Raw genomic sequence first — 115,343 nt, forward strand, 5'->3', positions numbered from 1 at the left:
GCCCCCTGGCTCCAATCTTGCCGACCATGTTTACGCAACCATACCAGAATGGTCGAATTGCCCTGAATGCCATAACGGGCCTGAGCCTGTTTGTAGGTGAGCTCGCCTTTTTCAATCTGCTCGACCACGGCTAATTTAAAGGTCAGCGAGTAATCGCGCTGTGTCCGTTTCACACCTTGTCCCATCGGGCTCTCCATTTATGTGGGGGAAAGGTGTAAACCATATTCAGGACGGGACACTTCCATGAAAAAAGGCCCCGAGGGGCCTTTTTTTATTGCACAACTCATCGGCTTATAGCGCTATATAACACTACTAAAGCCAACAAAATTAGCGCGAATCACTGCTGTAACGGGCGTCCGTTGACGGTGTAACTGAGCGTCTCGCCCGGCTCTGAAATAGCCTGCTGACCCAACGTCCTCCCGGCGCAGATCACGCTGGCGCGGTACGGATCGCTCGCCGTCGGCACATTGACGTGGAACTTGTTCATCAGGTTGACACTTTGGCGGTGATTGGCCAGCCGGAACTGCAAGGTACCGTCGCGAGTCTCCACCTGCAGCTGGCAGTCCCCCGTCGTCATGCGAGCGGCATCATCCCCATAGCTGAAGCCATAGGCGCCGTGCAACGCCGAGTAGATGTAGCTCGGCAACTGGCCCTGGGGATCGTAATAGCCCACCAGCGTCGTCACCGGCACCCCGAACGCCTGCGGCTTGCGCGGAACCCGCAGATCCACCACAGGCCCCTCATTCCAGCGGCTACCGTCCGAGGTGTAGCTCTTCTTGAAGCCACGGGAGACGGTGATCTGCTGCCCATTGATGAAGAGCACGCTGTTGTAGCTGGCCCCGTGATCCAGGGTCAGGATGCGGCCCGCATTGGCGGCCGAGGCGGGGGGCGGCTGGATATTGCGGGTCCAGTTGCCATCCCACATGGCCACCCTGACCAGGTCATACTCCGCCAGCAAAGCCGCCAGTTTCGTCTCATCGAGGCTGTTCATCGGGGCGTTGACCTGCTCGAGCACTTCTACCCTGTGTTCATAGGGCTTCATGGCGGCGGTGGCGGCATCCCATTTGCTGAACCCCGTTGGCGAATTGGCATCGAACACCGCCTTGCTCTCGAGGAAACGCTGGATGATGGCGGCCGAGTTGGGGGTGTAGAGGGTGAAGCGGTTGAAGCCGGAAAGAGGGGCCCCCCCCGCCATGGCGTCGAAACCGAACGGCCGACCGTCGAAGGGCGCCTGGCACTGGCCATCGAGACAAGCACTCTGGCCGTTGCGGCTGGCGCCAAAATTGGGGATGAAGCGGTTCTTGTCCCCATCCCAACCCCAGCTCGAATTGGCCGCCTCGGCGCTGCGATGCACCGAGCCGGCGAAGCCCCCCACATAGTGGCCGAGGCCATAGTTGTGACCCACCTCGTGACTGAACTCGTTGCCAAGGGAACTGTCGAGGGTGACGATGCCACCCCCGCCCGAGCCACCGTGCACCTGAACCCCGTTGGCGTACTTGCCGCGGCTGTTGTGGGCCGCCAGCTGGGCCACCACATAGGGGTGGCTGCTCTCCCCCTCGCCGGCGGTGCTGTTGATGCCGTAGTTTGCGTTGTCGATGCCCAGAGAGATGAGCTCCTTGCCGATGCGCTGGCGCATGGTGCCCTCGTGCCAGCCCCCCTGGCCGGGATCGAAATCGGTGAGCAGGGTGCCATCCGGCAGCATCACCTCGGCCAAGGACAGAGGCTCGTACTGGCTGACGATCAACCGGCTGGTGGGCACCGTCTGGAAATACTCGCGGTGCGCCTCGGGATCCCCGGCAAAAGCGAACTGGTTGCGGGGGGAGGTCAGCATGCCGATGTCGATGGTGTGGATCAGCAGCTCGCTCGGAGCACCGATCTGCAAGTCCGTCAGCTCACCGCTGAGCCCGCCCTGGCTGAGTTGCAGGCTGATACCTGGCTGGATCCAGTCGGCGGGCAGCACTGCGCTCCAGGCATCGACTGCATAGCGGATGCCGTTGTTCTCAAGCTCCCCGTCCCGGATCCACTGGCCGCCCACAAACTTGAACTGCAGGGTCTGGCCACGGGAGAGCGTCACCTGACGGCCGCTGTAATAAAGGGTCGAGTTGTAACCGGCGTTGGAGACCAAGCGCACCATCTTGCCCTCCAACGCGGCGCCGCCCGGCAGATGGATATCCCTGACCCAGCGTCCATCGGCGGTCTGGATGGTCACCAGGGCATGGGGCTGCAAGCGGCTCAGCAGGAAGGCACCGGCGGGGTCACTCAGCTTTGCCAGCTCGCTGCTGCTGTTGATGAGGCCACTGCTGCCCGGCCCCGGCGTGAAGTCGACCCCCTCCTCCGGCGAGCCGTCGAGGTAATAGGCCGTCTTCGGCAACTGCTCAGGCGGTGCCAGGGCCAGGGTGCCGAGCGTTTGCCCCGCACCATCTCGCGCCGTCACCATCATCGGCACAGCGCTCTCGGCTTGCAAGGGCCTGACCAGAAGCAGGCTCTTGCGCTGGGCCGTGAGCCTTGGCTGGCTGTCTCCCTCGGCGACATGGGCCGGCAGGATCTGGCTCTGGGCAAACTGCACCTGCGCCGCCAGCGTGCCTTGCAGATCGTTGGTCGGTGGCTGGGTATTGAAGGGCAAGGAAGTGGGGGCCTGAACGACGGCCAGCAAGGGGCCACTCGCCAAGGCGGCCATGATCAGACTAGCTAACTGTGTTTTTTTCATTGTTATGGTTCTCATTTTTAGGGGCATGTCCACATGCCCTGTTGCAGGAATCATTACAAAATGGACGTCGGAGGCTCGGTCCTACACCAAGCACCCGGCCTGAGAATCGGTTCTGGTTGTCGCGCTGCGGCATGGCCGCAGGCTGAAACAGGAGTGGAAAAAGGAATGGGGCGCCAGGGCCCCATTCCATGGGGGACGGGTAATCAGTTACAGCTGGCAGTACCCTGATCCAGCCAGACATCGTGCTTGCCCGGCTCGTTGCCTTTGGTCCAGTACTTGGCTTTCCATTTGCGGCCATTGTGGGTACTGATGTCTCCCCCGTTGTAGGCCACACCGGCATTCCAGCCGAGCTGCACCTGGCTCACCAGCCGCCACTGATCGGCGCTCTGGCTTGGCTCGTTGCCCTGGGTCCAGTACTTCGCTTGCCATACCAGCTGGTTGTGGCTCACGTTGGTATCGGCGTTGTAGACGGTGCTGGCGTTCCAGGCCGGGGTATTGGCCGCTTCCGGATCGGTGACACTGCATTCACCGCCGCCACTTGCCGGGGTGACGGTGAGCCGGGTCTGACCCTCGGCATCCAAGGCGCCATCGGTCACGGTGACCGTCAGGTCATAATCCGTGTTGACCGTCACGCTCGGGGCCGTGACCACCAGGGTCGCACTGTTCTGGCCGCTGGCACTGAGGCCGGCCGGCACTGTCCACTGGTAGCTGAGTGCATCACCATTGGGGTCGGTGGCACTGGCGGTAATGCTTGTCTGCTTGCCCGCCTGCACAGAGGCTGGCGCAGACACTGTCACCACGGGGGGCAGGTTAGGAGGAGGCGCCTGGTGGGTCACCGCCACCCGATCCGAACCATCGAGTCCCTGTTCGTCGGTGACGGTCAGCTCGAACGCCAACTGAGTATCCTGAGAGACGGTCCCGAGGTTCACTCTGGCCTGCACCTTGTCGGCATCGCTCAGCGTCACCTGTGGGCCGACGACCTGGCGCCATTGGTAGCGCAAGGCACCGTTCTCCGGATCCCGGGAGGCGGCGCCATCGAGCACCAGCTCGGCCGGGCCCGTGGTGCTCATGTCGCCACCGGCGTTGGCCAGGGGCGGCAGATTGACCGCAGGTGGCGGCAGCTCTGGTTCGTCATTGCGCTCGCTCACCCCCGCATCACCAGCCGCGATCCTGGCCTCTATGGTCTGGTGCATGGTGCGCCACTGGTAACCGAAGAAGACCCCCTCAAACCGCCCTCCCGTCATGATGTTGCTCATCCGATAAGGCTCGTCTCCCGTGTGTGCCAACCCCAGGTTGTGGCCCAGCTCGTGGCTCAGGGTCAACGACTGCCCATGGACGGTGAGGTTGCCAGGGCAAGCGTATCGATAGCCCGCGCGCGGCGCACCATCTGTGGCCCCCAAACCGACAGAGAGACCATTCCCCTGGTAGCTGCATGTCTTGCTGTCATCCTTGTAGCCGCGCAGCACATAGATGTTGGAGAAGACCCGATCCGCGTTCGGGATCCAGCCCTCCTGTAGCGGCGCCGTTAGCTCCACAGCACTGGGTTCGTAGGCCTGACCATCGCCATTCTTGTCCCATTCGTGCACCAGCACGCCGTTGTCCACCCAGCTGAGGCGGATGTTGTAGGGGGCAAAACGTCGGCTCATGTCCGCCATGATGATGGCACCATCGTCCCACAGGTGACTCTGGCGCTCGCCGGGGAAGGCGATGTAGCTGTAGGAGACGCTGACCTCCTTGGGGCTGGTAACAAACAATCGCACTTGATCCACCAGACGATCATCGGCCAGGATCTCGAGGGTAGTCTCACCCTCTGCCAGCCCCTGTAGCACCAGCCGATCCTGGGTCGCTCCCGGTACCAGTTGCAGACTGACCAGTTCGGGGTTGGCGATGCGATAACTCAGGGCCACCGGCTGCGGACCCGGCACCTTGCCGATCAACAGGGCCTCTTGCTCCCCCCGGCTGCTGAGCAGCTTCTGCTTCAGGGCAGAGTTGAAACCGGGATCGAAGGCCAGCCGGTTGGCAGGATCGGGCAGCACCAAAGCATAGGGGTTTGCCTCGCGCGATTGCTGCCCCTCGGCCATCAACCAGAGTTCCCCCTCCTCGTTGGCACGAAAACCCTGTTCGAACTGGCCGGTCAGATAGGTCAGGATGAACTCGTAGTCCCGATCGGCCCGCAGCTTGATGGGGGCGGTCGGGGTCAACTGCTTGCCTGATACGAGCAAGACGCTACCTTCGTAGGCTGGCTCGCCGCTCTCGATGTCGGTGAGGCGCAGGCTGAACTGACGGTTGTTGCCGCCCCAGATCCCCTCCTGCACCTTGAAGGTCGTGATCTCCAGCTCGTCCCCACTCAGGGGGTGCTCGGTTGAGGCGATACGGATCGTTCGGCTCAGGCTCTGGCCGGGGATAAAACGCAGAAGACCGGTGGTTGTGGGGCTCTCCTGCCAGAGGCTACCCAGCTTGTTGAGCTCACTCGGCACGGCCACGGCGGGATCATAGACGGTGACGGGCAATGAGAAGGTTGTGGTGCTTGCGCCAACCTTCTGATAGCCCCCCATCTCGGGCAGGCCGTTATCCCGCACCTCGTATTTTGCCAGATAGCTGCCGACCTGCTGGGTGTTCACGCCGCTAAGCTGCTTGATGCGGCCGCTGAGATCCCCATCGTTCTCGTCCCAGGCCGTCATCTGGGGGGCGAAGGTCGCCCCAAGCGGCAGTTGCAAGACGAAGCCGTCGACCCAGGCCGCCTGGCTGTAAAGGCGTGGCTTGGTCTGATCCTTGCGCCACTCCCCGGTGATGGCGTTCTGCTGGGCCAGAGCCTGCGGCACCCACCCTGCCGCCAGCAGGGCGAGCATGCCCCCCTGCATCGCCAGATTTACCTTGTTTTTTTTCATCTGCATCGCGTTATTTCCCTATTTTTTGCGCCTGCCCGGGTGGCAGGCTCGTTGTTGTTATTGCGTTGACATGAGCACAGAGTTCAACCCCCTCCTCCTGCTGCTACTGGCGGCGATCTCCTTGACCGGCGGGGCGTGAGCGGACGGGTTGAGCTCGGTGATGGCGAGCCGGGTTTCACCCCAGCCGAGGCGGGGTCTGCCAGGAGTGGCGGCATAAAGGGGAGACAAACAGAGCGCCAACCAAAGAGGTCGGCAGCGCGGGGGATGGACTTTGCATGGCGAGTAATCCTTTTTCGTTATTAGTCAATACGATAAGGACAAGGCAACCAGTAGATGAGGCAGGATCTTCCCTTGGCAGAAGATCGATACGACCTGTGGCGGCCCCGCTGTCCTAGATCATGGATCCTTAGACCGGAAGCTTTGCGTCCCGGCTTTTCAACCGGTTTGCCCTTATACACAAATTAATCAGTAGTGCGCCGCGATTATTCTCTATCGGCGCAGTCACTGCAAATTACTGAACGGGAGCTTAACTATGTGTTATATCAACAAATGCCATACAGGCAGGGTTAAGCTCGGTGTTAGACCGGATATCAACCGTCAAAATCACTATTTGGACGGTATTTTTAAGATGAAAATATTTTTTCATCTTAATGAAAAAATGATTAATTGAGTCAACAAGATTCACGCTGATGGCCATGGCTGGCGGTTTATCCGCCCCGAGCTGAGGTCAGCCCGCAAAGCGCCACAGGAGAAAGGAATGGGGCCCAGGCCCCATTCCTGATGGCAATCAGTTGCAGCTGGCAGCCCCCTGATCGGCCCAGACCGATGCCTTGCCGGGCTCATCGCCCTTGGTCCAGTACTGGGCCTTCCACTTGCGTCCGTTGTGGTTGGTGAGATCCCCGGCGTTGTAGGCCACAGTGGCATTCCAGCCGAGCTGCACCTGGCTCACCAGCTTCCACTGATCGGCGCTCTGGCTTGGCTCGTTGCCCTGGGTCCAGTACTTGGCCTGCCACACCAACTGCTTGTGGCTCACCTTGTCATTGGTGTTGTAGACGGTGCCGGCACTCCAGGCCGGCCAGTTGGCTGCATCGGGATCGGTTGCCTCGCAGCCGCCACCTGTACTCGCTGGCTTGACGGTCAGGCGGGTGCCAGCGCTGGCGTCCAGTGCCCCGTCGGTGACCACCAGGGTCAAGTCATAGGTGGTATCGCTAGTCACGCTCGGGCCTGTGACCACCAGGGTCGCACTGTTCTGACCGGTGGCGGTGAGACCCGCTGGCAGGCTCCACTGGTAGCTCAGCACATCACCGTTCGGATCGGAGGCGGTGGCCTTGATGGTCACCTGCTTGCCGGATTCGACGCTGACGGAGGCCGGCACTGTCACCACGGGTGGCAGGTTCGGCTGCGGCGCCTTGTTGGTCACCACCACCTGATCCTTGGCCACGAGGTTGTGGTCGTCGGTGACGGTCAGCTCGAACACCAGGTTGATGTCGGCACTGACGGCATCCAGCACCACACGGGCCTTCGCCTGAGTAGCATCGAGCAGGGAAGCCTGCGGGCCCGAAACCTGCTTCCAGCTATAGCTCAGCACACCGTTCTCGGGGTCATGGGAGGCACTGCCATTGAGGGTCACCTCGGCCGGGCCGGTGACGCTCAGATCGCTACCGGCATTGGCCACCGGCGGCTTGTTGACCGGTGGCGTGGTGCCGCCGTCCCCATTGCCGAGCCCCTCGTGCATGGCGTTGAGGATGTCGCCGTTGTCCGCATCGATCTCCCAGGCGAACAGGCCGCCGAGCTGGTTGGCCAGCACGTACTGCCCCTTGGCCTTGACCGAGCGATCGTTGTCGAAGCTGATGAGCTCGCCGGTGCTGGCCTTGAAGACGTAGGGAGCCTCGGCCACCTCGTCATACCCCTGCTCCCAGCCGGCGCCCATGCGGTTGTTGACGATGTCGCGGTAATCCACCACGCCATTCTCCCAGGTGCCCTTGACGGGGCCGGTGGCGGTGCCGGTGAAGGGATTACCGGCCTGGTAGCCGTTGACCCCGGTCCAGCCACGGCCATACATGGCCGCACCGACCACTATCTTGCCCGGCGTCACCCCCTGACCGAGCAGCGCCTTGACACCCTTGTCGGTGGTGTACTTGGTGGCGGGATCCCAGCTCGATGCAAACAGGTTGGTCTGGTGAGCCAGGTTCTTCAGATCGAAGGCGCCACTGAAGTCGTAACTCATCAGGAAGATGTGATCCATGTACTGCTGGGCCGCTTGATAGTCCACCTTGGCAATCTTGTCACCACCGGCGCTGATGGCCGAGGTGAGCTCGTACTGGCGACCGGTCTCGGCTTCCAGCTCATCGAGCATGACGCGCAGCTCTTTCATCAACGCCACATAGGTGGCGCCATCGTTCGGGCCGCCCAGGTTGGGGTTGGCACCCTGTCCGCCCGGGAACTCCCAGTCGATGTCCACCCCATCGAAGAACTTCCAGGTCTGCAGGTACTCCTTCATGGAGGCGACGAAGGTGTCGCGCTTGGCCTTGTCACTGAAGAAATAGAAGGGGTCGGACAGTGTCCAGCCCCCCACGGAGGGGAGGATCTTGAGGTCGGGGTTGGCCTTCTTGAGGGCCATCAGGTTGCCGAAGTTGCCCTTGTAGGGCTCATCGAAGGCGGTGAGATTACCCTGCCCCATCTGGACGGCGGCCCAGGGATCGTGGATGGAGACCTTGAAGTCCTCGCGACCGGCACAGGAGCGCTGCAGCGCCTCGAAGCTGCCGGAGATCTCCTTGAGGCTATCGTTGATGCCGTTACCGCCACAGATGGGGGTGAAGCCATAGAGGATGTGAGTCAGGTTCTTGGCCGGGATCTTGTCCACGGTGAACTTGCGGCCATAGACGCCCCACTCCACGTAGTAGGCCCCCACCACCTTGCCGGACTTGTTGGTATAAGGCTTGTTGTTCTCTTGCAGCGGCGCATTGAGCGGCGCCAGGTGGCTGCCGTCCGTGTCGGCCACCACTATCTCCTTCTTGTCGGAGAGGGTGCAGCCATCGGCGTTGCACAGGGCCACTTGCATCTGGTAGCGGCCGCCCTTGGTGACCTTGAAGTTGGCGGTACCCGCGGCGGAGGCGGGACCGGACCACACCTCCTTGCCATCGAGCAGTACCTTGGCGGTCTGGCCCACATCGCCGGACCAGAGGTTCCAGGTTACGCTGACGGGAGCACCATCCTTATGGACGGTGACCAGCTTGTTGTAGGAGGTAGCGGCCTGATCGACCTGGATGATGGCAAACTTGGTCTCACCCCAACCGATGGTGGGTTTGCCGGGGGCGGCAGCGAGAGCAGAGGTAGAACAGAGCCCCCCGACCAGCAATGCCAGCAGGGAATGTTTTGGACTGAACATAGTTGAACTTCCTTATTTCGTTATTGGTATGAGCAACGAAAAAGGCAACGCAACCTGACAGGTAACGCAGACGACATCGACACCATGGCTTGGCCCATGGACGATACAACCTGTGGTGGCCCCGCTATCCTAGGTACTTTGACCCTTAGACCGGAGGCTTTGCGTCCCGGACTTTCGTCCGGTTTGCCTTTTTACACAACTTGATTTGCGATGAAAATAATCGCCGAATGACTATAGATGAGAGAAATGGCCCCGCCACCTAGTAGAAATGACAGTGAAAGGGACTCACGATTCATAGATGGCAGCGAACACGCCTGCAAAATCACGACATACGCGTCGATATCTCGAAATTAGAACTGTTGCCCCTCTGCCGAGCAATGATGGGTTCTGTGATTCCAGTCACGCAACGGGCAGCAACAAGCTGTTCATCAGCGCCCGCAGCTTGAGGGGCTTGACCGGTTTGCTGACGTAACCGAAGCCGTGCTCGCGGATCTGCGCCTGCAGCTCGCTCTTGCGATCCGCGCTGATGATGATGCCGCCGATGCCATTGCCGTGGGCCAACCGGATCATGTGCAGCGCCTGCAACCCGGTCTTGCCGTCATCCAGGTGATAATCCGACAACACCAGTTGTGGCAGGAAGCCGTCACCGATGAGTGCCTGCGCCTGCTCCAGACTCTGGGCGCACATCACCTCGCAGCCCCAGCGCCCCAGCAGGGAGTGCATGGCGGTGAGGATGTCCTCCTCGTTGTCGATGCAGAGGATCCTGATCCCCTCCAGCTGGCTGTCCCGCACCGCCGGAGCCGTCGCCTGGCTGGGCATCACGGGCCGGGTCGCGAGATTTAACGTAATGGCGAACACGGATCCCGCCTGTGGCCAGCTGCGCAGGGAGAGCGGGTGACCCAAGACCAGCGAGATGCCGCGGGCGATGGCGAGCCCCAGCCCCAGTCCCTGCTCCCTGGCGGTGCGCGAATGATCGAGGCGGGAGAACTCGTCAAAGATCGCCTCCTGCTTGTCGAGGGGGATGCCGGGGCCATTGTCCCACACCTCGATGCGCACCTTGTCCCCCAGCCGACGGCAGCCGAGCAGCACTCGGCCCCCCGGGTTGTAGCGAAACGCATTGGTGAGGAAGTTCTGCAGCACCCGGCGCAGCAGGCGCACGTCGCTGTAGACCGCGAGCTTGCTCTCCACCACCGAGAACTGGATCTCCCCCGCCTGGGCCAGCACCCCGAACTCCGCCTTGAGGTTGTCGAGCACGTCTCGCAGGGCGAAATCGAGCTTCCTGGCCTTGAACTTGCCGGCCTCGAGCCGGGAGATGTCGAGCAAGTCGGTGATGAGGTCCTCGGTCGCCCCCAGGGCATCGTCGATGTGGCGGGCGATGCGGACCTGCTCTGCCCTCTGATCCACTCCCTGCTCCCCCTCCTGGGGCAGCATCTCCAGCAGGGAGGAGGTGAACAGCTTGGCCGCGTTCAGCGGTTGGGTCAGATCGTGGCTCACCGCCGCCAGGAAGCGGCTCTTGGAGTGGTTGGCCCGCTCCACCTGCTGATTCACCAGCAGAAGCTGACGGTTGAGCTCGGATAGCTCGTGGGTGCGCTCGGCCACCCGCGCCTCCAGGTGTTCGTTGGCCTCTCGCAGCACCCGCTCCGCCGCCCGGAAGGGAGTGATGTCGGTGAAGGTCATGACGAAACCGCCGGCCGGCATGGGGTTGCCCTGCATCTCGATCACCCGCCCATCCGGTCGCTCCCGCGCCGAGACGTGGGGGCTGCCGCGCTGCATGAAGGCGACCCGGCGCGCCACATGAGCCTCCAGCTCGCCCGGACCGCACAGCCCCTGCTCGGCGTTGTAGCGGATGATCTCCTCGATGGAGCGCCCCACCTGGATGAGACCGGGGGGATAGTGGAACAGCTCTATGTAGCGCCGGTTCCAGGCCACCAGCTTGAGTTCCCTGTCCACCACCGAGATCCCCTGCCCCATGTGTTCGATGGCACCCTGCAGCAGGCCCCGGTTGAAGCGAAACACATCCGAGGCCTCGTCCACTATGGTGGCGATCTCCTCGAGTTGCATGTTGCGCCCCTGCAGGGCCGAGGCCAGCACCAGCCGGGCGGACGAGGCGCCAAAGACCCCGGCCAGCAGCCGCTCGGTGTGGGCGATAAGCTCCGCCGACGCCTGCATCTGGGGGGCCAGGGTTCCGCCGCGTTCACCGGCGAAGCGGCCGAAAGCGCGCTTGACCCGGCTCGAGCCGACGAAGCGGGCCGCCAGCATCTCCAGCTCCTTGACCGAGACCCGCGCCTGATAGAGCGCCGCCAGATCCCGGCTCGGCTTGCCGACGAAATTCGCCGCCTGCAGCCGCTCGCTCACCGCCGCCCGCGACAACAAGGAGCCCGCCACATAGCCGAGCAGGTTGAGCAGCAGGCTCAGGAAGATGCACCAGGCTCCTAGGCTCAGATCGCGAAAAGCGGGCCAGTCCGGCGGCGCCAGCAGCGCCTCCAGCGGCGAGCCCGCCAGCAACCCGCTCTCCGCCAGCAGGGTGAGGAACCAGAGGCTGACCCCGAGCGCGAGGCCAAGGTAGACCCCCTTGCGGTTGCCGTGTCGCCAGTAGAGACCGAGCAGCAGCGCCGGGGCGAACTGGGCCACGGCGCCGAACGACAGGTAGCCGATGCGCGACAGGCTGGTGAGATCGCCGAGCCAGAGATAGAGCGCCCAGGCCGCCAACAGGATCAGCAGGATGGCGCCACGGCGCACCTGCAGCAGCAACCGCATCAACCGCTCGTCCCGCCCCTGTTGCCAGAAGCGGCGCAGCAATACCGGCAGCACCAGATCGTTGCTGACCATGATCGCCAGGGCGATGGTGCAGACGATCACCATGCCGGTGGCCGCCGAGGTACCGCCGAGAAACGCCAGCATCGCCATGCCGTCGTAGCCCAGCGACATGGGGAGGCTGATCACATAGGTATCCGAGCCCATGCCGGCCCCCACCCACTGCTTGCCCGCCAGCGCCAGCGGCCAGATGAAGAGCCCCATCAGGAACAGGTAGAGCGGGAACAGCCAGCGCGCCCAGTGCAGATCCTGACCCTGGTTGTTCTCCACCACAGTCACGTGGAACTGGCGCGGCAGGCAGATGACGGCGCACATGGCGACCAGGGTATAGATGGCGAGCTCCAGCAGGCTGCCCGGGGTAACCGCCACCACGGCATCGAGAAAGTCGCGGGTCACCTGGGCGTGGGCCGGGCTCGGCTTGGCGATGATGAGCCAGAGCGCGAAGCCCCCCACCCCCATGAAGGCGAGCAGCTTGACCACGGATTCGAAGGCGATGGCCACCACCATACCGCGGTGGTGCTCGGTGGCATCCAGGTTGCGGGTACCGAACAAGATGCTGAACAGCGCCAGCAACAGGGCGACGCCGAGGGCCAGCCCGGCGCTGTTGCCAGCTGTCGAACCCAGGGTACCGACGGGCACAGCGTTGGCCATCAGCAGGTCCAGCCCGGTGACGATCGCCTTGAGCTGCAGCACCAGGTAGGGAAGTATGCCCATGATGGCGATCAGGCTGATCACCATGGCGAGGCGCTGGGACTTGCCATAGCGGGCGGCGATGAAGTCGGCGATGGAGGTGATGTGCTCGCGCTTGGCCACCAGGATGAGCCGGGCCAGCAGGCGCCAGCCGAACAGGAACACCAGCATGGGGCCGAGGTAGATGGGCACGGGGGACCAGGGAGATTCGCTGGCCTGGCCGACGGTACCGAAGAAGGTCCAGGAGGTGCAGTAGACCGCCAGCGACAGGCTATAAAGCAGGGGTTGCCCCTTGGGCCGGCGGCGCTTGTTCTTGTCCGCCACGAAGGCGATGAGGAACAACAAGCCCAGATAGGCGAGCGACAACCCGATCAGCAGCCATCCTTGGTGCATCTACCTTATTCCCCTGTCCAGATATGTTGAGAGCCGCGCCAGTCTAGAACCCTGACGAGGCCGTGTCATCCTGCTCGCTCAGGCCGTTGCCCCTTCGGCCGCCGTGCGCAAACGCAGGAAGAAGACCGGCAGCACCACCAGGATCATGATGAAGAAAATTCCCCCACCGAGTGGCTCGAACAACAGGCCGCACAGCGCCATCAGTGCCGCCACCGTGATGCCAAGACCCAGTGCTGCGTAGAGTGCCTGGGTGGGAATGAGCTGCTCGGGGGGCAGTTGGCGGGTCATGAAGCGGATAGCCCCCAGGTGGCTGACGCAGAAGGTGACAGCATGCAGCAACTGGCCGAGCACCAGCACCCACAGCTCGCTGGAGGCGCCGAGCAGGCTCCAGCGCACCACGCAGCCGATGGCGCCGACCAGGAACAGGGTCTGGGCCCCGAAACGCTGGAGGAAGCGCTTGTCGGCGGCAAACATGCAGATCTCCGCCACCACCCCCAGCGCCCACAGATAGCCGATAATGGTGCCGCTGTAGCCTTCGGCCTTCCAGTAGATGGCGCTGAAACCGTAGTAGGCAGCATGACTGCCTTGTAACAGGGCGGTGATCAGCAGAAAACGCCGTACCGGCGCGGATTTAAGGGTCTCCTTCAGCGAGGCCTTGGCCCGCTCCCCTTGCAACTCCTGTGGCGCGGGCCGCAGCGGCAGCGCGCTCAGCATCAACATCAGCAGTAGCCCGGCCACCATGGTGTGCAGCACCCAGTCGCTGCCAAAATTGCCGACCAGGGCGCCGACCAGGGTGGAGGCGACGATAAAGGCGAAGGAGCCACACAGCCGCACCTTGCCGTAATCGAGGTGGGCCTGCACCACCATGCGGGTGGCCAGCGCCTCCCCCATGGGCATCAGGGTCGGGTAGATGAAGTTCGCCACCAGGGTCAGCACCACCAGCCACCAGAGCTGATGGCTGACATAGAATCCGAGGAAGGCCAGCAGGCTCAGCACACAGAGCAGCCGGGTGACGGGCAACAGGTGCCCAGCGCCTTTGAGCTGTCCCATTACCACCAGGTTGCCGGCGAAACGGATCGCCATGCCCGCCCCGAGCAGCAGGCCGATCTGCTCGGCGCTCACCCCTATTCCCTCCAGCCAGAGCGACCAGAACGGCAGATAGGCGCCATAAACGAAGTAGAAGGCACCAAAGAACAGGGCTAACCAGGAGAAGGCAGGCATAGGGACTCGACCAAGGTGCATGGGGGACAAATGATAACCGATTTTGGCGCGCCGATCCCCTCGCGCGGGAGAGAATAAACATCATAAATATCAACAGCGTTAAACCCTTGTCCCGGCCCTGCTTCATTGAGTCACGCCACCTCTGCTGGCGGCGCAATCCTCCGGCTCAGATTACCTTTTGGGTCGGCGCACAATAGGCAAAACGAGAAAGGGGCCCAAGGGCCCCTTCGTCATCACAGTCAGGTTGAGTATCAGAACACGTACTTGACGCGGGCGCTCAGGTTGCGGCCCGGCTCGGTCTGGTTGGTGGTATCGCTGGTCGCACTCAGGCCGGTGATGCTCTCGTAGTTGACGTATTCCTTGTCAAACAGGTTGAAGACACCGACGTTGAGCTGCAGATCCTGCATCGGCTTGAACTGGGCGTAGATGTCCACCACACCCCAGCCGGCGCTCTTGATGTTGTCGTTGCCGCGGGAATCCTTGCCCACCTTGTCCATGTCATCGGCGAAGCGCAGGGCGGTGTTGAGGTTCCAGTTCGGCTGTTCCAGGCGCAGGCCAAGGCTGCCGTTGAGCGGGCTCAGGCTGTTGATGTAGTTGCCATCCCCATCCTTGCCTTCGATGTAGGCCAGGTTGCCCCAGATATTGACCAGATCATTGAGCCAGTAATCGGCCTTGGCCTCGACCCCCTTGGTGGTCGCCTTGTCCAGGTTCTGATACTGATAGATGGCGGTGCGGCCTTCCATGCCGATCTGGGCCAGCTCAATGAAGTCCTCGAACTTGTTGTAGAAGGTCGCCACTTCGTAGCTGAAGCCACCGGCGCTGCCACGTACCCCCAGATCGATACCGTCGCTGCTCTCGGGCTTGAGGTCCGGGTTCGGCTCGATGCGATAACCGTACGCCTGATGGTTCAGGGTGGAGAAGGCGTTGTCATACATGGGTGCCTTGAAACCGTGGCTGTACTGGGCAAACAGGTTGGCCGCCTCGTGCGCCTTGAACACCAGCCCCAGCTTGGGTGAGAACTCCCCTTCGGAGAACTTCTTGAGCTTCTCGCCGGTGTAAGCCGGATCTTCGTCCGGGGTCATCTTGTAGTATTCGTAACGGGCACCTGGGGTCAGCACCCAGCGCTCGCCAAACTTGATCTCGTCAAAGGCCCAGAGTGCGGCGCGCTCGCTGGTGGTGGACGGGAAGCTCAGCTCGTTGTAGCCGACGAAGTCACCGGGCTTGGTCGGCGCCTTGAAACGGGTCCGCTCGTTGTCGGTGTGCTCATACTCGACGCCCCAGGCCAAACGCTGGCTGGCGAGGGCCTTGCTGAATTTCACCTGAGCCCCCAGGCTCTCCTGGTCGAAGCCGTTGCTGTCCAGGGAGTTCTTGGTCACATAAGGGTTGTTCGGGCTGACCGGATACTTGGAAGAGGCATACTGATCCAGGGTCTGCTTGGTACGAGCGTAATAGAGCTTGCTGTCGACCCGATCGGCCCAGACCTGGTTCAGGGCCAGGCCATGATCCAGCATCAGGGAGAGGTTGTCGGTGTCCTTGTCGGTGATCGGCTGCTTGAAGACGGAGCCCGCCTTGGTCAGATCGACGGCGTCCGGATCCTGTCCCTCGGTGAAGTAGTCGACGGTCAGTTTCAGGAACTGATCGTCGCTGACATTCCACTGGCTCTTGAACAGCACGGCCTGGCTGACGATGTCGAATTCGTTCTTGTCACTGTCGTAGTTCTGGGTCACACCGCCATCGCGCCAGGTGTAGCGCAGCAGACTCTCCACATCACCGGTACGCAGGGCGCCTGTGATGCCAGCCATGTTCTGGTGGCTGCTGGAGGCATAGCCCGTGGTCGCGTCCAGATAGCTGTCCCGGCCCTTGAGGAAATCGCTGGCGTCCTTGGTGGTGATGGCGATGACGCCACCCAGGGCATCGGAGCCGTAGGCGGCGGAGGCCGGCCCCTTGGCCACCTCAACCTGCTTGATCATGTCGGTATCGAAATAGGTCTGGCCTACCCCGCCGTTCTTGTAGGCGTCGTTCTGGCGCACCCCGTCCTGCACTATCTTGACCCGGTTCTCGCCCATGCCACGAATGACGAAGGTCTGGGCATCGCCCGCCCCGCCCAACACGGAAACACCCGGCTCGTAGCGGAACAGGTCGGCGACGTTGCTGACGACCTGCTCTTCGATCTGTTCGGAGGTGATGACGGAGATGGGGCCTGAGACATCTTCCAGTTTCTGCTCCATCCGGGAGCCGCTGACGACAATGACTTCATCGGCTTTCTTGTCTGCTGCGAAGACAGGGGAAGCAAGGCCCGCTGCCACGGCGAGAGCAATCAGTGAGGGGGTGTTGTTGTGCGCCACTGCAAAATCCTTATTGAGAATTATTATCAAGCGGAAGGCATATTACCCAGCTCGCAACAAAGATCAATAATAAAGTGAATCATTCTCATTTTCTTTTGTCGTGATTCAGTTTTACACTAGCCCCTCTTTTTTCCTGCTCGCCATGCTGCCATGGTATGGCGCGACTCCGTTTCCATTCTCTGCCATTGCTAGTGAGATACCATGACTCGACGACTGCCCCTGCTCGCCCTGCCCCTGCTGCTGGCCGCCTGTGCCACCCCGCCGCAGACAGAGGCACCCCGGACGCTCTATCACTACCAGCTCGGCGAAGGACAGGGCGATAAGCCACTCACCCTGACGCAGGCGCTGGACAAGGTGGCGGACGCCGACATCGTACTGGTCGGTGAGCTGCACACCCATCCGGCCGTGCACCTGTTGCAGGCTCGCCTGCTGGCGGGGCTGACCGAGCGCGCCCAGGCCGATGGCCGGGCGCAGGTACTCTCCATGGAGCAATTCAGCCGCGCCGATCAACCGACCCTGGACGCCTATCTCGCCGGCCGCATCGGCGAAGCGGCGCTCATTCGGGACGGCAACGCCTGGCCCAACTACCCGAGCGACTATCGCCCCCTGGTGGAGTTTGCCAAGGCGCAGCACCTGCCCGTTATCGCCGCCAACGCCCCCAAGCCGCTGGTCAGCTGTGTCGGCCAGGAGGGACCACAGTGGCTGGACAAGCTGCCCGCCAACCGCCGCAGCCAGCTCGCCCGAACGCTCACCCTGAGTGACGATGGCTACCGTCAGAAATTCATGGCCTCCCTGCATCACGGCGATGCCGACGGCAATGCCCGCCGCTTCGCCGCCCAGACCAGCTGGGATGACACCATGGCCGAGAGCATGGTCGACTACTTAGGCAAACACCCCGGCCAGCGCATCATGCACATCGCCGGCAACTTCCACGTGGAGGGGGGGCTTGGGATCGCGAGCCGCATAGCCAACCGCAACCCGGCCCTCAAGGTGGCGCTGATCGTGCCAGAAACGCCCTCACAGGCGGATGACAAGGCGCCAGCCGGCCGCGCCCCCGAGGTGAGGGTCCGGATCGCGCCCCTGCCGGAGCGCTGGCTAAATGCCGATGAAATGAAGCAAGATATGGGTGCGCTGCATCAATCCCGCAGCCGTGACTGCAGCCAGTGGTTGCAGCCCTGACAATCGCCTGAGGATCTCATATGGATGTGTTACTGGTCATTGACATGCAACAGGGGTTGTTCGATTCACCCCGCCATCAGGATGCGCAGGTCATCGCCAATATCAATCGACTGGCAGACGGCGTGCGCGCCAGCCAGGGGCGCGTCATCTATGTGCAGCACGACGAGCCGGGCTCGGAGCTCGAACCCCACAGCCCAGGTTGGCAACTGCATCGCGACCTGACCCCGGCCCCGGGGGAGAGCCGGGTACGCAAGACCGCCTGTGACAGCTTCCTCGACACCGAACTCGGCTTCCTGCTGGCAGAGCAGGCGGTGGACAGGCTGCTCATCAGTGGCTGTGCCACCGATTTTTGTGTCGACACCACGCTGCGCAGCGCCGCCAGCAAGGGATTCGACGTGACAGTGCTGACCGACGCCCATACCACGGCGGATCGCCCCCACCTCAGTGCGGAGCAGATCATCGAGCACCATCACTGGATGTGGCAGCACCTCAGCCTGTCAAAGGGCAGAAGCGTGACCCTGCTCACCACCGATCAGTTGCTCGGCGTCACGCAACCGGTATCGGCGTGTTAAGCTGCCCGCCCCTGTCGACCTGATCTGATGGAGTCTTCCTTGCGTCTATTGCCTGCCGTCGTCTGCATGCTGTTGTTATCGCCGCTCACCGCTTGCTCCAATCTGGCGGGATCGACACCGGATGGCCCGACGCCCCTGTTTCGCACCCACATCAACGAAGAGGGGAGCAAGCGCTTCACCTTCGAGGCCGCCCCGCTCGAGGTGCTGCCGAGTCGGTTGCAGGATGCCAATGACAACAGCAAGGCTCTGCTGGAGCGCCGGGAGGCGCTGCAGGACGAACAGCTGACCCAGACGCTCGCCACGCGCAAGTATTGCCGCGCCGGCTACATAGTCCTCAGCCAGACCTCCTGGAAGGTCCGGGGAGAATGCAACGAGACCGCCACCCAGGCCGATCGCAGCGCCTTCCCCAACCTGGCCTCCTGGCAAGACTGAACCTCCGCAGGATAATCCCATAAAAAAACGGGCAGCCCAGGCTGCCCGTTTTGTATCTCATGGCTGCACCATCAGACCGGCGCATCTGTCTCGCTGGTCAGCTCGGCGCCGTTGTCGACACGCTTGTGCCCTTCCACCAGATGGACAAAGTCCACCAGCTCGTCACCGGAGACACGGAACGCCTGGCCGAAGCCCTTGACGAACAGACCCTGCTCCGGCTTGAGGCGGAACAGCACGAAGTCCTTGAGGTTGGACAGCCCCTTGACGATATCGCCAAAGCGCCCTTCCAGGGCCCCGATGGCCTTGCCCCAACGCTCGTCATCCCGTGCCACCACTTCGGCGACCGCATCGAAGGTGAGACGCTTGCGGGCAAACAGCTCGCGGGCGCCATTCTCGTCTTCGATCAGCATCAGCGACACCTTGGGCACCTGTTGCAGGTTGCGGGCATGGCGGGCTATCTCGGAGATCAGCACATAGTAGCCATCTTCCTGCAGCACGAAGGGGGCATAGCTGGCATTGGGATTGCCTTCGCCATCCACGGTCGCGAGCTGCAGGGTACGGCAACCGTCACGAAACTCACGGATCTCCGGTTGCAGACGGTTCTGCAGACGTTCCTGACGTTCACTCATGCTTTCACTTCCTCATTATGCTGGCGGCGCAGGGCCATGAAGCGCTCCACCTGGTCCGGCAGCAGCTGACGCTGCTCGTCACGCCCCAGATAGACCTTGAAAATGCAACGCCCGCTGTGGCCAAAGAACTGGAAGGAGTGCCCCTCCTTGCCCATGAACAGCTTGCTGACCAGGGCGATGCCGACCACGTTGTCGAGCTTGAGGTGACCGTGCATCTCGCCGTCACGGCCCATCAGGTTGTAGTAACCGCGCGCGGTCTTGCCCTTGGGGAAGGGGGCCTTCACCTCGAAGATGGAGCCATCGGATTCGACTATGGTGGTCACCGGGCCCCAGCTGGCCAAGTCGGCCAGCAAGGCTTCCGCCTGCTCGGCCGGCACCAGGGTCACCAGCTCGGCGGGCAGGTGGCGCACCACCTCCCACTCGCTGACCGCCAGTTGGCTGGCGATGCTGGAGGGATGGGCGCCGGGATCTTGCTCCAGCAGCTCATGAATGCGTTGTGCAATGCTCATCGGTTCTCCCTTGGGATAATCTGGCTATTGTGCTCTGTATCGCGGCGGATACTGTAATAAAGCGGCGGCCCTAACGCAATTGATAATCGCTTTCATTATCAGTGCATTTTTTTCACGGGCTTGATATTCTCGGCGGCAATCCCACTCTCATTCATCCTTCGGAGGTTCGCATGGGCCGTCGTTTTGCCCTCGCACTCAGCCTGCTCGGCTGCGTATCCCTTTCATTGTCTGCCACGGCGCAAGAGCGCATCGTCAGCGTCGGTCCTGCCACCACAGAGCTGATCCTGGCGCTCGGCGGAGAAGCGAGCCTGGTCGCCACCGATGTCAGCAGCCCCGAGCCCAAGGCGCTGCCCAGGGTTGGTTATCACCGCGCCCTGGCCTCCGAAGGGATCCTGAGTCTGGCACCGACCCGGGTAGTCGGCAGCGACGAGATGGGCCCTCCCTCTACCCTGGAGCAGCTGCGCCGCGCCGGCGTCAAGGTCGATGTGCTGGCCACGGCGCCGACCCTCGCGAACCTTAATCAGCGCATCGATACCCTGGCCGCATTGCTGGGGGATCCCGCCTCAGGCGTCAAGCTGAAAGCCGAGATCGCCAGCCAGAGCGATCAGCTGGCGGCCCAGGCCAGCCAGAACAAACCGCTCAAGGTCGCCTTCCTGCTGCTGCACAAGGGTCAGCCCACCAGCATCGCAGGCGGCAATACCACCGCCAGCGCCCTGGTGACCCTGGCCGGCGGCATCAACCCGGTGGCCCAGTTGCACGACTACAAACCCGTCTCCACCGAATCCCTGATCGAGATGCAGCCGGACCTGGTGCTGGTGAGCGGTCGTGACTGGCAGCAATATCAGAACATCGACAGCGTGCTGGCCCAGGTGCCCGCCCTGGCCGCCACGCCGGCTGGCAAGAACAAGGCCATCCACGCCATCGACGGCCATGCCCTGCAAGGGGGGCTGAGCCTGAGATCGCTGCAACAGGCGAGCCAGATCGCCCAGTGGATCCAGCAGGGTTCATGATGCGCCTGCCGCTGCCCTGGCTGATCGCGCTTACCGGCACCACCCTGGCGTTGCTGCTGGTCGGGTCGCTCGCGACCGGCCCCATGGCGCTCTCCTTTGGCGAGAGTCTGCAGGCGCTGTTCGCCGGCAAGGAGAGCGGGATCGAAGCGCACAAACTGCTGATCGTGCAGGAGATCAGACTGCCTCGCACCCTGCTGTGCATCGCCGTGGGGGGCATACTCGGCCTCTGCGGCGCCGTGATGCAGGGGCTGTTTCGCAATCCCCTCGCCGATCCCGGCATCATAGGGGTGTCCGGTGGCGCAGCCCTCGGCGCGGCCCTCGCCATAGTGCTGCTGGCCCCCCTGGGTCAGCAGTGGCAGAGCCTGCTCGGCATCGGCCTCCTGCCCCTGCTCGCCTTCCTCGGCGGGGCGCTGACCACCACGCTTGTATATTTGCTGGGCACCCGTGAGGGTGGCACGTCCGTCACCGTCATGCTGCTGGCCGGGGTCGCCATCACGGCCCTGTCCGGCGCCGTGATCGGGCTGCTCACCTATCTGGCCGACGATCAGATGCTGCGTAACCTCAGCCTGTGGCAGATGGGATCCCTGGCCGCCGGCAAACCGGCCGACGTGGCGCTGGCGCTGGCGACCCTGGTCACTCTGTTGCTCTTGTTCGTACGCGACGCCAATCCCCTCAATGCCCTCTTGCTGGGCGAGGGAGAGGCCCGGCATCTGGGGGTGAACGTGCAATCCCTCAAGCGACGCCTGATCCTGCTCACCGCCGCCGGTGTCGGCGTCGCAGTGGCGGTGGCGGGCATGATCGGCTTCGTCGGACTGGTGGTGCCCCACCTGGTGCGGCTGCTGGCTGGCCCCAACCATGTCAGGCTGCTACCCCTCTCGGCCCTGCTCGGTTCCGCCCTGTTGCTCGGCGCCGACATGCTGGCCCGCACCCTGCTGGCACCGGCCGAGCTGCCGGTTGGCATCATCACCGCCCTGCTCGGTGCCCCCTTCTTCATCTGGCTGCTGGTCAAGAGCCGCCGGACGCTTTAACAGGAGAACTGCTCTTGCCTGGATCATCCTCACCCGCCCTGCTTGACTGCCGGCACCTCAGCCTGACAAGGGGCGATCGTCTCATCCTGGACAGGCTCAACCTCTCCCTGCACTCGGGCACCCTGACCGCCCTGCTAGGCCCGAACGGGGCGGGCAAGAGCTCGCTGCTCAAGTGCCTGACCGGCGAGCTGGAATATGACGGCGAGATCGCGTTGTTTGGTCGCGAGCGGCAAGCCTGGGCTGGCAACGCGCTGGCCCATAGCGTCGGCGTGCTGCCCCAGAGCTCGTCCCTGAACTTCCCCTTCCTGTGCGAAGAGGTGGTGGCCATGGGCCGGCTGCCCCACACCGAACCCGGCAGCCGCCGTGACGAGATAGTCAAAGCCGCCATGATCCATGCCGGCGTCGAGCATCTGACCGGACGCCTCTACCCCGGCCTGTCGGGAGGAGAGCGCCAGCGGGTACAATTTGCCCGGGTGCTGGCCCAGATCTGGCAAGCACCGGAAGAGCCGCAGGCCCCCCGTCTGCTGCTGCTCGACGAACCTACCTCGGCGCTCGATCTCAAGTATCAGCATCAGCTGCTCACCATGGCCCGCGCCCTCGCCGGTCGCAACACCGCCGTGCTGGTGGTGCTGCACGATCTGAATCTGGCGGCGCGCTATGCCGACCGGCTGGTGATGCTGGAGCAGGGCAAGCTGATGGCGGACGGCACCCCGGCCGAGGTGCTGACCCCGGAGCTCATCGCGCGGCTCTACGACTACCCGGCCCAGGTGCTGCATCACCCCGATACCGGCCTGCCCATGGTGGTGTGACGCCAGGCTCATCGCACTCCCGATATACACGACTACCCGGCCCAGGTACTGCATCACCCCGATACCGGCCTGCCCATGGTGGTGTGACGCCAGGCTCATCGCACTCCCGATATACACGACTACCCGGCCCAAGTGCTGCATCACCCCGACACCGGCCTACCCATGGTGGTGTGACAGCGAATTTGTCAGCGAAACGCAGATAACAACAGAGCGCCCGAGGGCGCTCTGTTGGTTTCGACTGGCGGGGCCGCATCAGGCTATCTGATAACGGCCCGGCTTGTGATTGAGTGTCAACACCAGGTTACAGATGATGGCCGCCACCACCGAGAGGCCCAGTAGCCAGGGCGATACCACGAAGAAGGAGGCGATGACGATGGCGCAATCAAGCCCCATTTGCAGCTTTCCTGCCCGGATGCCGAACTTGTCCTGGATGAAGAGCGCCAGAATATTGAAGCCACCCAGGCTCGATTTGTGGCGAAACATGATGAGCAACCCCATGCCGATCAGGGTGCCGCCGATGAGGGCCGCGTAGACGGGCTCTATCTTGCCAATCTGCAGCACCCCATTAAGGTGGTCCGTCATGAAGGAGACGACCGCGACCGAGGCGAAGGTATTGAGGGTGAAACGCGGCCCCATCCTGAGCCAGGCCAGGGCGTAGAACGGCAGGTTCATGCAGAAGAACAGCAGGCCGAAGCTCAGGCCCGTCATCTGTTGCAACAGCAGCGCCAGCCCGGCGGTGCCGCCGGTGAGCAGCCCGACCTGATGAAACAGGAAGATGCCGAGTGATACGAAACCTGCCGCGGTCAGCAGAGCGAGCACATCCTCATAGATCGGATGTGCCAGGCGGGGGGTGTTGTCCATAACCGATGTCCATAGCGAAGTGAAAAGAGTGTCTGCCCTGCGGGCATGCGAGCCCCGTGTATCGGGGCTTCGTTATGAGCACAGTGTCCGGTTTGAGTGAGCCAGATCACAAGAGTGCGGCCCAACGCCCCGAAACAGGGCGTGTCAGCCCGGCGTTACACTCCTTGCACCAAAATATGCCATTCGCACCAGCCTGCTCTTAGCCTGAACGAGTCGCAGGATCCCGCTGCTCGCACGCGCAAATCGTTCTAGAATGGAGGCCTTGCCACTGCCAGCACCAAGGAGCAACAGCAGATGAGAGTCACCGTATTCGGAATAGGTTACGTGGGGCTGGTCCAGGCCGCCGTGTTGGCCGAGATGGGCCACCAGGTGACCTGTGTGGATGTGGATGCCGCCAAGGTCGAGCGCCTGAAGGAGGGCATCATTCCCATCTTCGAACCCGGTCTCGCCCCCATGGTGGTGGCCAACCATCAGGGCGGGCGCCTGCACTTCACCACGGACGTGAGCGAGGGGGTGAGCTTCGCCGAACTGATCTTCATCGCGGTCGGCACCCCGCCGGATGAAGATGGCTCCGCCGATCTCAAGCACGTGCTGGCGGTGGCGGGCACCATAGGCAGCCTGATGCAGGGCAGCAAGGTGGTGGTCAACAAGAGCACAGTCCCGGTCGGTACCGCCAGCCGGGTACGCCAGCATATCGCCACCATCCTCGGCGAGCGCGGCGTCAACTTCCCGCTCGAGGTGGTCTCCAATCCGGAGTTTCTCAAGGAAGGGGCCGCCGTGGCCGACTGCCTGCGGCCGGATCGCATCATCATCGGCACCGACTCTGCCCACGCCATCGCCTTGCTGGAGGAGCTGTACGCCCCCTTCAACCGCAATCACGATCGCATCATCCAGATGGATGTGCACAGCGCCGAGCTGACCAAGTACGCCGCCAACGCCATGCTGGCCACCAAAATCTCCTTCATGAACGAGATGGCCAATCTGGCGGAGAAGCTGGGAGCCGACATCGAGGCGGTGCGCAAGGGCATAGGCGCCGATCCGCGCATCGGCTACCACTTCATCTACCCAGGCTGCGGTTATGGCGGCTCCTGCTTCCCGAAAGACGTCAAGGCACTGATCCACACCGCCAGCGAGATTGGCTGCGAGGCACCGCTGCTGCGCTCGGTGGAGCGGGTCAACGATCGCCAGAAGCACAAACTCATCGAGCGGCTGCACCTGCACTTCGGCGCCGATCTGCGCGGGCGCACCTTCGCGCTCTGGGGGCTCGCCTTCAAACCCAACACCGACGACATGCGCGAGGCGCCAAGTCGGGTACTGATGGAGGCCATCTGGGCCGCTGGCGGCAAGGTGCAGGCGTTCGATCCCCAGGCCATGAGCGAGGCCCAACACCTCTACGGCCTGCGGGACGACCTGAGCCTGTGCGGCACCCAGGAGGCGGCCCTCAAGGGTGCCGACGCCCTGCTCATCTGCACCGAGTGGCAGCAGTTCCGTGCCCCCGACTTCGAGCTGATCCAGCGCACCCTGACCCAGCCCGTCATCATCGACGGCCGCAACCTCTATGATCCGGCCCGCCTGCGCCAGCGCGGCTTCACCTATTACGCCATCGGCCGCGGCGACAGCCTGGAGCGCCCCCAATGAAATACCTGGTCACCGGCGCCGCCGGCTTCATCGGCTTTCATGTGGCGCGGCGGCTCTGCGCCGAGGGCCATCAGGTGGTCGGCATCGATAACCTGAATGACTACTACGAGGTGAGCCTGAAGGAGGCACGCCTCGCCCTGCTCACTCCCCTGCCCGGCTTTCGCTTCGAACGGCTCGATCTCGCCGATCGCACCGCCATGGCGGCGCTGTTTGCCGGAGAGCGGTTCGAGCGGGTGATCCACCTCGGCGCCCAGGCCGGGGTGCGCTATTCCCTCGACAACCCCTTCGCCTACGCCGACAGCAACCTCACCGGCACCCTCACGGTGCTGGAGGGATGCCGCCATCATGGGGTACAGCACCTGGTCTACGCCTCCTCGAGCTCGGTGTACGGCCTCAACGAGCAGATGCCGTTCAAGACTTCGGACGGGGTGGATCACCCTGTCTCCCTCTACGCCGCGAGCAAGAAGGCCAACGAGCTGATGGCCCACTCCTACTCCCACCTCTACGGCTTGCCCACCACGGGCCTGCGCTTCTTCACCGTCTACGGCCCCTGGGGTCGCCCCGACATGGCGCTGTTCAAGTTCGTGCGCGCCATCCTCAAGGGGGAGCCCATCGACATCTACAATCAGGGCCAGCTCAGTCGGGACTTCACCCATATCGACGACATAGTGGAGGGCATAGTGCGTATCGCGGATCGGCCACCGGTCGGCGATGCCAACTGGCAGGGGCAGACCGACGCCAGCCCGGCGCCTTATCGCCTCTACAACATCGGCAACGGCAGCCCGGTGCGATTGCTGGACTTCGTGGAAGCCATAGAGACTGCGCTCGGCAAACCGGCGGTTCGCAACCTGCTGCCGATGCAGCCAGGCGACGTGCTCGCCACCTGGGCCGACACAGAATCCTTGTTCGAAGCCACCGGTTATCGCCCCCGGGTCGCCTTGAAGGAAGGGGTAGAGAGCTTCGTCGACTGGTACAAGGCGTACTACCAAATCTGACCTCACCGACCGCGCTGACAATGAAAAGGGGCTGCCACTGGCAGCCCCTTTTCTCGTTGTCGTCAGGACCTCATTGTCCGGCGTGAGGACCAGGTGCGTAGTGGAAGGGCTCGACCCTGGCGGCCAGGCCCTGGCACTCGGGCTTCAGCGCCGCGCTGTCGGCCAGCAGCCAGTCGGTGCGATGGCGATTGCCGAGGTTCTCCATCCGCGCCGGATCGAAGCACACCGTCATGATGTCGGCAGAGCCCAGCACCCAGCGCTTGGGTGCGCCGGCGACCCAGGCCGCCGCCTCGCGAGCCTGCTCCCCATCGGGCATCTGATAGGAGTAGTGCCAGAGCGGTTGCTGGCTGAACAGCAGGTGCTGCTCCTTGAAGCCGGCAAGCAGCAGCTCATCCCCCGCAGGCACCTGCTCTGCCGCCAACGTCATCACGCCCTGCGGGGTGCGCATATCGTTGAGCTTCACGCAGATCCAGCTGGAGTAGATGAGCCAACCTACAGCCAGAGAGCAGAGGATGGCACTGAGCGGTGCACGGCGCAGCAGAGCATTGATGAGCAGCAGTGCCGCTCCCATGGCCAACACGGGTAACCAGGGCGCCGGACCTAGGTCACCGACCTTGCTCGCCAGCTTGGTACTGAATGCCAGCGCCCCGGCGCCCCCCACACAGAGGATCCCCAGCAGCCAACCTAGCCCTCCCAGCAGACGAGCGGGCCAGACCCGCGTCAGCAGCGCGCCGATGAAGGGAGCTGCCAGCAGCGCCAGCGCCGGTGTGCCCGGTGTGACATAGACACCGCGCTTGCCCGGCGAGGCCGAGAAGAAGACGATCACCAGCACCAGATAACCGAGCAGCAGTATGATCCGCTTGTCCCGCGCCAGGATCCCCTTGTGCCATTCCACCACCAGCCAGGGCAGCAGCAGGGAGAGCGGCAGCCAGAACGGCGGTATCACCGAGCTGAGGTAGTACCAGAAGGGTTTGACGTGGTGCCAGGCGCTGGCATAACGGGTCACCGTCTGGCGCAGCAGGATATTGTCCCGATACGCTTGCAAGATGGGGTCCCCGCTTTGAGCCACGGCGCCCAGCATGGGCACCAGCCACAGACCGATGGCCAGCAGCATGAACAGGGGCCCGGCCAATCCCTTGAGCCAATCGGCCCGGGAGGCTGTACGGATCTTCTCCCAGTGGGTCCAGATTGCCGGGATCAGGATCAGCAGGGCCAGCAGCCCCACCCCCTTGGTGATGATGCCAAGCCCGGCGGCGAACCAGCCGAGCCAGTACCAGCGCCAGCCGCCGTCACAGAGCAGGAAGCGGATGAAGCCATAGACCCCGAGGGTGATGAAGCAGGTGACCAGCGCATCGATCTGCGCCGTCTTGGCCTGCAGGGTGAACTGGACGGTGAACAGCAGCAACAACCCGGCCAAGAAGCCGACCGACGGGCTCCACAGACGGCGACCCAGGTCCCACACCAGGGTGATGGTCAGCAGACCCGACAGCAGGGAGGGCAGCAAGAATGCCACCTTGATGGAGCCCGTCAGCACATAACCGATGGCAATCCCCCACATGAACATCGGCGGCTTGTCCGGATAGATCTCGCCACCGCGCATGGGGAACAGCCATTGGCCGCTCTCCACCATCTCCTTGGCGATCAGAGCGAAGCGCGGCTCGTCGGCGGGCCAGGGATCTCGCAGGCCGAGGCCAGCCCCCAACACCACCAGCGCGATCAGCAGCAGCCAGCCGAGGGAAGTCTGATTGAGCAGGTAACGATCATTCACCATGGCAAGCCTCGTTATGGGTCAGCTTGTCCCGCTTCCCACCCCGAAACGGGATATCCAGGACGAGCCGGTTGAACCGGGAGTGATCATCTATCATGACGGGTCTCGTTATTGGCAAGCTTGTCCCGCTTCCAGCCACGATGCTGGATATCCAGATAGAGGCTGTAGAGTGCGGTAAAGGTGGGGAACAGGTTTTGCAGCACGCCGACGGAGTCCTGCTTGGGGGAGAAGACGAAGTAACTCAGGGTCATCAGGCTGCCGAGCACGCTCATGTACCAGAACATGCGAGGGATCACCGGCTTGCCAGCGCGCTTGGAGGCGACGAACTGCACCAGCCAGCGGCCGCCGAACATCAGTGCCCCCGTGTAACCGATGATCTTCCAGCCGGTCACATGCAAGCCCGTCCAGTCCAGCCAGTCAAGCGGCATCGAAAGCAAGGCATCGATCATATCGGCCACTCCTGATTCCAACCTGTCACATGCAAAGCACTCTCACGCCAGTCCAGCCAGATCAATGGCATCGAAAACAGGGCATAGATCACTCCAATGTCTCCCTGACCTCGACCACCTTGGAGCGGCGCTGCAACCACCAGACGCCGACCACGTCCACCAGCCCGACCCAGAGCCGGTTCCAGACGCCATATTTGGAGACGCCCGCCTGTCTGGGTCTGTGGTTGACCGGCCAGGGCGACATCCGCCCCCCCTGAGCCTGGATCAGCGCCGGAATGTAGCGGTGCATGTGGTTGAATGAGGGCAGACGCAGATACCAGTCACGACGAACCACCTTGAGACCACAGCCGGTATCCGGGATGCCGTCACGCAGCAACATATTGCGAAAACCGTTGGCCAGTTTGGAGGAGAGTCGCTTGACCCAATCATCTCGGCGATTGACACGGTGACCGATAAGTCCCACTTGCGTGGGATCCTGCGCGAAGCGGCGCTTGGCCTCTTCCAGCATGGCGGGAATGTCGGCCGGATCGTTCTGACCATCGCCGTCCAACACCACCAGCCAATCACCACGGCCATGGCGTACCCCGCTCAGCACCGCCATGCTCTGGCCGACGGCACGTACGTGACGCACCACCCTCAGGCTGGCGAAGCGAGACTTCAGCTCGCCGAGGACGGCAAAACTGTCATCCTCGCTGCCATCATCCACGTAAATCAACTCGTAGTCGTACTTCCCCGCCAACGCGGCATCGATCTCGCCGATAAGGGGAGCCAGATTGTCCCGTTCATCCTTGGCGGGCACCACGACTGATACATCGATTGAATAACCCATATGAGCTTCCCGACTATAAAAAAGGAGATAACACACTGTCAGTTGCACCATGAGTGGCGGCAGACGGCCATTCGAACCTCATGCAAATACAAGGTGTTAAAAAAATTGATACCCGCAGTTTATCACCTCGGTAGTAACAATCGCATCATTAACAGGGTGATTGAAAGCGTCGTGTCGCTGGTCTCACCCTCATGTCTCGTGGCGCCAATTGGATTGGTTGATTTCCGATCACCAAAAGTTCCATACCGTTTTCATCTCTGATGGTCGAACACATAACCACATGTTCCATCGCCCGGCTGGCAACCGCCCCATAGAGGACCTATATCTTGCGGATACAAATATGAGGTATCCATCATGCAGCGACTCTGCACTTGGGGCTGGGGACTCCTGATACTGCTCGCCACCACACCGTCCCATGCCGAGTCATTTCGCCAGGCGCCCAAGGCCATGAGCGCCTTGCGTCAGGGCGCCGCCATCGAGCGCAGCAACCCGCGACAAGCCATCGCCCATTACTGCAACGCGGCCAGCCTCGGCAACCCGGAAGCCTATTTTCGCATCGGTCGCCTGCTGGCTCGCGGGCCACAAGGGATCCGCAGTGCCAGCCATGCCAACGCCTATCTCGCCATGGCTATGCGCCTTGGCAACCAGCAGGCCGCCCGCTACTACAACGCACGGGTAGGCAATGCGCCCCTCGGCACCTGCGGCGTCGGTGGCGGTTCCGGCGGAGCGCCCTGGATACGCCCCGGCGTCCCCTTCGATCAGGATAGCTATCTGGCCCGCCAGTCCCTCACCAAACAGAAGCTGGCCGGCCTGATCCGCCAGGCGGCTCACCGCCACAAGGTCAACCCGCAGCTGGCGCTGGCCATTGCCATCGCCGAGTCGAACCTCAACAGCTTCGCCGTCTCGCCCAAACAGGCGCAGGGCGTGATGCAGCTCATCCCCGAGACCCAGGCCCGCTTCGGGGTGACCCGCCCGTTCGATCCCGAGCAGAACATCCGCGGCGCCATGATCTACCTGAAGTGGCTGGAGAAGCAGTTCGGTCCAGACTGGGTCAGGATCAGTGCTGCCTACAACGCCGGTGAACAGGCGGTGGTCCGCTATGGGGGCGTGCCGCCCTATCAGGAGACCCAGGAGTACGTGCAACGGGTGCTTTACTACTCGGGGCACGACCAACCCAAGGCGGTGCGACGGCCACGGTGACCATGCCCACCGGTACCAGATTGCCGAACCCGCCATCCAGGGGGCAGACCGAATCCTATCGGATCAGGCTTAAGGAAAAATTAAGCTTTCTCCCCCGATGACGTTGCCCCCTGGCTTTCACTATCCCGCGCCCTGCTCAGAGGTGCGTCGGCCCGCAATAACCAATCTGTTGTCCACTTTGCCGCCCCCTGCCCATTGGTTTACAATCGACGGGTTTTTTGGAACCGGGTTGGCCTCTGCCGACCAGGCCCACCACGACCTCAGTCTGTTAATGCCAAGACATTAAGCTGCTGAAAAGGAAGAGAATTAGCCAATGGCTCAATTTATTTACACCATGAACCGGGTCGGCAAGGTAGTGCCGCCCAAGCGTCATATTCTCAAGAACATCTCCCTCTCCTTCTTCCCGGGCGCCAAGATAGGCGTATTGGGCCTGAACGGAGCCGGCAAATCCACCCTGCTGCGCATCATGGCCGGGATCGACACCGACATCGAAGGGGAAGCCCGCCCGCAACCCGGCATCAAGATCGGCTACCTGCCCCAGGAGCCGAAGCTGGATCCGGAGCAGACAGTGCGTGAAGCGGTCGAAGAGGCGGTCGGCGACGTCAAGCGCGCCATGGCACGGCTGGATGAGGTCTATGCCCTCTACGCCGAACCGGATGCGGATTTTGACAAGCTGGCCCGCGAACAGGGTGAGCTGGAAGCCATCATCGCCGCCCAGGGCGGCCATAACATGGAAAACCAGCTGGAGCGCGCGGCCGATGCCCTGCGTCTGCCGGCCTGGGATGCCCAGATCAAGCATCTCTCCGGTGGTGAGCGCCGCCGCGTGGCCCTGTGCCGCCTGCTGCTGGAAAAGCCGGACATGCTGCTGCTGGACGAGCCGACCAACCACTTGGATGCAGAATCCGTGGCCTGGCTCGAGCGCTTCCTGCACGATTACGAGGGCACTGTGGTGGCCATCACTCACGATCGCTACTTCCTCGACAACGTGGCGGGTTGGATCCTGGAGCTGGACCGCGGCGAGGGTATCCCCTGGGAAGGCAACTACTCCTCCTGGCTGGAGCAGAAAGATGCGCGTCTGGCTCAAGAAGCCAGCTCCGAAGCCGCCCGTCGCAAGTCCATCGAGAAAGAGCTGGAGTGGGTTCGTCAGAATCCGAAGGGCCGTCAGGCCAAATCCAAAGCTCGTATGGCGCGCTTCGAGGAGCTCAACACCAACGACTACCAGAAGCGCAACGAGACCAACGAGCTGTTCATTCCGCCCGGACCCCGCCTCGGCGACAAGGTGCTGGAGGTGGCAAACCTCTGCAAGTCCTACGGTGACAGGCAGCTGATCGACGATCTCTCCTTCTCCATTCCGAAGGGGGCCATCGTCGGCATCATAGGACCTAACGGGGCCGGTAAATCCACCCTGTTCCGCATGATGTCCGGTCAAGAGCAGCCGGATTCCGGTGCCATCACCCTCGGTGATACCGTGGTGCTGGCCTCGGTGGATCAGTTCCGCGACAGCATGAACGACAAGAAGACGGTGTTCGAAGAAGTCGCCGACGGCCAGGATATCCTGCGCATCGGCACCTACGAGTTCCCGAGTCGCGCTTACATCGGCCGCTTCAACTTCAAGGGCGCCGATCAGCAGAAGCGAGTCGGTGAGCTGTCCGGTGGTGAGCGAGGCCGCCTGCATCTGGCCAAACTGCTGCAAACCGGCGGCAACGTGCTGCTGCTCGATGAACCGACCAACGATCTGGACATCGAAACCCTGCGCGCCCTCGAGAACGCCCTGCTGGAGTTCCCGGGTTGCGCCATGGTCATCTCCCACGATCGCTGGTTCCTCGACCGCATCGCCACCCACATCCTGGACTACCAGGACGAGGGCAAGATCGCCTTCTTCGAAGGCAACTTCACCGAATACGAAGAGTGGAAGAAGAAGACCTATGGTGCCGATGCCGTCCAGCCGCACCGTGCCAAGTACAAGCGCATCGCCAAGTAAGGCGAGTCACTGCATGTACGGACAAGGGGAGCAGAGGCTCCCCTTTTTATTGCCTTTTGGCATACAATCTCCCGGTCCTTCCCAACCGATATCCATCATGGTCCACACCACAGGCAGTGCGAAGAAACTCACCATCCAGATCCGGATCGAACCCGGCTGCCTCGGGCCGGATGGCAAGCGCCATATCGAGACCTTCTGCGCCGCCGCCAGCCGGATCTTTGCCACCATGGAGCCGGAGCGGGTGAACTGGGTGCTGATCCCGCGCCATGACAAGCTGTTGCCGGAGCAGGAGTTTCTCATCGAGGGGCGCAAGCTGAGCGAGGAGCAGGCCAACCTGCTATTGCAACGCATGGGGCTGACGCTCGCCCCATTGCAGGAGCGCAGCGATGCCGTGCTGGCCCAGCTGGTCGAGCGTTACTTCAAGACTCTCTGAGGTCATCTCCCTGATAAAAAGCCCCTATCGAGGCTCGTTTTTCCCGCCTCGATAGCAAACGTTTGAATTTTTGCTCTATTCATTGATCCGCTTCGCAGATCCGGGGTTTGTAAACGCCGCCGCCTGTGTAAAAATGTGCGCGCTGTCACGGTATCAGGACGAGTCTGGTCATTTGGTCGCCAGACACAGGGCCATTTACCCCGCATGGATGGGATTGGCCGTTCGCCTGCTGCTTATTTCACGTCACCCATTGGAATCCAACATGAATCAACCACATCAAGCTGCCAGCCAGGCCGCCGGGCAAGGATTGCTCGAGCGTCTGTTTGCCCTGAAAGGCCACGGCACCACGGCCCGCACCGAGGTCATCGCCGGCATCACCACCTTCCTGACCATGGTCTACATCGTGTTCGTCAATCCGCAGATCCTCTCTGCTGCGGGCATGGACACCCAGGCCGTGTTCGTCACCACCTGCCTCATCGCCGGCATCGGCAGCATTTTGATGGGGTTGCTGGCCAACCTGCCCATCGCCCTGGCCCCCGCCATGGGCCTGAACGCCTTCTTCGCCTTCGTGGTCGTAGCCGGCATGGGCTACTCCTGGCAGGTCGGCATGGGCACCATCTTCTGGGGTGCCCTGGGGCTGCTGATCCTCACCCTGTTGCGGGTACGCTATTGGCTGATCGCCAACATCCCGCTCACCCTGCGGGTTGGCATCACCGCCGGCATCGGCCTGCTCATCGCCCTGCTCGGCCTGCACAATGCCGGCATAGTCGTCGCGAGCCCGGCCACCATGGTGACGGTGGGCAACCTCACCTCCCTGCCCTGCCTGCTGGGCTTCCTCGGTTTCTTCCTGATCTGCATCTTCTCCGCCCGCGGCGTGCACTCCGCCGTGCTGATCGCCATAGTCGTCACCACCACACTGGGCTGGCTGTTTGGGGACGTGACCTTCAAGGGCTTCATCTCCATGCCGCCGAGCATCACGCCTGTATTCGGTCAGCTGGACTTGATGGGGTCGCTGGATATCAGTCTCGCGGGGATCATCTTCTCCTTCATGCTGGTCAACCTGTTCGACTCCTCAGGCACCCTGATCGGGGTCACCACCCGCGCCAAGCTGGCGGATGACCAAGGCCGCTTCCCGCGCATGAAGCAGGCGCTGGTGGTCGACAGCATCAGCTCGGTGGGTGGCGCCTTCATGGGCACCTCCTCAGTCACCGCCTATATCGAGAGCAGCTCGGGCGTCGCGGTCGGTGGTCGCACCGGCCTGACCGCCATCGTCGTCGGCGTCTTGTTCCTGCTGGCGATCTTCTTCTCCCCCGTCGCCGCCATGGTGCCGGCCTATGCCGCCGCCGGCGCCCTCATCTACGTGGGCGTGCTGATGTGCTCCGAGCTGACCAAGGTGAAGTGGGAAGACTTGACCGAGGCGGTGCCGGCCTTCATGACCGCTGTCATGATGCCGTTCAGCTTCTCCATCACCGAGGGGATCGCCGTGGGTTTCATCTCCTACTGCGTGATGAAGGCGGGCACCGGCCGCTGGCGCGAGATCAACCCCTGCGTACTGGTGGTCGCCCTGCTGTTCGTGCTCAAGTTCGTCTGGGTCGACAGCCACTAAGCCTGACTTTCGCACACAAAAATGCCCGTCATCGACGGGCATTTTTTATGGATGTTCCACGGCAATCTGAGGCTCAGCGGATGCCGCGCGCCTCGCGGATCCACTCCCAGGCCTGCAGGATCTCCTGGGTCTTCTCCTTGGCCATCTCCATCATCTCCGGCGGCAGGCCCTTGGCGGCCAGCTTGTCGGGGTGGTGCTTGCTCATCTCCTTGCGATAGGCACGCTTGATGTCCTGATCGCTGTCACTCTCGCTCACCCCGAGCAGTTGATAGGCATCCTTGAGGCGATCCGCCGAGGGGGCCTCCTGCCGGTATTGCTGCTGACCACCGCCCTGCTGCTGGCGATGGAAGAAGTTCATCTGGGCCTCGGCCATGGCCAGGATCCGAGCCAGCTCGATGCGGCTGATCCCCAGCTCATCGGCGATGGTCTGCAGGATGGCGCGCTCATCGGCCTCGACCCTGCCATCGGCGAAGGCGGCCTGCAGCTGGACTTCCAGGAAGAAACGCAAGATATCGCGCTGGCCCAGGCTCGCGCGGCGAAACTCGGCCAGGGTCTCACGCAGCGGGAAGCCGCTCTCCTTGCCCTGGCGGAACGACTCCTGGGCCCGTACCCGCTGCGCGCCGGAGAGGTGCATCCTGTCCATCAGGTTGGAGGCGACCCGGATCTCCTGCTCGGTGACCTGGCCGCTCGCCTTGGCGATGTGGCCCATGACGGCGAAGGTGGCGTGGAAGAAGACAGCCTGTTGTTGCTGGGTGGGCGCACGCCGGAAGGACATGCCCATGCCCCGATCGAAACGATGGCCTATCCAGAGGCCGAGCAGGGCACCGAAGATGTTGCCGAGCAGAAAACCGAAGAAGGCGCCAAGCACCTTACCCCAAATACGCATGGTTCAAGACCTCGTGAAATTAATGAGTACGTCCTTGCAACTGATCGTCCAGCTCGCGCAACCGATCGACGGTGCCGATGTCCCGCCATTCACCGGCCAGCAAGGTACCACCGACCCGGCCTTGCGCCATCCAGTCGCGCAGCAGGGGCGCCAGTTTGCGCGCCCCGGGCGACAAGTAGGCAAAGGCGGCGGGATGATAGATGCCGACACCGCTAAAGGTAAAGACGGCGAGGCCAGGGTGTTCGGTCTCGCCGTCGAGGGCCTGGGCTGGCACATCCAGCACCCGTCCGGCCTGCAGGGCAAAATCCCCCTGCGGGTGCTGGGGCGGGTTGGGCACCAGCCAGAGGCGGGCCAGATCGTCCCCCAGTGGTTGCTGCATCAAGACGCCATAGTCCATGTCAATCCAGGTATCGCCGTTGATCACCAGGAAAGGCGCGTCCCCCAGCAGCGGCAGCGCCTGCACTATGCCACCGCCGGTCTCGAGGGCGCTCTCCTCCGCCGACCACTGGATGCTGACGCCGAACCGGCTGCCGTCACCGAGCGCCTCCACCAGCTTGTGGCCAAGCCAGGCGTGGTTGATGACCAGTTCGGTCACCCCGGCCGCCGCGAGCTTCTCGATATGGTGCACGATGAGCGGCTTGCCGCCCACCGCCAGCAGCGGCTTGGGCAGCAGATCGGTCAGCGGGCGCATCCGCTCGCCGCGCCCGGCCGCCAGGATCATCGCCTTCATGCCGACTCTCCCACCCGCGCCAGAGCTGGCAGAATATTCTGCTCCAACCAGACACCGAAACGAGACAACACAGGGTATTCCTCCCCGTGCAGGCGACACACATCCACCACATAGCCCAGGGTACGGGGGATATCCTTGAGGTAACCTGACTTGCCATCCCGATGGTAGAGTCGGGTGAAGAGCCCCGCCGCCTTCAGATGACGCTGCATGCCGGTGAGATCGGCGTGACGGCGGAAACTGGCATAATCGAGCCCGCCGAGCAGCCTGGCCTGGCTCAGGATGTCATAACCCTGGCGCATGCCCTGCTCGATCACCTCATCCGGCCAGCGCACGTAGCAATCCTTGAGCAGCGAGACCAGGTCATAGCTCAAAGGTCCTATGACCATGTCCTGGAAATCGATGATGGCAAGCTCGCTGCTGTCGGGCGTATCACCACCGCACACCATCAGGTTGCGGCTGTGGAAGTCACGGTGCATCACGCCCTGGGGCTGAGCCAGGTTGTTGGCGGTGAGGCAAGCGAAGGTGTCGTCCAGCAACTGTTGCTCGGCCTCGTTCAGGGCAAGTTGCAGGTGATGGCCCAGCAACCACTCGGGGCAGATGGCATCTTCACGGGCCATGAAAGTGGCATCGAACGGCTCGAGCGTCAGCGCAACTGCCCCCAGCCTCGGCAACAGTGCGATGGCCTTGCCATACCAGGCCAGCACGTTGTGCGAGTCCAGGCAGCTTATCAGCTGGGTATCGCCGAGATCCGTCACCGCCAGCAGGCCCTGTTCATAGTCCACGGCCCTGACCTCGGGTGCCAGCAGCCCCATGGCATTCAGCGCCGCGGCATTACGAACAAATTCATGATTTTTTTCGGTTTTCGGATTAGCATCCACCCACACCAGACCACCGCCACGGAAGTAGCGGCGAAAACTGGCGTCACCGGAGATCAGGGTCAATTGAAGGTTGGCATCACCGGAGATCCGGCGCGCCCATTGCTGTAACAGGGAATCGCGATCGTGCATGAGTCAGGGACCAAATTGGAAAGCAGCACTTGGCTGTTAGCCCTGGCCGCAATAATGCTTTATCATTGCCGGCTAACATAAAGCAATGACATGCAATGTCAACTCGATGGATCCTGACATAAAATGCATGCCCTGAATCAACCGTTTTTACCACGGATTGCGCGAGCCTTTCACATGACAAAATGGACACTGGGAGCCTCTGCTCCCATCGCCCTGACCATCAGCCTTGTCCCAGCCTTGAGTCCGATCACGGTCCAGGCCGCGCCATTCAACGCGCCACCGGCTACCGGGATCCTGGACAGTCTCTGCTATGACTATGTCCCCAAGGTAGAAAAACCCAAAGCGGATCAGGACGCCAACGCGCTGCCCGTCGAGGTCGATGCGGATCGCCTCGAGGCCAAGCAGGGTGAGACCGCCGTCTATGAGGGTGACGTCAAGGTTCGTCAGGGGGTGCGCAAATTCGACTCCGACTACGCTCAGGTCGATCAGCAGAGCCGGGATGTCATCGCCATCGGCAACATCTATTACAACGATGGCCAGATCACTGTCACCAGCGACAAGACCCTCAAATCCAACCTGGATACCAAGGATTCCGAGCTGGAAGAGGGCAAGTACCAGGTTCACGGCTCACCGGTGCGCGGCTTCGCCGAGAAGGTGACCATGACCAACAACAACCAGAACATCACCCTGGAAGGGGCTCAGTACACCACCTGCCCACCGGGCCAGGAGGCCTGGACCCTGAAGGCAGGCAGCATCGACATCGATCAGGCCGAGGTGTTCGGGGAAGCTTATAACGCCACCCTCTGGCTCTACGATTACCCGGTGTTCTACACCCCTTATATCAACTTCCCGATCAAGGATGAGCGCAAGACGGGCCTGCTCTATCCCTACTACAAGCAAAGCTCCGACAATGGCATGGAGATCACCCAGCCATTTTACTGGAACATAGCCCCGAACTACGACGCCACCATCACTCCCCGCTTCATGGACAGACGCGGCCTGATGAACCAGGTCGAGTTCCGCTACATGCCGGATCCGGCCCACGTCGGCAGCCTTTACTTCGAGAACCTGGCGGATGACAAGCAGTACGACGAGACGGCCAGTCTCAAAGACTATCTGGCCGATGGCCACCGCTACCTGATCAATGCCCGCCATACCTCTCTGTTCATGGACAACGCGCTGCAGGTATCGTTGGACTACACCAAGGTGCGGGACAATGACTTCAACTACTTCAACGACTTCGACCCCAAGGTGGGCACCCAGGTCGACAACCAGTTGCAGCAATCCCTGACGGCCGGCTACTTCCAGCAGAACTGGAACCTCAAGACCGAGGTGCGTACCTACCAGATCCTGCTGGCTGGCGCCCAACAGCCTCACTCCATGCTGCCGCGCATCGACCACAACTACTATCATCAGGGCAGTTGGTACGATCTCGCCTGGAACAGCGAACTGACCAAGTTCGGCTACGACAACGACGAATCCACCATAGGCGAGGTCTACACCGGCACCCGTCTGCACAGCGCGCCCACCCTGACGGTGCCGATCGTGACCTCTGCGGCTTACTACCTCGATAGCCAGTACAAGCTGATGTACACCCAGTACAATCAGGACGTGCCGGATGCCAGCAAGCTCACCGCCTACTACCGTGACCGGGGCTTGACCGAGCTCGATGAGAACGTCACCCGGGTACTGCCGTCGTTCCGCCTCAAGGGTGGTCTCACCTTCGATCGCCAGCAACAGTGGTTCGGCGAGGGGGCCAACCAGACCCTGGAGCCGGAGTTCCAGTACCTCTATGTGCCCTACAAGGATCAGGACAACATCGGGATCTATGACTCCACCACCATGCGTCAGGACTACTACAGCCTGTTCAGCGATCAGCGTTATGCCGGTCTCGACCGCATCAGCGACTCCAACCGCCTGACCCTCGGCCTCACCAGTCGCGTCTATGATCCGGCCGGGGATGAACGAATTCGGCTGGCCGTTGCCCAAGCATTCGACTTCGTCGCCCCCAGAGTCACCCTCTACCCCAACGACGAGCTGACCAACAACACCCGCTCCCCGCTCTCGTTCGAGGGGGATGCCAAGATCAACGAACAGTGGTTCGCCCATGCGGGCGCGCAATATGACATGGAGCAGAACCGTATCAGCTCGGCCAACAGCGCCCTGGAATACCGCCACGAGAAGCTGATCAGCCAGTTGAACTACCGCTTCATCCGGGACGCCAACTACGACCTGAACAACAAAGGCCAGGTCACCGATCTCAACCAGATCGGCATGTTGCTGACCACCCCGCTCAACGATCAGTGGCACCTCTATGGCGGTTACTATTACGAGCTGGATCAAGGGGTCAAGGTTGACCGCAAGGTGGGCCTGAAATATGACTCCTGCTGCTGGAGCATCAACTTCAACATGGAGTGGGTCAACGACCCGGATAACGTCAATTACCAGCCCAGCGCAGAGCGCAGCCTGGGCATTCAATTTGAAATGAAAGGATTGGGTAGCGTGGGGACGGGTCCAAAGGGGACGTCTCTGGATACCGAAGCCCTGCCTTACATTCGTCCGTTTAACCTGCGAGACCAATAACGGGTCTGGCGAACGCCTTGAGAGATGGATATGAAGAAGACGTTGATTTCCCTGCTGACCGCAGGCCTGTTTGGAGTCATGAGCCAGAGTGCCTTCGCCGCCCCCGAGCTGATGGACAAGGTGCTTGCCGTGGTCAACAAGGACGTGGTGCTGGTCAGCCAGCAGGAAGCGCTGGTACAGAAGGTGAAGGCCTCCGCTCGGGAGAGCGGACAATCCTTGCCCGATGACGTCACCCTGCGCAAGCAGGCGCTGGATCGCCTGATCCAGGAGAGCCTGCAATTGCAGCTGGCGGATCGCCAGGGCCTGAAGATCAGCGACACCCAGCTGGAACAGGCTATCCAGAGTATCGCCGCCGACAACAAGATGACCCTGGAGCAGCTGCGTGCCCAGCTGGAGCGTGAAGGCCTGACCTATGCCCAGTACCGGGAAGAGGTCCGCCGCGAGATCCTGATGAACGAGGTGCGTCGCAGCCAGGTTCGCCGCCGCATCAACATCTCCGAGCAGGAGGTGAAGCAGGTGGTCGAGGCGCTGGGCAAGCAGGGTCAGCAGCAGACCGAATACCACGTCGGCCACATTCAGGTTGCCCTGCCGGACAATCCGAACGCCGAGCAGCTCAATGCCGCCAAGGCCAAGATCGAACGCATCCTGGCCGCCCTGAAGGATGGCGCCGATTTCCGCAAGCTGGCCATCGCCGAGAGTAATGGTCCCAAGGCTCTGGAAGGGGGAGACTGGGGCTGGATGAGCCCGCAGGAGATGCCAACCCTGATGGCGGAGGCGGTGCAAGGCGCCAGCAAGGGTGACATCGTCGGCCCGCTGCGTTCCGGCGCCGGTCTGCACATCATCAAGGTCTTCGACACCAAGGGTCAGCAGCAAGTCATGCAGACCGAGGTCAAGGCCCGCCACATCCTGATCAAGCCCTCCATCATCCTGAGTGAGGAGAAGGCCAAGGGGACCCTGGACGGTATCTTGCACGACATCAAGAGCGGCAAGGCCAGCTTCGCCAGCATGGCGGAGAAATATTCCGAGGATCCGGGCTCTGCGGTGCAGGGTGGTGAACTGGGCTGGTCCGATCCCGGCGTCTATGTGCCGGAGTTCCGTGACATGGTCAATCGTCTACAACCGGGCCAGATCAGCGAGCCGTTCCGCACCAGCCACGGCTGGCACATAGTGCAGTTGGAAGACCGCCGCAGTCAGGACGCCACCGGCAAGGCACAGGAGCAGCGCGCCTATCAGCTGATCTTCAACCGCCGCTTCACCGAAGAGTCCCAAGCCTGGCTGGACGAGCTGCGCGATGAGGCCTACATCCAGATCGAACCGAACTGATGGAAGATAAGCTGATGAGCTGCCAACGTCTCGCCATCACGCCGGGTGAACCGGCGGGCATAGGCCCGGACCTGGTGCTGCAGATAGCCCAGCAGGGCTGGCCCCATCAGCTGGTGGTGATCGCCGATCCCGCCCTGCTGCAAGACAGGGCGGCCCTGCTGGGGCTGTCCATCGCACTGGAACCCTATGACGCCAGCGTCCCTGCCCGCCCCCAGCGGGCGGGGACGCTCACGATCTGCCCCATCCCGCTCGGCGCACCAGTGACACCGGGTGAGCTCGATGAGGCTAACGGCGCCTACGTGCTGGCGACCCTGCAGCGTGCCTGTGACGGCAACATGAACGGCGAGTTTGCCGCCGTGGTGACCGGGCCGGTACACAAGGGGATCATCAATCAGGCCGGCGTCTCGTTCAGCGGCCACACCGAGTTCTTCGCCCAGCAGTCCGGCACCGCCGATGTGGTGATGCTGCTGGCGACCGAAGGCTTGCGGGTGGCGCTGGCGACCACCCATATTCCCCTCGCCTACGTGGCCATGGCCATCACCGAAGATCGCCTCGGCAAGGTGATCCGCATCCTGGATGCGGATCTCAGGGCCAAGTTCGGCATCGCCAGGCCCCGGATTTACGTCTGTGGCCTCAATCCCCATGCCGGGGAAGGGGGGCACCTCGGCCGGGAAGAGATCGAGGTGATCGAACCCGCCCTGGCTGGCTTGCGCCAGGAAGGCATCGATCTGGTCGGCCCGCTGCCGGCCGACACCCTGTTCCAGGACAAATACCTCAAGGATGCGGATGCGGTACTCGCCATGTACCACGACCAGGGGCTGCCCGTGCTCAAGTACAAGGGCTTTGGCAACTCGGTCAATATCACCCTCGGACTCCCATTCATCCGCACTTCGGTGGATCACGGCACCGCGCTGGATCTGGCAGGCAAGGGCCTGGCCGATCCGGGCAGCCTCACCACCGCGATTAACCACGCCATCCAGATGGTAGAGAAAAAAAGATATGAGCAGTAAGGTGCAGAACAATAAAGTGCACATGGGTCACACGGCCCGTAAGCGTTTCGGTCAGAACTTCTTGCACGACCGTTATGTGATCGACCAGATAGTCGCCGCCATCAACCCGCAACCGGGTCAGAATCTGGTGGAGATAGGTCCGGGTCTGGCCGCGCTGACCGAGCCGGTCGCCTCCCAGATGGACAAGATGACCGTCGTCGAGCTGGATCGGGATCTGGCCGCGCGCCTGCGCGAGCACCCCATCCTCAAGGACAAGCTCACCGTGATCGAGGCCGATGCCATGCGCTTCGACTTCGGCACCCTGATGGGCGAAGGCAAGGGGCCGCTGCGCATCTTCGGTAACCTGCCCTACAACATCTCCACCCCGCTCATCTTCCACCTGTGCGAGTTCGCGGATCGGGTGGAGGACATGCACTTCATGCTGCAAAAGGAAGTGGTATTGCGGATGTGCGCCGGCCCTGGCAGCAAGGCCTATGGTCGCCTGAGCGTCATGGTCCAGTACTACTGCCAGGTGATCCCGGTGCTGGAAGTGGGCCCAGGCGCCTTCAAACCGGCTCCCAAGGTCGATTCTGCCGTGGTGCGCCTGATGCCGCACAAGAACCCGACCATAGTCGCGAAAGACATGCGCTGCCTGAGCCGCGTCTGTACCGAAGGTTTTGGCCAGCGCCGCAAGACCATTCGCAACAGCTTCGCCAACTTCATCACCGAGGCTCAGCTGACCGAGCTTGGCATCGATGGCAGCCTGCGTCCGGAGAACCTCTCCCTCGAGCAGTTCGTCCTGATCGCCAACTGGCTGGCCGATCAGCAACAGGCCTGATCCCATGGCACATCCCCGGATACTGATCCGCCCCCATCCCAGTTATGTGGCAGGCACCGAGGATCCTTACCATTTTCTCTATCTCATCGAGATAGAGAATCTGGGACCGGGGACGGTACAGCTGCTGCATCGGCGCTGGCTCATCACCGATGCCAATGGCAAGATGCTGGAAGTGGAAGGTCCAGGGGTCGTGGGCGAGCAGCCATTCATCGCCCCCGGTGAGACCTTCAGCTACCAGAGTGGCGTTCCCCTCGCCACTCCGTTCGGCGTGATGGAAGGCAGCTACATCCTGCAAGATGAGTCGGGGCGGCAATTTGAAGCCCCCATAGCGCCCTTCACGCTGGCCATTCCCAACATTATCAACTGAGGTTTCATGGCGAACTGTTTCGTCGGTGATATCCAGGGCTGCTACGACGACTTGCGCCGCCTGCTGGATCTCGCCGAGTTCGACTTCGATAACGACACGCTCTGGCTGTGTGGCGATCTCGTCGCCCGCGGTCCGGACTCTCTCAATACCCTGCGTTTCGTCAAATCCCTGGGACAGCGGGCCGTCAGCGTGCTCGGCAACCACGATCTGCACCTGCTGGCGGTGGCTCACGGCGTGGCACCGCTCAAGAAGAAAGACAAGCTGCAGGCCCTGATGGAGGCCCCGGATCGGGACGAACTGCTGGAGTGGCTGCGTCACCGCCCCCTGCTGGCGGAGCACCCTGAGCTGCCCATCATGATGATCCACGCCGGTCTCTCTCCGGCCTGGGATGCCCACACGGCACGCAGCTGCGCCCGCGAGGTGGAGACGCTGCTGCGCGGCGATCAGTACAACTGGCTGCTGCACAACATGTATGGCGACCAGCCCGATAGCTGGGACGAAAATCTGCTGGGGATAGAGCGCTACCGCTACATCATCAACAGTTTCACCCGGATGCGCTTCTGCTACTTCGATGGCCGACTCGACTTCAAGTGCAAGAAAGGCCCCACGGAGTCCACCCCTGGCCTGCGCCCCTGGTTCGAGCAGCGGGAGCACCATGTGGATGACCCCATTCTGGTGTTCGGCCACTGGGCGGCGCTGATGGGCGCCACCGGCAAGGACGACATCAAGGGACTGGATACCGGTTGCGTCTGGGGCAATAGCCTCACTCTGTGGCGGTATGAAGACGACGCCATGATAGCGACCCCCTGCCCCGCTTACGCCAAATAAGCCGTCGCGGCAGCCGGTGCAGGACAAGCAACCTCACCCTTTGGTGACGGATGATGACCTGGTCCTACCCGTGCAGGTGAAGGGAGAGGCGGACAATAAAACGGGCCCGGCAATGCCGGGCCCGTTTCTTATGGATGCACTCCTGGCCTACAGCTTGCGCCCCAGCCGTTTCTCGACCTGACGTCGCTCCCATTCCGGCCCGAACAACTTGAACGGCTGGAACAGATTGATGGCGTGGGACATCAGACCCAATCCCCAACCCAGCATGGGCCACCAGGCCCAGATGTAATCCGGGTTGCTCAGGTAGTTGATGACAAACAGGCCCGTCATCACCAGCACATAGCTGGTGAGGTGACCATAGAAGCCCTTGAGCCCCTCGACAAACTTCATCGCCTCCCGCTCATCCCTGGCCACATGCACTGTCCCCTGACTATCTGTCTCGTTCCCTTTCATCTCGCTCTCCTGCAGTTGAGTCACATCGAGTTCAAAGACGGAGGCCAGGGCCTTGAGGGATTCCAGTCCGGGTGGTTGCCCCTGCTCGATCCGCTGTATGGTGCGCACACTCAGACCGGACAGGGTCGCCAACTGCTCCTGTGACCAACCCCGCTGCAATCTCAATTTCCTGACTATCATCATCGGCTCCTTGTGATTTTGGACAGGACCAGCATAGGGCCGGACGGATGCTCGGCGACACGACAAAGGCCTGACATCAACCTGACTGTCGTGTTAAATCAACACGTTAAATCTCATTCGCCCCATGATTCAGAGGCTCTGCATCAGCTCGGCGGCGATCTCGAACGAGCGCAGCCTGGCCTCATGAGAAACGATGGGGCCGTTGAACATCAGCTCATCGGCGCCGGTTTCCGCCAGCAATGCCTGCAAACCGTGACGGACCCTGTCCCTGTCTCCCACCAGGGAGCGGGCCAGGGTCTGCTCCATCGCCATCAGCTCCCGCGCCGACCACTCCTCCCCCAGCTCCTGCACCGGCAGCGGCAACTTGCCCGCATCCCCCCGATAGAGTCGCAGGAACTGCTGCTGCACCGTGCTAAACAGGAAGCGGGCCTCCCGCTCGGTGTCGGCCGCCACCATGTTGATGCACACCACCGCATAGGGCTTGGGCCAGCGGGGGGAAGGCTGATACTGGCTGCGGTAGAGCGCCAGCGCCTGCAGTAACAAACCGGGCGCGAAGTGGGAGGCAAAGCCGAACGGCAACCCCATGGCAGCCGCCAGCTGAGCGCTGTAGAGGCTGGATCCCAACAGCCAGATCGGCACGTGCAGCCCCTGACCGGGCACCGCCTGCACGGCGCCGACTTCGTCACCGAAGTAGCCCATCAGCTCGCGCACGTCCGCAGGAAAGTCATCCACCTCGCCGCTGCGCTGGCGGCGCAGCGCCTGCATGGTGCGTTGATCCGTGCCGGGCGCACGACCGAGACCGAGATCGATGCGATCCGGGTATAAAGAGGCGAGAGTGCCGAACTGCTCGGCGATCACCAGGGGGGAGTGGTTCGGCAGCATGATGCCGCCGGCCCCCAGCCGCAGTGTGCTGGTGGCACCGGCCAGATGGCCGATGAGCACCGAGGTGGCGGCGCTGGCGATCCCCGGCATGTTGTGGTGCTCCGCCAACCAGTAGCGGTGATAGCCCCACTGCTCGGCATGCCGGGCCAGATCCAGCGAGTGGCGAAATGATTCGGCGGGGACCGAGCCTTCGGGAACAGGTACAAGATCGAGGACGGAATAGGGGATGGCGGACATGGGACACTCCATTGATTCACGGGCAACTCATCAGCGGGCACTGTAGCACGAGATATCTGAATGAATCACGCTGAGATACTGGCGTCACCGGCTCCCGGAGAAACGAATCCGGCCACCGCCAGCTTAAATCTTGAAGATCCTCGAAAGGGTCTGCTTTTTCTCTGATATTCCCGCCAGATGGCTGTGTTTTTTGTCATCTTGCGAGCACACTGTTAGCTGATCATCGCGGGGAGCGCCCGTAGGACAAGGATAGGTCCATGACAAAAACAAGCCTCGGCAGCAAGCCCTTTTACGTACACATTGCCACCCTCTTCATACTGCTGTTCTCCGTGCTGGGGGGCGCCCTCATCATGCTGCAGTTTCAACAGGGCATGCAGCAGGGGCTGGAGCACGAACGGCAAAACTTCCAGCAGTACAGGGAACAGCTGGCGCTCGCCATCAAGCTGAACCAGCGCCCGGCCCGCATGTCCCTGAGCCTGCTGCGCAGTGGTCAGCTGGCCGCCATGACCAGCCTGGAGTCCCGCCTCGGCTATCTACCCCAGCTGGCTGAGGTGCTGGCCAACAGCGCCAGCTATGGCGCCATCTATGCCGGTTACGAGAACGGCGACTTCTTCCTGGTACGCAAGTTGACCGAGCGGGCCAAGGAGCGGCTGGAGCAGGCTCCTCCCACCAGTTATCTGCTGGTGCAGAGCCTGAGTCAGGGCCGGGGAGAGTTCCTCTATTTCAACCAGCGCCTGCGACTGCTGGAGCGGCGGCCCATGCCGGACTACCAGTTCGATCCCCGCGACCGCGGCTGGTACAAGGAGGCTCGCTGGGGTACGGGCATCATAGTGACCCACCCCTATCTCTTCTTCACCACCAAGGAGCCGGGCATGACGCTGGCGGTGGAGAGCGACGATCGCCGGGCGGTGATAGGGCTGGATGCCGGCGTGGAGGGGCTCTCCTCCCTCATCGGCGAGCTGCCCCTGCCCAGCCACTGCCAGCTGGTGCTGTTCGACGAGTTCGGTACCCTGCTGGCGACGGATCCCAAGCGGCTGCCCAGCTTCGAACAGCTGAGTCGCCTGCCCATGCTGTCGGCGCTCAAGCACCCCATACTGGCCAAGCTGCAGCAGGAGATGGCATCCAGACCCACCCTGCTGCACGCGCCGACCGAGCTGACCCTGGCCGCCAAGGATGGCAGCGACTGGCTGGTCAACCTCTCCTCCCTTGACGAGGGTTCCCCCTTCTACCTGGCCCTGCTGGTGCCGGCGGACGTGCTCACCGCACCGGCCCGCCACGACGCCCTGCGCAACCTGGCCTGGGCCCTGGCCGGCCTGCTGCTGCTGCTGCCCGTCATCTGGCTGGTGGCGAGGCGCACCGCCGCCCCCTTGCTGGCACTGACGCAAGAGGCCGAGCGGATCCAGCACTTCGACTTCGGCGAGAGCGAGCGGCCGGACTCGGCGATCCGCGAGATAGACGATCTCGCCCGCGCCATGTCCAGCATGCGGCTGACCCTGGGCAACTTCATGAGCATGGGTCTGGCGCTGGCGGCGGAGCACCGCTTCGATTCCCTGCTCAGCCGCATACTGCACGAGACGGTGGCGGCGGCCCAGGCGGAGGGCGGCTGCCTCTATCTGGCTCAGGACAAGCAGATGAAGGCGGTTCAGGCCATCTGGCAACGGCAGCCCCTGGATTGTGAGCGGGTGCACTGGCAGGAGTCCCTGCTCGGCGGCCTCTATCATTCCGAGCGGCTCAGCCTGCCCCTCAATACCGAGCAGTGGTCGCACTACCTCGCCGACTGGGGCCCCTTCCCCGGTCCCCGCCAGTTGCTGGCCGAGCCCCTCTACAACCACCGCCAGGAGTTGATCGGCTGCCTGTTGCTAATCCTGCCGGACTGCGCACCACGAGAGCTGGCATCGCGTATCAGCCTCATAGAGGCGCTGGCGGGCATGTCCGCCTCCGCCATCGAGAATCAGCGCCTGCTGGAGGAGCAAAAGCAGTTGCTGGAGGCCTTCATCGAGCTCATCGCCGGCGCCATCGACGCCAAGAGCCCCTACACCGGAGGTCACTGCCAGCGCGTGCCCGAACTGACCCGTATGCTGACGGAGGCGGCCTGCGCCCAGCAGCAGGGCCCCTTTGGCGACTTCACCCTCAGCGACGAGGAGTGGGAGGCTATCCATATCGCGAGCTGGCTGCACGACTGCGGCAAGGTCACCACACCTGAGTTCGTGGTGGACAAGGCCACCAAGCTGGAGACCATCTACGACAGGATCCACGAGATCCGCACCCGCTTCGAGGTGCTCAAGCGCGATGCCCATATAGAGGCGCTGGCGGCCCGGCAGCCCGCCTCCGAGCAGCAGGCAGCCCTCGAGGCCGTGGCCCCGACCTGGCAGATGCTGGATCAGGAGTTCGCCTTCGTCGCCGAGTGCAACCTGGGGGGCGAGTGGATGGCACCGGAAAAACTGGCGCGGCTCGATGTCATCGCCAGCCGCACCTGGCTGCGCACCCTGGATGATCGCCTCGGCGTCAGCCCGGAGGAGCTCAGGCGCCATCCCGGCGAGGCGGCTCCGCTGCCCTGCCGCGAGCCGCTGCTGGCCGACAAGCCGCAGCACCTGGTCCCCCGGCCAGACCACGACAACCTGACCGACCACAATCCCTGGGGCTTCAAGGTCAAGGTCCCCACCCATCTCTACAACCGGGGGGAGCATTACAACCTCGCCATCGGCCGTGGCACCCTCACCGAGGAGGAGCGCTACAAGATCAACGATCACATCATCCAGACCATCCGCATGCTGGAGCGGCTCCCCTTCCCCCGCCACCTGCGCAAGGTGCCCGAGATCGCAGGGGGCCATCACGAGCGGATGGATGGCAAGGGCTATCCACGCCAGCTGCTGGGTGAGCAGATGAGCATTCCCGCCCGCATCATGGCCATCGCCGACATCTTCGAGGCGCTGACCGCGAGCGATCGCCCCTACAAGTCGGGCAAGACGGTCTCCCAATCCCTGACCATCATGCGGCACATGGTGCAGGAACAGCACCTGGATCCGGCGCTGTTTGACCTGTTCGTCACCAGCGGAGTCTGGCGGGATTATGCCCTGCGTTTCCTGGCGCCGGAGCAGCTGGACAAGGTCGATGAAGAGGAACTGCGCGGCAGCAAGGCGGCTCACAAGGCAGGCTAGCAGTGTTGTGGCTTGATTGGCTGTTTGGGATGGGCTGACTCTGGCAGCCACTTCCCACTGGGGGTATGGATGCCTGCATATTGCTTGCTGAGCAGGATGCCGACGCTGCCATCCCCTAGCCAGGCGGTGAAACCATCCACAGCTGGCGCTTCCGGCAGATTTAACCACTAAGTCGCCATAAAAAAACCGGAGCCTGTTGCCAGGCTCCGGTTTCTCTCAGGGATGGGCTCGAAAGCCGCACCGCTCAGGCAGGACTATCAGTCGCGAACGTAGATGACTTCGACACCATCATCATCGTCGTCATCGAAGTCGTCGTCATCATCCAGTGCGTCATCGAAGGCTCTGGACGCCGCCAGCGCCTCGGCTTCCGCCTGGGCCAGCTGGTTCTTGTGGTAATCATCCCACTTGAACTCCACCTTCTCGATGGCGGCCTTGGCATCGGCTTCCAGCTGACGGGGCATGGTGTCCAGCAGATCCAGGATGTCGTAGCAGACCTTCTTGGTGCCTTCCTTGCTGATGGCGGTGATCTGATAGACGGGACCTTCGTAGGCCAGCGCGGCCTTGACGCGATCCATCACCTCACCCGCTTCCTCTTCCAGGATGAGATCCATCTTGTTGAACACCAACCAGCGCGGTTTGCCTGCCAGCTCGGGGCTGTACTTCTCCAGCTCCCGGACTATGGTCACGGCATTCTCAGCCGGATCGGAACCGTCAACCGGGCAGATGTCCACCAGGTGGAGCAGCACGCGGCAACGCTCGAGGTGCTTCAGGAAGCGGATGCCGAGACCAGCCCCTTCGGCGGCGCCTTCGATCAGACCCGGAATATCGGCGATGACGAAGGAGCGGGAGTTCTCACCACGCACCACACCAAGGTTCGGCACCAGAGTGGTGAAGGGATAATCGGCCACTTTCGGACGGGCTGCGGATACGGCGCGAATGAAGGTGGACTTGCCCGCATTGGGCAGACCCAGCATGCCGACGTCCGCCAGCAACAGCAGCTCCAGCTTCAGGGTGCGCACTTCACCCGGCGTGCCGTTACTCTTCTGATAGGGGGTACGGTTGACCGAACTCTTGAAACGGGTGTTTCCGAGGCCATGGAAGCCACCTTTGGCGACCAGCAGCTTCTGACCGTGGCTGGTCAGATCCCCCAGCAATTCGCCGGTATCTTCATCGCTGGCACGAGTACCGACGGGCACACGCAGGACGCGATCCTTGCCGCGACGACCGGTACAGTTGGCACTTCTGCCATTCTCACCACGCTCGGCGGCGTGAAAACGTTCGAAACGGTAATCGATCAGGGTGTTCAGGTTCTCGTCGGCAAGCAGGTACACATCGCCGCCGTCGCCACCGTCACCACCGTCCGGGCCACCGTTGGGAATATACAATTCCCGACGGAAGCTCACACAACCGTTACCACCGTCACCGGCATCGACTCGAATCTGGACTTCATCAACAAACTTCATAGGTAACCGTCACCTTAATTCGAAAAACCGATACGCAATTATAGTGGTACAGACCCCTGCGGGCGAGACGCATCTGGCCGATGGGCCCGTCTACGCCGGCTCATCCGCGTGCCGTTTTTTCGTCAAACTCATCAGAAAAACAAAAGCCCCGCCAGGTTGGCGGGGCTTCGGATCCTTGCGGTCCGTAATTACTCAGCAACGATGCTGACGTACTTACGATTCTGCGGACCTTTAACTTCGAACAACACTTTACCGGTCGCGGTAGCGAACAGAGTGTGGTCGGTACCCAGGCCAACGTTGGTGCCAGGGTGGAACTTGGTGCCACGCTGACGAACGATGATGCTGCCTGCCAGTACAGTTTCGCCGCCGAAGCGCTTGACGCCGAGGCGTTTGGCTTCTGAGTCGCGACCGTTGCGGGATGAACCGCCAGCTTTCTTATGTGCCATTTTTCAGATTCCTCTCGAATTAAGCGCTGATGCCAGTGATTTTGACTTCAGTGAACCACTGACGGTGGCCAGCTTGCTTGCGATGGTGCTTACGACGACGGAACTTGACGATAGTCACTTTCTCGCCACGGCCGTGAGCCACAACTTCAGCAATAACCTTGCCACCTTCAACGAAAGGAGCACCTACTTTAAAAGTGTCGCCTGCAGCAACCATCAGAACTTCGTTGAAGTCGATAGTAGCGCCAGTCTCAACGTTCAGCTTTTCCAGACGAACGATTTGACCTTCGGCCACACGGTGTTGTTTTCCGCCGCTTTGGAATACCGCGTACATTTGATTAACTCCGTAAAGGCGTGTCTTTTGCTCAAGGCTAGACACGCGCAAAAACCTATAACAATGGGCCGGCATTCTACGCAAATCGATCTGCTCAGGCAAGGCCAAATTAGCAAAAAGTTTACTTTGTGCGCATATCCGCCGCCGTGAATAAACGCTTAACTGTAACCCATTGTGAAATCGTGTAGAATCCCCGCCATTGCTAAAAACGCAGTAATTGCTGCCGTCACGTTACGAGACTTATGGACCAACAGACTATCCGTGCGCTCTGTGCCGCCGACATGACGGCGGTCAATGAACTGATCCTGGCGAGACTCCAGTCCGATGTCAGCCTGATCAACCAGCTGGGTTTCTACATTGTCAGTGCAGGCGGAAAACGGATGCGCCCCATGCTGACAGTCATGGCCGCCCGCGCACTGGGTTATGAAGGTGAAGATCACCTGAAACTGGCCGCCATCATCGAATTTATCCACACCTCCACCCTGCTGCACGACGACGTTGTCGACGAATCCGACCTGCGCCGCGGCCGGGAGACCGCCAATGCGCTGTTTGGCAATGCCGCCAGCGTGCTGGTCGGTGACTACCTCTACAGCCGCTCCTTCCAGATGATGAGCGAGCTCTCCAACCTGAAGGTGATGGAAATCCTGTCGGATGCCACCAACACCATCGCCGAGGGGGAAGTGTTGCAGCTGATGAACTGCAACGATCCGGACACCACGGAAGAGAGCTACATGACGGTCATCTACTGCAAGACCGCCAAGCTGTTCGAAGCCGCCACCCGCCTCGCCGCCGTGCTGACCCATCAGCCCGCGTCCGTCGAGCAGGCCATGACGAATTACGGCAAGTATCTGGGCACCGCCTTCCAGATCATCGACGACGTCATGGACTACTGCTCCCAGAGCGATGAGATGGGCAAGAACGTCGGCGACGATCTGGCCGAGGGCAAGCCGACCCTGCCGCTGCTGCGGGCCATGGCGGTGGGCTCAGCCGAAGAGCGTCAACTCATCCGCGATGCCATCGAGCATCGCAACGGCATGGACCACCTCGACCGGATCCTGAGCATCCTGGATCGCACCGGTGCCCTCGAGTACTCCCGCCAGCGCGCCCGGGAAGAGGCCGACAAGGCGATTGCCGCCCTCGCCATCCTGCCCGACTCCGAACACAAGCAGGCGCTGGCCACCCTGGCCGAGATGGCGGTACAACGCAGCGCCTGATCGGGCCATCTGCATCCATGAAAAAGAGGCCCTAGGGCCTCTTTTTTGATCTGCGCCTTTGATCTGCACCAAGCGGCACTATCGCCAGACAGTACCCACACCGCTCAGTGAGCCAACGCCCAGAGGATAACGGCGCCCGCCACCACCAGGCAGCCACCGATACGGCGCAACGACTCGGGTGGCTGATCGCTCATCAGCCGCAGCATCTGCTGCCAGGCTCTCGGCATCAGCAGCGGCCCTAAGCCTTCAAACAGCAACAGCAGCCCCAATCCCATCAGGATGGATGTCAGCATCCTGTCTCCTCCCATGAAAAAAGCCACCCGCCTCGGCAGGTGGCTCTCTGTCCTCATGCAAGAAGGGCCTGAATATTCAGGCCCTTCGCTCTTACCGCTTGGCTTGTTACTGCTTGTCGCCGTGAGGAGACTTGAGGTAACGGAAGAACTCGCTGTCCGGCTTCAGGACCATGAGGTCGTTGCCACCGGCGAAGCTCTTGCGATAGGCCTCCATGCTACGCACGAAGCTGAAAAACTCGGGGTCTTTCTTGTAGCTGTCGGCATAGATCCTGGCGGCTTCGGCATCCCCTTCACCACGCAGCTGACGCGCATTACTCTCGGCGTCGGCGATCATGACGGTGACCTTGCGGTCGATGTCGGCACGCAGGATTTCGGCCTGCTCGCGACCCTGGGAGCGGTGCTCACGGGCCACGGCGGTCCGCTCGGCACGCATCCGCTGATAGATGGAGCTGGAGACTTCTACCGGCAGGTTGATCTGCTTGATCCGCACATCCACCACCTTGATGCCGAGCTCGGAGGAGCGCGCCATCTTCATCAGGGCATCTTCCATCACGGTACTGCGCTCACCGGAGACGATGTCCTTGATGGTGCGGTTACCGATCTCGGAACGCAGACCGTTGTTGATCTTGCGCTTGAGCAGGTCTTCGGCCTGGATCTTGTTGCCACCACCGGTTGCCAGGTAGTACTTGGAGAAGTCCTCGATCTTCCACTTCACGTAGGAGTCGATGATGAGGTCTTTCTTCTCTGAGGTGACGAAGCGATCCGCCTGACCTTCCAGAGTCTGGATGCGGGCATCCATCTTGCGAACCTGGTCAATCACCGGCACCTTGAAGTGCAGGCCCGGCTCGTAGAGACGGGGTTCGCCGGAGTCAACCCGCTTCACCTTGCCGAATTGCACGACTATGCCCTTCTGACCTTCATCGACGATGAAGACGGAGGAGAAGCAGACCATGGCGGCCACAGCGATGACACCAATAGCTATTTTCTTCATCTATTAGTTTCTCCCTGTGCTGAAACGGTCACCGCCACGCAGCGGCGTCGGTGTGGAATTGGCCCCTTCGTTGGACGGCTGGGCCGGCTCCACCGCAGGTGTGCCCGCCGGACGTGCCGGTTGCACCGCATTCGCCTTGCCAGACAGCTTGTCCAATGGCAGGTAGATCATGCTGTTGTTGCCAGCAGGCATGTCGACCAGCACCTTGTTGGCTTGCTGATAGAGCTCTTCCATGGTTTCCAGGTAGATACGCTCGCGAGTCAGCTCGGGGGCGGCCTGATACTGGGGCAGCAGCTCGTTGAAGCGAGCGACTTCACCCTTGGCCTTCAGCACGATCTGGGACTTGTAGCCTTCGGCTTCCTGTTCCAGACGCTTGACCGAGCCGCGGGCCTTCGGCTCCACTTCACGGGCATAGGCTTCCGCTTCACGAATGAAACGCTGTTCATCTTCCTGAGCGGAGATGGCGTCATCGAAGGCGTCTTTCACTTCTTCCGGCGGACGCGCCGGCAGGAAGTTGACGTCGACGATCTGCAGGCCCATCTGGTAGGGCTCGATGATGCCATCGATCACCTGCCAGGTCTCCTGACGGACTTTTTCCCGACCCGTGGTCAGGACATCATCCATCTTGGTGTGACCCACCACGTAGCGCAGGGCGCTGTCGGTGGCCTGGCTCAGACTCTCGTCGGCATTGGTGACGCTGAACAGGTACTGCTCCGGGTCGACCACGCGATACTGCACGTCCATCTCGACCCGGACCACGTTCTCGTCCTGGGTCAACATGAAGCCGGAGGCCGGCAGGGAGCGCACAGACTCGACGTCCACCGGGATCACCCGATCGATGAAGGTCGGCTTCCAGCGCAGGCCGGGATCCACGTTATGGGAATACTCCCCAAAGCGCAGTACCACGCCGCGTTCGGCTTCACGGATGGTGTAGAAGCCGCTGACGACCCACACCACCACGGCCACCACCAGCGCGATGGAGAGGCCAAACTTGCCTACATCACCACCACCGGATTTGCCACCGCCGAACAGGCCACCGAAACGGCGGCTCACCTTACGCAGCATTTCATCCAGATCAGGGGGTCCCTGATTCTTGCCGTTATTCCCCCAAGGGTCACGGTCTTTGCCGTTGTTTCCAGGCTCATTCCAAGCCATCAGCGTCTCCATTAATACATGCGGATGGATATCATCTCTACCGGGCCATCGATCGTTGACGAAGCCGCTAAGCCTTCATCTTCATCGACCATCAATGCCTGATAAAGCGTTGTAAACTCTCACCTTCTTGTTTCATGAGGCGGTTCCAGTCGGCCACTTGCAAGCGCACCTCCAGGACAAAATCCCCCTCCTCACTGAAACCTTCCTGCTCGATGCCTTTCAGCCGATAGAGCGCACTGCGCAATCTCGCGGCCGAGGGCGGCAACTGCAGGGTGTGATGGACCATGGATCCGGCCAGCAATTCGGTCAGGGCCGCGAACAGGTATTCGCTCCCCTCACCGGTCTGGGCCGACAGCCAGACCCGCAGTGGACGACCCTCGTCATCCCGCTCCAGGCCGGCCGGACGATCGGTCAGCTTGTCTATCTTGTTACAGATCATCAGCTGGGGACGGTCGTCCGCCTCGATCTCGGCCAGGACTGTCTGCACCGAATCGACATTCTCCTGCATCTGCTCATCGGCACAGTCCACGACGTGCAGCAGCAGGTCCGCTTCGCGGGTCTCCTGCAGCGTCGCCTTGAAGGCCGCGACCAGATCATGGGGCAAGTGCCGAATAAATCCAACTGTATCCGCCAGGATCACATCACCCACATCCTGGATCACCAATTTACGCAGGGTGGGATCCAGAGTTGCGAACAGTTGGTCGGCAGCATACACGCTGGCATCTGTAAGTTGGTTGAACAAAGTGGACTTTCCGGCGTTGGTATAGCCCACCAGAGAAACGGTTGGCACTTCGTTGCGATTGCGGGCGCGACGGCCCTGCTCCCGCTGCTTCGCCACCTTGTCGAGCCGACGCAGGATCGCCTTGATGCGTTCCCGCAACAGGCGTCGGTCGGTTTCAAGCTGAGTTTCACCCGGGCCGCGCAGACCGATCCCGCCCTTCTGACGCTCGAGGTGGGTCCAGCCTCGCACCAGGCGAGTAGAAAGATGACGCAATTGGGCCAGTTCGACCTGCAACTTGCCTTCGTGGGTACGGGCGCGCTGGGCGAAGATATCCAGGATCAGGCCGGTTCTGTCCACCACCCGGCACTGGAACAGACGCTCCAGGTTGCGCTCCTGGGCAGGGGTCAGGGCATGGTTGAAGATGACCACGTCAGCATTCAGCATCTGAACCTGGGACGCGATCTCCTCCGCCTTGCCGCTACCGACAAAAAACTTGGCGCTGGGAGCACTGCGACTGGTGGTGACCACCCCCAGCGCATTGACCCCGGCCGAGCTCACCAGCATCTTGAGCTCTTCCAGATCCTCCCGCTCACCCTCATCGCTGAAGTTGACATGTACCAGAACGGCCTGTTCACCAGCTTCGTAACGGTCAAACAAGCGCTTGCTCCTTAACAGATCTCATGATGAATCCGGGTTGGCGAGCCGGCTCGCCGCGGCATATCACGCCTCGGCTTCACCCTGCTCTTCACCGGCCGCGCCCGGGGCGGGCTGGTGATGATTGACGGCACGGGCCGGCACCACGGTAGAAATGGCGTGCTTGTAAACCATCTGGCTCACGGTGTTCTTCAGCAAGATGACAAACTGGTCAAACGATTCGATCTGACCCTGCAGTTTGATGCCGTTGACCAAATAGATAGAAACTGGAATACGCTCACGGCGCAGCGCATTCAAAAACGGGTCTTGGAGAGATTGCCCCTTAGCCATCTTTCTTTTCCTTATAGTTTGTTGTTTTTAAACACCGGATATTGCTATAACAACCTGATTATACAGGGAGTGTCAAGCCGCACCAGCACGGGCAACAACCCTTGCCAGATTGCCAGACTCACCAGATTCCAACCAGGTCAGATCGGACCAGCCACGTAACCAGGTCATCTGGCGCTTGGCCAGCTGACGGGTGGCAACGATGCCACGATAACGCATCTCATCATATCCCACTTCCCCTGCCAGATAGTCCCACATTTGGCGGTAGCCAACGCAACGAATTGCAGGCAGGTCGGGGTGGAGATCCCCCCGTTCAAACAAGGCTCGCACCTCTTGCTCGAAGCCGTTTTGCAGCATCAGATCGAAGCGTTGCTCGATGCGTTGGTGCAGCACGGCCCGATCGCTCGGCGCGATGGCAAACTGGTGTACCCGATATGGCAATCCTTCCCCCTGCACCTGGGTCAGCTCAGTGAGCGTCTTGCCGCTGATGCGATACACCTCCAGCGCCCGGCTCAGCCGCTGCGGGTCGTTGGGGTGAATGCGCGCGCCGGCCACAGGGTCGATGCGTACCAGCTCATCGTGCAGCGCCTGCCAACCGAGGCGAGCTGCCTCTTCCTCCAGCCCGGCCCGAATGACCGGATCCGCCGGTGGCAGGGGAGAGAGCCCCTCCAGCAACGCCTTGAAATAGAGCATGGTGCCCCCCACCAGCAGCGGGATGCGGCCACGGGCGGCGATCTCGTCCATCTCGCGCAAGGCATCGCGGCAAAAATCCGCCGCCGAATAACTCATGGCCGGATCCAGGATGTCGATCAGTCGGTGCGGCGCCTGCGCCAGCTCGGCGGCGCCCGGCTTGGCGGTGCCGATATCCATGCCGCGATAGATGAGCGCGGAGTCCACGCTGATGATGTCGCAGGGCAGGGCCTGACACAGATTGATGGCGAGATCCGTCTTGCCGGAGGCCGTCGGCCCCATCAGAAAAATTGCATTCGGCAACTCAGCCACGTTCACTTTCCTCTCACACGGCGAATCAGAGGCAAGGAACCCACCCGGAGGGGGGTCATTGCGCTTGGCCGCCATGCGTAAATTCTTCCAGCACAGCCGCCAACGACAAGGGGCGCACCATGCGAATATCTGCCAGTTGGTCACTGAAATTGCTCACAAGTTCCGTCAGCAAACGACTGGCCGTTGAAAAATCATATACTTTTTCGGTGCTTATACCCTGTTCCACCAGCCATTGGCATACTACTTCAGCCAGCTGGTTCCCATCACTGTCAGATCCGCTCTCGATTAACTGCAGCAATTCGGGTAAGAGCCGCACCAGATCGGTCTGGCGCAGCAAGGCGGGCACCCGAGTCAGGATCATGGTGTCGCGCCCACCGCTTTTCAACTCCAGCCCCATGCGTTTGAGCAAACGTTCCTGTTCTTCTACCAACGCAACCAAGGTCTTGGGCAGCTTGAAGGAGACCGGCAGCAGCAAGGGCTGCGCCGCCAGCCCTTGGCCCCAGGCTTCCAGCAGCCAGTGACGCAGCAGCACCCGCTCGGCCCGCACCAGAGAGAGCAGCGCCAGCTGACCATCCCGCTCCAGCAGCAGATAGGATTGCTCCACCAGAGTCAGGGCACGATAGGCCTGCTGCGGCTGGGCTGCCGTGGCGGCACCAACCGGCGCGGCGATGGCCGCGGATCCGGCCTCGGCGATGGGCAGGGTGGTCAGCAAGGCGCCCATGCCGCGCATCGCCTCCCGGCTGGGGGGCTCAGGGGGCTGATAGTGGCCACTGCGAGTCGCGCCGCCCTCCCGCGCCTCCACGGTCTCCCTGACCTGGGCCGGGGAGCGATAGCTGTGCTCGGCGCCATACCACTCCGGGCGCGGCGCCTGACCGGGATATTCTATTTTTGACGCGGATGGCAGTTCAATCTGACTACCAGCCAAGGGTTCTTCCATAGCATTCTCTACCCTGACCTCGCGATGCAGTGCACTGAACAGGGCCTGGAAGATGAAGTCGTGGATGAGACGGGCCTGATGAAAGCGCACCTCGTGCTTGGCCGGATGCACGTTCACGTCCACCTGGCGCGGATCCAGCTCGATGTAGAGCACATAGGCGGCGAAGCGGTCAGCCGGCAGCAACTCGTCATAGGCCTGGCGAATGGCGTGATTGATGAGCTTGTCGCGCATCATGCGGCCGTTGACGTAGGTGTATTGCAGATCGTTCTGCGGCCGGGCACCGGCGGGGGCAGCCAGCCAACCCCAGAGCCGCACGTCGCTGTGCTCGCTCTCCACCGCCAGGGCGTGGTGCATGAAGGGCGTGCCGCAGACGGCGGCGAGGCGACGCTCCTGCTCCGCCACCGTATTGGCAGACTTGTACTGGCGCACCACCTTGCCGTTGTGGCGCAGGATCAGGGTGCAGTCGAAGCGGGAGAGTGCGATGCGGCGCACCAGCTCGTCGATGTGGGCGAACTCGGTCTTCTCGCTGCGCATGAACTTGCGCCTGGCCGGGGTGTTGAAGAAGAGATCCACCACCTCCACCGTGGTGCCCACCGGGTGGGCCGCCGGCTTGACGGTGACGCTCATCTCGCGCCCCTGCGCCTCGGCCTGCCAGGCCTCGGTTTGCTCCGCCGTGCGGGAGGTAAAGGTGAGGCGGGAGACCGAGCTGATGGAAGCGAGCGCCTCCCCTCTGAAGCCCAGGCTGTTGATCCCCTCCAGATCGTCGAGGGTCGCCACCTTGGAGGTGGCGTGGCGCGACAGCGCCAGCACCAGCTCGTCTTTGGCGACACCGCCGCCGTTGTCACGGATGCGGATGAGCTTGGCGCCTCCCTTGTCGATGTCGACCTCGATCCGATCCGCCCCCGCGTCCAGGCTGTTCTCCACCAGCTCCTTCACCACGGAGGAGGGCCGCTCAACCACCTCGCCGGCGGCGATCTGGTTGGCCAGGATCGGTGGCAATATACGGATCGGCATCGCTTACTCCTGACGTTTCATTTTGCGGGATCCAGGCACCTTCACCACGGCGGCGGGCCGCTCCACCTCATCCATGCCAGCGGCGATCTGGTGCGCCAGGATCGGTGGCAATATACGGATCGGCATCGCTGGCTCCCGATTCTTATCCTTGGGGGATATAGATCACCTGCCCAATCTGGATGTCCCGCGACTTGAGTTTGTTGATCTCGACCAGCTTCGCCTGACTCACTCCGTGCTTCTCGGCGAGACGGGAGAGGCTCTGGCCACGGGTGACCACATGGCGGATCATCTTGGACTTGTCGTTGCTCTGGCTGCTTGCGACCGGCACGCTCGGCTCCTTGGCCGCCACCGAGTAGGGCTTGATCACCCCGGCGCCGGAGCCGCCGCTGACGCTGCTGACCGGTGCGCCGCCATCATTGCTGCTGGTCGGTACCGTCGCCGGCATGCGGTTGGTCACCTGCTGCTGGGGTGCGGGGGCGACCACCGCCTTTTTCGCCGCCGGTTGACTGTTCCTGGCCACCTGCTGGCCCTTGCCGGTCATCATGGGGCCCTTGGTCGGGTGGCTGCGGTAGTAGTTGCGGATCCCCTCGAAGATGGCGCGCGCCAGCTGATCCTGATAACTGGCGGTGGCCAGCAGCTTCTCTTCCCCGTGGTTGGAGATGAAACCGGTCTCCACCAGCACCGAGGGGATGTCCGGTGCCTTGAGCACCGCCAGGCTGGCGTGCTCCGGCGCCTTCTTGTGCAGCCGGGCGACCTTGCCCATGGAGCGCAGGATCTGGCGGCTGACGTCATAGCCCTCGGCCCTGGACTTGTCCATGGAAAGATCGAGGAAGGTCTGCGCCAGATAGGGGTTGGGGTCGGATTCGGCCAATACCTTGCCTACCCCGCCCAGCAGTTCGCCCTGTTTCTCCTGCTTCTCCAGCCAGCTGCCCATCTCGCGGTTGGCGCGGTTGGTCGACAGCACCCAGACCGAGGCGCCGCGCGGCGTGGAGTTGTGGAAACTGTCCGCATGCACCGACACCAGCAGATCGGCCTTGGCCTTGCGGGCAATTTCGGAGCGCTTGTTCAGGTCGACGAAGTAGTCGCCACGACGGGTCATCACGGCGCGCATGCCGGGCTCACGGTCGATCAGCGCCGCCAGCTTCTGGGATACCGCCAGGGTCACCCGTTTCTCGTAGGTGCGGCGCGGGCCTATGGAGCCGGGATCTTCCCCGCCATGGCCGGGATCGATGGCGATGACGATGGCCTTGCCCTGCCCGCCAACGGGGGTGGACTGCGCGGCGCTGGCCCCCTTCTCCTCATAGGGCAGATCAATCACCAGCCGGTGACCATAGGGGCCTGCCGGTGCCAGCGGGAACACCACCGGTTTGATATTGGAGCTGAGGTCCAGCACCAGCCGCATGCTGCCCTTCTCGAGCGGCGTGCTCTCGCGGATCTTGCGCACCAGCTCGCTCTTGTTCTCGATGCGGGTCAGGTTGGCGGCGTTGCTCGCCCCCTTCAGATCGATCACCAAGCGGCTCGGGCCGGTCAGGGTGAAATAGTTGAAATTGGGGGCACTGCTCATGTCGAGCACGACCCGGGTGTTATCCGGCGATGGCCAGACCCGCACACTCTTGAGCTGATTCGCGTAGGAGGGCAGGGCCAGCAGGGAAAATACAACGACAAGGATCAAGCGCACTGAGATGACAACCGTTCCAGAATGGCTTCGCCAATAGCAGTGCGGGCCGCTATCAGGGCCTCACGCTGCTCGTTTACATACGTCAGGGTAATCTCGAGATCGGGGGCGGGCAGCCAGCCCTCCCCCTTCTCTGGCCACTCCACCAGGCAGAGGGTATCGGCCGCGAAGTAGTCCCGAATGCCCATGAATTCCAGCTCTTCCGGATCCGCCAGTCGATAGAGATCGAAGTGATAGACCTGCCAGTTGGCCAATTCATAGGGCTCAACAAGGGTATAGGTCGGACTCTTAACCTTGCCTTGATGGCCGAGCCCTTGCACCCAACCCCGGGTCAGGGTGGTCTTGCCGGCCCCGAGGGCGCCGTGCAGGAATACCGTGGTCGCCTGCTGGCACGCCTGCGCCAGCCGTCCGCCCAGTGCCACTGTTGCTGCCTCATCCGGCAGTGTCATCATCAACTGTTTTGCCATGTTCTTCTTTTAACTTGTTACTGTGTCGGATTGACCAGACGGCGGATCCAGGGCAGCAGATCCGATGCCAGCATGCCCCTCTCTCCCTCGGCGGCGGCGCAATCGGCCGCCTCACCGTGGATCACGGCCCCCAGCCGGGTTGCCATGGAGGCAGACCAGCCCTGAGCCAGGAGGGCGGCGATTATACCAGATAACAGGTCGCCCATGCCGCCACTGGCCATGCCGGGGTTGCCTTCGTCGCACAGGGTGATGCTGTGCCCGTCGCAGATGAGCGTACCCGCCCCCTTGAGCAGCACGACGCCGCCGTAGCGCCGTTGCAGTTGCCGCACTGCGGCGAAGCGATCCGCTTCTATCTCGGCGATGGAACAATCCAGCAGGCGGGCCGCCTCCCCCGGGTGGGGAGTGAGCACCCAATTATCCTGATGACGGGGCCCCTGCGCCAGCCAATTCAATCCATCGGCATCCAATACCAGCGGCCCCTCGGTCGTGATCAGCTGCTCGAACCGGCTCCTTGCCCACTCGTCCCGACCGAGGCCGGGTCCCAGCACCCTGACCTTGGCCCAGCCATCGTCTATTCCGCCGGACCAGCCCATCAGTTCCGGCTGCACCAGGCTGACGGGAGGCGAGTCCGGATGCTGCCAGAGGCGCACCAGACCAGCCCCCGTCCGCAGGCAGGCCATCCCCGCCAACAGGATAGCGCCTTGCATGCCGAGATTGCCCCCCACCACCAGCACCTTGCCGTTGCTCCCCTTGTGGGCCGAGCGGAGGCGCGGGATCAACAGTGCCCTGAGGCCGGGGTAGTCGATCCGCAGAGAGGCAGGAATAACGCCATCCGGTGGCATCACACCGAGGCTATCGCAGTCGAGCCGACCGACCCCGTCCACCCCGTCACCGGTCAACATGCCCTGCTTGATGCCAATGAAGGTGAGGGTACGGGTGGCGCGCACCAGGGCGCCCATGGCGCGACCGGTGTCGGCATTGAGCCCGGAGGGCAGGTCCACCGCCAGCACGGGGACCTGCAAGGCATTGATTGTTGCGACAAGCCTTGTCATTGAAGGGGAGAGGGAAATATGGACACCGGTGCCGAGCAAGGCGTCTATTACCAGATCCGGTGGCATCAGTGAGTCGAGCTCGGCCGTCTCGGCCATCATCACGCTCCCTCCCGCGGCGAGCCATCCATCGGCGGCTCGTCTGGCGTCGCCCTGGAGCAACGCGGGGGCCCGAGTGGCGATCACCAGGGGATCGAGCCCGATCCGTCTGGCGAGGCGCGCCAGCACATAACCATCGCCGCCGTTGTTGCCGGGGCCGACGAAGATCCACCAGTGGCGGCTCTTGGGCCAGTGGTGACAGGCATAGCTGCACAGGGCGGCACCAGCCCGCTCCATCAGGTCATAACATTCACGCCCCTCGAGCCTGGCCCAGTGTTGCTCCAGGCGACGGATCTGTTCGGTCCGCCACAGGGGCTGTGCTAGACTGTTGCCTTCTTCCCCGCAGATAGCATCCTCGATAACCTGTACCATGACGGCTCCCGACCTTCATCATCCAGTGATCCGACCTTCCGGCGCCGGGCATATACCGTGGCATGACGACACCTGCTCAGCCCCATGCCCGCTCCCCAAGATCCCGCCTTCGAGGCTCGGGTCCGACCGCGCAGCATGACAGCAACCGAACTCCAGCAACTGGCTCAAGATATCAAGCTCTGGGCACGCGAGCTAGGATTTGACCAGGTCGGGATCACCGACACCGATCTGCGTATCGAAGAGCCCAGATTGCAGGCCTGGCTGGATGCGAACCATCACGGCAACATGGACTACATGGCCCGTCACGGCATGATGCGCGCGCGCCCCCATGAGTTGTTGCCCGGCACCCAGCGAGTGCTGTCGGTACGCATGAATTACCTGCCTTTCGAGGCGGGTTTTGCCGCCACCCTGCGCGATCCCACCCTGGGTTACATCAGCCGCTATGCCCTCGGCCGCGACTACCACAAAGTCATGCGCAACCGGCTCAAACAGCTGGGGGATCGCATAGAGCAACGCTGCCAGTCATTGTTTCAGGCCACGGGAGAGTGGCGCCCCTTCGTCGACTCGGCCCCCATACTGGAGCGGCCGCTCGCCGCCAAGGCCGGGCTCGGCTGGGTGGGCAAGCACTCGCTGCTGCTCAACGAGTCCGCCGGCTCCTTCTTCTTCCTCGGGGAGCTGCTCGTCAGCCTGCCACTGCCCATGGATGCGCCGGTGGAGAAAGAACAGTGCGGCAAATGCGTGGCCTGCATCAACATCTGCCCGACCGGTGCCATCATAGCGCCCTACGTGGTGGATGGCCGGCGCTGCATCTCCTATCTCACCATTGAGAGCGACGAGCCCATTCCGCTGGAGCTGCGCCCGCTCATGGGCAATCGCATCTATGGTTGTGACGACTGCCAACTCATCTGCCCCTGGAATCGCTATGCGGACGTAAGCCCCGAGCCTGACTTCAGTCCAAGGCCCAACCTGCACCGCCCGCCCCTGCTCACCCTGTGGCGCTGGCAGGAGAGCGATTTTCTCAAGCACACCGAGGGCAGCCCCATTCGCCGCATCGGTTATCAACGTTGGCGCCGCAACCTGGCGGTGGCGCTCGGCAACGGTCCGGCCAGCCCCGAGGCGATCGCAGCCCTGCAGCAGGCGCTGGCCGAGGCCGAGCCCATGGTGGCCGAACACATAGAGTGGGCACTGGCGACCCTGGCCGCGCGCCAGGAGAAAGAGAACAAGAAGACCCGTTTGCTGATCCGCTGCATCGAAAAAGGCCTGCCGGATCACGCATAAGTGATCTGGCCCTTGCCGGATGACAGCACTTTTTTCATGCTCTGCCGACCATTGACCATAGGCGCAATAAAAGGAACATTCTGATGCAGATGTTGGGAGTTGATATAGGTGGGTCCGGGATCAAGGGTTGCCTGATCGATACCAAGACCGGCGAGTTGATTGGCGAACGCCTGCGTCTGACCACCCCGCAGCCGGCCACCCCGGCCGCCATTGCCCATACCCTCAAGGCGCTGGTCGAGCACTTCGAATGGAAGGGCCCGGTGGGCTGCGGCTTCCCCGCCATCATTCACAACGGCATCGCCAAGAGCGCCGCCAACATCGACAAGAGCTGGGTCGAGACCGATGCGGCCCACCTGTTTACGGACGTGACCGGCCTGCCCTGCCACGTGATCAACGATGCCGATGCAGCCGGGCTTGCCGAGATGCGCTTTGGCACTGGTCAGGATCGCAAGGGGGTCATCATCCTCATCACGGTCGGCACCGGCATCGGCACCGCCGTGTTCGTTAACGGTCAGCTACTGCCCAACACCGAGCTGGGTCACCTGATGCTGGAAGGCATGATCGCCGAGCACTACTGTTCGGACGCCGCCCGCAAGCGCGAGGATCTCTCCTGGAGCCGCTGGGGCAAGCGTTTCAACAAATACCTGGCCAGGCTGGAATTCCTGTTCTCCCCCGATCTCTTCATCCTGGGGGGCGGCAGCGCCGCCAAACTCGACAAGTTCATCGACAAGATAGAGACCCGGGCCCCGCTGGTAGCGGCGGCCAGCCTCAATCAGGCAGGTATCATAGGTGCCGCCCTCTACGCCGAGTCCCAGCAAGGAAAGTGAGCCGTTGTCTCGCAAGATGATCAGAAAGGCCCGGCATATGTCGGGCCTCTTCGATCATCAGGGTGAGAGAATCCGGCCAGCGCCAAGACAGTGCCGCCTCGGCGAGTGCAGCCCTCCTTCTTTTAGCTTTTAGCCACCGGTTTCCCCGCTTGGCGTGCACCTCCTGGCAGGCTCAAACGACAGTCGACCCTGCCTCTCACCAGAACTGGTTGTTTATTGTGCTTTATCAATAGGATGGAAAAGAGAAAGAGAGCGGGACAAGGCAGAAGGTCCGTGTCATCTTGGCAACGGCTGCCCAGAAGAGCAGGTAACGATAAGCGGCGGCACTGATGAATCAGCGACCTGAGGTCCATCAGCCGGGTTATATTCGGACATTAGGCTATAAATAAGAATCTAATATTGAATCGATCCGTTTCCCGCCAATCTATAGTCAATCAGCAGAAATCCTTATCCATTTTTTAGCCGTCTAGACGTAGAAACATGCGTTGACACAGCCATCCGGACATCTTAGCATCATCCTCCATGATGGCAGACTAACCCAGTGAAACCTCTGCCCAATTCACCCGCCTGTAGCGCCCTGTGCTTTAAGGCTGTTAGCACGGAAGAATTCATGATTAAGTTGAACGGTCTCAACAAAGTCTACGGCAAGGGCACTGACGCCGTGCACGCCCTGCGTGACGTGAGCCTGCATGTGCCACAAGGCAAGATCTTCGGCGTGATCGGCGCCTCCGGTGCCGGCAAGAGTACCCTCATTCGTTGCGTCAACCTGCTGGAGCGTCCTACCGACGGCCAGGTCATCGTCGATGGCCAGGATCTCGTGGCCCTGCCGGAGCGGGATCTGACCCAGGCACGCCGCCAGATCGGCATGATCTTCCAGCACTTCAACCTGCTGTCTTCGCGCACCGTGTTCGCCAACATCGCGTTCCCGCTGGAGCTGGCAGGCTGGAGCAAGGCCCAGATCCAGACAAGGGTCGAGGAGCTGCTCGCCCTGGTCGGGTTGGAAGCGCGTGCCCATGCCTATCCGTCCGAGCTGTCCGGTGGTCAGAAGCAGCGCGTCGCCATCGCCCGCGCCCTGGCCCCGGCCCCCAAGGTGTTGCTGTGTGACGAGGCCACCTCGGCCCTGGATCCCCAGACCACCCGCTCCATCCTGAGCCTGCTGAAAGAGATCAACGTCAAGCTGGGGCTCACCATACTGCTCATCACCCACGAAATGGACGTGGTGAAGGGGATCTGCGACGAGGTCGCCATCATCAGCGACGGCCGCCTGATCGAGCAGGGCGAAGTGGCCTGGTTCTTCAGCAACGCCAAGACCCAGCTGGCCCGTGACTTCATCCACTCCACCATCCATCTGGAGGTGCCGCAGGAGTACCAGGAGCGGATGAGTGCGGAGCGCGTGGCGAACAGCTACCCGCTGGTCAAACTCGGTTTCACCGGCAGCACGGTCGACAGCCCGCTCATCTCCGAGGTGAGCCGCCGTTTCAACATCGATATCAGCATCCTGAGTGCGGATATCGAGTACGCCGGCGGGGTCAAGTTCGGCTTCCTGCTGGCCGAGCTGTTCGGGGATGAGGCCCAGTGCGAGGCCACCCAGCAGTTCCTGATAGACAACCATATTCAGCTAGAGGTGATGGGCTATGTCCGAAGCAATGATTAATCTGCTGATCTCAGCCCTCGGCGACACCCTGATCATGGTGTTTGCCTCCGCCTTGTTTGGCTGCCTGCTCGGCCTGCCGCTCGGCGTGGCGCTGCACGTGACCAAAGCCGGCCAGATCCTGGCCAACCCGCTGCTGAACCGGACCCTCGGCATCATAGTCAACGTCGGCCGCTCGGTGCCCTTCATCATCTTGCTGGTGGCCATCATTCCGCTGACCCGCTTCATCGTCGGGACCAGCATCGGCACTATCGCCGCCATAGTACCGCTGACCATAGGCGCCGTGCCCTTCATCGCTCGCCTGGTGGAAGGGGCCCTGATGGAGGTGCCGGACGGCCTGCTCGAGGCGGCCAAGGCCATGGGTGCCAAACCCTTGCAAATCATCGCCAAGGTGCTGCTGCCCGAGGCCCTGCCCGGGATCCTCAACAGCGTCATCATCACGTTAGTCACGCTCGTGAACTACTCCGCCATGGCCGGTGCCATCGGAGGGGGTGGTCTGGGAGATGTGGGTATTCGCTACGGCTACCAGCGCTTCGATCCCACCGTCATGCTGGTCACCGTGGTCATTCTGGTAGTGCTGGTTCAACTCATCCAGAGCGCAGGTGAGCGCCTGGTTCAACAATGTGATCATCGTTAATCGTCGGTTTCTGACAGGAGGTTTTTATGAAATTGGGCATTAAATCCGCTGCGGCTGCACTGCTGGCTACACTGGTTCTGGTCGGCTGCGGCCAGAAGGAAGAGAACAAGACCCTGAAAGTCGGCGCCATCGCCGGCCCGGAGACCGAGCTGGTCGAGACTGCCGCCAAGGTGGCAAAAGAGAAATACGGTCTGAACGTCGAGATCGTCACCTTCTCCGACTATGTCACCCCGAACGTGGCATTGAACGACGGCAGCGTCGACGTCAACGCCTTCCAGCACAAGCCCTATCTGGATGCCCAGATCCGTGATCGTGGCTTCAAGCTGGTACCGGTTGGCAACACCTTCGTCTACCCGATCGCCGGTTACTCCAAGAAGATCAAGGCGCTGAGTGAACTGAAAGACGGCGCCCAGATCGCGGTGCCGAACGATCCGACCAACCTGGGTCGCTCCCTGATCCTGCTGGAGAAGCAAGGTCTGCTGAAGCTGAAAGAAGGTGCTGGCCTGGAAGCCACCGTACTGGACATCGCCAGCAACCCGCGCAACTTCAAGATCGTCGAGCTGGAAGCCGCTCAGCTGCCCCGCTCCCTGGAAGATGTTGATCTCTCCATCATCAACAACACCTTCGCCGGTCAGATCGGCCTGACCCCGACCGAGAACGGCCTCTTCGTCGAAGACAAGAACTCCCCCTACGTGAACCTGATCGTCGCCCGTGAAAACAACAAGGACGAAGAGAAGGTCAAGCAGTTCGTCCAGTCCTTCCAGACCGACGAGGTCTACAAGAAAGGGACCGAACTGTTCAAGGGCGGTCTGGTGAAAGGTTGGTAACCACTCACTCTGCAAAAAAGGCCGCGCCAAGCGTGGCCTTTTTTTTTGCCCCCGTTATCATGGGCGTCAGCACGGTAACAAACACAAAACAGAACAATGAAAAAATGGTATCTGGCCTATTGCAAGCCTAAGGAAGAAGCCCGCGCCCGCGCCCATCTGGCAGCCCAGGGTGTCGAATCCTATTACCCCATGGTCGAAGTCGAGAAACTGCGCCGCGGCAAGCGGGTCCCCGTACGCGAGCCCATGTTTCCCAACTATCTGTTCATCTATGTGGATCTCGACGAGGTCACCCCCGTCACCCTGAAATCGACCCGCGGCATCAGCCGCATCGTCCATTTCGGCAAGGAATGGACCTCCATCAGCAGTCAGCTGATCTATCGATTGATGAGTCGTGACGACAGCGACGAGGCGAGGGCCAGCTACGCCAGCCTGCCGACGCAGGGGGACAAGGTGCTCATCGAGGCGGGCCCTCTCGCCGGATTCGAGGCCATTTATCTGGAACCGGATGGCGAGAAGCGCGCCATCTTGCTGGTCACCCTGCTCAATCAGGAGACCAGCGGCAGCTTCGACAACCAGGCCTTTCGCCGCCTGGACTAAACAACGGGCGGGCATCTGCCCGCCCGCTTATCACCCCAGTTCGAACCGGCTGATGACCGAGGTCAAGCGGCCCGTCTCCCGGATCAATCTGGCGGCAATCCGCTCCCCCTGTTGACCGCGCTCGCTGGATTGGCGGCCGAGCCCGGCGATCTCCTCGACAGTCCCGGCCACCTCCTGCGCCACTCTGGACTGCTGTTCGGTCACAGCAGTAATGGCTTCCAGTTGACCAGAGAGATCCTGCACCAGTCGCATCACCGTCTCAAACGTCTCGGCCAGTGCGAACATGACGGTACGCCCCTGCTCCACCAGCTGGGTCCCGCCACCCACGGTCGCGGCTGTCTGTCGGGTCTGCTGCTGGATGCTGGCGATGGTCTGGTTGATCTCCGCCGTCGACTGGCTGGTGCGGTTGGCAAGTTGACGCACCTCGTCCGCCACCACGGCAAAGCCACGCCCCTGCTCTCCGGCACGGGCTGCCTCGATGGCGGCATTGAGCGCCAGCAGGTTGGTCTGCTCGGCGATGGTGGCGATGACCTCGGTGACGCGCCCCACCTGCTCGCTCTGGCTGCTGAGCTGCCCCATGGCCTGATTGGCCTGGGTGATCATGACGGCGACCTGCTTCATGGTGTTCACCATGCGTTCCAGCGTGTCACTCCCCTGGCGGGCCTGCTGCTCGGTTTGACGCGCCGCCTCGGCCGCCCCGGCGGTGTTGCCCGCCACATCACGGGCGCTGACCGACATCTGCTCGATGGCGGCGGCGACCATATCGACCCGTTGATTCTGGCTTGCCAGATCCTCGACGATGGCATTGGTGGTCTGAGCCACCTCGCGGCCGGCCCCCTCCACCTGACCCACGGCCCCCTGGATCTCACCGACCAGCTGGCGCAATTGGGCCGACATCCGGTTGATGGAGCCGGTCAGACCGCCCAGCTCGTCTTGACGCAGGATCGGCAAGGGCTCGGCCGGCAGACGGCCATCCGCCACCAGGCCGGCACGCGTCACCAGGCTGGCGATGTCCCGGGTCAAGCTGCGACTGAACAGCAAGGCCACCAGGGTGCCGAGCAGAATGACGCTGAGAGTGGCCAGCAGCAGGGTGCTGTGAATGGTCTGGCTGGCGCCTGCCATCCTGTGCGCCATTCCGTCCACCTCGGCCCGAGTGTGGGTCACCTGAGACGCCAGCTGGTCGGCGAGCCGGGTCAGCGCCGGTTCGATATCGGTCGCCATCAGGTGGTTCGCCTGATCCCAGTCCGGTGCCTGGCGCTTGCTGATCACCTGGCCCACCAACTCGGCAAAGGGGGCCGACATCTGCTCGAACAGCGCCCACAGCCCCTTCTGTGCCTCGGTGAAGTTGGCCTCTTGCTGCCTCAGCTCGGCCACCCGCTGCAGGTGAAACTGGTAGTAATCCTGGTACTTGTCCCGATATTCCTTGTCCCCCGAGATGAGGAAATCCCGCAGGGCGGAGAGCGCATTGGCGAGGCCGTTGTAGGCATCCCCCACCTGCTTGAGCAGCAGCCGACGATCCCCCGGCAGCTCGGCTTGCGAAGTGGCCACCTCTTCATTGGCAAAGGATTGCAGCTGATCGAGCGCCGCCTCCGCCAGCGGGCCCGCCTCCAGCAGCATCAGGCTGTGGGCCGGCAGATTCTCCTCGGTATGGGCGATGGCCCACACCTTCTCCTGGGCCCCCTTGAACGCCTTGAGAGACTGGGTCAGCGCGGGGGTGAAGGCTTGCTGTTCAATGGCATGCCAGGCGCCATCCCACTCCTGCTTGAGACGGCTAGCCTGGGCCTGGTCCTTGCCGAGGATGAGGTAGGCACGCAGGGAGGAAACGGTGGCGATCAGTGCCTTCTGACTCGCTTCATCCCGTTGCAGGGCGGGCAACGCCTGCTCCAGCAGGGCATCTTGCGACTGCTCGATCTGGCCGAGCTGATGGTAGACGAGGGTGGAGGAGAGAATGATGAGCAGGTTGATAAAACAGAAGCTCAACAACAGCTTGCTTGATATTTTCATAAACGTCCTTGTTCCACTGCGGGCATCCTGCCCAGGGTTTAATGCTTGATCAGCGCCGGTAATCGATCCAGCCAGGTGCGATGCCACTCCAGCAGTTGATCGCGCGGCATGGGCCGGGCGGAGAAGAAGCCTTGGCACTGATCACATCCCAGCCTGGCCAGCAGCTGCCAGGTGGGTTCATCCTCGACCCCCTCGGCCACCGACTTGAGCCCCAGCTTGCGGGCCAGCTCGATGCTCGACTCTATGATGGCGAGCCGGGAGGGATCTTCATAGCAGCGATCCACGAAGGATCTGTCAAGCTTCAACTCGGTGAAAGGCAACAGGGCCAGCTGCTGCATGGAGGAGTAACCTGTGCCGAAGTCGTCGATGGAAAGGCCAAAACCGTGCATGCGCAGCCGCGTCAGCACCTCGAGCGACTTCCCCAGATCCTTGACGAAGGCGCTCTCGGTCACCTCCAGGGTAATCAGCTCAGGGTTGATGCTCCAGCGCTGACAGTGGTTGAGCAGGGTGTTGCACAGATCCCCTTCGATCAGCGAGGTGGTGGAGAGGTTCATCGACAGGTTGAGGGAAAGCCCGGTCTGTTCCCACAGATGGCCATCGCGCAGAGACTTGCTGATGATGAGCTCGGTCAGCGGATCGATGAGCCCGTGGTGCTCTGCCAGCGGAATGAAGCGGGCCGGGGAGATGAGCCCGTATTTCGGGTGCTGCCAGCGGGCGAGCGCCTCCATGCCGACCCACTGACCGGTACCAAAGCTCACCTTGGGTTGATACCAGGGCAGCAGTTGATCCTGCTCCAGCGCCTGGCTGAGCTCATCCAGCGTCAGGCTGTGGCCATCTTCCTTCTGACTGTGTACCAACTGGGGCCGCCAGGCACCGATCATCTGCTTGATCTGCTGATGGCTCGCGGGTTTGTCTATGCGCCCCAGCACCTGCAGGCCGTAGGCGCTGCTCATGCGCAGCACGGCATCGACCACGTCGTCTTCCAGCGCACTGCACAAGATGATGCCACCACGAAATCCCCCAAGCGAAAGCCGGCGCAACAGGGCCATGCCATCCATGCCGGGCATGCGCAGATCGCAAAACAGAATATCAACCTGGTGATACTGACACAGCGCCAGCGCCTCCTCCCCATCCTGCGCCTCCAGCAGATTGCCGTAGCCGAGTCCGCGGATCTGGTGCATCAGGGCCTTGCGCTGGAAGTTGTGATCTTCCACCACCATGATTGCCAAATTATTCCCTGTGCTATTCATCGAGCCATAATCCAATTTCGCCTGTAATAGAATCCATCAATGCCTGTACCGTCTGGCTCAACTCGGTGAGCCTGTCCAGCTGCTTCAGGCGGGCCGCCGTCTCCAGCCGGGCCGCCTCTTCTGCCAGCGCGAGCTGCCCGACCATGCGGGCCGCCCCTTTGATGCGGTGCGCCGTCTCCACCAGTGCCTGGGCGTCTTGGCGTGCCAGCGCCCGCATCATGTCCTCGCTATCCTGGCGATTGGAGTCCAGATATTCCATCGCCATGCTACGCGCCAGCCCCTCATCACCAAACAAGGATAACCAGTTCAACCCCTGCTCCTGAACCCTGGCCTGCACGAGCGGCTCGGGCTCCCCCGACGGCAAGCTGGCGGTCGGTAGCCAGCGCTCCAGCGTCTGACGCAGGGTTTCCAGGCTATAAGGCTTGAACAACATGTCGTTCATGCCAGCGGCCTGCATCTGCAGGCTGGCCTCCTCCGAGGCATCGGCGGTGACCCCGATGATGGGCGCCTCCTCGCCTGCCGCTCGCAGGGTGCGCGTCAGGGTATAGCCGTCCATCACCGGCATGTGGCAATCGGTCAGCAGCAGGGCAAAGCCCTGTCCCTGCCAGGCGCGCAGCGCCTTCTCCCCATCATCCACCAGTTCGGCATCGATACCGAGAATGGCGAGCTGGCGGGCCAGCAGGGCACGGTTGACGGGGTGATCGTCGGCCACCAGCACCCGGCCCTGCAACTTGTCCCCCAAGGCCTGCACCGGTTGAGCCGCCCGTTCCCCCGACAGCTGGCGACAGGTCTCCAGCAACAGGTCGGGATAGAGCGGGGACTGACCCAGTCGCCACCAGGCATCCGAGCCCATCCGGCCACGCAGCGCCTCCTGTGAAGAGAGCACTATGCCCTTGAGCGAGGACTGCTGCAAATGCTGCAACCAGTCACCGCCGAGGGCTTGCTCCAGGTGACTCTCTTGTGCCAGCAGGCGTCCGCCGAGCGACGGCTGCCACTGGGCGGGCTCCAGTCGATGGAGCCTGGCGCCGAGCCGTTCCATCACCGACTGCAGCACAGCATCCTCGCCAAACCACCACCAATCCTGCCCTGCCAGCGGCGGCACATCCCACTGGCACTCGCTCAGGGGGATCCTGAAGGTCATCCTGGTCCCCACCCCGGGCTGACTCTCCAGCGTCAGGCTGCCCCCCATCTTCTGGGCCAGCTGATGACAGATGGCAAGCCCGAGCCCGGTTCCGCCGAAACGCCGGGTGATGTCGGACTCGACCTGCTTGAACGGGATGAACAGATTCGCCTGCTTCTCCAGGGGGATGCCGATCCCCGAGTCCTGAACGATAAACACCAGCCGATGGTCGTCATAACCGACCCGGATGTCTATCTGCCCCGACTCGGTAAATTTCACCGCGTTGTTGAGCAGATTCGAGATCACCTGCCCGACCCGAATGGCGTCGATGCTGGCCTGATCCGGCACCTCGGCGGCCCAGGCCAGGGTCACGCCGAGCCCCTTGCCATGGGCCAGGGTGGCGTGGCCACGGATGACATCGCAGATGACGGTGGTGAGCCTGCCCACTTGATAATGCAGTTGCAACTGGCCCGCCTCCATCTTGGAGAAGTCCAGGATGTCGTTGACCAGGTAGAGCAGGTGATTGGTGGAGGTCGAGACGTTGCGCAGCATATAGCGTTGATCGTCGTCCAGATCGCTCATCTGCAGCAGTTCCAGCATGCCGTGCATGCCGGAGATGGGGGTACGCAATTCATGGCTCATGGTCGCGAGGAAGCGGCTACGGGCCTGCATCGCCTCCTCCGCCACCGTTCTGGCCTGACGCAGCTCCAGCGCCTGTCGCTTCAGGCTGGTGATGTCCTGCACCACCCCGTTCAGGATGACCCCCTCGAGCCCCTCCTGATGCACGAAATGGCCCCGTATCTGCAGGTAGCAGGGGGTTCCGTGACGCATGATATCCACCTCAAGATCGAGGGGTTGCATGGTTCTGGCATGCCGTTCAACGGTCGCAACGAAGTCATGCAGGGCGGGGCCTGTCAGCCCCAAAATGGTGCTGCCGACGACGCCGCTATGCACCGGATCTTCGTCATAACCCACTATCTCCTTGAGCCCCTGGGAGGTATAGAGGAAGCGTCCGTTCCCCGGCCCAATCCAGTGATACTGATAGACGAGGCCCGGCATGCTGTCGGTGATCTGGGTGAGCCGGGTCTCCGCCTCCTGCGCAGCGGAGCGCGCCTGCTTCAGCTCGGTGACATCGGTCAGCACGGTCAGGATCCCGAGCCGCTTGTTATCGGGGCCGACAAACAGCCGCTTGGTGTAGAGCATCTGATGCAGCGCACCATCCGGCAGCTGGATCTCACCGCTGCCATTGAGCTCCTCGCCGCTCTCCCAGACCCTGGTATCCTCCTCGATAACCCTGGCCCGAATGGCTTCGGGTAGCCGATCCTGAAGCAACAGATAGCAGGAGCCGTTCAGATTCTCCCCCTGCAAGAACAACTGTCGGTACGCCCAGTTCGTCATCGCTATTTCATGGCGCTCATTGGTCAACACCACCTGATTGGGCAGTGCATCGAGCATCATCTGCACGAATGCCAGTTGTTCCTCCAGCCGTTGTTCCGCCTCTCGTCGCTGGCTTATCTGGCGACGCAGGGTCCGGTTCCAGCCCACGGACAACAGGACACAGAGCAGGAAGACACCGCCTCCGAGGGAAGACCAGAGCAGCACCTTGCTCGGATCCAGCCCCGTCTGTATGGTCAGGGAAAGCCACTTGTGATCCAGTCTGGCCAGCTCATCCGGCCGGATGGAGAGCAGCACCTTGCTCAGGATCTGCTGCAACATGGGATCCTGCTGCTGTATCGCCATGGCAACGGGGACCCTGAGCTCATCACCCGAGAAGACCACCTGATAGTGATCGCTGAACCCCTTCTGCAATGACTGCCCCAGGGTGTTCATGCTGATCAGCGTGTAATCCACCTGATGGCTGTCTAGCAGCGGCAACAGCTGAGTGTCGCTGTCGGCGGTGATCATCACGGCCCCGACCCGCTCCAGCAGAAGTTGCTCCACCGAGCCCCGCACCATCCCCACCCGGCGTCCCTTCAGATCCACTGGGCTGGAGAGTTCATCCGTCCCCTTCCTCCCTACGATGACCCTATTGATGAAGGCATAATTAGGGGTAAACCGCATGGATCGACGACGCTCGTCGGTCGGAGTCATGGCGGGCACGAAATCCAGCTTGTTTGCCTCGAACTGCGCCAGGGTGTCGCCCCAGCTCGGCGTCGGCACCAGGCTGAACTGCAGGCCGGAGCGAGCGCTCATCAAGTCCAGCAGATCGGCCACAAAGCCCACCAACTGACCCTGCTTGTCGATATTGCTCATCGCCGGCCAGTTGGGCGCCACCCCATACTTCAGCACAGGGTGCTGCGCCAACCAATTCAACTCCTCCTGGTTGAAGAGGTTCTGGCGTGGGCCATGCACCTGGCCATAATCGATGCCACCGCCCGCCTCCAGCACTTGCCTGCGTTCGCTGTCCGGGATGGAGTCCAGCACCCGTTGCAACAGGCTGTGCAATCCCAGGTTGTTAGCGGTCATCACCATGGTCAGCCGGGTGGGTGGCACCCAGGATGGGGTGATCACCTGCAACTGGGCATGCTGACGTAAATGCTGCAGGCGGATCAGGGTCGGCAGGTCTGCCAGATAGGCATCCGCCAGCCCGCGCTTCACCATGAAGGCCGCCTCGTCGACGCTGTCGGCCTCGCTGTGATCCTTCACTCCGAGCCGGATCAGCTCATTGCAGGCCCCAAAGCCCCGTATGCACACCCAACGCCAGCGCCGCGCATCGTCCAGGGCGGTCTCGGTCTGGGTGCGCGCAAGCAGTACCCCCCGCGGCACCCCCATGATATCCAGCGTCTTCAACGCCTGTTGCTGCGGTTTCTGCTCCGGTACCACCCCCAGCAGCAGATCGGTCTCACCATCGATCAGCGCCTGCTGGGCGCGGGCATAATCGGGATAACCCCGGTACTTCAGCGTCAATCCCAGCTGGCTCGCCACCAGCTCGGCAAAATCGTCAAGGGGACCGCTGAACCCACCCCGGCCATTGGTATAGACATAGGGGGGCCAATCCACCGTCGGCATGCCCACCACCAACTCGCTGCGCGACTCGAGCCAGGCTTGTTCCGCCCGGGCCAGGTTGTCGTGACTCAATGCGGTGGCAGCAGCCGTCACCAGGCTCCAGCAGGCGAGCCAGCACAACAAGATGAGACGATAGCAACGGCGCAACATAATGAACTCCCATACGAACAGGGGGGTGATCATAGAGTTTTTGGTTAAATGTGCGACTAATAAATGCGTGTCGCCTTCATCTGGATATAAAAATGGCAGGCCGAGGCCTGCCATCGAGGAGTTCGGGGCCAGGCCCCTCACCTCAGGTTATTCGATTCCCAAGCCGGAAGCCGGTTTGAAACTCCCGCTCACGCACATGGGAGACCTGCACATTCATTCCTTCCAGGCCGATATCCTTCAACATGGCCGGGGAGAGGTGCAGATAGCTGACGCGCCGTTCCAGTCGGGTGATCCGTTTCTGAACCAGGGATTCGACGGTGCGCAGCAGAGTGAGTTCGATAGACATATGATTCTCCAGTTGAACATGCGGTTCTCCCGGAGAGAGGACATCACCCTGCGGGATAACCGCGGGTGATGAAAAAGCAGGGGTTACCTGTTTCCTCCACGCGGTAAATAAAGAGCACGAGTCTTCGCGCTGCCAATGCAGCGATCGAACGCAACGTTGAACATGGAATGTTGCATGGTCGTCTCCTTACCGGGTGAAAGTTGAACAAGTTGCCACAGTCTAAAAAAACACCGAATTTTACGCAATATCTCCCCCACCCATATGGGTGGAATGCGGCCAACTCAGGCCCCGATCAAATCCCTGACAACAGCCGGAACTCCTCCAGCGCATAGGTATCCGTCATGCCGCTGACGTAATCGAGCAGCAGCCGGACGCGGTAGTACCACTCCTGCTCGGCCCCGGATTCAAAGCGGGGATCGGCGGTCGCCACCGCCAGCCGGTATGCCTTGAGGTGGCGGGCCGAGAGCCGGTGAAACAGACGGCGGGCGAAGAACAGCTCGCTCCCGCCGTTGCCGGCCAGCAGCCGTTCGAACTGGGAGGCCGGCAGCGCCAGCAGGCAGGCGTAAGTCGACAGCACCCCGCGCAGGGCGGCATAGCCCTCCAGCTCCAGCGCTTCGACCTCGGGGCGCATGAACACCAGCTCGCGGGCCACCTGCTTGAGGGTATCGAGCACCCGCGCCGCCGGCGCCTGACCGTGCAGCAACGCCTGGGGGTAGACGCCACTCAGTATGCTCTGGTGTTCGCCCACATAGGTATCGGCCGCCAGCGTCACCAGATCCCGGGTGAGCTGCTGACGAAAATGGGGGAAGAAGCCCCGCTCGGAGGCGCCGGCATCCGCCAGCAACCTGTCCATATAGTTCCCTTGATCGGCGCCGTGCAGGGCCTGCAGCAGCTCGCCAAGGCTGAGGATGCGCCTGTCCACCGCATCCTCCAGATCGGCGATGCAGTAGGAGATGTCGTCCGCCGCCTCCATGATGTAGACCAGCGGATGACGACAACCCGGAGCCAGCCCCAGGCTCTGGCCGAGGGCGCTGTAGAGCGGCTGCTCGCTGAAGAAGATGCCGCGCTTGCTGGTCCAGCCGTGGTGCTGACCATAATGCAGGCCGGGCTGAGGCTGCTGCGGGTATTTGCACAGGGCCGCCAGCTGGCCCAGGGTCAGGTTCAGCTCGTGCAGGTTGTGCACCAATCGCAGGCTCTGGGCATTGCCATCGAACACCAGCAAGTCCTGGCGCAGCTCGGCCCACTGCGGGCTGGGCAGCTGGTCATGGGCGCTGGCAAAGAGATCATCCAGCTCCTGTGCCAGCCACTGGCTCATCACCTGCTCGCCGAAGTGGCCGAACGGCGGGTTGCCGACGTCGTGCAGCAGGCAGGACATCTCCACCAGGTTGATGAAGGCCCCTTCGCACACGGTGCCGGCGGGCAGCAGGGCCAGGATGCGGCGGCTGATCTGGCGACCCGTCTCCTGCACCTCCAGGGAATGGGTGAGGCGGCTGCGCACCGAGGCCTTCACATCCAGCGGGAAGACCTGGGTCTTCTGCTGCAGGCGGCGTACCGGCGCCGCCTGCACGATGCGGGCGCGATCCTGCTCGGTCGCCTCCAGCAGGGGCTCCTCGCCCCAGCTGTGAATTCGCAGTGACGGGATCAGGCGCTGATACATGGGCTCTCTCTCCTTGGCTGTGATGATATCCGGTGCTCGACTCAGGAGAGCAGCCAGCGGCGCAGCCGGGCTATGTCACCCGGGTATTCCCGGCGCAGCGTCTCAATCCAGTCTTCCACGTTCTCCCACCAGGCGGGGTGCTCCGGGCTCTGGATCAGCTGGGCCGTCTGCTGCAGGCGGCGCAGGCCAATGGAGCCGGCCGCCCCCTTGATCTTGTGCGCCTCCTCCACCACCCCGGCCTGATCCCTGGCGATCATGTTGGTGTCGAGCACCGCCATGTAGTCAGGCAGCATCTTCTCGAACAGGTCGACGCTGGAGAGCAGCACTGGCTTGCCGACCGTGCTGGCGTAATCGGTGAGGAAGGGCAAGTCCAGCAGCTCATCCTGATTGCCCGCATCCTCCTGCTCATCGGCCTCATCGTCGGCCAGATCCGCGAACAGGTGGCCTATCACCTCCCGCACCGCCTTGGATCCCAGCGGCTTGTTGATCACATCCTGCATGCCGCGATCCCGATAGTACTGGCGATCGCCGGTGGTATTGGCGGTGAGCGCCACCATGGGCGGCAGGCTGTCGCCGTAGCGCGCCAGCAACTGGGCCGCCACATCGAAGCCGGTCATGTCCGGCAGCTGGATATCGAGCAGAATGAGGTCGAAGTCATCCGGGTTGGCCATGGCCAGCGCCTGGGTGCCATCCCGCGCCACCTTGACCTCGTGGCCCAGCTTGCTCAGCAGAGCGCAGGCCACGGTCACGTTCAGCTCCACGTCCTCCACCAGCAGGATGTCGAGGGCCGGCAGCTCCTGTTCCGGCTCGATGGCCTGAGGTTCGACGCAGTCCACCTCCAGCTCGGCGGTGAAGCAGGAGCCCTCCCCCGGATCGCTGTCCACATAGAGCTGACCGCCCATGGCCTGCACCAGCTGGCGGGAGACCGCGAGGCCGATGCCGGTGCCGGTGGCGTGCTTCTTGCCCTGCACCTGATAGTACATGGCGAAGATCTTCTCCTGCTGGGCACGCGGTATGCCGACCCCGGTGTCTTCCACCTCGAAGTGCAGCGCCAGCTTGCCCGGCACATCGGACGCGTGGGAGAGGCAGCGCACCGTCACCCCCCCCTCGTCGGTAAACTTGACCGCATTGCCCACCAGGTTCCACAACACCTGGCGCAACCGGGTGCCATCGGCCATCACGAACTGTGGCATGTCGCCATCCCGATCGAAGTGCAGGTAGAGCCCTTTCTGCTCCGCCTGGATGCGCGACAGGGTCTCCAGCTCGTCGAGGAAGGCGGGCAGATCGATGCGGGTCGGCGCAATTTCCAACCGGCGACGATCGAGTTTGTCCAGATCGATGATGTCGTTAAAGATGTTGCCGAGCGTCACGGCGCTCAGGTGAATGGTCTTGAGCTGCTGATGACGAACGGGGTCGAGCGGCGTGTCCATCAGCATCCGGCTCAGGCCCACGATGCCGTTGAGGGGGGTGCGCAACTCGTGGCTGATGGTGGAGATGAAGGTGGTCTTGTCGCGACTCGCCTTCTCCAGCTTGTCCTGGTACTGCTTGCGCTCCGTGATGTCCCGACCAAAGCCGAGCAGGCCGAGCCGCTTGCCGAAACGGTCGAAGAAGGGCACCTTGCGCAGCTCGAAGTAGGCCTTGCGGCCATCCGGGTACTCCAGCCACTGCTCATAGGTGAGCGGCTCGTTGCTGGTGAAGACCTGCTTGTCGGTCTCCACCACCTTGCTGGCGATGTCCTGCTTGTAGACGTCGAACGGGGTCAGCCCGATGAGCTCGGCCTCGACCTTGCCGGTCAGCTCCTCCATGGCGCGGTTGCAACCGGAGAACTGCTGCTCCTCGTTGCGGTAATAGACCAGATCGGGGGAGCAGTCGATGAAAGAGCGTAACAGGGCGGTGCGCTCACCCAGGTGCAACTGGGCCTTCTCACGCTGGAACACCTCGTTCTCCAGATCCTCGATCGCCTGCTGACGCAGGGTCTCGGCCCTGTTGGTCTCGGCTATCTGGGCGTTGAGGCGGTGGATGTTCTCCTGCAGTTGGCTGTTGAGTTCGAGATCCCGCTCGCGCATGTCTTGCAGCTTCGCCACCAGGCGGCTCAGGCGCTGACGGGAATCTTCCAGTTGATCCACGACGATGGAGAGAAAATAGACGGCCCAGGGGGTCACCAGCAGGCCGAAGAAGACCGAGCGCACCAGATCGACAATGTCCACCGTGCCGCGCAGAAACAGGGTCACCCCCATCTGGATGGAGACCGCCAGCACTATGATACAGGCCGCCAGCAGCATGCTGAAACGCACCAGCCCCAGCTTGGTCATCAGGTCGACATAGTATTGCGCCCAGGATTTGATTTGCTTCATCTCGTTATTTTCTCCCGCTATTGCGCAAACAGAATACCAGTACGGCGTCCCGAACTCTTGCCCGTTGCATCTTAAATTATTGATTAACGTCACACTCCTGCTGGGGTAGCATGCCCCCTGCACTCAGTCAGCTCCAGTTCAGCAAACGAATCCGAGCCAGACTGCCACCGCCATCATCCCCAACCTCAGGAGCCCCTACCGATGCGCAATTCCATCCTGCTGAGTCTCGGCCTGCTGGTCGCCAATGCCGCCCACGCCGATCTTGGTGCCATTCCTACAGAATCGGGCTGGTCCGGTTTTCTGCTGGGGGGCGTCAGCGCCAGCAGCCATGAATCCAATTTCTATGCCGGTGGTGACAGCCACAGCCGCATCGACAACCTCGGCTCCCCCCAGAGCGAGAGTGCCTTCTCGGCACTCGTCAACGCCGACATCCGCTACACCTTCGCCGATACCCGCACCCAGGTGTTCCTCGGCAACCTCATCCAGGATGCGCTGCGCTTCGACTTTACCCAGCAGCTCGGGATCCGCCAGGCCATGGGGGACAAGGGCATAGTGGCCGGTTCAGTGGTGTTCAACGTCATGCCGGTCGAGCTGTGGAGCGATCCTTTCGCCACCGGCGTGGATCGCAGCTCCACCGATGCCAAATCGAAGGGGGTGCGCTTCGCCTGGGACAAGATCTGGGGCAGCAACTTCAACGGCAGTATCACCAGCCGTGAAGTGGATCTGGACGAGGAGCGCAGCGGCCAGCAGTACGACCTGAGCCACGGCACTCACTATGCCTCCATGCTGGATCGCAGCGGCAAGGTCCACGACATGGAGCTCTCCTACCAGTGGCACTTCGGCGATGGCCAACTGCTGGAGCCCGCCATTCTCTACAAACAGGCCAAACTCGACGGCAGCGCCGAGAGTTTCGACAGCAAGGGGCTGCAGCTGACCTATGCCAAGCGCGGCCCCCAGTGGTCCTTCGTCAGCAACGCCTACTTCGGCAAACGCGACTATGACGAGGCGAATCCCCTGTTCGGCCAGCGCGCCGACGCCGACGAGCTGGCCCTCACCGGCACCTTCTTCTGGCACCGTCTGCTGGGGGTCAAGGATCTCTCCGGCACCGTCACCATCGCCTACTCCCAGGCCGACGCCGACATCGCCTTCTACGACACCCAGACCAGCAGCCTCAGCACAGGCCTGCTCTACAACTTCTGAGTCGCTGCCGACGCAAAAAAAACAAGGCCACCCCTGGGGTGGCCTTGTGGTATCCGCGAGTCGCTTACAGACCGAGGGAGTTCAGCAGATCGTCGTGATCGTTGCTGGCGGGTGCCGCCGGTGCGGGGGCCGGCTTGGCCGCCGCCAGCTTGGCCTGGGCGATCAGCTCGTCCGGATCGACTTCCTCCTCCACGCCGCCATCGTGGATCCGGATAAACTCGGTCCTGTCCATCGCCAGCTCCAGATAGAAGATGTTGTTGGTGGCGGTGAAGAAGGTGACCCGGCGGGTCTCGGGGTTGTCGAGGTTGGTGTCGACACTCAGCATCACCTGCTTGTTCAGGGCCAGCATCTTGGGCTGGTTCTGGGTGATGTGGGTCTGCAGCTCGCGCCCGACCTTGCCGGTGAAGCTGCCGACAATCTGGTTCATCAGCTCGCCCATGACGTTGCTCACCTCGTCAGAGGTGTGAGAAATAGCGAGATCTTCTTTGGAAAGCCCCATGCTTAGCATGTAACTCTGGTAAAGCTCCATGGCCGCCGCGGCGGAGAAGTTGATCACCACCAAGCCGGAGAAGCCGCCGTCGAACAGCACGAAGCAGCCGATGTCAGGCTTGAGGCAGGTCTTGCTGATCCGTTGCACCATGCCGGAGAAACGAACCTGACTCATGGTCGCCGCACTCAATACCGTCGTCACCGAATTGCACAGGCTCAGCAGCACGTCCTCTGTGGTCAATACGGCATCATCCTCGGATCTTGTCACTATCATGGAACCTTCCTGCTGATCGAAAAAATGGGCTTGTCTGTCTCGTCACTCATGTCACCACGCGCTCGGCCGTCACGCTAACAGATAATGCTATCCTGGCGTCGAAACCGCGAGCCGGCTCCCACTTGACGACTTTGTCAGTCGGCGAGCGGGCTGAATCCACTCAAGGTGGCCAGGCGGGCTCGCCAGTTATCGGATTCTCTTTGCAAATCTTGCGTCTCATAGGGGACGGCGGGGTGAGCCCCCCAGATGGGGCCAGGCCAGGCGGGATCCGTGCTGAAACGGCAGACATGATGCAGGTGCAGCTGGGGCACCAGGTTGCCCAGCGCCGCCACGTTGATCTTGTCGGGACTCAGCGCCTGCTCCATCAGGCTGGCGACGGCGCAGGACTCCTGCATCAGCTGTTGCTGCTGGGGGGGGGCCAGATGGTGGATCTCCCGCAAGTTGGCGACGCGCGGCACCAGGATGAGCCAGGGATATTGGCTGTCTTTGGCGAGCAGGACGCGGCACAGCGGCAGATCCCCGAGGGACCGGGTATCCGCCAGCAGGCGGGGATGCAATTCAAACATAAGAACCTCGTCGGTAGGAGGGCACATCATTGGATGCGCCCACGTTACTGCAACGAGGGGCAAACTTAAAGCCGGGGCACGGCCCAGCCGATAAAGCGCTTGCGAAGCTCGGGATCCGCCTGCAGGAAGAGCCGTTGTAGTTGCGCCTCCAGCTCGCTTGCGGATACCGGGGAAGTCTGAGCCGCCCTCGGTGCAGTGGCTGCCGTCGCGACCGTCCCCGTTGCCAGCACCGCCTTGCCCGCGCCGCGATTGTATTCTGCCAGCCGGGCTGGCCAGTCCATGCCGATCTGCATGCCCTTGACTACCAGCTCATCCTGCACCGCCGCCACTGGCTGTCCCGCCCCCTGCAGACTCACGGCCGGGACCTTGGCGTAGCGCTCCATCCCGTTCTCATCGGTGGGAACCGCGGCCTGCAGTTTCAGCTGCTGGCCCCGGGCCTCATAGCGGATCACCTGGGGCTCGGAGCGGATCTGGCGATCGTTGTCGCTGCTGTTGCGACTCGGGATCACACCCTCATAGCGCACCAGCAGCTGTTGTTCGCCATCGGCCAGCACCGCATGCCGCTCGTCCTGCAACTTGCCGTCGCTCACCGCCAGGATCCGGAAATCTTCGGGTACCTCGACCCGCACTTCGGCCTGCGCCACCCCGCCACACATCAGCACCATGCCGATCCAACCCTGATAACGCTTCATTCCCTGCCTCTTTGCCGATCGCTGTGATGGGCGCAGGCTAGCAGCCGGATATGACAGAAAAATAACGCAGCTCGGAACAACAACTTCAGAGCAAGTAATGGGGCCGCTCGGCGAACCACTGGGCCAGCACCTGCTTGAACAGGCGGATCTTGCGCGGTACCCGCCGCTGCTGGGCATGAAGCACGTGCAGCGGGTGCAGTCCCGTCTGCCAGTCCGTCAGCACGGCCACCAGATCCCCTTTGGCCAAGCCGGCCTCCACCAGCATCAGCGGGCACTTGGCGTAACCCATGCCGGCGTGGACCAGTTGCAGCAGGGTGCTGTAGTGGTTGGCCCGCACTCGCCCCTGCACCGGGATCTGCACCTCCTCCCCCTCCTTGCGAAAGTGCCACTGCTCCCAGGCGGGGTTGCTCCCCTGCCGCAGACAGGTGCGGCCGCCGAGCTCGTAAGGGGTGGCCGGGATCCCTTCCCGCGCGATCAGGGCCGGGCTCGCCACCACCACGTCCTTCAAGCGGCCAAGGGGCAGCGCCACCAGATTGTCCGGCACCCGCTCCATGGCGCGCAGGGCGATGTCGTGCTCCCCCTGGCTCATGTCGATCATGGCGTTGGTGAAGTTGAGCTCGACCTCGACCCCGGGACAGAGCGTGGCGAAACGCGCCAACAGCTCGCTCACCATGCGATCCCCGGTACTGACCGGGCAGGTGAAGCGCAGCCGGCCGCTGTCCTCCTCGGTCAGGGCCTGGATGTCCTGCTCCGCCTGCCGGGCCAGCGCGAAGATCTGCCCCGCCTGCAGATAGAGGGTCTTGCCCGCCTCCGTCAGGCTGAGCCGGCGGGTAGTGCGCTGCAACAGCTGGGCATTGAGGGACGCCTCCAGCGCGCTGACGTGGCGGCTCAGCATCCCCTTGCTCACCCCCATCAGGTCAGCGGCGGCGGAGAAGCTGCCCCCTTTGACCACCTCATAGAAGCTAGCCAGGTGACTAACGTCCATCTATTAACTCCAATATGGAAACAATACGTTCATGCTAAGCGCTTTTTCTTCTTTTTATGCCGACTAAAATGATAAATATCCCAAACAGGAGTGACCAAGATGAAAATCGTCATAGTGGGTGCCTCAGGCACCGTCGGATCCGCCGTCAGCGAGTTGCTTGCCAGAGACCACGAGGTGATCCGGGTCGGCCATCGTCAGGGAGATGCCACCGTCGACATGACGGATGGCGCCTCCATCGCCGCCCTGTTTGCAGGCATAGGCCGGTTCGATGCCCTGGTGGTGGCCAGCGGCAACGTCGCCTTCAATGCCTTGACCGAGCTGACGGACGAGCAGTGGCAGACAGGGCTCGAGAGCAAGCTGATGGGCCAGATCAGGCTGACCCGCGCCGCCATACCGCACCTCAACGATCGGGGCTCCATCACCCTGATCGGCGGCATCCTGAGCGAGGAACCCATCAACTGGGGGGTCAGCGCCAGCACCATCAACGGCGCCATCGAGCACTTCGTGCGCGCCGCCGCCTGCGAACTGCCACGAGGCCTGCGCATCAACGTCATCAGCCCGACCGTGCTGGAAGAGTCCATGGACAAGTACGCCGACTTCTTCCCGGGCTTCGTGCCCGTGCCCGCCGCCCGGGTGGCCCAGGCCTACAAGAAGTCGGTGCTGGGGGTGCAGAGCGGCCAGGTGTTCAGGGTCAATGGCTAACGCCTGCTCAAACCAGCTGACATCCCAATAAAAACGGGCCCCGCAATGGGGCCCGTTCGTTTGTCACCTCGGCGGTGCCGCCAGTCTCTCACCATCAGCAAACGTTTGTTTGTCGATGGCAAAAAAAGGCGGCAAGCCTCAGTCAACGAGGTCGTACTGAGTGCGCAAGACCTCAATGATCTCCTGCTTCGGATTGGCACTGCGCACCAGCGGCTGACCGATGATCTTCTCGGCGATCCCCACGTAGGTGTTGGAGATGTCCATCATCACTTCGGTGGGCAGCTTGTTGTCACGGGCCAGGGCGAAGCGCTCCGGCATGCGGTGCTTGTTGAGCAGAATGTCCGGATCCGGGAAGTGGTTCAGCAGCCACTGGCGGAAGCCCTCTTTCGACTTCTCGATGATCTCGCCATCGCGCAGGGCGGGGCCATCCCAGATGCGGGAGCTGTCGGGGGTGCCGACTTCATCCATGTAGATGAGCTTCTCGTTGCCGGCAGCATCCTGGACGTAGCCAAATTCGAACTTGGTGTCGACGAAGATCTGATCCAGCGCCGCCAGGGCATCGCTGATCACGTTGAAGCCTTCCTTGAGCAACACCTCGTAGCGATCGATGTCGGCCGGCTTGCTGAAGTTGAAGCTCTGGCAGTGGCGCTCGATGTCGGCACGGGAGATGTTGACGTCGTCGGCTTCCGGTATCCCTTCCAGCCCCTTGAGCACGCCCTTGGTGGACGGCGTGATGAGGATCTCCGGCAGCTTCTGATCCTTCTTCAGCCCTTCCGGCAAGCGGATGCCGCAGAAGTCGCGCTCACCGTCCTTGTAGGCACGCCACATGGAGCCGGTAATGTACTGGCGGGCGATGGCCTCGATCATCACGGGACGGGCTTTCTGCACTATCCAGACGAAGGGGTGCGGGATGTCCAGGATGTGGCTGTCGGCCAGTCCTTTCTCCTTGAACAGCTTGAACCAGTGGCTGGAGATGGCATTGAGTGCGGCGCCCTTGCCCGGTACGCCGTTCAGTCCGTCCACGCCCTGCCAGATGCAGTCGAAGGCCGAGATGCGATCGCTGATCACCATGAGGGCGAGCGGTGCATCGGCCGGTACGTCATAGCCTTTCTCTCTGATGAGCCGGGCACTGTCCGCCTGGGTCAACCAGTAGACGCTGCGCACTTTGCCGGAATGGACAGGTTTATCGGTACGGATCGGCAAATCGTCATTCACCGCCAATACTTGATCTGCAAGACTCATGGCTTTTAACACTTCCTGTTGTGGGACTGATAAAACAGGAGCTCCAGGCCCCTGTTTGTGGGGGTAAACATAACGAAGCGAGAGCACTACCCCCTTTATAAACTGGGGGATTCACTTAACAAACAAGAGTACTAGGCTCCCTGTTTGTATGGGAATTCATAAAACAAAACAGGGGCACCAGGCCCCTGTTTCTATTCTGCTTTTGCTGCTGCCTGATCGGCCTGCCCCTTGGCAAACGCCTCGGACAGGCTGATGTACATCTGGGAGATGATCCCGGATGCGACCGGCTTCTTGTCCTTGTCGAACAGGGTGATGGAGGTCTTGCCTCCCGCCATCTCGCCGAGCTGGAAGCGATATGCCTCTTCCTCCAGCTTGAAGGGTTCGGCGCCCTTGGCCTGCCAGAAGTCGCTGCCCGGATCGTCATACTCGACGTCGATCCAACCCAGGGACTGCTGGGTGTCCTTGATGGTGAAGCCGTAACCCGGCAGCACCTGGTTGAGGCGCCGCCACACCTGCTCGAAGGAGCCGTCGGCGATCCAGGCGCTCAGCTCGTTGTTGTCCAGACCCAGCTCCATGCCCATGCCATCGCTGGACTTGTGCTGTTCGCGCGCCTTGAGCTGCTTGTCGTAGTAGAGGGAGAACTGGTTCAGGGCCCGGGTCGCGTAGCGCTGGGCATCGGCGGCGGTCAGCGCCGTGCTGGTCTCACCGTCGTAGGTCTCTTCGTGCTCCAGCACCCGCACCGACATGTTGACGGCGTGACGCTGGGCATCGTTGCTCAGGGTGAATTGGTAGCGCTGACGGATCTTGAAGTCTTCGTCCTCTTCACCCCAGCCATCGAGTGCGACCGTGTTGTCGAACCAGCCGGTCTGCAACACGCCGGCCTGCTGATCCAGCTTCTCGGTGGTCACCTTGTGCTGGGCCAGGAAGTTCATCAGGAAGGCCCAGGTATCGCGCTCCACGCTCTGGCTGGTGCTCAGGGCATAGAAGGCCAGGGTGGGCTCGCTGGCCTTGGTCACCACCTGGCTGCCCGGTACCACGGTCAGCAACTGGGCGGGCGGGCGCACATCGACCATGGCACCCAGGGCACCCTCGCGGCTGCTCTCGGGCAGGGCCGGAATGTCGAAACTGCTGTTAAAGGCGGGGGTACTCAACCCGGCGGGTACGAGGAAGGCGCGACCTTCGAGGCGGCTCTCTTCATACTCGAAGCCACGGTTGGCCATCTTGCGATCCTGGGGTGAGCTACAGGCTGCCAACACGGCAACGGTCGCGACACTCAGCACCAGGCGCACTGCATTTCCCTTTCCATTTGCTTTAAACACTCGCCATCAACTCCGCAGTCGTCAGTGCTCGCGTCATCGCCTGTTCTCCCTCTGGGGTGAGGTCAGTCAGCGGCAGACGCAAGGTCGCCGTCGCCATCAATCCCAGTCGGGCGCAAGCCCACTTCACCGGGATGGGACTCGGTTCGCAGAACAGAGTCTGATGCAACGGCATCAATCGATTGTTGATATCATACGCCCGCCCGGCATCGCCAGTCAGCGCAGCACGACACATGTCGGCCATTTGGGCCGCCGCAATATTGGTGGTGACCGAGATGACTCCATCGCCCCCTTGCAGCATAAAATCACATCCACTGGCATCATCGCCACTATATAGCGCAAAATCCGGCCCGCACAGCTCCCGCAGCAACGGGGTTCGACTCAAATCGCCGGTGGCCTCTTTCAGACCTATGATACCGGGCACCTTCGCCAGCCTGGCCACCGTCTCCGGTTTGAGATCGCAGCAGGTGCGACCGGGCACATTATAGAGAATTTGGGGCAGACCACTAGCCTCGGCGATCGCACAATAGTGACGATAGAGGCCTTCCTGGGTCGGTTTGTTGTAATAGGGGGTCACCGAGAGGCCCGCCACCACGCCCATGTTGGCGAAACGCCTGGAGAGTTCGATGGCGTGAGCGGTGCTGTTGGAGCCACAGCCGGCGATGACCGGAATGCGGCCGGCGGCGAACTCGACGGTTTTCTCCACCACGGCGATATGTTCCTGCTCGGTCAGGGTGACCGACTCTCCCGTGGTGCCCACCGCGACGATGGCACTGGTGCCGGCGTCGACATGATAATCGACCAGGGCTGCCAGACTGGTCCAGTCGATGTCACCCGAGGCCAGCATGGGGGTAACGAGCGCAACAATACTACCGCGTAACATGGATTTTTCTCCCGATTTTCAGGGGCGTTATGGTAAAGCTGCCCCCTTTGAAAAACAAGGGAGGCAAGGGACAAGCCGTGATACCATCCGCCCTAAAAATGATGCACGAGAGCAGGACATGCTCCAACGCTTGGCGGCCATGCCCATGAATAGCGCTCGCAGTCATCGCATTCGCACTAATGGACGAGGACATTTATGACTCACTACCTGGTCGTAACGGCCATCGGCACGGATAGGCCTGGCATCGTCAATGAGGTTACCCGCCACGTCAGTGGCTGCGGTTGCAACATTGTCGACAGCCGTCTTGGTATTTTTGGTAATGAATTCACCTTCATCATGCTGCTGTCCGGTGACTGGAACAGCCTGATGCAACTCGAAATCAGTCTGCCCCTGCGCAGCCAGGAGTGGGATCTCATCACCATGATGAAGCGCACCGAGCGCCACCACTCACTGCAATATGACATCAGCGCCAGCGCCGATGTGCTGATCCGGGACCAGCCCGGCATCGTCAGCCAGTGCACCCAGTTCTTCAGTGATCATGGTTGGGACATCCAGGCCATGCAGACCATTACCCTGGAACAGCAACCGTTCAACCTGCTCAAGGCGAGCTTTCAGCTGAACCTCTCCAAGCAGGGTGAAGCCGGTGAGTCGAAGACGGCCTTCGCCGATTTCTGTCGTGAACTGGGCGCCGAATCCTTCGAATTTCTCGTCAACCACAAGTACGCCTGACGGCGTTTGGAGACCCCATGCAACCACTGCAAGTTGGCGCTCAGGCCCCCGATTTTTCCCTCTCCGATCAGGATGGCAACCAAGTCAGCCTGACCTCCCTGCGCGGCAAGAAGGTGCTCGTCTATTTCTACCCCAAGGCGATGACCCCGGGTTGCACCACCCAGGCCTGCGGCCTGCGTGACGTCAACGCCGAGCTGGCCGGCCTCAATGTGGTGGTACTCGGCATCAGCCCGGATCCGGCCAAGCGTCTGAAAAAGTTCGAAGAGCGCGACAACCTGAATTTCCGCCTGCTGGCGGATGAGGATCACGCGGTGGCCGATGCGTTCGGCGTCTGGGGCCCGAAGAAGTTCATGGGCAAGGAGTACGACGGCATCCATCGGCTGAGCTTCCTCATCGACGAGGAGGGCAAGATCAGCCATCGCTTCGACAAGTTCAAGACCAGCGATCACCATCAGGTGGTGCTCGACCTGATCAAGGGGCAATAAGCGCCCGCTTATTCTTCTCCCGATACGAAGAGGGCCTGCCGTTGCAGGCCCTCTTCGCTGATGCGCTTCATCAGACCCCCTGGCACGCATCAGTACCGGCTCTCCCTCCGCTTTTCTCGCCAACCTCCCCGCTCAGATCAAAAAATTCATCTTGAATATGGGTTAACGTTATCCCAGTTTCATTTTCCAGTGAGAAAGCCCATGAACATGAGCCACACCGAACGCCTGATCCTGAGCAATCAGTACGAGATCCTGGCCAAACTCAATCCGGAAAAGGCGCCCTTCTACCAGCGCGCCAGCACCATTGTCGAGCGCGGCTACTGCCTGCAGATCCTCGAGCTGGAGAAGAGCTTCGGTCATCTGGATCTCGCCACCTGCCAGGAGGTGCTGGACACTCTGGAGCTGCACCATGCGCTGGCCATCTCCTGGGGCAACCTGGACGCCGCCAGCCAGGCCGAGGTGAACGCCAGCCGACTGAGCTTCAACGGCTACAGCCGCAGCCAGGAGCGGGAACTGGCGGATTATGTCTGCTTCCTGCTGGAAGTGGACAAGCGCTTCCCCGAGCTGCCGTGCCCCTGTGACGAGCTCTCCAGCGACATCGCCATGCGCGACAAGTACCAGCGCATGCTGGCGGCCTGGCGCCAGTGCCCCCGTCAGTACAAGCTCTCCATCCAGGAGATCAGCAAGGTGCTGGCGGCCTGAAAAAACAGATGAAAAAGGCGCCCTTGGGCGCCTTTTTGGCCGTGCTACCGGCTCATTCGTAGAGGAAGGATTTGTCCAGCTGCTTGAAGGCGGCGTTGAGGGTATCGGCCAACTCCTCATAACGAGGCCGAGATACGAGCTGGCGATGACCACCCTGCTCGTTCATCTTGCCATTGATCTCCCGATACCAGTTGGCAAGGGAGGGAGGCAACCGGGTGTCGGCACGCTGACCGAGCCAGTAGTAGCCCTGCAGCGGCAGGCTGAGCAGAAACAGCACGGAGGCCATGACCGAGGGCCAATAATGCTGTTCGCCGAACTGGAACTGCAACATGACGCTGAGCACGGCGAGGGCCGGAATGATCTTGAGGGCAAACTCGGTCGCCTTGATCACCCGATTCTCCGGGAACATGGAATTAAGCTCGGGACGGCGCGGCCAAAGAGTCATATAATGACGGCCTTGCTGTAATTTAGTTCCAAAAATGTTCATGCTCATACTACCTCCGAGCTCTTTTTGAACGTATTAACGGCAAAACCTCGACAATATTTGAGGTTCAATAACAAAGGTTGAGGATGACTTTGTTATTTTTCAACAATCAGGTTATCCTTTGAGCGCCTAATTTTTACGCCAACGGCCTGCCGTTGGCCAGTCAGGGACGTCTGGATTTCGGGTCTTGTATCACTATACAAGGGGCAAGCAACAGATTGCCAACCCTCATAAGGATAAGTTGATTGTTTTTGGACGCTCCGCGTCCGGCGCATCCTCCAACCCAACCCAATCTGCGATAGGATTTATTCATGAGTAAGCTGGTTCTTGTTCTTAACTGTGGCAGCTCGTCCCTGAAGTTTGCTGTCATTGACGCAACCACCGGTGATGATCTGCTGTCCGGCCTGGCCGAGTGTTTCAACCTCGACGACGCCCGCATCAAGTGGAAACTGAATGGTGAAAAGGGTAGCGCCGATCTGGGTGCCGGTGCCGCTCACCAGGAAGCGCTGGACTTCATTGTCCACAAGATCCTGCCGCTCAACCCGGAGCTGTCCAAGAACCTGATCGCCATCGGCCACCGCGTGGTTCACGGCGGCGAGCAATTCACTTCCTCCGTGCGGATCTGCAAAGACGTGATCGCCGGTATCGAAGCCGCCATTCCTTACGCTCCGCTGCACAACCCGGCGCACCTGATCGGTATCCGTGCCGCGCTGAAGGTGTTCCCTGAGCTGGCCGAGAAGAACGTCGCCGTGTTCGACACCGCGTTCCACCAGACCATGCCGGAAGAAGCCTTCCTGTACGCCCTGCCGTACAAGCTCTACAAAGAGAACGGCATCCGTCGCTACGGCGCCCACGGCACCAGCCACTACTACATCAGCCTGGAAGCCGCCAAGCAGCTGAACAAGCCGGTGTCCGAGCTGAACATCATCAACTGCCACCTGGGTAACGGCGGCTCCGTCTGCGCCATCAAGAATGGCCAGTCCGTCGACACCTCCATGGGTCTGACTCCGCTGGAAGGCCTGGTGATGGGTACCCGTTCCGGTGATCTGGATCCGGCCATCATCTTCTTCCTGCACGACAAGCTGGGCATGAGCGTGGCCGAGATCAACACCATGCTGACCAAAGAGTCCGGCCTGCAGGGTCTGACCGAAGTCACCTCCGACTGCCGTTTCGTTGAAGACAACTACGACAGCAAGGAAGAAGCCAAGCGCGCCATGGACGTGTACTGCTACCGCCTGGCCAAGTACATCGGCGCTTACGCCGCCGCCATGGACGGTCGTCTGGATGCCGTCGTCTTCACCGGTGGCATCGGCGAGAACTCCGCCCCGATCCGTGAGATCACCCTGAACAAGCTGGGCCTGCTGGGCTTTGACGTCGACCACGACGCCAACCTGGCCGCTCGCTTCGGCAAGGGTGGCGAGATCACCAAGGCTGGCTCCACCAAGGCCCTGGTTATCCCGACCAACGAAGAGTGGGTCATCGCCCACGACGCGCTGGAACTGGTCGGCGCATAATTTAGCTGTAGAGCAAGGCCGCCCCCGGGCGGCCTTTTCCTGATCCCAAAAAATGAACAAGGGGTAATAAGTGGCACGCACTATTATGCTCATCCCGGTCGGCACTGGTGTCGGCGTAACTTCCGTGAGTCTTGGCGTCGTTCGCGCCATGGAACGTCACGGTGTCAATGTCAGCTTCTTCAAACCGGTGGCTCAGCCGCGTCCGGGTGAAACCGGTACCGAGCGCTCCACCGCCGTGATCCGCGCCGCCGCCAACATCAATCCGCCCGAGCCGTTCGCCCTCTCCTACGCCGAGAACATGATCACCTCCAGCAACACCGATATCCTGCTGGAAGAGATCGTGGCTCGCTTCGAAGAGCACGTGAAGAGCAGCGGTGCCGAAGTGGTGGTGATCGAAGGTCTGGTCCCGACCGACAAGCAGCCGTTTGCCAACAAGCTGAACTACGACGTGGCCAAGGCGCTGGATGCCGACATGGTGTTCGTGACCCATCCGGGCAACGACTCCAGCCAGAAGCTCAAAGAGCGCATCGAGCTGGCCTGCTCCAACTTCGGTGGCGTCAGCAACCCGCGCATCGTGGGCTGCGTGATCAACAAGGTCGGCGCACCGGTTGACGAGCATGGCGTGACCCGCCCCGATCTGACCGAGATGTTCGAGGCTCATCACCACACCTCCGACTCCGCTCATAACCTGGAAGTGCTGCAGGTCTTCGGCAAGAGCCCGCTGCGCATCCTCGGCTGCATCCCCTGGAACACCCAGCTGATCGCCCCGCGCGCCAAGGATCTCGCCAAGCACCTGGCCGCCAAGATCCTGCACAAGGGTGAGCTGGACAGCCGTCGCCTGCAGACCGTGACCTTCTGTGCCCGCTCCATCCACAACATGATCGAGCACTTCCGTCCGGGCAGCCTGCTGGTGACCTCAGGCGATCGCTCCGACGTCATCGTCTCCGCCTGCCTGTCCGCCATGAACGGCGTCAAGCTGGGTGCCCTGCTGCTGACCGGTAACTATCATCCGGAGCCGCAAGTCATCGCCCTGTGCCAACAGGCCATGGCCACCGGCCTGCCGATCATGATCACCGGCACCAACACCTGGCAGACCGCCGTCAGCCTGCAGAACTTCAACGTCGACATCCCGGAAGATGACCGCGAGCGGATCGAACTGGTGCAGGACTATGTGGCTGGCCACATCGACAAGCACTGGATCGAGTCGCTCTCTGCCAAGTCCACCCGTTCCCGTCGTCTGAGCCCGCCGGCGTTCCGTTATCAGCTGACCGAGCTGGCCCGTCAGGCCAACAAGCGCGTCGTGCTGCCGGAAGGGGAAGAGCCGCGGACCATCAAGGCTGCCGCCATCTGTGCCGAGCGTGGCATCGCCCGTCCGGTGCTGCTGGGCAACCCGGAAGAGATCCGTCGCGTCGCCGAACAGCAGGGTGTGGTGCTGACCGATCGCGTCGAGATCATCGACCCGCTGGAAGTGCGCGAGCGCTACGTGCCGCGTCTGGTCGAGCTGCGCAAGAACAAGGGCATGACCGAAGTGGTTGCCCGCGAACAGCTGGAAGACAACGTGGTGCTGGGCACCATGATGCTGGAGCGTGGCGAAGTGGACGGTCTGGTCTCCGGCGCCGTGCACACCACTGCCAACACCATCCGTCCGCCGATGCAGATCATCAAGACTGCCCCGGGTTCGTCCCTCATCTCCTCCATCTTCTTCATGCTGCTGCCTGATCAGGTGCTGGTATACGGTGACTGCGCGATCAACCCGGATCCGAGCGCCGAACAGCTGGCCGAGATCGCCATCCAGTCCGCCGACTCCGCTGCCGCCTTCGGCATTGAGCCGCGCGTCGCCATGATCTCCTACTCCACCGGTACCTCTGGCGCCGGCGCGGACGTAGAGAAAGTGCGTGAAGCGACCGAGCTGGCCAAGGCCAAGCGCCCGGATCTCATCATCGATGGCCCGCTGCAGTACGACGCGGCCATCATGGAGAACGTGGCCAAGTCCAAGGCACCGAACTCACCGGTCGCGGGTAAAGCCACCGTGTTCGTGTTCCCGGACCTGAACACCGGCAACACCACCTACAAGGCGGTACAGCGCTCCGCCGAGCTGGTCTCCATCGGCCCCATGCTGCAAGGCATGCGCAAGCCGGTCAACGACCTGTCCCGCGGCGCCCTGGTGGACGACATCGTCTACACCATCGCCCTGACCGGTATCCAGGCCGCCCAGGCCGAGGCAGCCGAAGCATAAGTTCGCCCTATGCTGACACTGCTAAAAAACCCGCCGAGAGGCGGGTTTTTTTATGGCCGGCAGGCGAGCTGTTGATCCGCAAGATCAAATCAGGATCCTGAGCGGATCCACTTTCCTGGTGCTGGGCCTCGTCTGACAAGGCCCCGGCGATAAGCAAACGCTCACCAGCTCGCCAAGGATTGCACAATTGCGATCCAGCCAGGATCAAATCAAAATATCCTTTTAAGATCAGTCAACTAACGCCAGACACACCGCTAATCTACAGAGTTTTCCACAGCTTTTGTGGATAGTTTACCGATCATTTGAAAGAAAATGACAGACTCACCCTTTCCCTTGCCCCGGCTCGCGCCCGTGAAAAAGGGCTACGAGGAGCCCTTTGTGGATAACCAATTGACCGGCAGGATGAGTCAGAGACGCAGCGCCTTGTCAGCCCGGGAAATCCTGCAGACAGCTTGAGGCGCGCCCCCCTACGAAATAACAAAGGGGCTCCGAAGAGCCCCTTTTGGATGATGCAGCCAACCAGCGGTATCAGGGGCGCAGTGCCTTGTCGGCGCGAGAGATGCCGCAGACCCCTGAGCGCACCACCTCGATGATCTCGTTGGTCTGGGCCGCCGTCTTGATGAAGGCGTCCAGCTTCTCGCTGGTGCCCACCAGCTGCACCGTGTACTGCTCCGGGGTCACGTCGACGATCTGACCGCGGAAGATATCCGCCAGCCGTTTCAGCTCGTCACGGGCACCGCCAGCGGCGCGCGCCTTGACCAGGGCGATCTCCCGCTCGATGTGTTCCCCTTCGCTCAGGTCACACACCTTGAGCACGTCCACCAGCTTGTGCAGCTGCTTCTGGATCTGCTCCAGTACCCGCTCGTCACCCATGGTGACGATTGTCATGCGCGACAGGGTCGGATCCTCGGTGGGGGCCACCGTCAGGGTCTCGATGTTGTAGCCGCGCTGGGAGAAGAGGCCCACCACACGACTCAGGGCGCCGGATTCGTTTTCCAACAGAACGGAAATAATATGTCTCATCAGGTTCTCTCCGTCTTGCTCAGCCACATCTCGTCCATGGCACCAAACTTGATCTGCATCGGATAGACGTGCTCGTCCGGATCGACCGAGATGTCCATGAACACCAGCCGATCCTTCATGGCGAAGGCCTTCTCCATGGCGCTCTCGAGCTCTGCCGGATCGCTCACCGCGATGCCGACGTGGCCATAGGCCTCCGCCAGCTTGACGAAGTCCGGCAGGGATTCCATGTAGGAATGGCTGTGGCGGCCGCCGTAGAACATCTTCTGCCACTGCTTGACCATGCCGAGGGCGCGGTTGTTGATGGAGATGATCTTGATGGGCACCCCGTACTGCAGACAGGTGGAGAGCTCCTGGATGTTCATCTGTACCGAGCCGTCACCGGTCACGCAGCAGACCACCGCATCCGGGTTGGCGAACTGGGCGCCCATGGCGGCGGGAATGCCGAAGCCCATGGTGCCGAGACCACCGGAGTTGATCCACTGGCGTGGCTTGGCAAACGGATAGTAGAGCGCGGCAAACATCTGGTGCTGGCCCACGTCCGAGGCAACGAAGGCCTCCCCCTTGGTCACCTTGTAGAGCGCCTCGATAACCTGTTGCGGCTTGATCAGGATGGGCGAGGTCTCGTAGGCCAGGCAGTTGCGGGAACGCCACTGGGCGATCTGCTCCCACCACTCCGCCAGCGCTTGCTTGTCGTTGTCAAAGCCACACTCGCGGATCACTTCCAGCATCTGCTCCAGCACGGTTTCCACCGAGCCGACGATGGGCACATGGGCCTGCACCGTCTTGGAGATGGAGGTGGGATCTATGTCGATGTGGACTATGGTCGCATTGGGGCAGAACTTGGCCACGTTGTTGGTGACGCGGTCGTCGAAGCGGGCACCCACGGCGAAGATCAGATCAGCATTGTGCATGGTCTTGTTCGCTTCGAAGGTGCCGTGCATGCCGAGCATGCCGATGAACTGCGGATGGGTGCCGGGGAAGGCCCCGAGTCCCATCAGGGTGGTGGTCACCGGCAGGTTCAGCAACTCGGCCAGCTTGGTCACCAGATGATCCGCATTGGCGTTGATGGCGCCACCGCCCACGTACATGACCGGACGCTGGGCCTCGGTCAACAGCTTGGCTGCCCGCTTGATCTGGCCCTTGTGTCCGGCCTTGGTCGGATTGTAGGAGCGCAGGGAGACGGACTCGGGATACTGATAGGGGAACTTCTCCTTCGGGTTCTGCACATCCTTGGGCAAGTCCACCACCACCGGCCCCGGGCGGCCGCTGGCAGCAATGTAGTAGGCCTTCTTGATGGCGTCGGGGATCTCGCTGGCCTTCTTGCACAGAAAGCTGTGCTTCACCACCGGGCGGGAGATACCGATCATGTCGGTCTCTTGAAACGCATCTTCCCCTATCATGCTGGTCGGCACCTGACCGGACAGGATCACCAGGGGGATCGAGTCCATGTAGGCGGTGGCGATGCCGGTGATGCAGTTGGTGGCACCCGGGCCCGAAGTGACCAGCACTGTGCCCACCTTGCCGGTGGAGCGGGCGTAACCGTCAGCCATGTGCACCGCGGCTTGCTCGTGCCGCACCAGGACATGCTCCATCTTGCCGTTTTCGAAGAGAGCGTCATAGATGTCGAGCACTGAGCCACCAGGGTAGCCGAACACGTGCTCCACTCCCTGATCTTCCAGCGCTCTAACCACCATCTGGGCGCCTGATAACATCTCCATGATAAAGCCCTCCAGGCTTTGCTCCGTTAAGCGAAAGCTATCGACAGTCCGCTGCTTCCCGGCAACGCCAGTCCGTGTCTTGTTGTTGTCTGAATACAGACCAGGCGAGTACGGAGCGGTCGATAGTAGAAAAAGTGATTTTTTCCATCATTCACCCGAAAATCGGGTGAAAAACCAACTTAACCCGCTTGTGAACGCTTGTCCACGGCTTTGTCTGGCCTGAACAGTCATAAATTTCAAACAGCCATTAACATTCAGTGACTTGGCTATAGGGCAGGAAAGAAAGCGAAGAGGATGGAGAATAAACCAGCAGATCATGCTGAAAATTTTGGACTTAACGGAAATAAATGGCCCACCGCTTGGGTGGGCCAGTCAACTATCCGGTGACTCATTGGTCCTGTTCCGGCTCCACCAGCCAGATCTGCTGATCCGGATCCGTCTCTTCACAGACCGAGATGCTGACCCCCATGTCGAGCAGCTCATGCAGGGTGAGATTGTCCGCCAGGGTCATGGTGTCGCCGTTCTCATTGGTAAAGCGCATGCTATCCGTCCTCTCCTTGGGTGGGGTCATCTCAGTTTAGTCAAAGGCACTGAGTTGCGATAACCAGGGGCGGGTCAATGCCGGGTTTTCGGCCAGCTCGCTGAGCCGATCACACACCTCCTCCGGGAAGAGGGTCCTGGCCCACAGCCGGCGAGACAAGAGTTCAATGCTCTCCTCCGACCCGGCGGCCAGCCAGTCCGCCAATTCAGCCGCCACATCCGGGTAGCGAACGGCCCCCGGTGCCGCCGTCTCGAGCCAGCCGCGCACCGCATTGGCATCGAGCACCTCCATCAGCTGGGCCAAGCCCATCAGCTCCAGAGTCTTGCCGTTGGTCAACTGCTCGAACTGGCCACCCAGTGGCTTGACCAAGAGCTTCTTGCCGAGAGATAGCGCCTCCGAGGCCAGCTCGAAACCCGCATTGGTGATGACCCCCCGACAACCGGCAAGCACCTGCTTGAACCCTTCCCGCGCCAGGGGCTCGAAGTGGATGTTGCGCCACTGGCTGGGGGTCCGAATGGCGGGATGGAAGCAGACGAAATGCTGCTGGTTGAAACGCGACAGCAGGGCAGCTATCTGCTCGGTCTGCTCGAATGGCAGATAGACCAGGATCTGGTGATTGTCCGGGGCCAGCGCGATGGGGTCGATGATGGGGGGCAACAGCGGCTGGCCGAAGTGAAACCAGTGCAGTCCCAAGGATTGCCGGACCGGGGCGAAACGGTGCATCAGCTGGCGGCTGAAGCCGCTCTCCCCCCAACGCGGAATGGACCAGTCGAAGCTGGCCTGATGGCTGATGGTGAGGCTGGGTTTTTGCCAGCGACGGGCGGCATGGGCGCTGAGGGGCTCGAAATCACTGATCACCAGGTCGTAGTCGCGGCAATCCAGCGCCCGCATATCCCGCCAGAAACGCCAGGGAGAGAGCCCCTTGAGGGTACGCCAGCTCGAGATGCAGCCTTCGTGGCTGACGAAGCTGATACCGGGGAAGGTGCGATAATCCCCAAACTCCCCCATCTCGAAGTAGCCGTCGGCGGCGCGCCCGCTGAACAGGTAGTCGACCTCTATCCCCCTGCTCTTCAGGGCGCGTGCCAGAGTCCTGCTGCGACTGATGTGACCGTTGCCGGTGCCCTGAACCCCGAACAGTATCTTCATGCCTGACTCCCGCTCAGTGCCCAGAGGGCGCAACCACCGCCGAGCAAGGCACCGGCCACCAGGTCGCTCAGGTAGTGCACCCCGAGCAGCAGCCGGGATGCCCCCACCAGCGCGGCCCAGGCGAACAGCAGCGGCGCCCAGAGCGGGAAGCTGGCCGCCAGCACGGTCGCCATCAAAAACGCCGCCGCAGTATGACCAGAGGGCAGACTGTAGCGATCGGAGGGGGTGATAAAGACCGGCAGGCCCACCGGGCGCTGGCGTTTCAGAGCGTTCTTGAGCAGCAGATAGAGCGGCAGTTCGAGGGCAAAGGCCAGCACGGCAATCTGCACCGTCTCGCGCTGCGCACCGCCCTGCCACCAGAGCAGGGCCGCCAGCACGGCGTAGAGTGGACCGTCGCCGGTGCGGGAGATGAGCCGGCTGACTCTGGCTTGCGAGCGATTGTAGGGATGGAGCAGACAGACACGGCACACCTGCAGGTCCCATTGCTGGATCTTGTTCATAACCCCTCCTTCCCCGAGATCTCTGTGCAGACTAGGGCGGCGGAGTGACAGTTCGTTGAAGGGCAGATAACAGATTTGTGAAAGGCGCGATGAAAAAAGGGCCGAACGGCCCTTTTTTCATTCTTCAGGTGGCGGAACTCAGTTCAGGGAGCCGCGCAGCCCGTTCTCCATCAGCTGGCAGTTGTGGGCCGCCAGACGACTCATGAAGCTCTCATCCACGGTCAGGCCGAACACCTGCTCGTAGAGATCCTTCATCACGAACGGCTGCCACATCATGCTGAGGAAGGAGATCTTCAGCATCTCGGGATCCAGGTTGTCACCCAGCTGGCCGTTGGACTTCATGGATTCGAGCAGGGCGTCGAACTGGGGCAACTGACGCTCAAGCAGACGGTTCAACACGAAATCCCGTCCCGGGCTCTTCTCGGTCGACAAGGCACTGGAGATGGCGGAGGTCAGTTCACTGTTCGGCGCCATCACCTGATAGTAGGTATTGAGCAGATCGGTGAGGCTGCGGTTGCTGCTCTCGTCATGCCAGGCCTGATCCAGCGGCTCGGCCACATCCCCCAGCACCGCCTTGTAGAGGCCCTCTTTGCTGCCGAAGTAGTAATGGATCATCGCCAGATTGGAACCGGCCAGCTCGGCGATCTCGCGGGTCGTCACCTTGCTGTAGGGAGTGTTCAGAAAACGTTCGCGAGCGGCGGCAAGCAGCTTGTCACGAATGTCGGAACGTCCGACCGGACGACCTGGTCTGCGTTTTTCCATGGGATACCTCAGATAATTCAGCAAGTGCTGATAAGTCGATCTGATTGTGCGGGTGATCGAGTACAGCAGGAATGACCGGATAATCAGGCATGAACCGAATATGGAACAAGGAAATTTGCACTCCTTTACAATCCGATTAAATAAAACAGTGAAATGAACCTGCCCGTTCGAGTTGACACAGCATAAGAATCTCGATATTGGTAGAAGCGTTATCGACTGGAAGGATTGAGTCATCATGCATTTTGCCGCTCCGCTACTACTGCTTTCCCTAATCGCGACTCGTCGCGCGGGATCCTTGTAGCCGGGCTATGGCATAGCCGGAATTTACAAAAACCCGTGCACCCCGCACGGGTTTTTTTATGCCGCGCGGATGCACGCACCGAACTTAGGAAGAGGGAAGTCACATGTCAGATCGCGTCATCATATTCGATACCACCTTGCGTGATGGTGAGCAGGCGCTGTCGGCCAGCCTGACGGTCAAGGAGAAGCTGCAGGTCGCCCAGGCGCTGGAGCGACTCGGTGTCGACATCATGGAAGTGGGCTTCCCGGTCTCCTCCCCCGGTGATTTTCTCTCGGTGCAGACCATAGCCCGCCACATCAAGAACAGCCGGGTCTGCGCCCTGGCCCGTGCCCTGCCCAAGGACATAGACGCCGCCGGCGAGGCTTTGAGGGTCGCGGAAGCCTTCCGCATCCACACCTTTATCTCCACCTCCTCCATCCACGTGGAGAGCAAGCTCAAGAAGAGCTTCGAGGATGTGCTGGAGATGGGGGTCAGCGCCATCAAGCATGCCCGCCGCTACACCGACGACGTGGAGTTCTCCTGCGAGGACGCGGGACGTACCCCCATCGACAACCTGTGCCGCATGGTGGAAGCCGCCATCCGGGCCGGCGCCCGCACCATCAACATCCCGGATACCGTGGGCTACACGGTGCCGACCGAGTTCTCCGGCATCATACAGACCCTGTTCAACCGGGTCCCGAACATCGATCAGGCCATCATCTCGGTGCACTGCCACGACGATCTCGGCCTGTCGGTGGCGAACTCCATCGGCGCCGTACAGATGGGGGCCCGCCAGATCGAGTGCACCATCAACGGCATCGGCGAACGGGCGGGCAACTGCTCCCTGGAAGAGGTGGCGATGATCCTGAAGACCCGCGCCGATCTGCTCGGGGTGCACACCAACATCCGCCACAGCGAGATCCATCGCACCAGCACGCTGGTCAGCCAGATCTGCAACATGCCGGTGCAGCCGAACAAGGCCATCGTCGGCGCCAACGCCTTCTCCCACAGCTCCGGCATCCATCAGGATGGCGTGCTCAAGGCCAAGAACACCTACGAGATCATCACCCCGGAGAGCATCGGCCTGACCCAGAACAGCCTCAACATGACCTCCCGCTCCGGCCGCCACGTAATCAAGCACCGGATGGAGTCCATGGGCTACGCCGAGAGCAGCTACGACCTGGACGATCTCTACGGCAAGTTCCTCACCTTGGCGGACAAGAAGGGCCAGGTATTCGATTACGACCTCGAGGCCCTCGCCTTCTTCAGCCAGATCCACGAGGAGCCCGAGCACTTCAAGCTGGAGTACCTCGGCGTGCAGAGCGGCAGCTCGGTGCTGGCCACCGCCTCGGTCAAGCTCAAGGTGGGTCAGGATCTCGTCTGCGAAGCGGCTACCGGCAACGGTCCTGTGGATGCGGTCTATCAGTGCATCAACCGCATCACCGGTTACGAGATCCGCATCGACAAGTACGAGCTCAAGGGCAAGGGGGAAGGCAAGAACGCCCTCGGCCAGGTCGACATCGTCGCCGAGTACAAGGGGCGCAAGTTCCACGGCATGGGGCTGGCCACCGACATCATCGAGTCCTCGGCTCAGGCCCTGGTCCACGTCATCAACAGCATCTGGCGCGCCGATCAGGTGGCCGAGCAGATGGGACAGAAAAACACTATCAAAACGGAAACCGTCTGAGCAGCGTCGCTGAGCGGATGGGACACAAAATGACATCTAGACGGAAATAGCTGAGCGGTTGGAGCTCAATAACAACATCAGGACGGAAACAGTATGAGCAGTTATCGGATCGCAGTATTGCCGGGTGACGGCATTGGCCCGGAAGTGATGGCCGAGGCCATCAAGGTACTGGCCAAGGTACAGACCAAATTCGGCTTCTCCCTCGACTATGATCGCCACGACGTCGGCGGCATCGCCATCGACAACCACGGCACTCCCCTGCCCCAGAGCACCATCAAGGGCTGCGAGGCAGCCGACGCCGTGCTGTTCGGCTCGGTCGGCGGCCCCAAGTGGGAGCATCTGGCCCCCAACGATCAGCCGGAGCGCGGCGCCCTGCTGCCCCTGCGCGCTCACTTCAAGCTGTTCTGCAACCTGCGTCCGGCCCGCATCTACACCGGCCTCGAGCAGTTCTCGCCGCTGCGTGCCGACATCTCCGATCGCGGCTTCGACATCGCCTGCGTGCGTGAGCTGACCGGCGGCATCTACTTCGGCCAGCCCAAGGGACGCGAGGGTGAAGGCCCGACCGAGAAGGCGTTCGATACCGAGGTCTATCACCGTTTCGAGATAGAGCGCATCGCCAAGATTGCATTTGAATCGGCCAGAGTACGCAAGGCCAAGGTCACCTCCATCGACAAGGCCAACGTGCTCGCCTCTTCCATCCTGTGGCGCGAGGTGGTGACTGAAGTCGCCAAGTCCTACCCGGACGTGGCCCTGAACCATATGTACATCGACAACGCCACCATGCAGCTCATCAAGGATCCGTCCCAGTTCGACGTGCTGCTCTGCTCCAACTTGTTCGGCGACATCCTCTCCGACGAGTGCGCCATGATCACCGGCTCCATGGGGCTGCTGCCCTCCGCCAGCCTGAACGAATCCGGCTTCGGCCTGTTCGAACCGGCCGGTGGCTCGGCGCCGGACATCGCCGGCAAAGGCATCGCCAACCCCATAGCCCAGATCCTCTCCGCCGCCCTGATGCTGCGCTACAGCCTGGGCCAGGAAACCGCCGCCCAGGCCATCGAGCAGGCCGTAGCCCAGGCCCTGGCCGAGGGTTACTTCACCGCCGATCTGCACCAGGCAACGGCCCGTCATCCGGTGCAGAGCACCGCCGACATAGGCTCCCAGATCGCCGCGCGCATCTGATGGCAACGGTTTGAATAACAAGGAAAGAGCAATGTCCAAGACCCTCTATCAGAAAGTGTTCGACGCCCATGTGGTGCGTGAAGTTGCAGGCGAAACCCCCCTCATCTACATAGACCGCCATCTGGTGCATGAAGTGACCAGCCCGCAGGCGTTCGACGGCCTGCGCGCCATGAAGCGCCCGCTGCGCCGCCCGGATCTCACCTGGGCCACCATGGATCACAACGTCTCCACCACCACCAAGGACATCGCCGCCTCCGGCGAGATGGCCCGCATCCAGATGGAAACCCTGGCCGCCAACTGCAAGGAGTTCGGGGTTCGGCTCTACGATTTGAACCACCAGTATCAGGGCATAGTCCACGTGATGGGCCCCGAGCTCGGCATCACCCTGCCCGGCACCACCATCGTCTGCGGCGACTCCCACACCGCCACCCACGGCGCCTTCGGCTCGCTCGCGTTCGGCATCGGCACCTCCGAGGTGGAGCACGTGATGGCCACCCAGACCCTGAAGCAGGGCCGCGCCAAGACCATGCGCATCAGCGTCAACGGCAAGCTGGCGGAAGGGATCAGCGCCAAAGACGTGGTGCTCGCCATCATAGGCCGGGTCGGTCACGCAGGTGGCACCGGCTATGTGGTGGAGTTCGCCGGCGAGGCCATCGCGGGCCTCTCCATGGAAGGGCGCATGACGGTGTGCAACATGGCCATCGAGCTCGGCGCCAAGGCGGGCATGATAGCCCCGGATCAGACCACCATCGACTACATCCGCGGCAAGGTATTCGCCCCCGAGGGTGAGGCGCTGGCGCAGGCCATCGCCTACTGGCAGACCCTCAAGAGCGATGCCGATGCCACCTTCGATGCCGAGGTGGTGCTCGACGCCGCCGACATCGCTCCCCAGGTGACCTGGGGCACCAACCCGGGCCAGGTGATCGCCGTCAATGAACCCATTCCGGCACCGGAATCCTTCAGCGATCTGATGGAGCAGCAGTCCGCCCGCAAGGCGCTCGCCTACATGGACTTGCAGCCGGGCCAGAAACTCTGTGATGTCACCATCGACAAGGTGTTCATCGGCTCCTGCACCAACAGCCGCATCGAGGATCTGCGTGCCGCCGCCGCCATCGCCCGTGGCCGCAAGGTCGCCGCCGGGGTGCAGGCCCTGGTGGTGCCGGGTTCCGAGCAGGTGAAAGCCCAGGCCGAGGCCGAGGGGCTGGACAAGATCTTCCTCGAGGCGGGCTTTGAGTGGCGCCTGCCCGGCTGCTCCATGTGTCTGGCCATGAACAACGACCGGCTGCAACCGGGGGAGCGCTGCGCCTCCACCAGCAACCGTAACTTCGAGGGGCGTCAGGGCCGTGCCGGCCGCACCCATCTGGTGAGCCCGGCCATGGCCGCCGCCGCCGCCGTCACCGGTCACTTTGCCGATATTCGTGCGCTGTAACGACAGGGAGAACATGATGACAGGTTTCAAACAACACGGACGGCCCTTCGCCGTCACCGACATCATCTTCGCCGATATTCGCGCGCTGTAATTACGAGGAGAACGAGATGACAGGCTTCAAGCAACATAAAGGGATCGCCGTCCCCCTCGACAGCGTCAACGTCGACACCGACGCCATCATTCCCAAGCAGTTCCTGCAGAAGGTGAACCGTACCGGCTTTGGCAAGCACCTGTTCCACGACTGGCGCTTCCTGGATGACGCAGGCCAGCAAGCAAACCCCGAGTTCGTGCTGAACCAGCCGCGTTTTGCTGGTGCCAGCATACTGCTTGCCCGGGAGAACTTCGGCTGCGGCTCGAGCCGCGAGCACGCCCCCTGGGCGCTGGCGGATTACGGCTTCAAGACCATCATTGCCCCAAGCTTCGCCGACATCTTCTACGGCAACGCCATCAACAACGGTCTGGTGCCGGTGCGTTTGAAGGACGAAGAGGTGGAGGCCCTGTTCCAGCTGGTCGCGGCCACTCCAGGCCTGCAGATCGAGGTGGATCTGGAGGCCAACCAGGTGCGCGCCGGCGATCTGTGTTTCAGCTTCGAGATCGACGAGTTCCGCCGCTACTGCCTGCTTAACGGGCTGGACGCCATCGGCCTGACCCTGCAGCACGGGGCCGCCATCGACGCCTTCGAGGCGAAGCAACCCAGCTGGATCTAAGCACGCTCAAGACTCACATCGGCGCCTTCGAGACAACCCAAGGCAGCCGAGCGGGATCTAGGCACGAATAGCCACAACGAGTAGCATCCACAGGGAGCCCAGGCTCCCTGTTCTATTTCCGGCTGACGGCAAGAGACGGCCCAACCGATACCTGAGGAGAGGATGATGACGAAAGCGAGCGGCCTCCTGCTCTGCGCCCTGCTGTTCGCCCTGCCGGCCAGTGCCGGGCAGCGTTACTTTCACAGCAACGGCGGCCAGCTCAACGTCGGCTGGCAGGACAGGGAGGACAAGGCGCAGCAGCTCAGCTACCGGCTGGAGGCGGGCACGTTGCCGCCGCTCATCGCCTATAGACCCGCGCGAATGCAGGAGGATATGCTGCAGCAGCTGTTGCAACAGGCCGTCATCGCGTTTCCCGAGGTGCAGTTCTCCCTCTCCCGCCCCGCGCTCGCCCTCAACATCAAGAGCCGCAACGCCGACAAGGCGAGGGAAGCCCAGGCTTGGGTCGGGCCTGAGCAGGCAAAGCTGGAGCAGGAGTGGCTCAAGCAACACTACTTCCAGCGCTTCACCCCGTCCGATGGCGTGCCCGCCATCAAACAGGATCACGTGCGTATCGCGCTGGAGAGCCGGACCGAGCTGGCACCGCTGGCGGATCAGCTCAAACGGCAGGGGACCACAGAGGTGGAGGCGCGCCAACAGACGGTGGCCTTCATGCTCGATTTCGTTCAAGCCATTCCCTATAGCCTGCTGGACAGCCAGTCCGGCCGGGCCGGCAAGGGCTTTCTGACCCCGCGCCAGGTGCTGGAGCAGAACCGGGGGGATTGCGACAGCAAGATGACCCTGATGGCGGCCATTCTGGCCCAGCTCTTCCCCGAGCTCCCCCAGGCCATGGTGTTCGTGCCGGGCCATGCGCTGCTCGGCGTCGCCCTGCCCGCCAAGCCGGGAGACGCGACCCTGAATTGGGAGGGGCAGACCTATCTGCTGATGGAGCCTACCGGCCCGGCCCAGCTCCCCATGGGCCAGCTGGCGCCCACCAGCAAAATGCTGGTCGACAGCAGACAATGGAGCCTGCAGCCCGTGCTGGCCAGTCAATGAGTCGCCTCCAGACAGGCCGAGAAGCGATGGAGAACAGCCAAGCGGCAGCATATCAATCTATTGAAAACCTAAATGACATCGGCCAGCAGATGCTGACCGATGAAAAGCAGTGAAATCTGTCGCCATATCAGGCCAGAGACTGAAACTCCAACGCCAGCAAGAGCCCCCTCTCTTCCTCCAGCACCCGCACTATGCGGGCCTGGACCTCGAACGGCGGCAGCAGGTTGCTGCTGGTGGCCAGGCTCACCCGGATGGGCTGATGCACATCGAAGCTGTGCTCGTTCACCTCGACCCCCATGCCGTTGGCACTGAGATCCCGACAGATCCCCTCCAGCACATCCTGATGCTGAAACAGGGTGACGGGGGCATTGATGACCATGCGCGCAAAGGCGCGCCTTTCCTTGGTACTGGTGATCACGAGGACCTCCTCTGCTATGCCGTTACGCCCGTATCGGCCGGTGAAATAATTGTGCTGGCCTCCCCCAAAAAACGTTAATACAATGCGATTCGTTTCTCAAACGGGGTGCGGTTTACCGCTGAGATTATACCCGTGAACCTGATCCAGATAATGCTGGCGGAGGAATTTGAGGCATGGCGCTCGTTTTTTGCGCCCTCATCCGCTGGCAGCTCGCAACCCACAGGGAGTGCCATCGATGAAAACCCTTCTGCTGGTCGCCACCAGCCTGCTCAGTGCCCAGGCCTTCGCCGCCGACCCCCTCACCGTCTACACCTACGGCTCCTTCGCCAGCGAATGGGGACCGGGTCCCAAGATCAAGCAGGCCTTCGAGCAGGAGTGTGGTTGCACCCTCAAGCTGGTGGCATTGGAAGACGGGGTCGCCATCCTCAACCGGCTGCGGTTGGAAGGCAAACACAGCCAGGCCGATCTGGTGCTGGGACTGGACGATGCCCTGGTGAGCGAGGCCAAGCAGAGCGGTCTGTTCGCCCCTCATCACACCGATCTGGCCGCCCTCAAGGTGCCGGGTGGCTGGCAGGACGACACCTTCGTCCCCTATGACTACGGCTACTTCGCCTTCGTCTACGACAAGGACAAACTCAAGGCTCCCCCCAAGAGCCTGAAGGAGCTGGTGGAGCGCCCGGATCTCAAGGTGATCTACCAGGATCCGCGCACCTCCACCCCGGGTCAGGGGCTGATGCTGTGGATGAAATCCGTCTATGGTGATCAGGCACCGGCCGCCTGGGCCCAGCTTGCCAAGAAGACGGTCACCGTCACCAAGGGCTGGTCCGAGGCCTACGGCATGTTCCTCGACGGCGAGGCGGACATGGTGCTCTCCTACACCACCTCCCCGGCTTATCACCTGATCGCCGAGAACAAGTCCCAGTACCAGGCCGCCGCCTTCGAGGAGGGCCACTATCGCCAGGTGGAAGTGGCCGCCAAGCTCGCGAGTGCCAAGCAAGACAAGCTGGCGGACCAGTTCCTGCAGTTCATGATAAGCCCCGCCTTCCAGCAGGAGATCCCCGGCGGCAACTGGATGTATCCGGTGACGGACACCCCGCTACCCAAGGGCTTCGAGCAGATGATCACCGTGGCCAAACCGCTGAGCTTTAGCTCCGATGAGGTGGCCGCCAACCGCAAGGGCTGGATCAAGGAATGGCTGCAAGCCGTCACCCAGTGAGCCGTCACGCTGTAAAACCACAGGCTCGTCCTCTCTGGTGGCTGCCGGGTAGCGCAGCCACCGCCGTTATCCTGCTGCTCTCGCTCGGCCCGCTTGTCGCCCTGCTGTGGCAGGCGGGCACGCTGCCGAGCACCCTGCTGGCAGACCCCTACCTGCGCCACGTGCTGGGTTTCAGCCTGGGGCAGGCGCTGCTCTCCACCTTGCTGAGCCTGGGGCTGGCCATTCCGGTGGCGCGGGCCCTGGCGCGGCGCCGTTTTCGTGGCCGCCGGCTGCTGCTCAAATTGTTCGGCCTCTCGCTGGTGCTGCCGGTCATCATCGCCATCTTCGGCATCGTCGCGGTGCACGGCTCCCAGGGCTGGCTGCCCCATGCCCTGCGCAGCCTGGGGCTGGCTCCCGGCAACTACCTGTACGGTCTGTTCGGCATACTGCTGGCCCACGTGTTCTTCAACATGCCGCTGGCGGCGCGCCTCATATTGCAAGGCATAGAGAGCATTCCTGAGTCCTCCTGGCGCCTCGCCAGCCAGCTCGGCATGCGCTCCTCTCATATCTTCCGGCTGCTGGAGTGGCCCATCATCCGTGGCCTGCTGCCCGGATTGGCGAGCCTCATCTTCATGCTCTGCTTCACCAGCTTCACCACAGTGCTGGCGCTGGGCGGCGGCCCCAAGTCCACCACATTGGAGGTGGCGGTCTATCAGGCCCTGCGCTTTGACTTCGATCTCGCCACCGCCGGCGGCCTGGCGCTGGTGCAACTGCTGCTGACCGCAGGTCTCTTGCTGTTGCAACACAAGTTGCAGACCAGCCCGTCCAGTCGCCTCACCAGCCGCCGCCCCTGCCTGCGCCCGGACAGACAGCAGCCGGGCACTCAGTGGGTTGATATCGTGGCCCTCAGTCTCGGCCTCGCCATCTTCCTGCCGCCCCTGCTGGCCATAGTCATCGCCGGTTTCAACCCCGGCCTGCTGACGGCGCTCGGCTCGCCCCAGCTGTGGCGGGCGGGGGGGCAGTCCCTCGGTATAGCACTGGCGGCGGGAAGCCTCGCCACCCTGCTCGGCGCCAGCCTGCTGCTCACCAGCCGCCACTTGAGGGTGCGGGATCGCAAACGGCGAGCGGCGGCCCTGTGGGAGGCCAGCGGCTCCATGATCCTGATGATCCCGGCGGTGGTGTTGAGCACGGGGCTCTTCATCCTGTTTATGCCCTTCACCGATGTCTTTGCCCTCGGGCCCTGGCTGGTGGTGCTGGTCAACGCCCTGATGGCGCTGCCCTATGTGCTGCGCACCCTTTCTGCCCCCATGCAACTGGTGGTGCGCCAGTACGACAGGCTGGCGGACAGCCTGGGGGTACGCGGCCTGCAGCGCCTGCGCCTGGTGGAGTGGCCCCTGCTGCGCCGCCCGCTGGCGCTGGCCATGGCGCTCTCCATGATATTGTCGCTGGGGGATCTCGGCGCTATCGCCATGTTCGGCAGCCAGGAGCTCACCACCTTGCCCTGGTTGCTCTACCAGCAGCTCGGCAGCTACCGGCTGACCGAGGCGGCGGCCACCGCCCTGCTGCTGCTTATCCTCTGTTTCTCCTTGTTCTGGCTGGTGGAGCGGGGTCTGGGTGGGAAAAACCTGGATGCTGGATAGTCGAGTTTGCTGCCATGGCACGGTTTCACATGCGGTCTGTACACCCAGCCATATCACAGGAGTCAAAGATGCTGTTAATTGATGATTTGGCAACCAGTTACCCTGATTGGCGGGTGACCTTCAGCGCCTCTCTGCCGAGGGGGGAGATCACGGCGCTGATCGGCCCAAGCGGGGCCGGCAAATCGACCCTGCTCGGCATGATAGCGGGCTTCGTACCGGTAGAATCGGGAGCCCTGCGCTTCGATGGCATCGATCTATTACCGCTCGGTCCCGCCGAGCGCCCGGTCACCACCCTGTTCCAGGATCACAACCTGTTCCTGCACCTGTCGGTGTTCGACAACATCGCCATCGGCCTGCACCCGGGCCTGCGCCTGAGCCCGGCCCAGCGCGCCCAGGTGAAAGAGGCGGCCATCAAGGTGGGGCTCGGCGACATGCAGGACCGGCTGCCGGAGCAGCTCTCCGGTGGTCAGCAGCAGCGGGTGGGCCTGGCCCGCGCCCTGGTGCGTGGCAAGCCGTTGCTGCTGCTGGACGAGCCCTTCTCGGCACTGGATCCCGCCCTGCGCCGGGAGATGCTGGCGGAAGTCGCCCGCCTCGCCTGCGAGCAGGGCATCACGGTACTGATGGTGTCTCACAATCCCGAGGATGCCCAGCTGATCGCCGATCGGGTGCTGTTCGTGGACGAGGGGCGCATCGCCCTGCAGGGCACGCCCGACATTCTGCAAAACAGCGGTCACCCGGGTCTGCAGCGCTATCTGGGCCACTCGCAAAGCACCTAGCGCCAAGTCACGAGATCAAAAAAGGGAGGCCGGTGGCCTCCCTTTTTCATATGAAGGTATTGCGTGAAATCAGAGGTTTTCCTCGGCGAAGGAGGCGAGCTTGCTGCGCACCACCCCGTTCAGGAAGATGTTGGCACTGCCGTCGAAATCCTTGAAGCGCTCGACGATGTAGGTCAGGCCCGAGGTCACAGGGCTCAGGTAGTTGGAGTCAATCTGGGCCAGGTTGCCGGAGCAGACGATCTTGGTGCCCTCGCCGCAGCGGGTGATGATGGTCTTGATCTGGGACGCGGTCAGGTTCTGGCACTCGTCCAGCAGCACGAAGGTGTTCTGGATGCTGCGCCCGCGCATGAAGTTGACGGATTTGAACTGGATATTGGCCTTCTCCATGATGTAGCTGAGGGACCCGCTCATGTTCTCGTCCTGCTTGTGCAGCACCTCCAGGGTGTCGGTCACCGCCGCCAGCCAGGGCATCATCTTCTCTTCTTCGGTGCCGGGCAGGAAGCCGATGCTCTCGGCGATCTCCGGGGTGTTGCGGGTGACTATCACCTTCTCGTAGATCCCCTTCTCGATCACCAGCTCCAGGGCCGCCGCCATTGCCAGCAGGGTCTTGCCGCAGCCCGCCGGGCCGGTCAGGATCACCAGATCGATGTGCGGATCCAGCAGGGCATCCAGTGCCATGCCCTGATAGATGTTCTTGGGATGCACGCCCCAGGCCTTGCGTGACATCAACCGCTCGCGGCCCAGATCCTTGAGGCGGATCTTGTGGCCATCGTTGCTCAATACCCTGGCGGCGAAGAAGTTCTCCTCGTCAAGCAGGTACTGATTGACGTGCACCCCCTCCAGCAGGTTCGAGTCGATCACGTGGACGGTGTCGCGGCCATGGGTCTCGCTGTCGCACTCGCCGACCCGCTCCCAGAAGCTGCCCGGCACCACTTGGAAGCCCTTGGCCAGCAGCCGGATGTCATCGATCAGCTGGTCGCTGCGATAGTCTTCCACATGCGCCAAACCGGCCCCCTTGGCCTTGAGGCGCATGTTGATGTCCTTGGTCACCAGTACCACCTGGCGTTTCATCTCGTGCTTTTGCAGATAGAGGGCCGCGTTGATGATGCGGTTGTCGGCCTCCTTGTCGGTGAACACCTCGGCATCCTGGGGCAGATGGTGATCACTGAAGATGGAGATATGACCGCTCGCCTCACCCGCCAGCGCCACCCCTTGCACTATCTGCTCAGGGTTGGCGTCACGGAACACGTCTTCCAGCGCACGGATGGCGACCCGCGCATCACGGCTGACGTCTTTCTGACGATCCTTGATGTTGTCGAGCTCTTCCAGCACCGTCATGGGGATGAGCACGTCGTGCTCTTTGAAGGAGTAGATGGCGAGGGGTTCGTGAAGCAGAACGTTGGTATCCAGGATAAACAGCTTTCGGTCCGTATTGTCCATAAGCATCCTCCTTGGCACTGAAGGTGCCACGTGTGTGAATCTCAGATGTCATTGAAACCACACGGCCGTGACAGTTTTATTACCCCTCACGCTACGCCCGATTTTACCAGCGTGCAACAAATCCCTTTGGCTCCCGCCACCGATTGAACAGAAAATAATCAATAGAAAAGACCGGCCCATAGGCCGGTCTTTTCGCACTGCTTATCGGACTAACCACACCTGCTAGCCACACTTCGAGTCGCCGCAGTTGAGGCAGGTCATGCAGCCATCCTTCTGCACCAGCGCCTTGCTGTGGCACTTGTAGCAGAGCGCCGCATTGGCCGGGAAGCCGCTGCCTGCCTGATGGGCGTCAGCCTCCTGTTCGGCCTGCATCTGTGCCTGCTTCTCGGCCAGAAACGCCTGCTGATGCTCATCCAGCCCGGTTGCCTTTAACATGCCTATCTCGGTGAGATGGGTCTCGATCACGTTGCCAATCTCGGCGATAAGCGATGGTACATACTTGCCCTTGTTCCAGTAGCCCCCCTTGGGATCGAACACGGAACGCAGCTCCTCCACCAGGAAGGTGACATCCCCGCCCTTGCGAAACACCGCCGAGATGATGCGGGTCAGCGCCACTATCCACTGATAGTGTTCCAGGCTCTTGGAGTTGATGAAGATCTCGAACGGACGGCGCGTCTCGTGGACGGTCCCCTCGTTGAGAATGATGTCGTTGATGGTGATGAACAGCGAGTGCTCGGAGACATGCTCCGGCGTCTTCAGCTTGTAGGTGGTGCCCATCAAGCGCTCCGGGCGCAGCACCGTCTCGTGCATGTGCACCACGTCATCCTGGGGGGCCAGATCTTCCTGCGGCTCATCCTTGGTACGCACCTTGTAGGCGACGATTTTCCTGTCGATCTTCTTGACCATAATCTGTTCTCAGAATTTACCGTAATAGCCTTCTTTCAAGGCGTCATAGAGGTTGGCGGCGGTGTGCAGCTCGCCATCGTATTCGATCTCTTCGTTCCCCTTCACCGTGATGACGGAGCCATCCTCCAGAGTGAACTCGTACTGAGTGTTCTCCAGATCCTTCTCCTTCACCAGCACCCCCTGGAAGGCCTCGGGGTTGAAGCGGAAGGTGGTACAACCCTTGAGCCCGGAGTCCGAGGCATACATGTAGATGTCCTTGAACTGCTCGAACGGGAAGTCGGTCGGTACGTTGGCCGTCTTGGAGATGGACGAATCTATCCAGCGCTGGGCCGCGGCCTGGATGTCCACGTGCTGGGCCGGACTGATGTCGTCGGCTGTGAGGAAGTAATCCGGCAGACGGCAGGCATCATCTTCGGTGTAAGGCATGGCAGCGGCGTTGATGAGCTCCCGGTAGGCCAGCAGCTCGAAGGAGTAGACATCCACGCTCTCCTTGCTCTTCTTGCCCGCCTTGATGACGTTGCGGCTGTAGTGATGGGCGAAGCTCGGCTCTATGCCGTTGCTGGCGTTGTTGGCCAGCGACAGAGAGATGGTACCGGTCGGCGCTATGCTGCTGTGGTGGGTGAAACGGCCACCGGTTTCGGCCAGCGCGGCCACCAGGGCGGGATCCACCTCGGCCACCTGCTGCATGTAGCGGCTGTAGCGCGCATGCAGCACCTTGCCCTTCACCTTGTCACCCAGCTTGATGCCATCGGCCGCCATCTCGGGGCGCAGCCGCAGCATCTTGCCGGTCACCTCGAACTCCTGCTCCATGATGGGAGCCGGGCCCTTCTCCTTGGCCAGACGCAGGGACTCCTGCCAGCCGGTCATGGCCAGCTCCTGGGAGACCTGCTCGGTGAAGGCGACAGAAGCCGCAGAGCCATATTTTATCTGCAGCATGGTGAGGGCCGAGCCCAGACCAAGGAAGCCCATGCCGTGACGGCGCTTGGCTGTGATCTCCTCGCGCTGCCTGGGTAACGGCAGCTGGTTGATCTCTACCACGTTGTCCAGCATGCGGGTGAAGATGGCCACTACCTTGCGAAACGCCTGCCAGTCGAAGCTGGCCTGCTCGGTGAAGGGGTGACGCACGAACTTGGTCAGATTGACCGACCCCAGCAGGCAGGCGCCGTAGGGGGGCAAGGGCTGCTCGCCACAGGGGTTGGTGGCGCGGATCTCTTCGCAGAACCAGTTGTTGTTCATCTGGTTGACCTTGTCGATCAGGATGAAGCCGGGCTCCGCATAGTCATAAGTGGAGGTCATGATGACGTTCCACAGCTTGCGCGCGGGCAGGGTCTTGTAGACCTTGCAGGCCACCTGCCCAAGCGCGTTGATCACCACCCCTTCCTTGTTCGGCCAGTCGGCCCAGAGCACCTGCTCGGGATCGTCCAGCGCAATGCCATCCTGCTCCACCTCTTTGGCGGTGTAGGGGAAGATGAGTCGCCAGGGAGCATCCTCCTTCACCGCCTTGACGAACTCTTCGGTGATGAGCAGGGAGAGGTTGAACTGGCGCAGGCGACCATCTTCCCGCTTGGCCTGGATGAACTCGATCACGTCGGGATGCCGGATATCCATGGTGCCCATCTGGGCGCCACGGCGACCGCCCGCCGACGAGATGGTGAA

General features: G+C 61.9%; 96 protein-coding genes, 1 pseudogene and 3 riboswitches (1 of these 100 running past the window's edge). Of the genes and pseudogenes, 41 read left to right on the plus strand and 56 right to left on the minus strand.

Annotated elements, in window-relative coordinates:
• The 7 genes and pseudogenes from MM194_RS11430 to MM194_RS11460 form a co-directional block, all read right to left on the minus strand.
• Positions 1-185: pseudogene (locus MM194_RS11430) on the minus strand (IS3 family transposase); the annotation flags it as partial.
• Between the two features lie 152 nt (positions 186-337).
• Positions 338-2,713 carry a M66 family metalloprotease gene (locus MM194_RS11435; RefSeq protein ID WP_347006504.1) on the minus strand — a complete coding sequence of 792 codons (2,376 nt, stop codon included), beginning with the start codon at positions 2,711-2,713 and terminating at the stop codon, positions 338-340.
• A 197-nt stretch (positions 2,714-2,910) separates the two neighbouring features.
• Entirely contained in the window at positions 2,911-5,601 is a 2,691-nt protein-coding gene (locus tag MM194_RS11440; RefSeq protein WP_052100977.1) for a carbohydrate-binding protein, read from the minus strand.
• 367 nt (positions 5,602-5,968) lie between these two features.
• Positions 5,969-6,054, minus strand: a riboswitch (cyclic di-GMP riboswitch).
• A gap of 328 nt (positions 6,055-6,382) precedes the next feature.
• Positions 6,383-8,983: a glycosyl hydrolase family 18 protein gene (locus MM194_RS11445; RefSeq protein ID WP_033130604.1), complete on the minus strand. Its 2,601-nt coding sequence runs from the start codon at positions 8,981-8,983 to the stop codon at positions 6,383-6,385.
• Between the two features lie 111 nt (positions 8,984-9,094).
• Positions 9,095-9,181, minus strand: a riboswitch (cyclic di-GMP riboswitch).
• A 201-nt stretch (positions 9,182-9,382) separates the two neighbouring features.
• The gene (locus MM194_RS11450; RefSeq protein ID WP_241343627.1) at positions 9,383-12,880 is read right to left on the minus strand and encodes a PAS domain-containing hybrid sensor histidine kinase/response regulator; all 3,498 of its coding nucleotides are present in this window, start codon (positions 12,878-12,880) and stop codon (positions 9,383-9,385) included.
• 78 nt (positions 12,881-12,958) lie between these two features.
• Positions 12,959-14,101, minus strand: a complete 1,143-nt coding sequence (locus MM194_RS11455; protein WP_241343628.1) for a 3-phenylpropionate MFS transporter — start codon at positions 14,099-14,101, stop codon at positions 12,959-12,961.
• A gap of 251 nt (positions 14,102-14,352) precedes the next feature.
• Complete coding sequence (locus MM194_RS11460; RefSeq protein ID WP_241343629.1) at positions 14,353-16,446, minus strand: TonB-dependent hemoglobin/transferrin/lactoferrin family receptor; 2,094 nt, start codon at positions 16,444-16,446, stop codon at positions 14,353-14,355.
• 201 nt (positions 16,447-16,647) lie between these two features.
• On the opposite strand from MM194_RS11460, the gene MM194_RS11465 reads away from it, so the two are divergent.
• From MM194_RS11465 to MM194_RS11475, 3 genes are read left to right on the plus strand one after another with little or no spacing between them, the layout of a single operon-like run.
• Positions 16,648-17,625: a ChaN family lipoprotein gene (locus MM194_RS11465; protein ID WP_241343630.1), complete on the plus strand. Its 978-nt coding sequence runs from the start codon at positions 16,648-16,650 to the stop codon at positions 17,623-17,625.
• A gap of 20 nt (positions 17,626-17,645) precedes the next feature.
• Positions 17,646-18,197 (plus strand): cysteine hydrolase family protein, encoded by a 552-nt coding sequence (locus MM194_RS11470; RefSeq protein ID WP_241343631.1) that lies wholly within the window; start codon positions 17,646-17,648, stop codon positions 18,195-18,197.
• Between the two features lie 39 nt (positions 18,198-18,236).
• Complete coding sequence (locus MM194_RS11475) at positions 18,237-18,629, plus strand: hypothetical protein (protein WP_241343632.1); 393 nt, start codon at positions 18,237-18,239, stop codon at positions 18,627-18,629.
• A 71-nt stretch (positions 18,630-18,700) separates the two neighbouring features.
• Here the strand turns inward: MM194_RS11475 and hutZ are convergent, their stop codons facing one another.
• Both hutZ and hutX read right to left on the minus strand, forming a co-directional pair.
• On the minus strand, positions 18,701-19,258 hold the full coding sequence (hutZ, locus tag MM194_RS11480; RefSeq protein WP_033130597.1) for a heme utilization protein HutZ: 558 nt from the start codon (positions 19,256-19,258) through the stop codon (positions 18,701-18,703).
• The gene (gene hutX / locus MM194_RS11485; RefSeq protein WP_033130596.1) at positions 19,255-19,767 is read right to left on the minus strand and encodes a heme utilization cystosolic carrier protein HutX; all 513 of its coding nucleotides are present in this window, start codon (positions 19,765-19,767) and stop codon (positions 19,255-19,257) included. The genes hutZ and hutX overlap by 4 nt, the downstream gene beginning before the upstream one ends.
• 170 nt (positions 19,768-19,937) lie before the next feature.
• Here hutX and MM194_RS11490 point away from each other — a divergent pair, with 170 nt between their 5' ends.
• From MM194_RS11490 to MM194_RS11500, 3 genes are read left to right on the plus strand one after another with little or no spacing between them, the layout of a single operon-like run.
• Complete coding sequence (locus MM194_RS11490; RefSeq protein WP_033130595.1) at positions 19,938-20,777, plus strand: ABC transporter substrate-binding protein; 840 nt, start codon at positions 19,938-19,940, stop codon at positions 20,775-20,777.
• Positions 20,774-21,805, plus strand: a complete 1,032-nt coding sequence (locus MM194_RS11495; protein WP_241343633.1) for an iron ABC transporter permease — start codon at positions 20,774-20,776, stop codon at positions 21,803-21,805. The genes MM194_RS11490 and MM194_RS11495 overlap by 4 nt, the downstream gene beginning before the upstream one ends.
• A gap of 14 nt (positions 21,806-21,819) precedes the next feature.
• Positions 21,820-22,614 carry a heme ABC transporter ATP-binding protein gene (locus MM194_RS11500; RefSeq protein ID WP_033130593.1) on the plus strand — a complete coding sequence of 265 codons (795 nt, stop codon included), beginning with the start codon at positions 21,820-21,822 and terminating at the stop codon, positions 22,612-22,614.
• Between the two features lie 252 nt (positions 22,615-22,866).
• Here MM194_RS11500 and MM194_RS11505 read toward each other — a convergent pair whose 3' ends face one another.
• On the minus strand, positions 22,867-23,475 hold the full coding sequence (locus MM194_RS11505; RefSeq protein WP_033130592.1) for a YitT family protein: 609 nt from the start codon (positions 23,473-23,475) through the stop codon (positions 22,867-22,869).
• 294 nt (positions 23,476-23,769) lie between these two features.
• Between MM194_RS11505 and MM194_RS11510 the strand changes: the two genes are divergently transcribed.
• Positions 23,770-25,113: a UDP-glucose/GDP-mannose dehydrogenase family protein gene (locus tag MM194_RS11510; RefSeq protein WP_241343634.1), complete on the plus strand. Its 1,344-nt coding sequence runs from the start codon at positions 23,770-23,772 to the stop codon at positions 25,111-25,113.
• Positions 25,110-26,108 carry an NAD-dependent epimerase gene (locus tag MM194_RS11515; protein WP_241343635.1) on the plus strand — a complete coding sequence of 333 codons (999 nt, stop codon included), beginning with the start codon at positions 25,110-25,112 and terminating at the stop codon, positions 26,106-26,108. Before MM194_RS11510 ends, MM194_RS11515 begins: the two co-directional genes overlap by 4 nt.
• A gap of 70 nt (positions 26,109-26,178) precedes the next feature.
• Here MM194_RS11515 and MM194_RS11520 read toward each other — a convergent pair whose 3' ends face one another.
• The 3 genes from MM194_RS11520 to MM194_RS11530 all read right to left on the minus strand — a co-directional run bounded on the left by MM194_RS11520 (position 26,179) and on the right by MM194_RS11530 (position 29,154).
• Positions 26,179-27,879, minus strand: coding sequence for a glycosyltransferase family 39 protein (locus MM194_RS11520; RefSeq protein WP_241343636.1), 1,701 nt, complete (start codon positions 27,877-27,879; stop codon positions 26,179-26,181).
• 83 nt (positions 27,880-27,962) lie between these two features.
• Positions 27,963-28,325: a lipid-A-disaccharide synthase N-terminal domain-containing protein gene (locus MM194_RS11525; RefSeq protein WP_033130589.1), complete on the minus strand. Its 363-nt coding sequence runs from the start codon at positions 28,323-28,325 to the stop codon at positions 27,963-27,965.
• Between the two features lie 88 nt (positions 28,326-28,413).
• A complete protein-coding gene (locus MM194_RS11530) occupies positions 28,414-29,154 on the minus strand; it encodes a glycosyltransferase family 2 protein (RefSeq protein WP_241343637.1) in 741 nt (246 codons plus the stop codon).
• Between the two features lie 354 nt (positions 29,155-29,508).
• On the opposite strand from MM194_RS11530, the gene MM194_RS11535 reads away from it, so the two are divergent.
• The 4 genes from MM194_RS11535 to MM194_RS11550 all read left to right on the plus strand — a co-directional run bounded on the left by MM194_RS11535 (position 29,509) and on the right by MM194_RS11550 (position 34,374).
• On the plus strand, positions 29,509-30,354 hold the full coding sequence (locus tag MM194_RS11535) for a lytic transglycosylase domain-containing protein (protein ID WP_042644853.1): 846 nt from the start codon (positions 29,509-29,511) through the stop codon (positions 30,352-30,354).
• A gap of 313 nt (positions 30,355-30,667) precedes the next feature.
• Entirely contained in the window at positions 30,668-32,335 is a 1,668-nt protein-coding gene (ettA, locus tag MM194_RS11540; protein WP_033130543.1) for an energy-dependent translational throttle protein EttA, read from the plus strand.
• 97 nt (positions 32,336-32,432) lie between these two features.
• Entirely contained in the window at positions 32,433-32,768 is a 336-nt protein-coding gene (locus tag MM194_RS11545) for a hypothetical protein (protein WP_033130542.1), read from the plus strand.
• Positions 32,769-33,030: 262 nt separating this feature from the next.
• Positions 33,031-34,374: an NCS2 family permease gene (locus MM194_RS11550; RefSeq protein WP_033130541.1), complete on the plus strand. Its 1,344-nt coding sequence runs from the start codon at positions 33,031-33,033 to the stop codon at positions 34,372-34,374.
• 73 nt (positions 34,375-34,447) lie between these two features.
• Here the strand turns inward: MM194_RS11550 and djlA are convergent, their stop codons facing one another.
• Genes djlA through MM194_RS11565 form a run of 3 tightly spaced genes read right to left on the minus strand, consistent with a single transcriptional unit; the run spans position 34,448 to position 36,997 of the window.
• Entirely contained in the window at positions 34,448-35,260 is an 813-nt protein-coding gene (gene djlA / locus MM194_RS11555) for a co-chaperone DjlA (protein ID WP_241343638.1), read from the minus strand.
• A gap of 19 nt (positions 35,261-35,279) precedes the next feature.
• Positions 35,280-35,990: an N-acetylmuramate alpha-1-phosphate uridylyltransferase MurU gene (murU, locus tag MM194_RS11560; protein ID WP_033130539.1), complete on the minus strand. Its 711-nt coding sequence runs from the start codon at positions 35,988-35,990 to the stop codon at positions 35,280-35,282.
• Positions 35,987-36,997, minus strand: a complete 1,011-nt coding sequence (locus MM194_RS11565) for a phosphotransferase (RefSeq protein WP_241343639.1) — start codon at positions 36,995-36,997, stop codon at positions 35,987-35,989. The genes murU and MM194_RS11565 overlap by 4 nt, the downstream gene beginning before the upstream one ends.
• A gap of 174 nt (positions 36,998-37,171) precedes the next feature.
• Between MM194_RS11565 and lptD the strand changes: the two genes are divergently transcribed.
• Genes lptD through MM194_RS11595 form a run of 6 tightly spaced genes read left to right on the plus strand, consistent with a single transcriptional unit; the run spans position 37,172 to position 43,925 of the window.
• On the plus strand, positions 37,172-39,580 hold the full coding sequence (lptD, locus tag MM194_RS11570; RefSeq protein ID WP_033130537.1) for an LPS assembly protein LptD: 2,409 nt from the start codon (positions 37,172-37,174) through the stop codon (positions 39,578-39,580).
• Between the two features lie 30 nt (positions 39,581-39,610).
• Complete coding sequence (surA, locus tag MM194_RS11575) at positions 39,611-40,903, plus strand: peptidylprolyl isomerase SurA (protein WP_241343640.1); 1,293 nt, start codon at positions 39,611-39,613, stop codon at positions 40,901-40,903.
• A 14-nt stretch (positions 40,904-40,917) separates the two neighbouring features.
• Complete coding sequence (pdxA, locus tag MM194_RS11580; RefSeq protein WP_033130644.1) at positions 40,918-41,913, plus strand: 4-hydroxythreonine-4-phosphate dehydrogenase PdxA; 996 nt, start codon at positions 40,918-40,920, stop codon at positions 41,911-41,913.
• On the plus strand, positions 41,903-42,730 hold the full coding sequence (gene rsmA / locus MM194_RS11585; protein WP_033130535.1) for a 16S rRNA (adenine(1518)-N(6)/adenine(1519)-N(6))-dimethyltransferase RsmA: 828 nt from the start codon (positions 41,903-41,905) through the stop codon (positions 42,728-42,730). Before pdxA ends, rsmA begins: the two co-directional genes overlap by 11 nt.
• 4 nt (positions 42,731-42,734) lie before the next feature.
• Positions 42,735-43,097 (plus strand): Co2+/Mg2+ efflux protein ApaG, encoded by a 363-nt coding sequence (gene apaG / locus MM194_RS11590; RefSeq protein ID WP_241343641.1) that lies wholly within the window; start codon positions 42,735-42,737, stop codon positions 43,095-43,097.
• A gap of 6 nt (positions 43,098-43,103) precedes the next feature.
• Complete coding sequence (locus MM194_RS11595; RefSeq protein ID WP_033130533.1) at positions 43,104-43,925, plus strand: symmetrical bis(5'-nucleosyl)-tetraphosphatase; 822 nt, start codon at positions 43,104-43,106, stop codon at positions 43,923-43,925.
• A 147-nt stretch (positions 43,926-44,072) separates the two neighbouring features.
• Here the strand turns inward: MM194_RS11595 and MM194_RS11600 are convergent, their stop codons facing one another.
• Together MM194_RS11600 and MM194_RS11605 are read right to left on the minus strand one after the other, a co-directional pair.
• On the minus strand, positions 44,073-44,558 hold the full coding sequence (locus MM194_RS11600) for a 2TM domain-containing protein (protein WP_241343642.1): 486 nt from the start codon (positions 44,556-44,558) through the stop codon (positions 44,073-44,075).
• Positions 44,559-44,687: 129 nt separating this feature from the next.
• The gene (locus MM194_RS11605) at positions 44,688-45,677 is read right to left on the minus strand and encodes a luciferase-like monooxygenase (RefSeq protein WP_241343643.1); all 990 of its coding nucleotides are present in this window, start codon (positions 45,675-45,677) and stop codon (positions 44,688-44,690) included.
• Between the two features lie 257 nt (positions 45,678-45,934).
• Here MM194_RS11605 and MM194_RS11610 point away from each other — a divergent pair, with 257 nt between their 5' ends.
• Positions 45,935-48,835, plus strand: a complete 2,901-nt coding sequence (locus MM194_RS11610) for an HD domain-containing phosphohydrolase (protein WP_241343644.1) — start codon at positions 45,935-45,937, stop codon at positions 48,833-48,835.
• A 257-nt stretch (positions 48,836-49,092) separates the two neighbouring features.
• Here the strand turns inward: MM194_RS11610 and cgtA are convergent, their stop codons facing one another.
• From cgtA to rplU, 3 genes are all read right to left on the minus strand, one after another.
• Positions 49,093-50,298: an Obg family GTPase CgtA gene (gene cgtA, locus MM194_RS11615; protein ID WP_033130529.1), complete on the minus strand. Its 1,206-nt coding sequence runs from the start codon at positions 50,296-50,298 to the stop codon at positions 49,093-49,095.
• Positions 50,299-50,486: 188 nt separating this feature from the next.
• Entirely contained in the window at positions 50,487-50,744 is a 258-nt protein-coding gene (gene rpmA / locus MM194_RS11620) for a 50S ribosomal protein L27 (protein WP_005911261.1), read from the minus strand.
• Between the two features lie 19 nt (positions 50,745-50,763).
• Positions 50,764-51,075, minus strand: coding sequence for a 50S ribosomal protein L21 (gene rplU, locus MM194_RS11625; protein WP_033130528.1), 312 nt, complete (start codon positions 51,073-51,075; stop codon positions 50,764-50,766).
• Between the two features lie 242 nt (positions 51,076-51,317).
• On the opposite strand from rplU, the gene ispB reads away from it, so the two are divergent.
• Positions 51,318-52,289, plus strand: coding sequence for an octaprenyl diphosphate synthase (ispB, locus tag MM194_RS11630; RefSeq protein WP_241343645.1), 972 nt, complete (start codon positions 51,318-51,320; stop codon positions 52,287-52,289).
• Positions 52,290-52,393: 104 nt separating this feature from the next.
• Here ispB and MM194_RS11635 read toward each other — a convergent pair whose 3' ends face one another.
• The 11 genes from MM194_RS11635 to MM194_RS11680 form a co-directional block, all read right to left on the minus strand.
• Positions 52,394-52,582, minus strand: coding sequence for a DUF2065 family protein (locus tag MM194_RS11635; RefSeq protein WP_241343646.1), 189 nt, complete (start codon positions 52,580-52,582; stop codon positions 52,394-52,396).
• 106 nt (positions 52,583-52,688) lie between these two features.
• Positions 52,689-53,573, minus strand: a complete 885-nt coding sequence (gene hflC, locus MM194_RS11640) for a protease modulator HflC (RefSeq protein ID WP_241343647.1) — start codon at positions 53,571-53,573, stop codon at positions 52,689-52,691.
• 3 nt (positions 53,574-53,576) lie between these two features.
• Complete coding sequence (hflK, locus tag MM194_RS11645; RefSeq protein WP_033128771.1) at positions 53,577-54,728, minus strand: FtsH protease activity modulator HflK; 1,152 nt, start codon at positions 54,726-54,728, stop codon at positions 53,577-53,579.
• Positions 54,729-54,819: 91 nt separating this feature from the next.
• Positions 54,820-56,106, minus strand: a complete 1,287-nt coding sequence (hflX, locus tag MM194_RS11650; RefSeq protein WP_033128770.1) for a ribosome rescue GTPase HflX — start codon at positions 56,104-56,106, stop codon at positions 54,820-54,822.
• Positions 56,107-56,169: 63 nt separating this feature from the next.
• The gene (gene hfq, locus MM194_RS11655; RefSeq protein ID WP_033128769.1) at positions 56,170-56,433 is read right to left on the minus strand and encodes an RNA chaperone Hfq; all 264 of its coding nucleotides are present in this window, start codon (positions 56,431-56,433) and stop codon (positions 56,170-56,172) included.
• 72 nt (positions 56,434-56,505) lie between these two features.
• A complete protein-coding gene (miaA, locus tag MM194_RS11660; protein WP_241343679.1) occupies positions 56,506-57,423 on the minus strand; it encodes a tRNA (adenosine(37)-N6)-dimethylallyltransferase MiaA in 918 nt (305 codons plus the stop codon).
• Positions 57,424-57,487: 64 nt separating this feature from the next.
• Positions 57,488-59,383 carry a DNA mismatch repair endonuclease MutL gene (mutL, locus tag MM194_RS11665; protein ID WP_033128767.1) on the minus strand — a complete coding sequence of 632 codons (1,896 nt, stop codon included), beginning with the start codon at positions 59,381-59,383 and terminating at the stop codon, positions 57,488-57,490.
• A gap of 3 nt (positions 59,384-59,386) precedes the next feature.
• On the minus strand, positions 59,387-59,509 hold the full coding sequence (locus MM194_RS21960; protein ID WP_274518475.1) for a hypothetical protein: 123 nt from the start codon (positions 59,507-59,509) through the stop codon (positions 59,387-59,389).
• Between the two features lie 16 nt (positions 59,510-59,525).
• Positions 59,526-61,061: an N-acetylmuramoyl-L-alanine amidase gene (locus MM194_RS11670; RefSeq protein ID WP_241343648.1), complete on the minus strand. Its 1,536-nt coding sequence runs from the start codon at positions 61,059-61,061 to the stop codon at positions 59,526-59,528.
• Positions 61,052-61,525, minus strand: coding sequence for a tRNA (adenosine(37)-N6)-threonylcarbamoyltransferase complex ATPase subunit type 1 TsaE (gene tsaE / locus MM194_RS11675; protein WP_033128765.1), 474 nt, complete (start codon positions 61,523-61,525; stop codon positions 61,052-61,054). The genes MM194_RS11670 and tsaE overlap by 10 nt, the downstream gene beginning before the upstream one ends.
• Positions 61,526-61,542: 17 nt before the next feature.
• Positions 61,543-63,045, minus strand: a complete 1,503-nt coding sequence (locus tag MM194_RS11680) for a bifunctional ADP-dependent NAD(P)H-hydrate dehydratase/NAD(P)H-hydrate epimerase (RefSeq protein ID WP_033128764.1) — start codon at positions 63,043-63,045, stop codon at positions 61,543-61,545.
• Positions 63,046-63,180: 135 nt separating this feature from the next.
• Here MM194_RS11680 and queG point away from each other — a divergent pair, with 135 nt between their 5' ends.
• The 6 genes from queG (at position 63,181) to rfaH (ending at position 68,862) form a co-directional block, all read left to right on the plus strand.
• Positions 63,181-64,323 carry a tRNA epoxyqueuosine(34) reductase QueG gene (gene queG, locus MM194_RS11685; RefSeq protein WP_241343649.1) on the plus strand — a complete coding sequence of 381 codons (1,143 nt, stop codon included), beginning with the start codon at positions 63,181-63,183 and terminating at the stop codon, positions 64,321-64,323.
• Between the two features lie 83 nt (positions 64,324-64,406).
• A complete protein-coding gene (ppgK, locus tag MM194_RS11690) occupies positions 64,407-65,150 on the plus strand; it encodes a polyphosphate--glucose phosphotransferase (RefSeq protein WP_033128762.1) in 744 nt (247 codons plus the stop codon).
• 610 nt (positions 65,151-65,760) lie between these two features.
• Positions 65,761-66,804 carry a methionine ABC transporter ATP-binding protein MetN gene (metN, locus tag MM194_RS11695; RefSeq protein ID WP_241343650.1) on the plus strand — a complete coding sequence of 348 codons (1,044 nt, stop codon included), beginning with the start codon at positions 65,761-65,763 and terminating at the stop codon, positions 66,802-66,804.
• The gene (locus tag MM194_RS11700) at positions 66,785-67,438 is read left to right on the plus strand and encodes a methionine ABC transporter permease (RefSeq protein WP_033128760.1); all 654 of its coding nucleotides are present in this window, start codon (positions 66,785-66,787) and stop codon (positions 67,436-67,438) included. The genes metN and MM194_RS11700 overlap by 20 nt, the downstream gene beginning before the upstream one ends.
• 26 nt (positions 67,439-67,464) lie before the next feature.
• Complete coding sequence (gene metQ, locus MM194_RS11705) at positions 67,465-68,265, plus strand: methionine ABC transporter substrate-binding lipoprotein MetQ (protein ID WP_241343651.1); 801 nt, start codon at positions 67,465-67,467, stop codon at positions 68,263-68,265.
• 96 nt (positions 68,266-68,361) lie between these two features.
• Positions 68,362-68,862, plus strand: coding sequence for a transcription/translation regulatory transformer protein RfaH (rfaH, locus tag MM194_RS11710; RefSeq protein ID WP_033128758.1), 501 nt, complete (start codon positions 68,362-68,364; stop codon positions 68,860-68,862).
• Positions 68,863-68,892: 30 nt separating this feature from the next.
• Here the strand turns inward: rfaH and MM194_RS11715 are convergent, their stop codons facing one another.
• From MM194_RS11715 to arcB, 6 genes are all read right to left on the minus strand, one after another.
• Positions 68,893-70,866 carry a methyl-accepting chemotaxis protein gene (locus MM194_RS11715; protein WP_241343652.1) on the minus strand — a complete coding sequence of 658 codons (1,974 nt, stop codon included), beginning with the start codon at positions 70,864-70,866 and terminating at the stop codon, positions 68,893-68,895.
• Between the two features lie 38 nt (positions 70,867-70,904).
• A complete protein-coding gene (locus tag MM194_RS11720; RefSeq protein WP_033128756.1) occupies positions 70,905-72,116 on the minus strand; it encodes an EAL domain-containing response regulator in 1,212 nt (403 codons plus the stop codon).
• Entirely contained in the window at positions 72,109-76,392 is a 4,284-nt protein-coding gene (locus MM194_RS11725) for a transporter substrate-binding domain-containing protein (protein ID WP_241343653.1), read from the minus strand. Before MM194_RS11725 ends, MM194_RS11720 begins: the two co-directional genes overlap by 8 nt.
• A 142-nt stretch (positions 76,393-76,534) precedes the next feature.
• Positions 76,535-76,738, minus strand: coding sequence for a hypothetical protein (locus MM194_RS11730; protein WP_081965923.1), 204 nt, complete (start codon positions 76,736-76,738; stop codon positions 76,535-76,537).
• A 292-nt stretch (positions 76,739-77,030) separates the two neighbouring features.
• The gene (gene dgt, locus MM194_RS11735; RefSeq protein ID WP_241343654.1) at positions 77,031-78,395 is read right to left on the minus strand and encodes a dGTPase; all 1,365 of its coding nucleotides are present in this window, start codon (positions 78,393-78,395) and stop codon (positions 77,031-77,033) included.
• Between the two features lie 41 nt (positions 78,396-78,436).
• Positions 78,437-80,749, minus strand: a complete 2,313-nt coding sequence (arcB, locus tag MM194_RS11740; protein ID WP_241343655.1) for an aerobic respiration two-component sensor histidine kinase ArcB — start codon at positions 80,747-80,749, stop codon at positions 78,437-78,439.
• 201 nt (positions 80,750-80,950) lie between these two features.
• Between arcB and MM194_RS11745 the strand changes: the two genes are divergently transcribed.
• Entirely contained in the window at positions 80,951-81,949 is a 999-nt protein-coding gene (locus MM194_RS11745; RefSeq protein WP_241343656.1) for a DUF2860 family protein, read from the plus strand.
• A gap of 64 nt (positions 81,950-82,013) precedes the next feature.
• Here MM194_RS11745 and MM194_RS11750 read toward each other — a convergent pair whose 3' ends face one another.
• The 4 genes from MM194_RS11750 to MM194_RS11765 form a co-directional block, all read right to left on the minus strand.
• Positions 82,014-82,712: a DUF3334 family protein gene (locus MM194_RS11750; RefSeq protein WP_241343657.1), complete on the minus strand. Its 699-nt coding sequence runs from the start codon at positions 82,710-82,712 to the stop codon at positions 82,014-82,016.
• Between the two features lie 134 nt (positions 82,713-82,846).
• Positions 82,847-83,278: an HIT domain-containing protein gene (locus MM194_RS11755; RefSeq protein WP_241343658.1), complete on the minus strand. Its 432-nt coding sequence runs from the start codon at positions 83,276-83,278 to the stop codon at positions 82,847-82,849.
• A gap of 65 nt (positions 83,279-83,343) precedes the next feature.
• A complete protein-coding gene (locus tag MM194_RS11760) occupies positions 83,344-83,970 on the minus strand; it encodes a DUF2057 domain-containing protein (RefSeq protein WP_241343659.1) in 627 nt (208 codons plus the stop codon).
• Positions 83,971-84,055: 85 nt separating this feature from the next.
• A complete protein-coding gene (locus MM194_RS11765; RefSeq protein ID WP_241343660.1) occupies positions 84,056-84,955 on the minus strand; it encodes a LysR family transcriptional regulator in 900 nt (299 codons plus the stop codon).
• 99 nt (positions 84,956-85,054) lie between these two features.
• Between MM194_RS11765 and MM194_RS11770 the strand changes: the two genes are divergently transcribed.
• On the plus strand, positions 85,055-85,657 hold the full coding sequence (locus tag MM194_RS11770; protein ID WP_033128746.1) for a short chain dehydrogenase: 603 nt from the start codon (positions 85,055-85,057) through the stop codon (positions 85,655-85,657).
• A 138-nt stretch (positions 85,658-85,795) separates the two neighbouring features.
• Here MM194_RS11770 and MM194_RS11775 read toward each other — a convergent pair whose 3' ends face one another.
• The 3 genes from MM194_RS11775 to dapA form a co-directional block, all read right to left on the minus strand.
• Positions 85,796-86,899, minus strand: coding sequence for a phosphoribosylaminoimidazolesuccinocarboxamide synthase (locus tag MM194_RS11775; RefSeq protein ID WP_241343661.1), 1,104 nt, complete (start codon positions 86,897-86,899; stop codon positions 85,796-85,798).
• A 191-nt stretch (positions 86,900-87,090) separates the two neighbouring features.
• Positions 87,091-88,218, minus strand: a complete 1,128-nt coding sequence (gene bamC / locus MM194_RS11780; protein WP_241343662.1) for an outer membrane protein assembly factor BamC — start codon at positions 88,216-88,218, stop codon at positions 87,091-87,093.
• The gene (gene dapA, locus MM194_RS11785) at positions 88,211-89,098 is read right to left on the minus strand and encodes a 4-hydroxy-tetrahydrodipicolinate synthase (RefSeq protein WP_033128743.1); all 888 of its coding nucleotides are present in this window, start codon (positions 89,096-89,098) and stop codon (positions 88,211-88,213) included. Before dapA ends, bamC begins: the two co-directional genes overlap by 8 nt.
• A gap of 195 nt (positions 89,099-89,293) precedes the next feature.
• On the opposite strand from dapA, the gene MM194_RS11790 reads away from it, so the two are divergent.
• From MM194_RS11790 to MM194_RS11800, 3 genes are all read left to right on the plus strand, one after another.
• Positions 89,294-89,827: an ACT domain-containing protein gene (locus MM194_RS11790; RefSeq protein ID WP_241343663.1), complete on the plus strand. Its 534-nt coding sequence runs from the start codon at positions 89,294-89,296 to the stop codon at positions 89,825-89,827.
• Positions 89,828-89,844: 17 nt separating this feature from the next.
• Positions 89,845-90,312: a thioredoxin-dependent thiol peroxidase gene (bcp, locus tag MM194_RS11795; protein ID WP_241343664.1), complete on the plus strand. Its 468-nt coding sequence runs from the start codon at positions 89,845-89,847 to the stop codon at positions 90,310-90,312.
• Between the two features lie 201 nt (positions 90,313-90,513).
• Positions 90,514-91,014 carry a YfbU family protein gene (locus tag MM194_RS11800; protein ID WP_033128739.1) on the plus strand — a complete coding sequence of 167 codons (501 nt, stop codon included), beginning with the start codon at positions 90,514-90,516 and terminating at the stop codon, positions 91,012-91,014.
• Between the two features lie 52 nt (positions 91,015-91,066).
• On the opposite strand, the gene yfbV is transcribed toward MM194_RS11800, so the two are convergent.
• Positions 91,067-91,507: a terminus macrodomain insulation protein YfbV gene (gene yfbV / locus MM194_RS11805; RefSeq protein WP_241343665.1), complete on the minus strand. Its 441-nt coding sequence runs from the start codon at positions 91,505-91,507 to the stop codon at positions 91,067-91,069.
• A gap of 302 nt (positions 91,508-91,809) precedes the next feature.
• On the opposite strand from yfbV, the gene MM194_RS11810 reads away from it, so the two are divergent.
• The gene (locus MM194_RS11810; protein WP_033128737.1) at positions 91,810-93,012 is read left to right on the plus strand and encodes an acetate kinase; all 1,203 of its coding nucleotides are present in this window, start codon (positions 91,810-91,812) and stop codon (positions 93,010-93,012) included.
• Positions 93,013-93,082: 70 nt separating this feature from the next.
• Positions 93,083-95,248, plus strand: a complete 2,166-nt coding sequence (gene pta, locus MM194_RS11815; protein ID WP_042654279.1) for a phosphate acetyltransferase — start codon at positions 93,083-93,085, stop codon at positions 95,246-95,248.
• A 528-nt stretch (positions 95,249-95,776) separates the two neighbouring features.
• Here pta and ilvN read toward each other — a convergent pair.
• The 6 genes from ilvN to MM194_RS11845 all read right to left on the minus strand — a co-directional run bounded on the left by ilvN (position 95,777) and on the right by MM194_RS11845 (position 100,938).
• Positions 95,777-96,271 (minus strand): acetolactate synthase small subunit, encoded by a 495-nt coding sequence (ilvN, locus tag MM194_RS11820; RefSeq protein ID WP_005311605.1) that lies wholly within the window; start codon positions 96,269-96,271, stop codon positions 95,777-95,779.
• The gene (locus MM194_RS11825) at positions 96,271-97,989 is read right to left on the minus strand and encodes an acetolactate synthase 3 large subunit (protein ID WP_241343666.1); all 1,719 of its coding nucleotides are present in this window, start codon (positions 97,987-97,989) and stop codon (positions 96,271-96,273) included. The genes ilvN and MM194_RS11825 overlap by 1 nt, the downstream gene beginning before the upstream one ends.
• A 388-nt stretch (positions 97,990-98,377) precedes the next feature.
• Positions 98,378-98,530 (minus strand): hypothetical protein, encoded by a 153-nt coding sequence (locus MM194_RS11830; protein WP_156128454.1) that lies wholly within the window; start codon positions 98,528-98,530, stop codon positions 98,378-98,380.
• Positions 98,531-98,566: 36 nt separating this feature from the next.
• Positions 98,567-99,676: an MJ1255/VC2487 family glycosyltransferase gene (locus MM194_RS11835; protein WP_033128734.1), complete on the minus strand. Its 1,110-nt coding sequence runs from the start codon at positions 99,674-99,676 to the stop codon at positions 98,567-98,569.
• Entirely contained in the window at positions 99,673-100,176 is a 504-nt protein-coding gene (locus MM194_RS11840) for a phosphatase PAP2 family protein (protein WP_241343667.1), read from the minus strand. Before MM194_RS11840 ends, MM194_RS11835 begins: the two co-directional genes overlap by 4 nt.
• 138 nt (positions 100,177-100,314) lie before the next feature.
• On the minus strand, positions 100,315-100,938 hold the full coding sequence (locus MM194_RS11845) for a TetR/AcrR family transcriptional regulator (RefSeq protein ID WP_241343668.1): 624 nt from the start codon (positions 100,936-100,938) through the stop codon (positions 100,315-100,317).
• Positions 100,939-101,342: 404 nt separating this feature from the next.
• Here MM194_RS11845 and leuA point away from each other — a divergent pair, with 404 nt between their 5' ends.
• The 5 genes from leuA to MM194_RS11870 all read left to right on the plus strand — a co-directional run bounded on the left by leuA (position 101,343) and on the right by MM194_RS11870 (position 107,312).
• The gene (gene leuA / locus MM194_RS11850) at positions 101,343-102,905 is read left to right on the plus strand and encodes a 2-isopropylmalate synthase (RefSeq protein WP_241343669.1); all 1,563 of its coding nucleotides are present in this window, start codon (positions 101,343-101,345) and stop codon (positions 102,903-102,905) included.
• Positions 102,906-102,998: 93 nt separating this feature from the next.
• The gene (gene leuB / locus MM194_RS11855; protein ID WP_241343670.1) at positions 102,999-104,084 is read left to right on the plus strand and encodes a 3-isopropylmalate dehydrogenase; all 1,086 of its coding nucleotides are present in this window, start codon (positions 102,999-103,001) and stop codon (positions 104,082-104,084) included.
• A gap of 31 nt (positions 104,085-104,115) precedes the next feature.
• A complete protein-coding gene (leuC, locus tag MM194_RS11860; RefSeq protein WP_241343671.1) occupies positions 104,116-105,513 on the plus strand; it encodes a 3-isopropylmalate dehydratase large subunit in 1,398 nt (465 codons plus the stop codon).
• Between the two features lie 107 nt (positions 105,514-105,620).
• Positions 105,621-106,220 carry a 3-isopropylmalate dehydratase small subunit gene (leuD, locus tag MM194_RS11865; protein ID WP_241343672.1) on the plus strand — a complete coding sequence of 200 codons (600 nt, stop codon included), beginning with the start codon at positions 105,621-105,623 and terminating at the stop codon, positions 106,218-106,220.
• A gap of 165 nt (positions 106,221-106,385) precedes the next feature.
• Complete coding sequence (locus MM194_RS11870) at positions 106,386-107,312, plus strand: transglutaminase domain-containing protein (RefSeq protein WP_241343673.1); 927 nt, start codon at positions 106,386-106,388, stop codon at positions 107,310-107,312.
• Positions 107,313-107,439: 127 nt separating this feature from the next.
• On the opposite strand, the gene MM194_RS11875 is transcribed toward MM194_RS11870, so the two are convergent.
• Positions 107,440-107,730: a PilZ domain-containing protein gene (locus MM194_RS11875; protein ID WP_033128727.1), complete on the minus strand. Its 291-nt coding sequence runs from the start codon at positions 107,728-107,730 to the stop codon at positions 107,440-107,442.
• 91 nt (positions 107,731-107,821) lie between these two features.
• Positions 107,822-107,912: riboswitch (TPP riboswitch) on the plus strand.
• Between the two features lie 53 nt (positions 107,913-107,965).
• Here MM194_RS11875 and thiB point away from each other — a divergent pair.
• The 3 genes from thiB (at position 107,966) to thiQ (ending at position 111,341) form a co-directional block, all read left to right on the plus strand.
• The gene (thiB, locus tag MM194_RS11880) at positions 107,966-108,946 is read left to right on the plus strand and encodes a thiamine ABC transporter substrate binding subunit (protein ID WP_241343674.1); all 981 of its coding nucleotides are present in this window, start codon (positions 107,966-107,968) and stop codon (positions 108,944-108,946) included.
• Positions 108,943-110,565, plus strand: coding sequence for a thiamine/thiamine pyrophosphate ABC transporter permease (gene thiP / locus MM194_RS11885; protein WP_241343680.1), 1,623 nt, complete (start codon positions 108,943-108,945; stop codon positions 110,563-110,565). The genes thiB and thiP overlap by 4 nt, the downstream gene beginning before the upstream one ends.
• 68 nt (positions 110,566-110,633) lie before the next feature.
• Positions 110,634-111,341 carry a thiamine ABC transporter ATP-binding protein gene (thiQ, locus tag MM194_RS11890; protein ID WP_241343675.1) on the plus strand — a complete coding sequence of 236 codons (708 nt, stop codon included), beginning with the start codon at positions 110,634-110,636 and terminating at the stop codon, positions 111,339-111,341.
• Positions 111,342-111,410: 69 nt separating this feature from the next.
• On the opposite strand, the gene MM194_RS11895 is transcribed toward thiQ, so the two are convergent.
• From MM194_RS11895 to MM194_RS11905, 3 genes are all read right to left on the minus strand, one after another.
• Positions 111,411-112,781, minus strand: coding sequence for a PhoH family protein (locus tag MM194_RS11895; RefSeq protein WP_033128723.1), 1,371 nt, complete (start codon positions 112,779-112,781; stop codon positions 111,411-111,413).
• A 222-nt stretch (positions 112,782-113,003) separates the two neighbouring features.
• Positions 113,004-113,687, minus strand: a complete 684-nt coding sequence (locus MM194_RS11900) for an NrdJb (protein WP_241343676.1) — start codon at positions 113,685-113,687, stop codon at positions 113,004-113,006.
• Positions 113,688-113,696: 9 nt separating this feature from the next.
• On the minus strand, positions 113,697-115,343 hold the 3' portion of the coding sequence (locus MM194_RS11905) for an adenosylcobalamin-dependent ribonucleoside-diphosphate reductase (protein WP_241343677.1). Its footprint extends 501 nt past the window's final position; only the last 1,647 of its 2,148 coding nucleotides appear in the window; the start codon falls outside the window, past its right edge — the gene reads right to left on this strand; its stop codon occupies positions 113,697-113,699.

This window comes from Aeromonas sp. MR16 (assembly GCF_022549315.1).
Lineage (GTDB): Bacteria > Pseudomonadota > Gammaproteobacteria > Enterobacterales > Aeromonadaceae > Aeromonas > Aeromonas aquatica.

What these genes read in the sequence shown, in the direction of transcription:
- rplU (WP_033130528.1), bottom strand. Translation starts at nt 51,075, where the DNA reads ATGTACGCGGTATTCCAAAGCGGCGGAAAACAACACCGTGTGGCCGAA.
- MM194_RS11745 (WP_241343656.1), top strand. Translation starts at nt 80,951, where the DNA reads ATGCGCAATTCCATCCTGCTGAGTCTCGGCCTGCTGGTCGCCAATGCC.
- MM194_RS11765 (WP_241343660.1), bottom strand. Translation starts at nt 84,955, where the DNA reads ATGGACGTTAGTCACCTGGCTAGCTTCTATGAGGTGGTCAAAGGGGGC.
- MM194_RS11635 (WP_241343646.1), bottom strand. Translation starts at nt 52,582, where the DNA reads ATGCTGACATCCATCCTGATGGGATTGGGGCTGCTGTTGCTGTTTGAA.
- MM194_RS11800 (WP_033128739.1), top strand. Translation starts at nt 90,514, where the DNA reads ATGAACATGAGCCACACCGAACGCCTGATCCTGAGCAATCAGTACGAG.
- MM194_RS11720 (WP_033128756.1), bottom strand. Translation starts at nt 72,116, where the DNA reads ATGAATAGCACAGGGAATAATTTGGCAATCATGGTGGTGGAAGATCAC.
- MM194_RS21960 (WP_274518475.1), bottom strand. Translation starts at nt 59,509, where the DNA reads ATGCCGATCCGTATATTGCCACCGATCCTGGCGCACCAGATCGCCGCT.
- MM194_RS11595 (WP_033130533.1), top strand. Translation starts at nt 43,104, where the DNA reads ATGGCGAACTGTTTCGTCGGTGATATCCAGGGCTGCTACGACGACTTG.
- MM194_RS11545 (WP_033130542.1), top strand. Translation starts at nt 32,433, where the DNA reads ATGGTCCACACCACAGGCAGTGCGAAGAAACTCACCATCCAGATCCGG.
- mutL (WP_033128767.1), bottom strand. Translation starts at nt 59,383, where the DNA reads ATGCCGATCCGTATATTGCCACCGATCCTGGCCAACCAGATCGCCGCC.
- MM194_RS11700 (WP_033128760.1), top strand. Translation starts at nt 66,785, where the DNA reads ATGTCCGAAGCAATGATTAATCTGCTGATCTCAGCCCTCGGCGACACC.
- apaG (WP_241343641.1), top strand. Translation starts at nt 42,735, where the DNA reads ATGGCACATCCCCGGATACTGATCCGCCCCCATCCCAGTTATGTGGCA.
- rfaH (WP_033128758.1), top strand. Translation starts at nt 68,362, where the DNA reads ATGAAAAAATGGTATCTGGCCTATTGCAAGCCTAAGGAAGAAGCCCGC.
- leuA (WP_241343669.1), top strand. Translation starts at nt 101,343, where the DNA reads ATGTCAGATCGCGTCATCATATTCGATACCACCTTGCGTGATGGTGAG.
- hflC (WP_241343647.1), bottom strand. Translation starts at nt 53,573, where the DNA reads ATGAAGAAAATAGCTATTGGTGTCATCGCTGTGGCCGCCATGGTCTGC.
- ettA (WP_033130543.1), top strand. Translation starts at nt 30,668, where the DNA reads ATGGCTCAATTTATTTACACCATGAACCGGGTCGGCAAGGTAGTGCCG.
- yfbV (WP_241343665.1), bottom strand. Translation starts at nt 91,507, where the DNA reads ATGAGCATGAACATTTTTGGAACTAAATTACAGCAAGGCCGTCATTAT.
- MM194_RS11840 (WP_241343667.1), bottom strand. Translation starts at nt 100,176, where the DNA reads ATGAACAAGATCCAGCAATGGGACCTGCAGGTGTGCCGTGTCTGTCTG.
- MM194_RS11505 (WP_033130592.1), bottom strand. Translation starts at nt 23,475, where the DNA reads ATGGACAACACCCCCCGCCTGGCACATCCGATCTATGAGGATGTGCTC.
- MM194_RS11755 (WP_241343658.1), bottom strand. Translation starts at nt 83,278, where the DNA reads ATGTTTGAATTGCATCCCCGCCTGCTGGCGGATACCCGGTCCCTCGGG.
- murU (WP_033130539.1), bottom strand. Translation starts at nt 35,990, where the DNA reads ATGAAGGCGATGATCCTGGCGGCCGGGCGCGGCGAGCGGATGCGCCCG.
- MM194_RS11440 (WP_052100977.1), bottom strand. Translation starts at nt 5,601, where the DNA reads ATGCAGATGAAAAAAAACAAGGTAAATCTGGCGATGCAGGGGGGCATG.
- MM194_RS11775 (WP_241343661.1), bottom strand. Translation starts at nt 86,899, where the DNA reads ATGAGTCTTGCAGATCAAGTATTGGCGGTGAATGACGATTTGCCGATC.
- MM194_RS11490 (WP_033130595.1), top strand. Translation starts at nt 19,938, where the DNA reads ATGGGCCGTCGTTTTGCCCTCGCACTCAGCCTGCTCGGCTGCGTATCC.
- cgtA (WP_033130529.1), bottom strand. Translation starts at nt 50,298, where the DNA reads ATGAAGTTTGTTGATGAAGTCCAGATTCGAGTCGATGCCGGTGACGGT.
- MM194_RS11895 (WP_033128723.1), bottom strand. Translation starts at nt 112,781, where the DNA reads ATGGACAATACGGACCGAAAGCTGTTTATCCTGGATACCAACGTTCTG.
- MM194_RS11750 (WP_241343657.1), bottom strand. Translation starts at nt 82,712, where the DNA reads ATGATAGTGACAAGATCCGAGGATGATGCCGTATTGACCACAGAGGAC.
- MM194_RS11715 (WP_241343652.1), bottom strand. Translation starts at nt 70,866, where the DNA reads ATGAAAATATCAAGCAAGCTGTTGTTGAGCTTCTGTTTTATCAACCTG.
- MM194_RS11495 (WP_241343633.1), top strand. Translation starts at nt 20,774, where the DNA reads ATGATGCGCCTGCCGCTGCCCTGGCTGATCGCGCTTACCGGCACCACC.
- hutZ (WP_033130597.1), bottom strand. Translation starts at nt 19,258, where the DNA reads ATGAGTGAACGTCAGGAACGTCTGCAGAACCGTCTGCAACCGGAGATC.
- MM194_RS11870 (WP_241343673.1), top strand. Translation starts at nt 106,386, where the DNA reads ATGACGAAAGCGAGCGGCCTCCTGCTCTGCGCCCTGCTGTTCGCCCTG.
- rpmA (WP_005911261.1), bottom strand. Translation starts at nt 50,744, where the DNA reads ATGGCACATAAGAAAGCTGGCGGTTCATCCCGCAACGGTCGCGACTCA.
- MM194_RS11730 (WP_081965923.1), bottom strand. Translation starts at nt 76,738, where the DNA reads ATGTCTATCGAACTCACTCTGCTGCGCACCGTCGAATCCCTGGTTCAG.
- thiQ (WP_241343675.1), top strand. Translation starts at nt 110,634, where the DNA reads ATGCTGTTAATTGATGATTTGGCAACCAGTTACCCTGATTGGCGGGTG.
- dapA (WP_033128743.1), bottom strand. Translation starts at nt 89,098, where the DNA reads ATGTTACGCGGTAGTATTGTTGCGCTCGTTACCCCCATGCTGGCCTCG.
- MM194_RS11515 (WP_241343635.1), top strand. Translation starts at nt 25,110, where the DNA reads ATGAAATACCTGGTCACCGGCGCCGCCGGCTTCATCGGCTTTCATGTG.
- hfq (WP_033128769.1), bottom strand. Translation starts at nt 56,433, where the DNA reads ATGGCTAAGGGGCAATCTCTCCAAGACCCGTTTTTGAATGCGCTGCGC.
- metN (WP_241343650.1), top strand. Translation starts at nt 65,761, where the DNA reads ATGATTAAGTTGAACGGTCTCAACAAAGTCTACGGCAAGGGCACTGAC.
- pdxA (WP_033130644.1), top strand. Translation starts at nt 40,918, where the DNA reads ATGAGCTGCCAACGTCTCGCCATCACGCCGGGTGAACCGGCGGGCATA.
- MM194_RS11445 (WP_033130604.1), bottom strand. Translation starts at nt 8,983, where the DNA reads ATGTTCAGTCCAAAACATTCCCTGCTGGCATTGCTGGTCGGGGGGCTC.
- metQ (WP_241343651.1), top strand. Translation starts at nt 67,465, where the DNA reads ATGAAATTGGGCATTAAATCCGCTGCGGCTGCACTGCTGGCTACACTG.
- MM194_RS11470 (WP_241343631.1), top strand. Translation starts at nt 17,646, where the DNA reads ATGGATGTGTTACTGGTCATTGACATGCAACAGGGGTTGTTCGATTCA.
- hutX (WP_033130596.1), bottom strand. Translation starts at nt 19,767, where the DNA reads ATGAGCATTGCACAACGCATTCATGAGCTGCTGGAGCAAGATCCCGGC.
- MM194_RS11900 (WP_241343676.1), bottom strand. Translation starts at nt 113,687, where the DNA reads ATGGTCAAGAAGATCGACAGGAAAATCGTCGCCTACAAGGTGCGTACC.
- ppgK (WP_033128762.1), top strand. Translation starts at nt 64,407, where the DNA reads ATGCAGATGTTGGGAGTTGATATAGGTGGGTCCGGGATCAAGGGTTGC.
- rsmA (WP_033130535.1), top strand. Translation starts at nt 41,903, where the DNA reads ATGAGCAGTAAGGTGCAGAACAATAAAGTGCACATGGGTCACACGGCC.
- MM194_RS11825 (WP_241343666.1), bottom strand. Translation starts at nt 97,989, where the DNA reads ATGGAGATGTTATCAGGCGCCCAGATGGTGGTTAGAGCGCTGGAAGAT.
- MM194_RS11565 (WP_241343639.1), bottom strand. Translation starts at nt 36,997, where the DNA reads ATGCACGATCGCGATTCCCTGTTACAGCAATGGGCGCGCCGGATCTCC.
- MM194_RS11770 (WP_033128746.1), top strand. Translation starts at nt 85,055, where the DNA reads ATGAAAATCGTCATAGTGGGTGCCTCAGGCACCGTCGGATCCGCCGTC.
- MM194_RS11835 (WP_033128734.1), bottom strand. Translation starts at nt 99,676, where the DNA reads ATGAAGATACTGTTCGGGGTTCAGGGCACCGGCAACGGTCACATCAGT.
- bcp (WP_241343664.1), top strand. Translation starts at nt 89,845, where the DNA reads ATGCAACCACTGCAAGTTGGCGCTCAGGCCCCCGATTTTTCCCTCTCC.
- ilvN (WP_005311605.1), bottom strand. Translation starts at nt 96,271, where the DNA reads ATGAGACATATTATTTCCGTTCTGTTGGAAAACGAATCCGGCGCCCTG.
- MM194_RS11535 (WP_042644853.1), top strand. Translation starts at nt 29,509, where the DNA reads ATGCAGCGACTCTGCACTTGGGGCTGGGGACTCCTGATACTGCTCGCC.
- MM194_RS11725 (WP_241343653.1), bottom strand. Translation starts at nt 76,392, where the DNA reads ATGTTGCGCCGTTGCTATCGTCTCATCTTGTTGTGCTGGCTCGCCTGC.
- MM194_RS11530 (WP_241343637.1), bottom strand. Translation starts at nt 29,154, where the DNA reads ATGGGTTATTCAATCGATGTATCAGTCGTGGTGCCCGCCAAGGATGAA.
- leuC (WP_241343671.1), top strand. Translation starts at nt 104,116, where the DNA reads ATGTCCAAGACCCTCTATCAGAAAGTGTTCGACGCCCATGTGGTGCGT.
- surA (WP_241343640.1), top strand. Translation starts at nt 39,611, where the DNA reads ATGAAGAAGACGTTGATTTCCCTGCTGACCGCAGGCCTGTTTGGAGTC.
- dgt (WP_241343654.1), bottom strand. Translation starts at nt 78,395, where the DNA reads ATGTATCAGCGCCTGATCCCGTCACTGCGAATTCACAGCTGGGGCGAG.
- MM194_RS11510 (WP_241343634.1), top strand. Translation starts at nt 23,770, where the DNA reads ATGAGAGTCACCGTATTCGGAATAGGTTACGTGGGGCTGGTCCAGGCC.
- thiB (WP_241343674.1), top strand. Translation starts at nt 107,966, where the DNA reads ATGAAAACCCTTCTGCTGGTCGCCACCAGCCTGCTCAGTGCCCAGGCC.
- MM194_RS11465 (WP_241343630.1), top strand. Translation starts at nt 16,648, where the DNA reads ATGACTCGACGACTGCCCCTGCTCGCCCTGCCCCTGCTGCTGGCCGCC.
- tsaE (WP_033128765.1), bottom strand. Translation starts at nt 61,525, where the DNA reads ATGGCAAAACAGTTGATGATGACACTGCCGGATGAGGCAGCAACAGTG.
- MM194_RS11525 (WP_033130589.1), bottom strand. Translation starts at nt 28,325, where the DNA reads ATGATCGATGCCTTGCTTTCGATGCCGCTTGACTGGCTGGACTGGACG.
- arcB (WP_241343655.1), bottom strand. Translation starts at nt 80,749, where the DNA reads ATGAAGCAAATCAAATCCTGGGCGCAATACTATGTCGACCTGATGACC.
- MM194_RS11790 (WP_241343663.1), top strand. Translation starts at nt 89,294, where the DNA reads ATGACTCACTACCTGGTCGTAACGGCCATCGGCACGGATAGGCCTGGC.
- MM194_RS11845 (WP_241343668.1), bottom strand. Translation starts at nt 100,938, where the DNA reads ATGGAAAAACGCAGACCAGGTCGTCCGGTCGGACGTTCCGACATTCGT.
- MM194_RS11810 (WP_033128737.1), top strand. Translation starts at nt 91,810, where the DNA reads ATGAGTAAGCTGGTTCTTGTTCTTAACTGTGGCAGCTCGTCCCTGAAG.
- MM194_RS11455 (WP_241343628.1), bottom strand. Translation starts at nt 14,101, where the DNA reads ATGCCTGCCTTCTCCTGGTTAGCCCTGTTCTTTGGTGCCTTCTACTTC.
- MM194_RS11520 (WP_241343636.1), bottom strand. Translation starts at nt 27,879, where the DNA reads ATGGTGAATGATCGTTACCTGCTCAATCAGACTTCCCTCGGCTGGCTG.
- MM194_RS11610 (WP_241343644.1), top strand. Translation starts at nt 45,935, where the DNA reads ATGACAAAAACAAGCCTCGGCAGCAAGCCCTTTTACGTACACATTGCC.
- MM194_RS11760 (WP_241343659.1), bottom strand. Translation starts at nt 83,970, where the DNA reads ATGAAGCGTTATCAGGGTTGGATCGGCATGGTGCTGATGTGTGGCGGG.
- leuB (WP_241343670.1), top strand. Translation starts at nt 102,999, where the DNA reads ATGAGCAGTTATCGGATCGCAGTATTGCCGGGTGACGGCATTGGCCCG.
- queG (WP_241343649.1), top strand. Translation starts at nt 63,181, where the DNA reads ATGACAGCAACCGAACTCCAGCAACTGGCTCAAGATATCAAGCTCTGG.
- MM194_RS11550 (WP_033130541.1), top strand. Translation starts at nt 33,031, where the DNA reads ATGAATCAACCACATCAAGCTGCCAGCCAGGCCGCCGGGCAAGGATTG.
- MM194_RS11600 (WP_241343642.1), bottom strand. Translation starts at nt 44,558, where the DNA reads ATGATAGTCAGGAAATTGAGATTGCAGCGGGGTTGGTCACAGGAGCAG.
- djlA (WP_241343638.1), bottom strand. Translation starts at nt 35,260, where the DNA reads ATGCGTATTTGGGGTAAGGTGCTTGGCGCCTTCTTCGGTTTTCTGCTC.
- MM194_RS11450 (WP_241343627.1), bottom strand. Translation starts at nt 12,880, where the DNA reads ATGCACCAAGGATGGCTGCTGATCGGGTTGTCGCTCGCCTATCTGGGC.
- hflK (WP_033128771.1), bottom strand. Translation starts at nt 54,728, where the DNA reads ATGGCTTGGAATGAGCCTGGAAACAACGGCAAAGACCGTGACCCTTGG.
- MM194_RS11830 (WP_156128454.1), bottom strand. Translation starts at nt 98,530, where the DNA reads ATGCGCTTTACCAATGAGAACGGCGACACCATGACCCTGGCGGACAAT.
- ispB (WP_241343645.1), top strand. Translation starts at nt 51,318, where the DNA reads ATGGACCAACAGACTATCCGTGCGCTCTGTGCCGCCGACATGACGGCG.
- MM194_RS11605 (WP_241343643.1), bottom strand. Translation starts at nt 45,677, where the DNA reads ATGTCCGCCATCCCCTATTCCGTCCTCGATCTTGTACCTGTTCCCGAA.
- MM194_RS11680 (WP_033128764.1), bottom strand. Translation starts at nt 63,045, where the DNA reads ATGGTACAGGTTATCGAGGATGCTATCTGCGGGGAAGAAGGCAACAGT.
- leuD (WP_241343672.1), top strand. Translation starts at nt 105,621, where the DNA reads ATGACAGGCTTCAAGCAACATAAAGGGATCGCCGTCCCCCTCGACAGC.
- lptD (WP_033130537.1), top strand. Translation starts at nt 37,172, where the DNA reads ATGACAAAATGGACACTGGGAGCCTCTGCTCCCATCGCCCTGACCATC.